The following is a 114,535-nucleotide window of genomic DNA, read 5'->3' on the forward strand; positions in this document are numbered from 1 at the left end:
AGCTTCGCGTTTCCGCCGGTTGCTCCCACCACGCCATTTGGCTTATCAAAAACAGCCGAGGCTCTAATCGCAGCCGGATGAAACTTCAGTGGCAGGTCACAAAGCTTAGTGAAAACTTTTGCTATTAGTGTAGAGGTTTCGCGGTCAACTCCAAGCGGCTCAGTACGCGTGATCGACAATCAAAGTTTGAGATCACCATGGCGGCAATCAGAAAACTCAGAGGACGTTGGCAAGCACAGGTTCGTGGGCGCGGCATGAAGCCGTGCTCCGCCGCCATGAACTCGCCTACCGGACGATGATCGGCCTGAGCCAGCGGGACATTGCGTCGTTCCTGACGAGCGGCTTCAGCGTGTAGCTCCATCTAGTGCTGTCCGCGAACTTGCGATCCTTAGCCACGTCCTTAAGGTCGCAATCCGCGATTGGGGCTGCCGCTTCCTGATCCGCGCCTTTACTCAGCCGCGTCGGTCTTACAAATCTTCCGGCTCTCCCATTCTTGCGGACTCAGCGTCTTGATGTCGAACTGGTCGCGGGTGCGGGTATAGGTATGCCCGCCCATGCGGCCAACGGCGTCCATCATTTGCTGATCGATATGCAGGTTGGATGTGTTGACGGCGTCGCTGCGCACGAAGACGCCTACGACTTCACCGAGGATGATCTCGCGGGCGGGACCTACCTGCAATGTGGTATGACGACGGCACTCAAGTGCTGCGGGTGCGGCGAGAATGCGTGGGCTGCACACCATCTCGCCCGGCACGGTTTCGAGACCCGCCTCTTCCATCTCGTTGATGCCAGGACCAAATTTGATGGCGCAGATCTCCATCTGGTCCACGAGTGCGTTGTCGCAGATATGCACGGTGAATTCACCGGTCTCGCGGATGTTGCGGGCCGTATCCTTGAAGCGCATATCGGCATAGTTCTCGACACCGATCGCAACGATTGCCGGATCATGAGTCAGCACATTGAAGAAGCTGAACGGCCCGGCATTGGGGCGACCGTCTCTGTCGACGGTTGTCACAAGCGCGATCGGGCGCGGGATGACGGTGCCGATCAGGATCTTGTAGCGCTCGCGCTCGGTGAGCCTGGAGAAATCGAAATGGGTGTGCGCTCGGGTCGTATCGGTCATCTCAGGCCTCGGCAGCAATGCGGTGGGTTTCAAGCGGAGTGTGGCGCGACAGGTTTTCGAACCCGTCCTTGGTCACGACATACATGTCACCGACATTGCAGCCGGCCGACAGTGGCTCAAGCCACTGTGTGTGGAGCACGAAGACCATGCCCTCCTCCATCCGATCGTAGTTGTGAGAGGATATGTTGAAGCTGTTCTGGCCGCCGGCCATGCCGACCGAATGGCCGAGATTGGGGTTATGCGGGCCATGTGTCGCCGGATAGACATGCATGAGCGTGCGGCCCTGCGCCTCCCAGTCGATGTTCTTGACATATTGGCGCGGGATAAGCCTCGCGCTGCCGTCATCCATCGGTGCCCAGTTGTAAGGCATGGTCCGGGCTTCCGGCGACGCCAGCATGCCGCGCTCGATCATGGGCTCGAAGGCCGCATTGTTCACGTCGCGCATCAGGGCACCGGGGCGGATCAGCTTTTCCGCCCGCTTGACACCTTCGGTACAGGCGGCGAGCACCTCTTCCTGGCGCTTGGTGATCTCGCCAACGGCGATCATCCTTGCAGTCTGAGCGGTGTAACCCCGATAGGTGACGTTGGAGACATAGAGATTGATCAGGTCTCCCGGTCGCACGACATGGCCATAGGGCTTGCCGCAATGGGTGCCAAATTCGTTGATGCCGATCTGGTAACCGTCACCGGTCTCGCCACCGAAGGAGAGTTGCGCCTGGGTGAAGGCCGCGTAGATCTCGTGGTCGGTCACGCCAGGTTTCGCTACGTGATAGGCCGCCTGAGTGGCGATGCTGACCAATTGGGCGGCCGCCCGAAACATCTCGATCTCGCGTGGCGAGCGGACCTTTTGCATGCGGTCTAGAATGGCATTGTCAGCAACGAACTTCGCCATCGGCATCAATGCGCCGAGGCCTGCCCAGAAGGTCAGCGAGGTGCGGTCGCCAATGCGGCCGATCTGCGCTTTCGATAGCCCCATGCCTGCCAGCAGTTCGGCACATTTTTCGGCGGTCTTGATGACGCTGTCGCCCGGACGATCGGCATATTCCCGCCCGATCGGGCCAATCTGCCAGATGTCCTCCACCAGAACGGGTTCGCCACCCGGTGGCAAAAGCACGGACTGGGTAAAAAAGGACAAAAGCACCATTGGCTTGTCGACATCCGTCGGGATGATCAGCACGCCCTCCCGCATCCAGTCGCAAATATAACGAAGATAGTGGTTCGACGCGTGAAACCAGCCCACACCACCTGTGTGGACAATCAGGGCGTCATGTCCGGCCTCCACCGCCTGGCGGCGGATACGCCGCAGACGATCCTCGAATTCCTCGACCGGAAGGGGCAAGGGCGCTGCGAAATCGAAATCCGGCTGAAAGTCGGCGAGCAGCGAGCCGATGCGATAGGCTCCTGATCTGGTGGCGGTCATGTTCATGGGCTATTCCTTCCAATATTGTCTTTTTCGTCAGGCCTGTCGTGTAGGCGCCAGCACCCGCCTTGCCACCAGCATCACCACCAGCGTCAGCCCGATCAGCAGGCCGGACATGGCAGCAACGCGCACGTCGAGCGACTCCTCGATCAGCGCAAACATCCTGAGCGGCAGCACTGTCGTCTGCGCATCGGCCAGGAAGAGCGAGACGGAAACATTGTCGAGCGACTGGATGAAGACGAGAAATGCGCCGGCGAGAATGCCGGGTGTCAGCAAGGGCAGGATCACGCGCCTCAGCGTCGTGAACCACGTGGCTCCCATCACTGTCGACGCTTCCGCCAGCGAGGGATTGATACCTTGTGCGACGACCGAGGCGGCGCGATACATCAGTGGCCCGAAAACCACCACATGGCCGACGACCGTGAGCCACAGCGAAGGCTGCAAGCCAACGAAATTGGCGACGATCAGCGCAGCCAGACCATACACCAGACTCGGCAAGACCAGCGGGGCGAGAAGCAACGGTTCGATTGTGTTGACCGACCGACGCTGCAGTCGAGCCATGCCGATCGTGGCGGGCACGGCGAAGAGCAGCGAACCGAGAACGGCAAGGCCTGCGATCTTCAGCGAGTTGCCGGCGGCAATATGCTCCGTCCCGGAGCGGATAGGATCGAGCAACGCCTCATACCAGCGCAGCGAGAAGCCCTCCGGTGGGTATTTGAGCGTCTGCCCTGAAGTAAACGACATGGTGATCGCGATGACGATCGGGGCCACGAGATAGATCAGGCTCAGGCCGCCGAAGCCGAAGACGAAAGCCTTGTAGAGAATGGTGGGGACCGGGTTTTCGGATTTTCTACGCATGGCCGACAAGCCTCCGGTGACGGGAAATCATGGTCATGCCGACGAGAAGAAAACCGGTCGACATGAGGAGCACGACGGCGATGGCAGACGCCATCGGCCAGTCGAACAGCGTGCCGACCTCGCGATAGATCAATTGCGGCACATAGACGTTGCGCGCGCCGCCAATCACCGCCTGGGTGACAAAGGAAGCACTGGTGCTGGCAAAAACGAGAATCCAACCCGCCAGAAGCCCAGGCAGCATCATCGGCAACAGGACCGTGGCCAGGATGCGCCACGGCCCGGCACCAGAAACCTGCGCAGCCTCGGTATAGGTTACGGGGATGCGCGACAGGATCGCCACCAGCGGCAGGATGATCAGCGGGAGGTCGATCTGGCACATGGCCATCACCAGGCCGAGTTCCGTCGACATGAGTGTGAAGGGACGCTCGGCCAGTCCAAGCGCCACGAATGTCTCGCTGATCGGTCCCTGCCGCCCGAGAATGACGATCCAGGCAAAAGTCCGAACCACATTGCTGGTCAACATCGGGATCAGCGTCAGGAAAATGATGATCTGGCGTGCGGTCTTGCCGCTGTGCCAGTAGAACAGCGCGATCGGCACACCGAGCAGCGTCGTGGTGAAGATGGTCTGTACCCCGAGCTTGGCGGTGTTGACGAGAACGCGATAGTTGAACGCATCGCCAAGAAAGCGCGCGTAATTGTGCAGGGACAGGCCGTCGGGTCCAATGAAGCTGAACCCGACAAGGACGGCGAGCGGCGTCGCGAAGAACGCCACCGACAGCAGAAGCATCGGGATAACGTAGGGGAAGCCGCTCGCTTTCATGGTGCTACCTCAACCGGCGACGAGGGCGTCGAACTGGCGGATCCATTCCGGCCGGTTCTTGTTGATGGCAGCCCAGTCCGGATAGACGAGAGACGCAAGCTGCTCGCGCTTCACATAGGCCTCGATGCCCGGCGTCAGCTCGACCTGCCTGTTCGTCGGGAACATTTCCTGCGGCGGCATCTTCAGCTTGTCCTGTGCGGCCTTGGAAATCGCGGCATCTATATAGGCATAGGCCGCGTCAACGTTCTTGGCGCCCTTGGTCAAATGAATGTTGACGGGCGCTGCGGGCGAACCCGTTTCCGGCTGGACGAATTCGGCCTTCAGCCCCATGGCCTTCAACTTCGCGACATTGCCCGTCGAGCACATGAAGACTGCAATTTCACCCTGCTGGAACAGCGTCATCTGGTGGTTCGTGCTGGCCACCACGCCCTTGATTTGCTCCGGGTGTTCCTTGAACAGCTTGAAGACAGCATCCATGTCGGTTGGACCCGAGCCGTAAATCTTGGCGATCTCGGTATAGGCCATCACGCCCGTGTTGGAGGCGAAGCCGGTCCAAGATACCAGGCCGTTATAAGCAGGGTTTTCAAAGAGATCGCGGTAGCCCTTCGGCGCCGGGACGAGATCGGGATTATAGGCAATGCCGTTGACCTCGACCGTGACGGTCGGGCCGTATTCGCCCTGGAAGGCCGGATCGAGCATTCCCCAATTTTTGAGCTTCGACGGGTCGATCTTCTGGATGAGGTCGTTTTCGACGGCTATAGCCATCTGACCGGGCGACATCAGAAGCGTGTCGTAAGGCGGATTGCCGGGGCTTGCCATGACCTTGGCGAGTTGGTCCTGCGCCATTGCCGGGGCGACCGTCAGATCGAAGCCGGCATCCTTCACGAGTGGCGTCAGCACCGTGCGATAGCCGTCTTCCCAGTTGCCTGGGAAGGTCGCGGCAACCGCCGTGCCACCAGCCGCACGGGCGGCGAAAGGAACGGTTGCTGCAACAGCCGCACCGGCGGCAAGCAGTCCGAAACGGCGTCTTGTGATGTTGAAGTCTTGCATCTGTTCACCTCTGTTGTTGTTATTTACGGAATGCTTCCGGTTCGCTCGGAAAGGCGTGACACCTCATGGTGTCTATCTCGGCAAAGAGCTGTGCTCCCGGCTCGGGGATGAAGGTCGAAGGCCCGCGGACCTCGGAGGAACGAAGGTTTGTCCCGTCTTCGAGAAGGAGATCATGGACTAGGGTAGGCCCAAGCGGCACTGACACGGTCAGTCGTGCCGGCAGGGCAGATGCGCTCGGCGTGGCGGAGAGACGCACATCTTCGGGGCGGAAGGTGATCGTGACCTTGGAGCCGGTGGTGAAATTCAGACGACGCGGGAGAACAAGGACCCTGCCGTTCGCCAGCGAGATAGTGGTTGCTTCCGTCTCCACGCGGTCCACCGTTCCATGCAACACATTGGCCTGACCGATGAAGGTATTGACGAAGAGGGTCCTCGGCCGGTCATAAACGGCCATCGGCGTATCAATCTGCTCGACATTGCCCTTGTTCATTAGCACCAAGCGTCCAGCGAGGCTCTGCGCCTCCTCCTGGTCGTGCGTGACGATCAGCGTGGTGATGCCAAGCGTCTTCTGCAGATGGAGAAGCTCGACCTGCAGGTCGAAACGCAGTGCACGGTCCAAGGCACCGAACGGTTCGTCGAGAAGCAGAAGCGAAGGCCGTCCGGCAATGGCGCGGGCCACCGCCACGCGTTGCTGCTGACCACCGGAGAGCTCACGCGGCAGCCTATGACCAAACCCTTTCAACTGTACGAGCGAGAGCATCTCCTCGACCCGCTCGCGCCGCTCGGAGCGCCCAATCTTCTGGCAAGCCAGCGGATAGGCGATGTTCTCGGCGACCGTCAGGTGTGGAAACAGCGCATAGTTCTGGAAGACCATGCCGATACCGCGCGCACGCGCCGAAACATGGGCAAGGTCCTCGCCACCGAGCTGGATCACGCCGCTTTTCGGCTGGATCAGCCCCGCGATGGCGCGCAGCACCGTGGACTTGCCGCAGCCGCTCGGGCCCAGTAGCGCAACGATCTCACCGGCTTCTATCTCGAAAGAGATATCGCTGATCGCATTCTGTCCGCCGTAGCTATGGGTCAGGCCACGAACGCTAAGCTGCTTGCCTTCTGCTGCATTCGAGGTCTGCGACATGAATGTCTCCTTGGGTTGCACCTGCATAGCCGAGGGCGTCGCGCTCGTCGGCAGCAGGCGGAGACGTGGTCGATCGGCAATTTTGAGTTCGCTTTGGGTCATGGAACAGCAGTTGCAATTGGCGTGCCAACTGCGCCTTCCATATTCCGGATAAATTATCAAAGTACTGATTATATTTATTTATTTTTGCTTTATATATTTTCGCAAGTTCATAATCACGTTACAAAGAATTTTAATGTTAATTCATTAATTGTGCATTCGTGATCGGCGACGGTGATTTGTTGTGCAGGTTTCTGGGTTGCAAGCCATTGAGCCGCGTCAGTTTGCGGCCTTTCGCGAGGATGGCAGTAATGGGACACGCCTGATAGGCGATAATATTAGATAATCAAATCAATAATTTAACGATTTTATTCGTGGACAAAATGCTCAGGATTAATCGATGGATTATTTTTTCATCAGAATTTGCGAAACTTTATGCGAAAATAAAGTCGCATCGTTATGCGATCTGAGTATTAAAAAAATAAGCAATTAAAAACAGTCATATAGGATCTGATACGTCAAACTGGCATGCTGATTGCTTCGTCCAATCTGAAAATTCACGACGACAGATAATGTGAAGAAGGGGTTCCGCATGCATAGTTTCAAGAAGACTCTCACAGCCGCCCTGGCAGGCGTCGCTCTAGCTCTCCTCGCCTCAACCGCGCAGGCTGCAGAGGGTACGCCCGTGAAGATGGTGCCAGAGGCGGATGTGGCCAAGCTTCCAGGCGTCGCCTTCAATCAGCAATTGGCAGATCGCTTGCCCGCCGCGATCAAGGAAAAGAAGGAGCTGAAGGTTGCGACGGATCTGACGCCGCCAATCAGCTTCCAGGACGAGGCCGGCAAGCTGATTGGCATCGATGCCGACCTCGCGGCGGCGCTGGGCGTCATTCTGGGCGTCGATGTGCAGATGACCAATGTCGGCGCGGGCGCAGCCATCGTTCCCGCTGTGCTCTCCAAGAGGTTCGACATGACGCTTTCCGGTATCAACGACGATGTGGAACTGGAAAAGCAGGTCGACGTGATCGACTACATGTATGACGCAACAACCATCATGACGGTCAAGGGCAATCCACTTGGCATCAAGAGCATGGAAGACCTCTGCGGCAAGAAGGTTGCCGTGCCGGTCGGAACCTTCCAGAACAGGCTCGTGGTTGCTGCCTCGGCAAAATGCAAGACCGCGCCCATCGAGATCATGTCCATACCGAAAATGCCTGACGTCCTGCAGGCCGTGCGAACGGGCCGCGCCGATGCGACCGTCAACGGTTACGCAACGAGCGTCTACACCACCGAAAAGCAGACCGGCAAAGGCGTCGGCCTACAAGCCTTGCCCGATGTCCGCCTCGCCGTCGGTTATCTTGGCATGCTGGTCTCGAAGGATAATCCAGAGCTCCGGGATGTCGTGATCGCCTCGCTCCAGCACATGGTCGACAGCGGCGCCTATCAGGCCATCATGGAGAAATGGAGCCTTGGCCCGCTTGCCGTGAAGACCGTCAAGTTCAACGATGCTGCCTCCATGCCGGTGGAATGAGCCATGGCACTCTTTGCTCAACCGATCTGCATGACCATCGTGCCTCCAGTCCGCAAGCCGATACGCTGGGGGCAGGTCGCAACCGGTAGCATTGCGATCCTTGTGCTGGCCCTCATGGTCCTGGCTGTCGGGCGAAATCAGAGCGTCCAATGGAGCGAGATCCCGCGCTACATGATCGACCCCGTCATTCTTGGCGGCGTCGTTCTGACGCTCGAATTGACGGCCGGCGCCATGGTCGCCGGCATCGTCATCGGTTGCCTCATCGCCATTATGGCGACGAGCCAGAACATCGTTCTTAAAGCGATCGCCGTCGCCTTTGTCTGGTGGTTCCGCGGCGTACCGCTGATCGTCCAGATATTCTTCTGGTTCAACATCGCGCTCTTCGTCCCCGAGATCGGATTCGGTTCCTGGTCGGTTTCGGTAAACGACATCGTCACACCCGCCTTGGCCGGCTTCCTGGCGCTTGGTCTGCACGAGGCGGCGAACATGAGCGAGATCATTCGTAGTGGCCTGACTGCCGTGGATCGGGGACAGCGCGAAGCCGCATCGTCTCTGGGCCTCAGACCATCACAGACTCTGCGAACGGTGGTCCTCCCTCAGGCAGTGAGGCTGATCGTCCCGCCGACCGGAAACCAGGCGATCGGCATGCTGAAGGCGAGTGCCATCGTTTCAGTCATCGGGATGCAGGATTTGTTGACACAGGCGCAGGCCATCTATGCCCGCAACTTCCTCGTCATCGAGCTCCTGTGCGTTGCCTCGCTTTGGTATCTCGGGATCACCACGATTGCGTCCATCGGCCAGCACTATCTGGAACGGAAGCTCGCGCCAAAAGGCCGCTCGAACAGCGGCAAAAATTGAGCATGGGGGGCGCCAGCGCGCAGACAATGACGCCAGAAAATCAATCAACCAAGGGATCGTCACCGCAGCGAATCCCATCAGGAAACACCAAGGAGAGACTATTATGAGACTGGGTATCGATAGCCAGAAGCTTCCCGAGTTCGTGAAACGCGGACCGCTCGCAAGCCTTGACCTTGTCAAGGAGCTTGGCCTTGCCGGCCTGTTCTTCCCGACAGTTCTCGACATGAGCCCGACGCTCGACAAGGGAGCACTTCGCGACATCCGCGAGAAAGCCGATGAACTGGGGCTCTACCTCGAAAGTGGCGTCGGCAAGATCAATCCCTATTGCAGCGCCGAGGCTCCGGAGTTCCGGGCGATCGGCGATGGCGACGTCATTCTGGGCTTTACCCGAATGATCGAGGCAAGTGCTTCCATCGGCTGCCGCGAACTATGGATCTCGCCGGGCAATTTCAAATCGGAATATCGTGGCAGGCTGGCAAATGACCGCTTCCGCACCGACGTCACCTGGGAAGAGCAGTTGCTGGCAATCGAGAAGGTCTTGCTGAAGCTTGCTCCCGTAGCGCGCGCCAATGGCGTCCATCTCAATATGGAAACCCATGACGAGATTACGTCCTTCGAGATCCTCCGGTTGATCCAAAAAATCGGTGAGGATTGCATGGGCGTTGTCTTCGACACGGCCAACGGCCTGCAGCGCGGGGAACATCCGGTTTACGCCGCAAAACGTGTCGCGCCATACGTTCGCCAGACCCATATCAAGGACGCCTATGTGGGCCGCGCAACCGGCGGCCTCGATTTCCAGACCCGCCCCGTCGGTTGGGGGATCGTGGATTTTGCCACGATCATTCCAATCCTGGCAGCGGCGAACCCGAATCTCAATCTCTCATTGGAAGTTGCCGCCTCCGTTGAAGACAAGCCGCGCAAGGCCAATCCGCGTCAGTGCATCGAGATCGACGACCCAGCGTGGCGCGCTGCGCACCCGGACCTCGATGCCGAAGAGCTCGACGCCTATCTTTCCCTCATCAGCACCTTTGAAAAGCGTGTTGCAGCCGGCGAGATTCCGGATTGGGAGACCTATGAGGCGACCAACTACGGCTACCCGTCCTATGAAAAGCAGGCCTATGGCTTCGACGCGGCTATCATCTTCATTCGCAATTCGGCCAGGCATATCGAGACGATCTGCGCCGATAATGGCATCGATCTTTCCCCATCCGTGGCGAAACGGCAGGCGGCCTGATTTCGACTTACGCGATGACGGTGGAGATCTCTGCCGTCATCGTGCAAAACCCAAGATCAAGTGGATTTCCAGCGCGTATCAATGTACGCAACAATATGTGTATGGATGTGATCAGATCGAGCGACCGGCCGCTCGAATGCATGCGGAGCAGGACATGAAGAAGACTCGTCGGCAGACCCCAAAATCCGCCCCCAAGGCGCCGAGCGCAGCCGAAGCGGCAGAAAATGCCAATGACGACGTCTCTGAGCGCATTCGCACGACCCTTGCCACTGCCATCGGCGAAGGCGCGCTGAAACCCGGCACCAAAATCCTCGAAGATGCCATTGCCGACCATTTCGGCGTCAGCCGCACCGTTGTCCGTGGCGCTCTCGGCGTGCTGGAAAGCGACCATCTGCTCGAGCGCAAGCGCAACCGCGGCACCTTCGTCGCAGAGCCGGGCATCGAAGAAGCCAAGGCTTTGTTCGAGGCGCGCCGCAAGATCGAACATGCGATCCTCGACCTCGTAATGTCCCGTGCCACCACCGAACAACTGGATGCGCTGGAAAAGTTGACCGACGAGGAAGAGCACATCCACCACCACGGCGACGAAAAGTCGAAGACGGTGCTTTCCGGAAAATTCCATATTGTTCTGGCGGAGCTTGGCGGCAATGCCGTCATGACCGAAATGCTATCCAAGATCGTCGCGCGCCTTTCCCTCGTCATGGCGCTCTATGAAGAAGACAAGAAGGACGACTGTGGCGCCGACCACCACCGCCTGATCGTTACGGCGCTGAAGGCGAAAGACCTGGCGAAGGCACAGGAGTTGATGGACCACCATCTCGCCGACATCGAGGGGCGCGTTAGGCTGACTGAAGGACAGGGCGATCGGCACACGTTCCTCGCCGTGTTGGAGAACTTTTCATGATGCGCCCAGATAAGAACAAGCCATAGGTATTTCGTTGCGCCCGCCGTGCGACGCGGCGTCAGAAGAGCGGAAATAATTTCCTGCGTGCAGGTGCAGCTCTCTCCGGAAGAGTGAGACGCTGGCTCTCGGGTAAACAAAAGCGTTTCCTGCCGAGAAGGCGTCATAAAAGCGATTCAGTTGCAAACGCCGTTTGCATAAGTTTGGTAATCAGGCACAGCAGATGACGCCATCTGTTTTAGTGGCACCATCGAGCAACGCCTGACCGACGCGATCACTGGAATTCGAGGCTCATCCGGGCAAGGTCGTCCCACAGGCTTTCGGCAAAACCCCGCAGCACGATGACTTCGAAGACCTGTCCGTCAAGCCGGGTGAGGTGGGCTGCGATGTGGCCGATCAGCGTCGCGGCGGAATGTCCCACCGGGAATGCTGCGAAAGACAGGTCGACCGCCGTGCCTTTGGCCAGAACCCGCTCGGCCATCTTGCCTTCGATGCGGATGCGAACGCGTCCCTGGCTTTGGTCGACACCCGTTGCCAAAGGTTCGAGCGCTGCAAGAAGCGCCTTCATATCAGCGTGAGACAGAGGGTGTTCACTGACGATGAACAATTGGCCCAGTGAGACCGCGCGTATATCGCCTTTGGCAAGGTCGCGAAGGCGGGCTTCCAGATCCGCTGCGCCGGGTGCGGCCAGAACGTGGATGATCGTGCCTTCCGGCAGGGGAGAGAGCTTGATGGCGGTGGAGGCAATCGCTCGCTTTGCGCCCAGCACCGGGCGGAGCGTCGGCCGGAAGTCAGACTTGAAATCAGACATGGAGTTTCTCGTTTTGAGGATCGACAAAAACCGGGTTGCAAAGGCGGGCTTGGGTAAATTCGTTGCGCAGGCCGTTCCAGACCATGATTTCCTCACCAAGCCGCGCAGGGCCATTCTTGACGAGGGCGAGACCGATGGTCGAACCCAGATGCGGTGAGAAGGCGCTGGAGGTCACATAACCCTGATCGTTCTCCAGCGTTGCCGTGGCATTCTTCGCAAGAATATGCGAGCCGGTGCGGAAGGACTGTTTTGGATCAAGCGGCACGACGCCGACGAGGCTCGGGCGGTCGGTGTCGGAAAGCCCCTCGCGCTCCAGCATCCGTCGGCCAATGAAATCGGTCTTCGTGGTGGAGACCATTTTGCCGAAACCGAGATCAGCGGGCACCACCGTGCCGTTGATTTCATTGTGAGTGACGTGGCCCTTTTCGATGCGCAGCACGCCAAGCGCCTCGACGCCATAGGGCATGATATTCTCCGGCTCGCCGGCTTGCATCAGCGCGTCGGCGACGCTTTCGCCGTAACCGGCCGGGACGGCAAGCTCGTAGGCCAGCTCGCCGGAGAAGGAAATCCGGAACAGGCGTCCATGCAGTTGCCCGCCAAACAGGGAGACTTCCCTGGCTGCGAGGAAGGGAAAGGCCTCGTCGGAAATATCTTCATCGACGATCCTCTGAAGAATGGCGCGCGCCTTCGGCCCGGCAATCGCCATCTGCGCCCATTGATCAGTGACGGAGGCAAGCCGCACGTCGAGATCCGGCCAGAGCGCCTGCGCGCAGAATTCAAGATGGTTCATGACGCCCGCCGCATAGGCGGTGGTGGTCGTCATGAAGAAGCGGTTTTCCTCCAGCCGGCTGGTGGTGCCGTCGTCATAGATCATGCCGTCCTCACGCAGCATCAGGCCATAACGCGCCTTGCCAACCGGCAGTTTGAGGAAAGCGTTGCAATAAACCCGGTTGAGGAATTCCGCGGCGTCACTGCCACAGATTTCGATCTTGCCGAGCATCGATACATCGCAGAGCCCGGCATTCTTGCGCACATTCAGAACCTCACGGTCGACGCTTTCCCGCCAGCCGCTTTCGCCTTTGCGGGGAAACCAGGAGGAGCGATACCAGAGCCCCGTTTCGACGAACACGGCCCCGTTTTTCTCGGCCCAACCATGCAGCGGCGATTTGCGCACCGGTTGGAAATGCTGGCCATGATAGGCCCCAGTCAGTGCGCCGAAGGAGACGGGCGTATAAAACGGCCGGAACGTCGTGGTGCCGACATCCGCCGGGGAGACGCCGCGCGCTTCGGCCAACAGCCCGATGGCGTTGACATTCGAAAGCTTGCCCTGATCCGTCGCCATGCCGTTCGTGGTGTAGCGTTTGGCGAGTTCGACATGGCCATAACCTTCACGGATGGCGAGGCCGAGATCCTTGCGGTGAACGTCGTTCTGATAATCGACAAAGGCTTTCGCCTTGATGCCGGGGATGGACCATAGCGGTTTTGCAGGCGGGGCTACGATATCGTTTTCCACCGCGCCGAATGTCGGTGCAGCTGATGCAAAGCCGAGCTCTTGCGCCAAGGCCGCGCCCTTCCGCGCGCCATCCTCAAGGCAGGCGGCGATACCGTTTATTGCGGAAACCGCGCCGGCGAGTTCCAGCCCCTTGAGATTGCCGGGCGCCAGGAAAGCGGCATCGTCTTCCGACCAGACCGGCTTGCCGCCGCGATGGCAGGCGAGATGGATGATGGGGCTGAAGCCGCCCGACATGGCCAGCGCATCGACATTCAGGTTCTCAGCCTGGCCATTCGCATAAATCTCGATGGCGGAAAGCGACTTGCCGCCCTTGGCATTGGAGACGACACCACCTTTGATGACGCGCGCTTTGCCTTCGTAGCCCGGATTGCCCTGCTCACGGCTGTCGATGATGGCGGCCAGAGCGACGCCCTGCGCCTCCAGATCGCGGGCGAGCGCATAACCGCTGTCATTGGTGGTGAAAATTGCCGTCGCCGTGCCGGGGCTGACGGCATATCGATTGAGATAGCTGCGCATGGCGCCCGCCATCATCACGCCGGGAACATCGTTGCCGCCGAAGACCAGCGGTCGTTCTTCCGCGCCAGTGGCAAGCAGCGCCCGCTTGGCGACGATGCGCCACAGGCGCTCCACGGGCACATGGGCTTTCGGATCTGGCAGATGTTTCTGCACCCGCTCCACCGCGCCGAAGACATTGCCGTCATACCAGCCGAAAGCCGTGGTTCGCGTCAGTATCGTCACATTCGGCAGGGCTTTAAGTTCGGCAACGCATTGCGCCGCGAAATCCGCAGCGCTCTCGCCGCCGATGGCTGCCGTTTCGGAAAGAAGCCAACCGCCTGCCACGGAATGTTCATCGACAATGATGACGCGCGCGCCGGCGCGTCCTGCGGCAAGCGCTGCGGCAAGACCCGCCGCGCCGGAGCCGATCACCAGCAGGTCGCAATGCGCCCAGCATTTGTCATAGGCATCCGGGTCCGCCTCGTAGCTTGCTTTACCGAGGCCGGCGGCTTTGCGGATGAAGGGCTCATAAACCTTTTCCCAGAAGGCGGCAGGCCACATGAAAGTCTTGTAGTAGAACCCCGCACCGAGGAAGGGAGACAGAAGGCCGGTCAAGGCGCCGATATCGAAATCGAGAGAGGGCCAGCGGTTCTGGCTGTTGGCTTCCAGCCCGGCATAAAGCTCCTGCATGGTGGCGCGGGTGTTCGGCTCCGTGCGCCCGCCGCGGCCAATGGTTATCAGCGCGTTCGGCTCAGCTGCACCCGCCGTCAATATGCCGCGCGGGCGGTGGTATTTGAAACTGCGACCGACGAGTTTCTGGCCGTTGGCGAGCAGGGCGGAGGCGAGGCTGTCGCCCTCAAAGCCTGACATCGGCTTGTCGTCGAAGGTGAAGGAAAGCGGTTTGGAACGGTCGATCAGACCGCCGGTCTTCAGGCGGTTGGCACTCATGCGTTTGTCACTTTCGTCTTGTCGGCGGCGTCGCGGCAGGCGGATATCTCATGGGTGGCGGTATCGCGGGCGACGACCAGCCAGCGGCGGCAGCCGGAAGTGTGGTGCCAATATTCCTCATAGGCTCCGCGCGGATTGTCGCGCAGATAGACATAATCGAACCATTCCTCCGCGCCGGCATCGGCGGCGGGCCTTTGAAGGGCTGCGCCCTTGATGGTGAATTCTTCCCTGGGTCTTGGCCCGCAATGCGGGCAGGGCACGAGACTTGCCATTTCAGATGTCCTTGATCCGCCAGATAGCGGGATGGCGAAAACTGTGAGCGATTTCCGCCTGAAATCCCGCTACAGATTTAGTGAAGGTTAGGCTGGGCGCCCTGCCCCTTTTCATCGATGAGATAACCGCGCCGGAAGCGATCCAGCCGGAAGGCCGTTGCCGTTTCCTGCGGTGCGCCGCGCGCCAGAAGATGGGCGAAGCAGAAACCGGAAGCGGGCGTCGCCTTGAAGCCGCCATAACACCAGCCGGAATTCAGGTAGAGATTGTCGATCGGGGTCTGGTCGATGATCGGCGAACCATCCATCGACATATCCATGATGCCGCCCCAGGACCGCAGCACCCGGACGCGGGAGAGCGCCGGTATCATCGCCTTGCCTGCTTCCGCGACATGTTCGACCGTCGCCAGATTGCCGCGCTGGGCATAGGAGTTGTAGCCGTCTATGTCGCCGCCGAAGACGAGGCCGCCCTTGTCCGATTGCGAGACGTAAAAATGGCCGGCCCCGAAGGTGACGACGCCATCGATGAAGGGCTTCAGCCCTTCAGACACGAAAGCCTGCAACACATGGCTTTCGATCGGCAGTTTCAGCCCGGCCATGGCGGCCACCTGCGAGGAATTGCCTGCTGCCGCGAGCGCCAGCTTGCCGCAGCCGATGAAGCCCTTGGCGGTCTCCACACCCACGACCCTCCCGTTTTCGCGGCGAATGCCGGTTACCTCGCAGCCCTGAATGATATCGACGCCGCGGCTGTCTGCGCCGCGCGCATAACCCCAGGCGACGGCATCGTGACGCACAGTGCCGCCGCGTCTTTGCAGCAGGCCGCCCTGCACCGGAAAGCGGGCATTGTCGAAATCGAGAAACGGCAGCACGGCCTTGACTGCGGTGCGGTCCAGCAATTCGGCGTCGACGCCGTGCAGTCGCATGGCGTTGCCGCGCCTTGTATAGGCATCGCGCTGTGCATCCGAATGATAGAGGTTCAGCACGCCGCGCTGGGAAACCATGGCGTTGAAATTGAAATCCTGCTCCAGCCCTTCCCACAGCTTCATCGAAAGTTCGTAGAAGGGATTGTTACCCGGCAGCAGATAATTGGAGCGAATGATCGTGGTGTTGCGACCGACATTGCCGGAGCCGATGTAGTTTTTTTCCAGCACCGCGACATTGGTGACGCCGAATTCTTTCGCAAGATAATAGGCCGTCGCCAACCCGTGTCCGCCGCCGCCAACGATGATGACGTCATAATGCGGTTTCGGAGACACCTCCCGCCAGGCGGGTTTCCACGCCTTGTTGCCGAAAAGGCCGTTCTTGAAAATGGAAAAGGCGGAATAGCGCATCTGCGTACCTCGAACGATATCGCGCAAGCTTACCGGCGTCGTTCGAAAGGGAATTGCAAATAAGGGACATGATGATTTAAAAAAGAGACATGACGACCATCGAGCAGAAGAATGTCCAGCGTATTGGTTTCATCCTGGTTCCGAATTTCGCGCTGATGTCTTACGCCTCGGCGGCGGAGCCATTGCGCGCCGCCAATCTGATCGCCGGAACCGATCTTTACGATGTGGTTCCGCTTTCTTTCGATGGCGAGGCCGTCAGAAGTTCTTCCGGCATCACTGTCGGCTGCGAGGCACTCGCCACCGCAGGCGAGAGATGCCACACGATCTTCGTCTGCGCAGGGGGCGGGCCGCAGGACTGGATCGTTGCGGAAAATTCCTACGGCACGTTAAGGCGGCTGGCGCGGCAGGGTGTCCGGATCGGGGGCATTTCCAGCGGCGCTTATGTGCTGGCGGCGGCGGGATTGCTGGAAAACCGCGATTTCACCATTCACTGGGAGCATGCGCCGGTGCTGAAAGAGGCCTTCGACCATCTCACGCCCCGGCAGGCGCGGTTTGTTTTCGACGGAGACCGCATCACCTGCGCCGGCGGCGTCGCGCCCCTTGACATGATGCATGCGATGATTTCGCAGAGAATGGGCGCTCATTTCGCACGGCGTGTCAGCGACTGGTATCTGCACACGGCCGTGGCCGAACCCGGCGCGCCGCAAAGGGGTTCCGCCGCCGAGCGCCATGGCACCAACCATCCGGCCCTGCTGGCCGTGCTGGAAAAAATGGAAACGACCATTGAAAGCCCGCTCGACCGGCAGACCATGGCGAAACTGGCGGGAACCAGCGCGCGCCACCTCGACCGGCTTTTCGCAACCCATCTGAAAACGACATTTCTAGAAACATACCGCGCGATCCGTCTCGATCACGCCCGGCGGCTGCTGGAGCAAAGCCCGCTCTCCATTGCCGAAGTGGCCTTCGCCACCGGCTTCTCAAGCGCCGGGCATTTTTCCGGAAGCTTCAAGGCCCGGTTCGGCCATACCCCAAATACAATGCGGCAAAGATTTCCTCCGAATTAAAATAGTTTTCCTGTAAGGAAGGGAAAACACGATAATGCCGGAGGACATCATGGCGAAGGATACCACCAAAACCGAAACTGCGCAGTTCCTGTCGCAGGATCCGCATGCCATCCGCGAGCCAAGGGTCAACAATCTGGAAATGGCGATTGGCCATGAGGTGCGCGCCTATCGCAAGAAACTCGGCATCACGGTCACCGATCTTGCATCGGCCACCGGCGTTTCCGTGGGCATGCTTTCCAAGATCGAAAACGGCAATATCTCGCCGTCGCTCACGACGCTGCAGACGCTCTCAAAGGCGCTGGGCGTGCCGATCACGGCCTTCTTTCGCGGTTTCGAGGAGCCGCGCAGCGCCACCTTCGTCAAAGCGGGGCAGGGCGTGAATATCGAGCGCAGGGGCACTCGCGCCGGTCATCAATACAGCCTGCTCGGCCATATCGACAACAATACCAGCGGCGTCACCGTCGAGCCCTATCTCATCACGCTGACCAAGGATTCGGACGTGTTCCCGACCTTCCAGCATGAGGGAATGGAGTTTCTCTACATGCTGGAAGGCGAGGTGGTTTACCGCCACGGCGAGCGGCTTTTCACCATGCAGGCCGGCGACAGCCTGTTTTTCGACGCCGACGCGCCGCACGGGCCGGAGGAATTGGTGAAGCTTCCCGCCCGTTATCTGTCGATCATTTCCTATCCGCAAAGGCGGCTGGGCAATGATTGATAATTTGCCTTAGAAGAAAAAAATATTCCTGATAGTTGACGGAATGGAATTCCATATGTTAGCCCTTCATTCAGAAACGAATGGAGGTGCCTGTCGATGTGCGGCATTGTTGGACTATTCCTGAAAGACAAAAGCCTTGAACCGCAGCTGGGCGCGCTGCTTTCGGACATGCTCGTCACCATGACCGATCGCGGCCCGGATTCGGCCGGCATCGCGATCTACGGAAGCGCTGCCAATGGCCGCGCGAAAGTGACGATCCAGTCGGCCGATCCGGCCGCCGATTTTTCCGGCCTTGCCGAAGCGCTGAAGGAAAGCGGCGTCGATGCCGTGGTCACGGTGAAAAGCACTCATGCTGTTCTCGATATTCCCGCCGAAAAACTGGATGGTATCCGTCCGGTTCTTTCCGCAATCCGCCCGAATGTGCGCGTGATGGGTTCCGGCGACAGCGTGGAAATCTACAAGGAAACCGGTCTTCCGAAGGATGTCGTCACCCGTTTTGACGTGCGCTCCATGGCGGGCACCCATGGCATCGGCCACACCCGCATGGCGACGGAATCGGCGGTGACGACGCTTGGCGCGCATCCTTTCTCCACCGGCGCAGACCAGTGCCTGGTGCATAACGGCTCGCTCTCCAACCACAATAATCTGCGCCGTGAACTGGTGCGTGAAGGCATGACGTTCGAGACCCAGAACGACTCGGAAGTCGCCGCCGCCTATCTCACGGCGGAAATGGCCAAGGGCAAGGATCTGGGCGAGGCGCTGACCGGCGCGCTCGATGATCTCGATGGTTTCTTCACTTTCGTCGTCGGCACCAAATCCGGTTTCGGGGTGGTGCGTGATCCTATCGCCTGCAAGCCTGCTGTCATGGCCGAGACCGACCAATATGTCGCTTTCGGCTCTGAGTATCGCGCTCTGGTCAATCTGCCCGGCATTGAAAATGCCCGCGTCTGGGAGCCGGAACCGGCGACCGTCTATTTCTGGGACCATGAAAAGGCCGCCTGAGACCCGTCATCGGCGCCTGTTTTGAAAGTCATAATCCATGCCAGTTTTCGATCTCTCCCACACGCCGCTGCGTGAACTCAACAAGGCGCTCCACGGTCTTTCCTCGGGCGCAAACGACACCGAATTCGAGGTCGTCAATCCGCGCGGCCACCATGCCGTGGCGGTTGGCATCGACAGCCCCGTCACCGTCGATGTGCATGGTTCGGTCGGTTATTATTGCGCCGGCATGAATGATGGCGGCACCGTCACCGTGCACGGCTCGGCCGGGCCGGGTGTTGCTGAGAACATGATGTCCGGCACGGTCGTCATCGAGGGCGACGCCTCGCAATATGCCGGCGCCACCGGCCGCGGCGGGCTTCTGGTCATCAAGGGCAATGCCGCCTCCCGCTGCGGCATTTCCATGAAGGGCATCGATATCGTCGTGAAGGGCAATATCGGCCACATGTCGGCCTTCATGGGCCAGTCCGGCCACCTCGTCGTGTGCGGCGATGCGGGCGATGCGCTTGGCGATTCCCTTTATGAGGCGAAGCTTTTCGTGCGCGGTTCGGTGAAGAGCCTGGGTGCCGATTGCATCGAGAAGGAGATGCGCCCGGAACATCTCGAAAAGCTCGCCGAACTCCTCGAAAAGGCCGGCGTCACCGATGTCAGCCCCGGTGAGTTCAAGCGCTACGGCTCCGCCCGCACGCTCTACAATTTCAACATCGACAACGCCGACGCGTATTGAGGCGAGGGATATTCCGATGAGCTATCACAACCCTTTCACCCCGCCGCGCAAATCCGCAACCTTTGACGACCATACGCTGGCGGAAATCCGCCGCGCGGCTGCGACCGGCATCTATGACATTCGCGGTGCGGGCACCAAGCGCAAGGTGCCGCATTTCGACGATCTCCTGTTTCTTGGCGCCTCCATCTCGCGTTATCCGCTCGAGGGTTACCGCGAGAAATGCGATACGACCGTCACGCTCGGCACGCGCTTCGCCAAGAAGCCGATCACGCTGAAAACGCCGATCACCATTGCCGGCATGAGCTTTGGCGCTCTGTCAGGTAACGCCAAGGAAGCGCTAGGACGCGGCGCGACCATTGCCGGCACGTCCACCACGACTGGTGATGGCGGCATGACGGATGAGGAGCGCGGCCATAGCCAGACGCTGGTCTATCAATATCTGCCCTCCCGTTACGGCATGAACCCGAAAGACCTGCGCCGTGCGGACGCCATCGAGGTCGTCGTCGGTCAGGGCGCGAAACCGGGCGGCGGCGGCATGTTGCTCGGCCAGAAGATTTCCGATCGCGTCGCCAATATGCGCAACCTGCCGAAGGGCATCGATCAGCGTTCCGCCTGCCGTCACCCTGATTGGACCGGCCCGGATGATCTGGAAATCAAGATCCTCGAACTGCGCGAAATTACCGACTGGGAAAAGCCGATCTATATCAAGGTCGGCGGCGCGCGGCCCTATTACGACACGGCGCTGGCGGTGAAGGCCGGTGCGGATGTGGTGGTGCTGGATGGCATGCAGGGTGGCACGGCGGCCACGCAGGATGTCTTCATCGAAAATGTCGGCATGCCCACGCTTGCCTGCATTCGCCCCGCCGTGCAGGCGCTTCAGGATCTCGGCATGCACCGCAAGGTGCAGCTCATCGTCTCCGGCGGTATCCGTTCGGGTGCGGATGTCGCCAAGGCGCTGGCGCTGGGTGCCGATGCAGTCGCCATCGGCACGGCGGCACTGGTGGCGCTCGGCGACAATGATCCCAAGTGGGAAGACGAATACCAGAAACTCGGCACCACGGCCGGCGCTTACGATGACTGGCACGAGGGCAAAGACCCCGCCGGCATCACCACGCAGGATCCGGAGCTTGCCGCTCGCCTCGATCCCGTCGCCGCCGGCCGCCGTCTTGCCAATTATCTGAAGGTCATGACGCTCGAGGCGCAGACCATCGCGCGTGCCTGCGGCAAGAACCATCTCCACAATCTGGAGCCGGAAGATTTGGTGGCGCTGACGATGGAGGCGGCCGCCATGGCGCAGGTTCCGCTGGCGGGAACCAACTGGTTCCCGGGCAAAGGCAGCTTTTAAGCCATAAAGAACGGACGGGCGCATTTGGGAGGATGTGCCCGTCTTTTTTCGATGAAGTGTCTGATATTCAAAAAAAGGGGAATGACGTGACACTGGACCTCTCCAAATTTGCTGCCGAAAAGGGCATCAAATATTTCATGATCAGCTATACCGATCTCTTCGGCGGCCAGCGCGCCAAGCTGGTTCCTGCAGAAGCGATTGCCGATATGCAGAAGGATGGCGCGGGTTTTGCGGGCTTCGCCACCTGGTTCGATCTGACGCCCGCCCATCCCGATCTTTTCGCCGTGCCCGACGCTTCCTCGGTCATCCAGCTTCCGTGGAAAAAGGATGTCGCCTGGGTCGCTGCCGATTGCGTGATGGAAGACCAGCCGGTGGAGCAGGCGCCGCGCGTGGTGCTGAAAAAGCTCATCGCTGAGGCGGCAAGCGAAGGGCTCAGGGTCAAGACGGGCGTGGAGCCGGAATTTTTCCTGATTTCGCCTGATGGTGCGAAAATCTCCGACGAATACGACACGGCGGAAAAGCCCTGCTACGACCAGCAGGCGGTGATGCGCCGTTATGATGTCATTGCCGAGATTTGCGATTACATGCTGGAGCTGGGCTGGAAGCCCTACCAGAACGACCATGAGGACGCGAACGGCCAGTTCGAGATGAACTGGGAATATGACGATGCGCTGCAGACCGCAGACAAACATTCCTTCTTCAAATTCATGGTCAAATCCGTCGCCGAAAAGCACGGGCTGCGCGCCACCTTCATGCCGAAGCCGTTCAAGGGCCTGACCGGCAATGGCTGCCATGCCCATATTTCGGTCTGGGACCTCGACGGCAAGGTCAATGCCTTTGCCGACAGGGAAATGCCGTTCGGTCTGTCGGCCAAGGGCAAGACGTTTCTCGGCGGCATCATGAAACATGCGTCGGCGCTTGCGGCCGTCACCAATCCGACGGTCAATTCCTATAAACGTATCAACGCGCCGCGCACCATTTCCGGCGCGACCTGGGCGCCGAATACGGTGACCTGGACCGGCAATAACCGCACCCATATGGTGCGCGTGCCCGGGCCGGGGCGGTTCGAACTGCGCCTGCCGGATGGCGCCGTGAACCCCTATCTGCTGCAGGCCATCATCATCGCCGCCGGCCTTTCCGGTGTCCGCTCCAAGGCCGATCCCGGTCCGCACTACGATATCGATATGTATCGCGAGGGCCACAAGGTCACGGACGCACCGAAGCTGCCGCTCAACCTTCTCGATGCGCTGCGCGAATATGAGAAGGATGCGGAATTGCAGCAGGCGCTCGGTACTGAATTCTCGAAGGCCTATCTGAAGCTCAAGCAGGGCGAGTGGAACAGCTATTGCTCGCAATTCACCGCCTGGGAGCATCAGACCACCCTCGACGTCTGAGCCCGATTTTCCCCGCCGCCCTTGCGGCTTTTCCCCGCGCTGATCAAGAGCGCGGGGTTTTCCACTAAAGCGCGTCGCGTCCAATCTGCTTCATGCCACGCGCTTTAGATCTTTGTTTTTAAGCATGTCTTGGTTCCAAAACCGCTGCACATTTTTGGGAGACATGCTTTATCGATGACAGAAAGAGTGCCAGATGACGAACTTCGTCCTGACCGTGACATGCAAATCCACCCGCGGCATCGTCGCCGCCCTTTCAGGCTTTCTCGCTGAGAAGGGGTGCAACATCGTCGACAGTTCGCAATTCGACGATCTCGGCACCGGCCGTTTTTTTATACGCGTGGGTTTCATTTCCGAGGAGGGTGCGACACGCGACGCCTTGATGGCCGGGCTTGCTCCGATCTCGGAAAAGTTCGGCATGGAGGTGGCGCTGCACGACCAGGCAGAGCGGATGAAGGTTCTTTTGATGGTGTCGCGCTTCGGCCATTGCCTCAATGATCTGCTCTACCGCTGGCGCATCGGGGCGCTGCCGATCGATATTGTCGGCGTCGTCTCGAACCATTTCGATTATCAGAAGGTCGTCGTCAATCACGACATTCCGTTCCACCACATTCCGGTGACGAAAGAGAACAAACCGCAGGCCGAAGCCCGGATCATGGAGATCGTGGAAAGCTCGGCTACGGAACTCATCGTGCTGGCGCGTTACATGCAGGTGCTTTCCGACAGGATGTGCGAGGCGATGTCAGGCAGGATCATCAATATCCACCACTCCTTCCTGCCGTCCTTCAAGGGGGCCAACCCTTACAAGCAGGCCTATCAGCGCGGTGTGAAGCTGATCGGCGCGACGGCGCATTATGTGACTGCCGATCTGGATGAGGGACCGATCATCGAGCAGGATACCGTGCGCATCACCCATGCCCAGTCGGCCGAGGATTACGTGTCGCTTGGCCGCGACGTGGAGGCGCAGGTGCTGGCGCGTGCCATCCACGCCCATATTCACCGTCGTGTATTTCTGAATGGCAGCCGAACCGTTGTGTTTCCCCCAGGTCCCGGCTCTTACGCTTCGGAAAGAATGGGATGAGCATTCTGCGTGAGCCGTGCTGATGTTGCCATAAAGAGAGCACGGCGCTAAATAAGCTGGTACGCCATAATACAAAAGCCATTTCCCGCTTTTGTTCGTAACCGCGTTGCGACGAAACGGGAGGTGTCAAACGAGGTGATACCATGACAGATGCTTCGCACGGAACTGCCATTCGCGTTGAGCGCCCGACAAAGACGCTAAGGGAACTCGCTCTCGACAAGGTCCGTGACGCCATCGTGAACGGTTATTTCCGCCCGGGCGACCGTCTGGTGGAGCGCGATCTCTGCGCCCAGCTCGGCGTTTCCCGCACCATCGTTCGTGAGGTCCTGCGGCATCTGGAATCCGAGGGGCTGGTGGCGAATTTGCCGAACAAGGGCCCGATGGTCGCAATGCTCGATCTCGATGAGGCGAAGCAGATTTATGAAATTCGCGGTGCGCTGGAGGGAATGGCGGCACGCCTTTGTGCGGAGCGCCGCGATCCTGCCATCGTGGAAGCGCTCGAAGCTTCGCTCAGTCATATCCGCGAAAGCTATGTCGAAAGGGATATGCCGGGCGTTCTGGCGCATACCTCGTCCTTTTATCAGACGCTGTTCAGCAAGATCGACCGTCATGTCGCCTGGGGCGTCGTCAACCTGCTGACGGTGCGGATCAACCATCTTCGTTCGATGACGATCAAGACGAAAAGCCGCGATACCGAAGGTCCGGCGCAAATGGAAAAGATCGTCGAGGCCATCCGGCAGGGGGATGGAGACGCCGCTTACAAGGCGGCTCTGGACCATGTCGCGAGCGCAAGCGCGATTGCGGAAGCTGTTCTCATCGCCCAGAAGACCGGCGAAGAGTAACCTCTTCCGCCTCGTGTGCGGCTAAAATTTCCGGCGCAGTATCTAGCCTGCGTCGGCACCTATTCCCGCAAGCGTGGTTTGCAGCATTTCCCGAACGGCAGCTACCGGATCGTTGAGCGGCTGGTCGTCGCGGTAAAATGGCACCGCCGTCCGGACACGCCGGTAAAGCGTATCGGTGCCGGGCGCACGGCCGCCTTCGTCTGGCTGCATGTCGTAAGCCTGCGCGGCGCTCATGATCTCGATTGCGAGAATGGTTTCCAGATTGCCGATAATCGAAAGCGTCTTATCGGCGGCGGCGGTGGCATGTGTCAGTATATCCTCCTGCAAGGCGGAGGTGATGCCGCCATCGAGGCTGGCGGGGGCGGCGAGGCGGCGGTTTTCCGCGGCAAGTGCTGCGGCCGTGTACTGGATGATCATGAAACCGGAACAGACACCATCGCTTTCCGCCAGAAAGGCGGGCAGCCCGCTGACAAGCGGGTTGACGAGCCGGTCGATACGCCGCTCGGAAATCGCCGCAAGTTCGGCCGCGGCCGTCGCCAGCCCATCCATGGCAAGCCCGAGCGCCGCACCGACGGCATGGGCCTGGGAATGGACCTCGGGCGCTTGCGGCGTGCCGCCGACGACCGGGTTGTCCGTAACACTCGCGAGCTCGCGGTCTACGACGTCCGCGATCTGCGCGACGCTGTCGCGAACGGCGCCGTGCACCTGCGGCACGGCGCGCAGGCTGAGCGGATCCTGCGTGCGCGATCCGGCCGACCGGGCAAGAAGCGGGCTTGCCGCCAGAAGCTGGCGCAGGTTTGCGCCGACGGTCTGGATGCCGGGTGAGCTGCGCAGTGCCAGCGGCCCTGCGGCGAAGGGATCGGCCTGCGCACCAAGGTTTTCATAGCTCATCGCCGCTGCCGCATCGGCCCAGTCAAGGAGCGAAGTCGTGCGGGCGAGCGCGAGGCTGGCGAGGCCGGTGGCGCAGGGTGTGCCGTTGACGAGGCTCAGCCCCTCCTTCGCCTGCAGAACCATGGGTTCGAGGCCGAGCTTTTCGAGACCCTGCCTGCCGCTGATGAGTTCGCCGCCGTGGCGGGCCTGGCCTTCGCCGATCAGCACCAGCCCTATCGCCGCGGCATGGGTGAGGTAACCCACCGAGCCCTTTGACGGAATAACGGGAAGAATATCGCCATTCAGCAGGGCGAGCAGTGCTTCGACCGTTTTGACCTGCACGCCGGAGTAGCCATGCGCGAAGTTGTTGATCTGGGCGGCCATGATGGCGCGGGTTTCTTCGCGCCCGAGCGGTTCTCCGACGCCGCAGGAGTGGCTGAGCAGGATGTTGCGGGAGAGGGCCTGCTGCTGTGGGATGTCGACGATCACATCGCAGAGCGCGCCCACACCCGTATTGATGCCGTAACCGCGCACCCGTTTTTCGACGAGTGCATCGACGATGGCGCGGGCTTCGGCAATGCGCCGCCACGCTTTGTCCGACAGGGAAAGCGTCGCGCCCTTTGCAACAGCGGCGATCTCTTGCCAGGTGAGGGCACGATCGATGGTGATCGTATCAGCCATGCTGGCCTTCTCCCGCACCCGTGCGGCGCTCCACGAAACGGGCGACATAGTCGTTTGCGGGGCTGTTGAGGATCTGGTCCGGCGTTCCCACCTGCACCAGCTTGCCGTCCTTCAGGATCGCGATCTGCGCGCCGATACGGAGCGCCTCGTCGAGATCGTGGGTGATGAAAACAATGGTCTTGTGCAGGTTCTTTTCGAGCTGCAGCAACTGGTCCTGCATATCAGCGCGGATCAGCGGATCGAGCGCCGAAAAGGCCTCGTCCATCAGGATGACGTCAGTATCGGCGGCCAGCGCGCGGGCGAGGCCGACACGCTGCTTCATACCGCCGGAAAGCTGGTGCGGAAACTTGTCCTCATAGCCAGAAAGGCCGACGGTCTCGATCCATTTCATGCCGATGGGCCGTGCATCGGCCTTGGTCAGCCCGCGCACACGCTGGCCATAAACGACGTTCTGCAACACGGTGCGGTGCGGCATCAGGCCGAAATTCTGGAACACCATGCTGACGCGCCGGTTGCGGAAGTCGCGCAGGTCCTTCGGTTTCAGCGCAAGAACATTGTCGTCGCCGACAAGAATCTCGCCGCTTGTCGGTTCGATAAGGCGGTTGATGTGGCGCACCAGCGTCGACTTACCGGAACCGGAGAGGCCCATGATCACGAAAATGCGGCCGCCCGCTATATCGAGGCTGACATTGTCGAGCCCGACGCTGCATCCCGTCTTTGCCAGGATGTCGCTCTTTTCCGCGCCCTGCTGCGCCATGGCGAGCGCAGCCTTCCAGTTGCCGCCGAAGATCTTGGACACGTTGCGGATATGGATATCAGTCATTGCCCATTTCCTTCCGGCTGGATCGGCCAAAACCCTGGGTGATACGATCGAGCACGATTGCGAGAATAACGATGCCGAGGCCCGCTTCGAGGCCCTTGCCGACATCGAGCGTCTGGATGCCGTTCAGCACCTGCTCACCAAGGCCGCGCGCGCCGATCATCGAGGCGACGACGACCATGGAGAGCGCCATCATGATCGTCTGGTTGAGGCCGGCCATGATCGTGGGTGTGGCGAGCGGCAATTCGACGCCGAAGAGGATTTGTCGCGGGCTGCCGCCAAATGCGGTTGCCGCCTCCACCACTTCGCGGTCCACCTGCCGAATGCCGAGATCGGTCAGGCGGATCAGCGGCGGCACGGCGTAAACGATGGTGGCAAGCACGGCCGGGACCTTGCCGAGGCCGAAAAGCATGATGGCGGGAATGAGATAGACGAAGCTCGGCATGGTCTGCATGACGTCGAGCACCGGCAGGGTGATGCGCCTTGCCCATTCGCTTTTGGCAAGCAGGATGCCCATGGGCACGCCGATGACGATTGAGATGAGGCTGGCAATCAGCATCAGCGCCAGCGTCTGCATCGTCAGGTCCCAGAGACCGAGTGCGCCGACGATGAAAAGCATCACCGCCACCATGAGGACGAGCGAAATCTTCTTCGCCGCGAACCAGGCGAGCACCAGGAAGACTAGAAAAATGACCCACCACGGCAGACCGCGCAGCACCCATTCCACGAAGAGGATCGCCTGCAGGATCGTCTGCGAGATCGCCTTGAAAACGGAGCCGTAATTCACCACCAGCGAACGCACGATCTCATTGATCGGGCCTCGGATGGAAATATGAAAAACTTCAGGAAACATTGGTGTCGTCCTCGCGCCTGCCGACCCCATGTCCGGGAGCCGGCCCCTGTCCTGACGGGAAAATGCGCGCCGGAAGCCCGGCGCGCCTGCGATGTTTACTTGACGGCGGCTTCGATACGCGCCTTGGCGTCCGCAGAAACCCAGCTGCCCCAGATATCGGCCTTGGTCTGAAGGAAGGTTTTGGCAGCGGCTGTCGCGTCGACCTGCTTGTCGGTCATATAGGCAAGGCTGGAGTTGATCTCCGCCAGCGGGAATGTTGCCTTTTCAAGGATCGCGATAATTTCCGGCGCTTCCTTCGCAAAGGTGCTGTTCACGCCATAGGCCACCTCAACGGAAGGGAAGGCGCAACCGGCGTCGCGCTTTCCATCGGCGCTCGTCAGTTCCTTCCAGCAGGCGTCGCTATAGGCCGGCTCCTGCAGCTGGACCAGCTTGTATTTGCCCATGATTGCCGTCGGGCTCCAGTAATAGAACAGCATCGGCTCGCCCTGGAGATAGGCGGCGGCAATTGCGGCGTCGAGAGCGGTGCCTGTGCCGGGGCGGAAGTTCACATAGTTTGCTTCCAGCTTGTAGGCCTGCAGCTTGGCGGTGTTGACGCCTTCGCAGGTCCAGCCCGAGGGGCAATTGAGGAAGCGGCCCTTGGTCGGCTCTTCCGGATCCTTGAACAGTTCGACGATCTTCGGGTCGGAAAGCTGGTCGACGCTCTTCAGGTCCGGCGCCTTGGCTTCGATGCCTTTTGCCGGGACGCCCTTGACCAGATATTCCGGCACGAACCAGCCTTCGGCGGCGCCGACGAAGGTCTTGCCGACCGATGTTACCTGACCGGCTTCCGCGGCCTTGTTCCAGACGTCGGAGCGACCGATCCATTCTTCAGCGAAGATCTGCACGTCGTTATTGGCGGTCGCCTGTTCCAGCGTCACGGAGTTGCCGGGAATGGAATCGACCTTGCAATCATAGCCCTTGGAGAGGATTTCCTTCATGACTTCGGTGATGAAAGCGCCGCTTTCCCAATCGATGCCGGCGAAGGTGATGGTCTTTCCAGCGGCGCAATAGCCTTCCGCTCTCGCGGACCCGGCATAGGCTCCCATGATGAGCGCGGTGGTGGCCAGCGCGATTTTCAGCTTTGAATTCAGCATTGCATTCCCCTTTTGGTTTGATGATTGGCAAGTTGCTGGCATGCGTTTTGTGGCTTCAGCCGGGCGTGCCCTGGGCAGATGTCCACCCCTCAGCCCGGCGGTCATTGGTGCATTTCATGTCCCGTCGAAATCGGCGGGCGGGCGCTCGTCGAATCAATATGGAATTCGATGTTCATCCTGGAGCGGCGTGTCGGAAGTTCACTATACAACTTTGAGAAATTCATATGCTTCCCGCGCATTGGCCATTCCGAGTCGAAGGCGTATGCGGTTGGCGGGTTCTGGCAAGGGCGGTCTTTCAGCGCATATTGCGCGACCGAGCCGTCGAGCATAGCTTCGGCATCGGTATGGCAGCTCCTGCCGTTGCGCTGGGCGGGCATTCGAATATCGCCCCGACTATCGGCGGGAGACTTGCGGCCGCTGGAGATCGAGTCTTCGCTTGCCATTATTTTCCCCTCAAGTTGTATATGTAACTTCACACATTTGCGAAAGACAAGCAAGGTGGGATGTGATAATTTTGTGCTTGCGCGGATTCTGGCTGCGTTTTGTGCAGTCGCCCGATTTTTAGGAGTTTCAATGCTGCCCGTCACCGAAAACGAGTTTCCTGTCTCGGGCGATCGCTCCTCCCTGCCGCTGTATGAGCGGGTGAAAGAACAGATCAAGGAAAAGATCGCCAGCGGTGAGTGGTTGACCAACCACAGGATACCCTCCGAAAACGAGATCGTCGACATGCTGGGTATCAGTCGCATGACGGCAAACCGCGCCCTGCGGGAGCTGGCAACCGAGGGTGTGATCGTTCGTGTGCAGGGGCGCGGGTCTTTTGTTGCCCCGAAAAAGCGAAGCGCCGGCATGATGGGCGTGCGCAACATCGCCGACGAGATCAAGGAGCGCGGTTCGACGCATCGGCCGAGCCTGATCCTTGCCCAGACGGAAGTTTGCGGTCCCGATCTCGCAACGGCGCTGGAGATCGCCGTGGGAGCGAAGGTTTTTCACTCCATCATCGTGCATCACGAAGACGATGTGCCGATCCAGCTCGAAGATCGCTTCGTTAATGCGGAGATCGCTCCGGATTATCTGATGCAGGATTTCAATACGCTCACCCCGAATGCCTATCTGACGGCGGCCGCACCGATTTCGCGGACCGAGCAATTCATCGAGGCGGCATCGCCCCAGCCCTGGGAATGCAAGCTGATGGCCATCAGCCGAAACGAGCCCTGCCTTCTCGTGCGCCGCAGAACCTGGTCGTCGAGCCGCGCCGTCACGTCCGTACGGCTGCTCTATCCGGGTTCCCGATATCGGCTTGAAAGTCAGGAATAGAGGCGGCCAGCCTCGGCTGCCCTGATCTTCCGGAACATTATCGCAGTATAAGGCGGCCACTTGCGCATCTAGCCCGGCTGATGACGCCCCGGTCAAATCTGCCCCATTTTCCCGCCTCCAATCGTTGCTTGCCAAGTGCAATCGGTTGCCCACAGCGCTCGACTTGTCTGCGACGACAATCCCCCAGAATTCCACTGCTCGCCCTTGCGGGATTACGGTACTTGACAGCCATATATTATGGCATACCATAAGCCATCATATTTACGGAGAGAGCGCTGATGTCCATCCAGATCCGCAAGACCCTGCTGCAGGTCGAAACGACGTTGATTGAGGGGGGCAAGGCTGCCGCAGCGCCGTTGAAGCTGTTCGCCGCCATTGCGGTCGTTAAAAATCCGTGGGCGGGCAAAGGTTTCGTCGCCGATCTGAAGCCGGAAATTCACGCAGGCGCGCCGGTGCTTGGCGAGCTGCTGACGAAGATGATCCTTGACGCTGTCGGTTCCGGTGAGGCGGTGGAGGCCTATGGCAAGGCGGCCGTCGTGGGGCTGGATGGTGAGATCGAACATGCTTCCGCGCTCATCCATACGCTGCGCTTCGGCAATCACTATCGTCAGGCGGTCGGCGCCAAATCCTATCTCGCCTTCTGCAACACGCGCGGTCCCGGCAATGCGCCGATCATGATCCCACTGATGGACAAGAATGATGAAGGCCGCCGTTCGCATTATCTGACGATCCAGACCGCCATTCCCGATGCTCCGGCTGCGGACGAGATCGTGGTCGCGCTCGGCGCTTCCGTTGGCGGCCGGCCGCACCACCGCATCGGCGACCGCTATCAGGATCTGAAGGATCTCGGTCAGGATGTCGCCAATCCGGCCGGCGTTTGAGGCGCACACCAATGCAAAGGGTCGCCGACACGTCACGGGTCAACGGTGCAAAGACAGGCGCCGCCACGCTCCCCCGGAAAACGACCGGAGGCGGGGCCGCCTATTTCGAAGCCGGCGCGGGCGAGAATCTGATCCTCATCCACGGTGTTGGAATGCGGCTCGAAGCCTGGACGCCGCAGATCGAGGTGTTTTCGAGGACGCACCGCGTCATCGCGGTCGACATGCCCGGCCACGGCGGCAGCGAACGTCTTGCGGCCGGCAGCACTCTTGAGGATTTCGTCGGCTGGTTCGGCCGGTTTCTCGACGACATGCGGATAGAGCGCGCCAATGTCGCCGGGCATTCCATGGGTGCGCTGATTTCCGGCGGGGCAGCCGCGACGCTTGGAGATCGCATAGCGCGTGTCGGGTATCTGAACGGTGTTTATCGCCGCGACCCCGTTGCGAAGGCGGCGGTGCTCGCTCGCGCGGCGGCGATCCGCACCACGGGCGTGGACAAGGAGGGCCCCTTGCTGCGCTGGTTTGGCGATGATCTGAAAAGCCAGCACGCGCGGGAATTGACGCGAGGCTGGCTGGAAATGGTCGATCCGGAAGCTTACGCGGTCGCCTATACCGCCTTTGCGGGCGGGGACGAGACCTATGCCGACCGCTGGCCCTCGGTCACCTGCCCGGCGCTTTTTCTGACCGGTTCGGACGATCCGAACTCCACGCCCCTGATGGCGGAACAGATGGCGGCGATCACGCCGCGCGGTTATGCCCGCATCGTCGAGGCGCACCGGCATATGGTCAATCTGACCGCACCCGAAACCGTCAATGCATTGATGGCCGAATGGCTGGCTTTAGAGGAGGAGCCGCAATGACCGTTGCAACCCTTGATCCGCGCGCCCTGCGCGACGCATTCGGCGCCTTCGTGACGGGGGTGACGATCGTTACCACCCGCGACGAAGCCGGAAAGCCGGTGGGTTTCACCGCAAATTCCTTCACCTCCGTCTCGCTCGATCCGCCGCTGCTGTTGATCTGCCTTGCCCGCACCTCGCGCAATTTCGCGACGATGACGGGTGCGAAAAATTTCGCCGTCAATATTCTGTCGGAAGGCCAGAAGGATCTGTCCAATACGTTCGCCCGGCCGGTGGAAGATCGTTTTGCCGCCGCCATCTGGTCGGATGCGCCGGCGGGCTCACCGGTCTTTGCCGATGTTGCGGCCTGGTTCGAATGTTCGATGCAGAAGGTTATCGAGGCCGGAGACCACGTCATTCTGCTCGGTCGTATCGACGCTTTCGAGAATAGCGGTCTGAACGGTCTCGGTTATGCGCGGGGCGGTTACTTCACGCCGACGCTGGCAGCGAAGGCGCTTTCGGCTGCGGCGGAGGGTGAGATCGTTGTCGGCGCGGTTCTTGAGCGTCGTGGCGAGATTTACCTGGTTGGTGAGGATGTGCTGTCGCTGCCCGGCTGCGTCGTGACGGGCGGCGATCCGGTCGCGGCGCTGACGGCGCGGCTGGAAGAGCTCACCGGACTGACGGTCAGAACGGGCTTTCTATACTCGGTTTATGAAAACAAGGCGGATGGGCGTCAGCACATCGTCTACCACGCGCTGGCAGATGGGGACGACGCGCCGCGCCAGGGCCGTTTTCTGTTGCCCGGCGCGCTGGCTTCGGCAAAGTTCGACTCCGGCGCGACGGCGGACATTGTCAACCGGTTCGCGCTGGAAAGTTCAATCGGCAATTTCGGTGTCTATGTCGGTAACGAGACTGCCGGCAGGGTCCATCCCATCTCGATGAAGGCGGCAAACCCATGAAATTCTCCCTCTTTGTCCATATGGAACGGCTGGACGCCTCGCAGGATCACAAGACGCTCTACGAGGAGTTCGTAACGCTTTGCGAAATCGCCGATCGCGGCGGCATGCATGCCATCTGGACCGGTGAACATCACGGCATGGATTTCACCATCGCCCCGAACCCCTTCGTGACGATCGCCGATCTGGCGCGGCGCACCAGGACGGCGCGTCTCGGCACGGGCACGGTGATCGCGCCCTTCTGGCATCCGATCAAGCTTGCCGGCGAAGCCGCGATGACCGACCTCATCTGCGATGGCCGTCTCGATATCGGCATTGCGCGCGGTGCTTACTCGTTTGAATATGAGCGATTGCTTCCGGGCCTCGATGCCTGGGGCGCCGGCCAGCGTATGCGCGAGCTGATCCCGGCCGTCAAAGGTGTGTGGGCGGGCGACTATGCCCATGACGGCGAGTTCTACAAATTTCCGGCCACCACCGCCGCTCCCAAGCCTTTGCAGCAGCCCTTCCCGCCGATCTGGGTAGCGGCGCGCGATCCGAATTCGCATGAATTCGCCGTCGCCAATGATTGCAACGTGCAGGTGACGCCACTCTGGCAGGGCGATGACGAGGTGGAAACCCTGATGGGCCGCTTCAACGATGCCTGCGCCAAGAACCCGGAAAAACAGCGGCCGAAAATCATGCTGCTTCGCCACACCTATGTCGGTTCCGATGACGCCGATATCGCCCAGGCGGCGCATGAGATGAGCGTCTATTACAATTATTTCTTCGCCTGGTTCAAAAACGAAAAACCGATCCATCAGGGGCTGATCGAGCGTATTGCACCTGAAGACATCGCCGCCAACGCGATGCTTTCCACCGATGTCATGCGAAAGAACAATGTCATCGGTAATGCCGATGAGGTGATTAGCCGGCTTAAAGCTTACGAGGCTATGGGCTATGACGAATATTCCTTCTGGATCGATACGGGCATGAGCTTCGAGCGCAAGAAGGCCTCGCTGGAGCGCTTCCTTTCCGATGTCATGCCGGCTTTCGGGGAGTAACGCGATGCGCAGTTTCCAGTGCTATATCGACGGACGTTTCGAAGATGGTGAGGGGCGTTTCGCAAGTCTCGATCCCGCAAGCGGCACTGCATGGGCCGAAATGCCGGAAAGCCGCGAGGCGGATGTCGGCCGTGCGGTCGAGGCCGCGCATCGGGCGCTTTACGAAGATGCAGGCTGGTCGAAACTGACGGCGACACAGCGTGGCAAGCTGCTCTACCGGCTCGCCGATCTGGTCACTGAGAATGCGAAGACGCTTGCCGAACTCGAAACCCGCGATACCGGCAAGATCATTCGGGAAACCTCCGCGCAGATTGCCTATGTCGCGGATTATTATCGTTATTATGCGGGTCTGGCCGACAAGATCGAGGGCGCCTATCTGCCGATCGACAAGCCGGATATGGATGTCTGGCTGCGGCGCGAACCCGTGGGCGTCGTGGCGGCCATCGTGCCGTGGAACAGCCAGCTGTTTCTCGCCGCCGTCAAGATCGGTCCCGCACTCGCCGCCGGGTGCACCATTGTCGTCAAGGCCTCGGAAGATGGGCCTGCACCTCTTCTGGAATTCGCCCGGCTGGTGCATGAGGCCGGTTTTCCCGCCGGCGTCGTCAATATCGTCTCCGGCTTCGGCGCATCCTGCGGTACGGCGCTCACCACCCATCCGAAGGTGGCTCATATCGCCTTTACCGGCGGTCCGGACACGGCGCGTCATATCGTGCGTAATTCGGCGGAAAATCTCGCTTCCACCTCGCTGGAACTCGGCGGCAAATCGCCGATCCTCGTTTTTGCCGATGCCGATCTCGAAAGTGCCGCCAATGCGCAGGTGGCGGGAATTTTCGCCGCGACCGGCCAGAGCTGCGTCGCCGGCTCGCGGCTGATCATCGAAAGAAGCGTCAAGGATCGGTTCCTCGATATTCTGAAGGCGAAAGCTGAGGCGATCCGCATCGGCTCGCCGCTGGATATGGCGACGGAAGTAGGCCCGCTGGCGACGGAGCGCCAGAGGAAGCACATTGTTTCTCTGGTTTCCGCCTCCGTGGACGCGGGCGCCAAGGTTGTCACAGGCGGTGCGCCTGTAGACGGCGACGGCTATTTCTATCGGCCAACCATTCTCGATTGCGACGGCATTCGTTCCCCATCGATGGAGAAAGAGTTCTTTGGCCCCGTCCTCTCGGTCGTTTCCTTTGAAACCGAAGCGGAAGCCATCGCGCTGGCCAATGACACGGTCTATGGGCTTGCCTCCGGTGTCTTCACACAGAACCTGACGCGCGCCCATCGTCTGATGAAGGCGATCCGTGCCGGCATCGTCTGGGTGAATACCTATCGGGCGGTCTCGCCGATTGCGCCTTTCGGCGGATTCGGCCTGTCGGGCGACGGTCGCGAAGGCGGGCTTGCGGCGGCGCTCGATTACACGCGCACCAAGACCATATGGTTGCGCACCTCCGATGACCCGATCCCCGATCCCTTCGTGATGCGGTGAGCCCATGTTTTACGAAATCCGCACCTACCGGCTGAAGAACGGCGCCATCCCCGCCTACCTGAAGGTGGTCGAGGACGAGGGCATCGAAATCCAGAAGAGCCATCTCGGCGAACTGGTGGGTTACTTCTTTTCCGAGATCGGCCCGATCAATGAGATCGTCCATATCTGGGCCTTTTCGAGCCTGGATGACCGCGAGGAACGGCGCGCACGGCTGATGGCCGATCCCCGCTGGTTGTCCTTCCTTCCGAAAATCCGCGACCTCATCGAAGTCGCCGAAAACAAGATCATGAAACCGGCGCGGTTTTCACCGCTCGGGTGAAATGCGCCGGTCGCGACGTGCATACCAACAAGAAGCTCTAAAACGGAGTAAGGGAACATGAAATTGAAACTGGTATTGACGACATGCGCCGCTCTTTTTGCCCTTGGTGCATCTGCTGAGGCGAATGATCTGGTTTTCTCCAGCTGGGGAGGAACCACGCAGGACGCCCAGAAGGCGGCCTGGGCTGAAAAATTCATGGTGTCGACCGGCATTAACGTGGTGCAGGACGGTCCGACAGACTACGGCAAATTGAAAGCCATGGTCGAGGCGAACGGCGTGACCTGGGATGTGGTCGATGTCGAGGGCGATTATGCCGCGCAGGCCGGCCCGAAAGGCCTGTTGGAGAAGCTCGATTTTGCCGTCATCGACAAGACCAAGCTCGATCCGCGCTTCGTGACGGACTACTCCGTCGGCAGCTTTTATTATTCCTTCGTCATCGGCTGCAATGTCGATGCCGTGGCCGCCTGCCCGAAGAGCTGGGCGGATCTGTTCGACACCGCGAAATTTCCGGGAAAACGAACCTTCTACAAATGGTCTGCTCCGGGCGTGATCGAAGCCGCCCTTCTGGCCGATGGTGTGGCCGCCGACAAGCTTTATCCGCTCGATCTCGACCGCGCTTTCAAGAAGCTCGATACGATCAAATCCGATATCATCTGGTGGTCCGGCGGTGCGCAGTCGCAGCAATTGATTGCATCTGCGGAAGCGCCCTTCGGCAGCGTCTGGAACGGCCGCATGACGGCGCTTGAAAAAAGCGGCGTGAAGGTGGAAACCTCCTGGGAGCAGAACATCACCGCGGCGGATTCCCTCGTCGTTCCCAAGGGAACGAAAAACAGGGATGCGGCGATGAAGTTCATCGCGCTCGCCACCTCTGCGCAGGCGCAGGCGGATATGGCGACCGCGACGGGTTATGCGCCGGTCAATATCGAATCCGCCAAGCTGATGGATCCGGAAACCGCCAAGACCCTGCCGGACCAGCAGACGGCAAGCCAGGTCAATGCCGATATGAACTACTGGGCGCAGCATCGCGACGAGATCGGCGAGCGCTGGTACGCCTGGCAGGCGAAGTAAGATACGGCGCGGGCCGCGACAGGCGCCCGCGCGATTTTCCACGTCCGGGAGGTTTGGCATGGTCTCGCTTACCGATGAAACAGTCAGCCCGAAAGCGAAGGTGCGGATGCCTTTCCGGCCCGGCAACTTTACGGCTACCCTGCCGGCGCTTGTCCTGCTTGTCCTGTTCTTCGTCGTTCCGGTTCTGATCCTGCTGTCGCGCAGCGTCACCGAACCCGTCCTCGGATTCGGCAACTATGCCGCCCTGCTTGGCAGCTCCACCTATCTGAAGATCTTCTTCAATACCTTCGCGGTGTCGGCGCTGGTAACGGTCGTGTCGCTGGCGATCGGCTTTCCCGTGGCCTGGGCGCTCGCCATCATGCCGGCGCGGCTCGCTTCCATCGTCTTTGCCATATTGCTCCTGTCGATGTGGACCAATCTTCTGGCGCGCACCTATGCGTGGATGGTGCTGTTGCAGCGCACAGGCGTGGTGAACAAGACGCTGATGGGGCTGGGCATCATCGATCAGCCTCTGGCGCTGGTCAACAACCTCACCGGGGTTACGATAGGCATGACCTATATCATGCTGCCCTTCATCATCATTCCGCTCTATGGCGTTATCCGCAAGATCGATCCGGCCATTCTTCAGGCGGCGGCCTTGTGCGGGGCGACACGCTTTCAGGCGCTGACCCGCATCCTCATTCCGCTGGCAGCGCCCGGCATGATTTCCGGCGCGCTGATGGTCTTCGTCATGTCGCTTGGGTATTTCGTCACCCCGGCGCTCCTCGGCGGCACGGCGAACATGATGCTGGCCGAACTCATCGCGCAATTCGTCCAGTCGCTCGTCAACTGGGGCATGGGCGGGGCGGCCGCACTGGTGCTGTTGGTGGCGACGCTGACGCTTTACGCCATCCAGCTCAAATTTTTCGGCGCGGCCGGGGCAGGGGGGCGCTGACATGCTTTTGAACTATAACAGCCTCGGCCTCTGGAAATGGCTGCTCCTCCTGATCACGGTGCTGACGACGGCATTTCTCATCCTGCCCATCGTTTTCATCGCAGCGCTGTCTTTCGGCTCGTCGCAATGGCTGATCTTTCCGCCGCCCGGCTGGACATTGAAATGGTATGCGGATTTCTTCGCCGATCCGCGATGGCTGGAGGCCGCCTGGACGAGCCTGCGCATCGCCCTCATGGTCACGGTGCTGTCCGTGCTGATCGGTCTTGTCGCTTCCTTCGGGCTGGTGCGCGGCCGTTTCATTGGGCGTAACACGCTTCGCGCGCTGTTCATGACGCCGATGATCCTGCCCGTCGTGGTGCTGGCGGTGGCGCTTTACGCCTTTTTCCTGAAACTTGGCCTTGCCGGCACGACCGCCGGTTTCGTTATTGCCCATCTCGTCGTGGCGCTGCCTTTTTCCATTCTGGCGTTGACCGGCGCGCTCGAGGGTTTCGACAAATCGATTGAGGATGCGGCGGTGCTGTGCGGCGCAAGCCCGTTGCAGGCGAAAATCCGCATCACGCTTCCCGCCATCAGCCACGGCCTGTTTTCGGCGGCGATCTTCTCCTTCCTAACCTCGTGGGATGAGGTGGTGCTGGCGATCTTCATGGCAAGCCCGACATTGCAGACGCTGCCGGTGAAGATTTGGGCAACGCTGCGTCAGGATTTGACGCCGGTGATCGCGGCCGCCTCCACGCTTCTCATCGCGGTGACCATCATTCTCATGCTGCTTGTCGCGGCTGTGCGAAAAGGACTGAAAACATGACCAAACCGCTCCTGCAGATTCGCGGCATCCGCAAGCAATACGGACCGGTCGTCGCCGTTCAGGACGTCAATCTCGACGTGCAGCCGGGCGAGTTCATGACATTTCTCGGGCCGTCCGGTTCGGGCAAGAGCACGACGCTTTATATCCTTGCCGGTTTCGAGCAGCCGACATCGGGCGATATTCTGCTGAACGGCGAAAGCCTGCTGTCGACGCCGTCGCACAAGCGCAATATCGGCATGGTCTTCCAGCGCTACACCCTGTTTCCGCATCTGTCGGTTGGCGAGAACATCGCCTTTCCGCTGAAGGTCCGCCGTAAGAGCAAGGCGGAAATCGATGCGAAGGTGAAGGAAATGCTGCGGCTTGTCCGTCTCGAAGGTTTCGAAGACAGAAAACCGGGGCAAATGTCGGGCGGCCAGCAGCAACGTGTGGCGTTGGCGAGGGCGCTTGCCTATGACCCACCGGTGCTCTTGATGGATGAGCCGTTGTCGGCGCTCGACAAGAAGCTGCGCGAAGAAATCCAGTTCGAAATCCGCCGTATTCACCAGCAGACGGAAGTGACGATCCTCTACGTTACCCATGATCAGGAAGAGGCCTTGCGTCTTTCCGATCGGATCGCCGTGTTTTCCAAGGGGGTAATCGACCAGATCGGCACGGGACCGGAGCTTTACGCCCACCCGGCGACCCGTTTCGTGGCTGAATTCATCGGCGACAGCGACTTCATCGCCTGCGATCTCCTCGCCGCTTCGGGCGGCAGGGCGACGGTGTCGCTCGGTCGGGATATCGTTTTCGATCACATTCCGGTGCATGGCGAAGCCGCGCCGGGAAAGAAAGCGGCGCTGATGCTGCGCCCGGAGCGGCTGCAGCTCAGCCGTAACCGGCCGGTCGCCGCTGCCGGTTTCCAGGCCACGGTCAGCGACATCACTTTCCTCGGCAACAATGTCCATGTGGTGGCCCATACCGGCTCGGGTGAGCCGCTTGCGGTTCGCCTGCCTTTCGGCCATGAGGCGATTTCTGGCCTCAGCCGTGGCGACCTCGTGCATCTCGCCTTCGATCCGGCCTCGGCGCAGGTCTTCTGTTGAGGGATGGGCCATGAATCTGAATGATCCCACACTCTTCGGCGAGAAAGTGCCGGTGGCTGGCCGCTGGGTTGGTTGCGATGGCCGTGAAACGGCGGCAATCCTCAATCCCGCGACCGGTGAGATCGTTGGGCGGGTTCCAGAACTCGGTGCGAAGGAAACGAGAGAAGCAATCGCTTCCGCCGTGATCGCCCAGAAGGAATGGGCCCGCCGCACCGCCGGCGAGCGTGCGAATATCCTGAAGGAATGGTTCCGGCTCGTCATGGAAAACCGTGACGATCTCGGCATGATGCTGACGCTGGAACAGGGTAAGCCGCTCGCGGAAGCCAAAGGTGAGATCGCCTATGGCGCAAGCTTCATCGAATGGTTTGCCGAGGAGGCGCGGCGAATCCATGGCGAGACAGTGCCCGGCCACCAGCCGGATAAACGCATTCTGGTTCTTCGCCAGCCCGTGGGCGTCGTTGCGGCCATCACGCCATGGAATTTCCCCAATGCCATGATCACTCGCAAGGTCGGCCCGGCGCTGGCCGCCGGCTGTGCAGTGGTGCTGAAACCGGCGCCGCAAACACCGTTTTCTGCCATTGCCCTTGCCATCCTTGCAGAGCGCGCCGGCCTGCCGCTTGCGCTTTTCAGCATTTTGACGGGGCCAGCCGCAGAGATAGGCGGGGAGATGACGGCAAGCCCGGATATCCGCCTTCTGACCTTTACCGGCTCGACGCGTACGGGCGAACATCTTTACCGGCAATGTGCGCCGACGATCAAGAAACTGGGGCTGGAACTCGGCGGCAATGCACCCTTCATCGTCTTCGATGACGCCGATCTCGATGCCGCTGTCGAGGGCGCGATCCTCGCCAAATTCCGCAACAATGGTCAGACCTGCGTTTGCGCCAACCGTTTTTATGTGCAGAGCGGCGTCTATGATGCTTTCGCTGAAAAATTCGCAGGGGCCGTCGCGCAATTGAAGGTCGGTAACGGGTTGGAGGAGGCAAGCATTCTTGGGCCTCTCATCGACGCAAACGCCGTTGCCAAAGTGGAGGCCCATATTGCCGATGCGCTTTCGAAAGGCGCCGAGATCGCCACGGGCGGCAGAAGACACGCGTTGGGCGGCAATTTCTTCGAGCCGACGATCCTGCGCAATGTCGATGCCGGCATGCAGGTGGCGCGTGAGGAAACCTTCGGGCCGCTTGCGCCGCTCTTCCGCTTCGAGGACGAGGCGGATGTGATTGCGCAGGCGAACAATACCGATTTCGGCCTCGCATCCTATTTTTATGCGCGCGATCTGTCGCGGGTCTTCCGGGTTGCGGAGGCGTTGGAATATGGCATGGTCGGCGTCAATACGGGGGCTATTTCCACCGCCGAGGCGCCTTTCGGTGGTGTCAAGATGTCTGGTCTCGGCCGGGAAGGGTCACGTCACGGCATCGAGGAATATACCGAGCTCAAATATGTCTGCATCGGTGGCGTCGGCTGAGGCCGGGCCGCGAAAAATAATGCCTATGCCAGCAGCCCACGCATGATCAGATCGAGATGAATTTTCAGGACAGCCTGTCTGTCCAGAATGCGCCGGTCGTTGAAAATCAGCCGAAACACCAATGTTCCGACCATGGGTGACATCACCACTTTGGCGAGTTCGGGAGGATTGGCCCTGAACCTTTTTTTCGCCACGCCCTCCTCGAGGACCGTATCGATGCGCGTAAAGACCGGTGCCATCAACGTGTCATGGTGCTGGTCGATGAGATCGGGAAATTTTGCGCCTTCCGCAAGGATCAGGCGGAACAGTTCCCGCATCTTCTTGTTGTCGACGAGGGAATCGAACAGGAATTCCAGCAGCAGGCGAAGCTCCTCGACCGGGTCGTCGGATGTATGCGTATAGGCATTGAACGCCTCCTGGAATGGCAGGGAGGCGTGCTTGACCATCGCTTCGAAGAGCGCCTCCTTGGTTTCGAAATAGACGTAGACCGTCCCTTTCGTCACCCCCACCCGTTCCGCGATGTCTTCCACCCGCGTCGCGGTAAATCCCCTTTTGGTGAATTCCTCGAATGCGGCATCGAGAATTTGCAACGGACGTTGTATCTTCTGTTCTGCACGTGTCAGTTTTGTTTTCGCCATGGCCCCGGATCCTTCTTTATTTTCGACGCGTGCCCTTCTGTCCGTCGCGATTGGCGGAAATGAGAGATGGGTTTGCCTATAGCACCGGCGCAAAAACCGGAACGATTTTTGTGAAGGCGCGCGCATGCTTCACTATGCCGGAACATTGCCAATGCGCCCGCAGGTATGAGCCGGACGACGAGAATGATCATTCGGGAACCCGTGCCGATACTCCGGACAGCTCCCCGATCAGCGGCATAAGAATTTCATTGACTATTCAGTCAGTCAAATATTATAGGATGAGGCGAAGATCAAGAGGTCACCATGAGAACCATTCTTATCGCGGCGGCGCTTGGCGGTATTTTCGCCCTGTCGTCCTGCAGCAATGAAGAGCCCCCCGCCGAAAAGCCCCTCCGCACCGTCGATGTGGTCGCGGCTGAAAAAAAGCCCGTTGATCGCGGCAGCGTCATCACGGGCGAAGTAAAGGCGCGGGTCCAGACGGACCTGTCCTTCCGGGTCAGCGGCAAGATCACCGAGCGGCTGGTGGATGTGGGCGCGCGGGTGAAGACCGGGCAATTGCTTGCCCGCATGGATCCCGAAGAGCAGAAGGCCGATCTCGATGTCGCCCTGGCCAACCTGCAATCAGCGGAAGCGCAGCAGACGCAGGCGCAATTGACGTTCGACCGTCAGCAAAGTCTTTTCAAGACGCAGGTGACCTCGCGTTCGGCGGTAGACAAGGCTCAGGAAACCCTTCTCACGACGCAAGGGGCGGTGAGATCGGCGCAGGCGCAGCTCGATACGGCGCGCGATGCCCTGTCCTATACCGAACTCAGGGCGGATGCGGATGGCGTTATCACCGCGCGCAATGTCGAAGTCGGCCAGGTGGCGCAGGCCGCCCAGCTCGTCTTCACGCTGGCGCATGACGGGCCGCGCGATGCGGTTTTCGATGTTTATGAATCCCTGTTCCTCGAGCGTGATATCGACAATCTTGTCAATGTCAACCTCCTGTCGGACCCCGCCCGCAGCGTTGTGGCGCCGGTGCGGGAGATTTCTCCGACGATCGACCCGGACAATGGAACGATCAGGGTCAAGGTCGGCCTGAACGGCGATATGACCATGCCGCTCGGTGCGCCCGTATCCGGCCATTTCCGCTTCAAACAGGTCGATGCGATTGAGCTTCCGTGGTCGGCGATGACGTCGCAGGATGGCTTACCCGCCGTCTGGGTAGTCGATCCGCAATCTTCGGAAATCGCCATGCGGCGTGTTGAGGTCGCTGACTACGAGACGGGTCAATTCGTCATCACGCAGGGGCTTAATCCCGGCGATCTCGTCGTCACCGTCGGCACCAAATTTCTCCGCGCCGGTGAAAAGGTCGCCTATGAAAAGGGGCAGGCACAATAATGTCCAGTATATACAAAAGCTTGTTTTTGGTGGCTGTGGCGATTGCGGTTTCCTCCTGCGAGGACAAGCAGGAAGCCGCCGCCGAGGCGCCGCGCCCGGTGCTTTCCGTCGTCGTGGAACAGAAGCCGGCAGATGCCCTGCGTCTGACCGGCACGGTGGAATCGCGCATTCAGACCGATCTCGGCTTTCGCGTGCTCGGGCGCATTATCGCCCGCAATGTCGATGTGGCCGATCTGGTGAAGAAGGGCGACGTGGTTGCGTCAATCGATCCGCTCGCGCTCGAGCTTGCGGTGAAGAGCGCGCAATCCGACCTCTCCAATGCGGAAGCGCAGCTGGCCAATGCAGTGACGACCGAGCAGCGCCAGCGCGTGTTGGCGGAAGCCCGCAGCGGCACGGAAGCGGCACTGGAAGAGGCCGAGCAGGCCACCCGCACCGCCAATGCGTCCGTCGCCAAGGCCCGCGCCAATCTGGACAAGGCCGAGGAGCAGCTGGGTTATGCGCAGCTGCATGCGGAATTTGACGGTGTGGTGACGGCAACTTCGGGCGAAATCGGTCAGGTCGTCTCGGCCGGGCAAACGGTCGTGACGATTGCCCGCCCGGAAGTGCGCGATGTGGTGGTCGATGTTCCGCAATTTGCGGCGCAGCGTCTGGAGATCGGCTCCGCCTTCGAGATCGCCCTTCAGCTCGACCCGAAAATTCGCACCACCGGTGTGGTGCGCGAGATTGCTCCGGAAGCCGAAACGGCGACGCGCACGCGCCGCACGAAGATCAGCCTGCAGGATGCGCCGCCGGCATTCCGGCTCGGTTCCGTCGTCACGGCCTCGGTGCTTGCCGCATCCGAACCGCAGATCATGCTTCCGTCATCTGCCCTGCTGAAAACCGACAATGGATGGGGTGTCTGGATCGTCAATGCCGATACGGCAACGGTAACGCTCCGCCCGGTCACGATAGAGGGTGAGCCAGCCGAAGGCGGCAGCGTGCGCATCACCGGCGGCGTCAAGCCCGGCGAACGTGTTGCCAGCGCCGGCGTTCACAAGCTCAAGGATGGACAGGCCATCAGGATCGATCAGGAGGTCCGTCAGTGAAGAAATTCAATCTCTCCGACTGGGCGCTCGAACACCGTTCGCTCGTCTGGTACTTCATGCTGGTTTTCGTTCTTGCCGGCGTTTTCTCCTATCTCAACCTCGGTCGCGAGGAAGATCCGAACTTCACCATCAAGACCATGGTGATCAGCGCGCAATGGCCCGGCGCTTCCGCCGAAGAAGTGGCGCGGCAGGTGACCGACAGGATCGAGAAGAAACTCGAGGAACTCGACAATCTCGATCATCTGCGCAGCCAGACGGTGGCCGGCCGCACGACGATCTTTGTGGAGCTGGTGCCGGAAACCAAGGCGCGCAACGTGGAGCCGACCTGGGTGCGGGTGCGCAACATGATCGGCGACATCAAGGGCGATTTCCCCTCGGGCGTTGTCGGTCCCTTCTTCAACGACCGCTTCGGCGATGTTTATGGCAATATCTACGCCTTCACCAGCGACGGTCTCAGCCAGCGGCAATTGCGCGATCTGGTGGAGGATGCGCGTGCGAAGGTGCTGACCGTCGACAATATCGGCAAGGTCGATGTCATCGGCGCACAGGACGAGACGATCTATCTGGAGTTCTCCACGCGGCAGATCGCGGCGCTCGGCATCGACCAGCAATCGATCATCAAGACGCTGCAAGCCCAGAACGCCGTCACGCAATCCGGCTTCGTCAATGCCGGGCCTGAGCGCGTGGCGCTGCGCGTCAGCGGCCAGTTCACCTCGGAAGACAGCCTGCGGTCCATCAATCTGCGGGTCAACAACCGGTTCTTCCCTCTGACGGAAGTGGCGACGATCCGGCGCGGTTATGTCGATCCGCCGTCCTCGCTGTTCCGCTTTAACGGCCAGCCGGCCATCGGCCTTGCGATCGGCATGAAAACCGGCGCGAACCTGCTGCACTTCGGCGAGGCGCTGGATGCGCAGATGAAGCGGGTGGTTGCGGATCTGCCTGTTGGTGTCGATGTGCATCGCGTGTCCGATCAGCCGGCCGTGGTCGATGAGGCAGTCTCGGGCTTCACCTCGGCGCTGTTCGAGGCCATCGCCATCGTTCTCGTCATCAGCTTCATCAGCCTTGGCCTCAGGGCCGGCATGGTGGTTGCGGTTTCCATTCCGCTCGTGCTGGCGATCACCTTCGTCTACATGGAATATACCGGCATTTCTCTGCAGCGTATCTCTCTGGGCGCCCTCATCATCGCGCTCGGGCTTCTCGTCGACGATGCGATGATCGCCGTTGAGATGATGGTCGCGCGGCTTGAAGTGGGAGACGATCTCAGGAAAGCGGCGACCTATGTTTACACCTCGACCGCTTTCCCGATGCTGACCGGTACGCTGGTCACGGTTGCCGGCTTCATTCCGGTCGGTCTCAACAACAGCGCGGCGGGTGAATTCACCTTCACGCTTTTTGTGGTGATCGCCGTTTCGCTGATCGTGTCATGGATCGTCGCGGTCCTGTTCACGCCGTTGCTCGGCGTGACGATCCTGCCGAAGACGATGAAATCGCATCATGAGAAAAAGGGCCGTTTTGCCTCCGCCTTTTCGTGGCTTCTCGGCCGGGCGCTGCGCTGGCGCTGGGTGACGATCATCCTTACCATCGCGCTGTTCGGCCTTTCCGTCGGCGGCATGGGCCTTGTGCAGCAGCAGTTCTTCCCGTCATCCGACCGCGTGGAGCTGATCGTTGACTGGAACCTGCCGCAGAACAGTTCGATTGCCGAGACCAACCGGCAGATGGCGCAGTTCGAGCAGGAAATGCTCTCCAAGAATCCGGACATCGACCATTGGACAACCTATGTTGGCGAAGGCGCGCCGCGTTTCATCCTGTCCTTCGACGTGCAGACGCCGGATGTCACCTTCGGCCAGACGGTCATCGTCACCAAGGGGCTGGATGTGCGTGACAAGGTGCGCGCCGAGTTGCAGGACTATCTGAACAAGACTTTTATCGGCACCGACGCCTTCGTGAAACTGCTCGATATCGGTCCTCCGGTCGGAAAGCCGGTACAATATCGCCTCAGCGGTCCGGATATCCAGAAGGTGCGCGAGCTCGGGCAGCAATTGTCGGGCATCGTCGGCGAACACCGGCTGCTTTCCAACATGGTCATGGACTGGAACGAGCCGACGCGCGTGGTGAAAGTGGATGTTCTGCAGGACAAGGCCCGGCAACTCGGCGTCTCGTCGGAAGACATCGCTAATGCCATGAACAGCATTGTCGAAGGCTCCACCGTCACGCAAGTGAGGGACGATATCTACCTCGTTAACGTGGTGGCGCGGGCGCAGCTTTCGGAGCGCGGCTCCATCGAGACCTTGCAGAACCTGCAATTGCCGGCAACCAACGGCAAGGCCGTGCCGCTCTCGGCAATCGCCAATTTCCGTTATGAGCTGGAGCAGCCGACCATCTGGCGTCGCGACCGGATCCCCACTGTCACCGTCAAGGCTGCCATTATCGGTCCAACGCAGCCAGCAACGATTGTGGAGCAGCTGAAGCCGAACATCGAGGCGTTCCAGAAAACGCTTCCCGTCGGCTATACGCTGGAGACGGGCGGCTCGGTGGAATCCAGCGCGGATTCGCAAGCGCCGATCGTCGCTGTCGTGCCCATGATGCTGTTTGCAATGGCGACCATCCTGATGATCCAGTTGCAGAGCTTCAGCCGGCTGTTCCTGGTCTTTGCCGTGGCGCCGACAGCCCTGATCGGCGTTGTGGTGGCGCTGCTCTTCTCCAATGCACCGATGGGTTTCGTCGCCATTCTCGGCGTGCTAGCGCTGATCGGTATCCTGATCCGCAACTCGGTCATCCTCGTCGTGCAGATCGAGCATCTGAGAAGCGAAGGGGTCTCGGCATGGCGTGCCGTCATCGAGGCGACCGAGCACCGCATGCGGCCGATCATGCTGACGGCGGCGGCGGCCACACTTGCCCTCATCCCCATCTCCCGGGAAATCTTCTGGGGGCCGATGGCCTATGCGATGATGGGCGGCATTGTGGTGGGTACGGCGCTTACCCTGCTCTTCCTGCCGGCGCTCTATGTCGCGTGGTTCCGCATCCCGCGTGAGGATGACAAGCCGGAGGCAGCGGAAATAAAGGCGTAATATCTGACGCGGAGCGAGGGTGCGGCGATACTGCACCCTCGCTCCAACAAAAATATCCGCCGTCGTTGTTCCGGCGGGCAGGATAATGTTAGGAAGGTCGGCTTGGCCGCGAGAGCGGCGGCCGTCCTTTACGTTTGGGCGGTTGTCTGGTTTTGCGTTGATATTGCGAACATATTGAGAGTGCGGAGGGTTTGAAGATGGGCGGGTTGTCGGATTGGCTGTCGGATGCGCAGCCGATCAATCGCAAGAATGCCGCAGAAGCTGTGTTCGATGATATCCGTTCCGCCATCACCTCGGGGCAGCTTGCGGTCGGCACCCGGCTGCCTTCCGAAGCCCATCTGGCCGCCCGATATGGCGTCAGCCGGCCGATCATTCGCGAGGCTTTGCGGTCGCTCCAGACCCTGGGGCTGACACAGACCCGCACCGGAAGCGGCACCTATGTGATGACGCCGACCCCGCCTTCCGAATTGAATTACGGCGCCTATTCCGCCCGCGATCTGATTGAGGCCCGCCCCTTCATCGAAGTTCCTGCGGCCGGTTGGGCGGCGTTGAGGCGAACGAATGCCCAGCTGGAAGTCCTGCTTGACCTCTGTGATCGGATGGAAGCCGAAGAAAGGCCGCATCCCTGGGTGCTGCTGGATGGGCAATTCCATTGCGCCATTGCGGAAGCTTCGGCCAACAGGCTGTTTGCCAAGGTGGTGGCCGATGCCCGTGAGGCGCTGTCCCAACAGTCAGAGATGGTCAACCTGATGGCCGGCCGACGCGTTGCCTCGAATTTCGAGCACCGCCGGATCGTCGAGGCGATCCGGCGGGGTTCAGCGCCTGAGGCGCGGGAGGCGATGGAGCTTCACCTTGGGCAGGTGAAGCAGGTGGTGACCACGATTATTGGCGAAGATCGGCTTCGCCAGCCGTGACGGCGGGCAAGTTGGCAAGGTGCCGCGGGCTCAGCGCCTGCTGCAATTGCGCATCGGTGAGATAACCGCGTTCCAGAACCACCTGCGGCACGGTGCGGCCGCTGGCAAGTGCTTCCTTCGCCACTTCGGTCGCCGCATAATAACCGATCAACGGGTTGAGCGCGGTGGCGAGACCGATGGATTCTTCCACGCGCTGCGCCATGATCGCCGGATTGGCGACGATGCCGTCGACGCAGCGTTCCGCCAGCGTGCGGCAGGCGGCGCTGAGCTGGCTGATGCTCTGTGAAAGCGCGCGCACGATGATTGGCTCGAAAGCGTTCAACTGCAACTGCCCGGCTTCAGCGGCCATGGTGATGGTGATGTCATTGCCGATCACCGCATAGGCCACCTGATTGACCACTTCCGGAATGACCGGATTGATCTTGCCTGGCATGATGCTGGAACCCGCCTGAACGGAGGGCAGGGTGATTTCGCCAATCCCGGCGCGCGGGCCGGAAGAGAGCAGGCGAAGGTCGTTGCAGGTTTTCGACAGCTTCACGGCGACGCGTTTCAGCACACCGGAGAGATGCACGAAGGCGCCGGGGTCCTGGGTGGCTTCGATGAGGTCTGCCGCCGTCACCAGAGGTCGTCCGGTCAGTTCCGCCAGATGCTGGCAGGCAAGCTCGGCATAACCACGCGGTGCATTCAGCCCGGTACCGATGGCGGTGGCGCCGAGATTGATCTCGTGCAGAAGTGCTGCGGATTCGATGAGGCGCGCCTGATCTTCTCCCAGCATCACCACGAAGGTGCGGAATTCCTGGCCGAGCGTCATCGGCACGGCGTCCTGCAATTGCGTTCGCCCGATCTTGACGAAGCCGGCAAATTCCTGCGCCTTGCGGTCGAAGGCATCCTTCAGCACGCCCATGGAAGCCGCCAGATCGTCGATCGCCTCGATCAGGCCGACATTGATCGCGGTCGGATAGGCGTCGTTGGTCGACTGGCTGAGATTGACATGGTCATTGGGGTGAAGGCGGGCATAATCGCCTTTTTCGCGTCCGAGCAGTTCGAGCGCACGGTTGGCGATGACCTCATTGGCGTTCATGTTGGTGGAAGTGCCGGCTCCGCCCTGAATTTCATCCACCACGAACTGCTCATGCAGCGCGCCGGCGCGGATTTCGCGGCAGGCCTCGGCGATGGCTTCCATGCGTTCCGTGTCGAGAAGGCCGAGCTCGTGGTTTGCGCGTGCCGCCGCCTCCTTCACATAGGCCAGTCCCCGGACGAGATAGGGGTTGTGGCCGATGGTCACCCCGGTGATCTTGAAGTTTTCCACAGCGCGTGCCGTGTGCACGCCCCAATAGACATCCGCCGGAATTTCCTTGGTCCCGAGCAAATCATGCTCCTTGCGCGTCACGCTCACTTTTTCCTCCACTGGCTTTTAAGCGTTGCTATATCTGTAAAGCTGTCTTACAGATTTTTGACCTTAATTGGGGTGGAGGAGAAGGTCAATCATATCGAATACGCTTGACGAACGGCATTATCTGCCATTATGAGGGGCGAAAATCTGTCATGCAGCTTTACAGCGCGCATGAGCATGCATGCTGGCCATATTCCAGCGCGGACTGTGCCAGTTTCATTTTCATTTCCGGCTTATCGCCGACTGCAAGCACTTTATCGGGAGGATAAATATCCATGCATTCTGGGAAAACGGCGTCTGCCGATCGTGAGGTCTTCGTCGAAGAAGATCTCGGTTACCACAAGGCCCTCAAGCCGCGTCAGATTCAGATGATCGCCATTGGCGGCGCCATCGGCACCGGGCTTTTCCTCGGTGCGGGCGGGCGTCTGGCACAGGCAGGCCCGGCGCTGGTGTTTGTTTATGCGCTTTGCGGCTTCTTCGCTTTTCTGGTGCTGCGCGCGCTCGGCGAACTGATCATGCACCGTCCGAGCTCCGGTTCCTTCGTGTCCTATGCCCGTGAGTTCTACGGCGAGAAGATGGCCTTCGCGGCCGGCTGGATGTATTGGCTGAACTGGGCCATGACTTCTGTGGCGGATGTGACCGCCGTTGCCCTCTACATGAATTTCTTCAAGCAATATGTTCCGTGGCTTGCGGGTATCGACCAGTGGGTCTTCGCGATGACGGCGCTTCTGGTCGTGCTGGCCATGAACATGCTGTCGGTGAAGGTCTTCGGTGAGCTTGAATTCTGGTTCAGCCTCATCAAGGTGCTGGCGCTTGCGATCTTCCTCGTGGTCGGCATTTATTTCGTCATCTTCGGCACCCCCATCGAAGGCCATGTCACCGGCTTCAGCATCATCACCGATAATGGCGGTTTCTTCCCGAACGGTATTTTGCCAGCCTTCGTCATCATACAGGGTGTCGTCTTCGCTTACGCCTCCATCGAACTGATCGGCACGGCGGCAGGCGAGACGGAAGACCCGCGCAAGGTCATGCCCCGCGCCATCCGCGCCGTGGTCCTGCGTCTCGTGGTCTTTTATGTCGGTTCGGTGCTGCTGTTCGCGCTGCTTCTGCCCTATACCGCTTACAAGGCCGGCGAGAGCCCCTTCGTCACCTTCTTCGGTTCCATCGGCGTGCAGGGCGCTGACGTGATCATGAACCTCGTCGTTCTGACCGCCGTGCTGTCCTCGCTCAATGCCGGGCTTTATTCCACCGGCCGCATCCTGCACTCGATGGCGGTTTCCGGCTCGGCGCCGGCAGCACTTGCGAAGATGAACAAGAACGGCGTGCCCTATGGCGGCATCGCGGTGACCGCCGTCGTCACCGTTCTCGGTGTGGCGCTGAACGCCGTCGTTCCCGCTTCGGCCTTCGAGATCGCGCTCAACCTCTCAGCGCTCGGCATCATCTGCGCATGGGCCGTCATCGTGCTCTGCCAGTTGAAGCTCTGGCAGCTTTCCAAGCGTGGTGAACTCGTGCGTCCGGATTTCCGCATGTTCGGCGCGCCGTACACCGGCATTCTCACGCTCATCTTCCTGTTCGGCGTGCTGGTGCTGATGGCCTTCGATTATCCCGTCGGCTCCTGGACCATCGCCTCGCTGCTGGTCATCATCCCGGCGCTCGTCATCGGCTGGTATCTCTTGCGTGACCGCATCTACCGCCTTGCGGACGAGCGTGCGGGAGCATCGCAGTGAGCGGGCAGGACGCAACGCCTCTGGTGGCGGTCATCGCCACCGGCGGCACCATCGCCAGCCGGCGTGGTGCCGATGGCGTAAGCACGCCCAGCCTTTCGGGTGAGGATCTGCTGGCGCTGGTTCCGCAGATCAACGCCCGGCTGAAGCCGGTCGACCTGATGGCGAAGGATTCCTCCAGCCTGACACTGGCAGACATGCAGCGCATCAGCGATGCTGTGGGCGCCGAGCTCGATGATCCCGGCGTTGCCGGCATCGTGGTTCTGCATGGCACCGACGCCATGGAAGAATCCTCGCTGCTCGTGCATTTGCAGCGGGCCATCACAAAGCCGGTGGTCTTCACCGGCGCGCAGTTTACGGCAGACAATAAGGACGCGGACGGACCGGCCAATCTGGCGCGGGCCATAGAAACAGCGCTCGATCAGGCGAATGCCGCAAAAGGCGTGCTCCTCTCCTTCGGCGGCCGCTGTCTGCCGGCCTGGGGGCTTTATAAGCTGAGCGCGGATGAGGCGGATGCCTTCCGCTCCGCCCGGCCGCTGGCTGCTGCCGCAATGCTGCGGCTTTCCGCCCCGGTAACCGATCAGCGCGTCGATATCGTCGCCATTCATCCCGGCTGTGACGCGACCCATATCGATGCAAGTCTGCAGGCGGGCGCGAAAGGCATCGTTCTTGCCGCACTCGGTTCCGGCAACGCCAATCCACGTATCGCCGAGGCTGTGAAGCGCTGCGCCGAACGCGGCGTTCCCGTCATCGTTTCCAGCCGCGTGCCGGAAGGGCGGCTGGTGGCGACTTATGGCGGCGGCGGCGGCGGGCATGATCTTGTCGCGGCGGGCGCCGTGCATTCATCCACGCTTCGCCCGGGCCAGGCCCGCATTTTGCTGGCAGCGCTGCTGGCCGGTAAAAGCCCGGCGGAAACCATCGTTTCCGCTTTCGGTGATAGCCCGCTCTCTTAGAGCATTTCCAGAAAAAGTGGACCCCGGTTTTCCGTCCGGAAATGCGTCAAAACTCTAAGTAGCGGCAGCGATGCCCGCGACCGGCGGGCATCGAAATTCCTATAAGATTCCTATTTTATTGCCTCTGTGGCCGTCTCGAACCTTTATGCGGTTCGGGTGCATTCTTCTGTGCGTGAAGGGATGGTGTTCCCTTCTCAGCCAGAAAGAGTGAAAAGCGACGTCCCACATGACGGCGCTTTTCTTCCTGTCCGGCTCCTCGAATAAAAAGGAGTCCCATCGATGATGGATGTTGTTCTGATCGGCGCAGCCACGGTGTTTTTCGCCCTCTGCTTTGCCTATACGCGCGCCTGCGACCGGCTTTAGACGGAGGCTGCGATGACATTCGACTATATCTTGAGCGGCGCCGTCACGGTCTTTATCGCCGCCTATCTCACCTATGCTCTCATTCGCCCCGAACGTTTCTGATCGGGAAGCGGCGGTTCGCGCGGCGGAGAGAAAAATGGAATCGGATCCGCCGCTCTCTCTTTCTGTCCGAGCATCGGATTTTCCGAAAACCGCATGACACTTTTCGGTCCGATGCTTTATTGAAAGTTCAATACCATGACCCTCACTGGATGGTTTCAGATTCTGCTTTTTTGCGGGATCATTTTTGCGCTGGTGAAGCCGCTCGGCTTCTATATGGCGCGTGTCTTTAATGGCGAGCGCACCCTGCTGTCGCCGGTTCTCGCACCCGTCGAGCGCGGCCTTTATGCCCTTGCCGGGACAAGCGAACGTGAGGAGCAGCACTGGACGACCTATGCGTTCTCCATGCTTCTCTTCAACCTGCTTGGTTTTGCCCTGCTTTATGCCCTGATGCGCTTTCAGGCGGTGCTGCCCTATAATCCGCAGGCAATGGCGGCCGTGGGACCGGAATTGTCCTTCAATACGGCGGTCAGCTTCGTCACCAACACCAACTGGCAGAATTATGGCGGCGAAAGCACCCTGTCCTATCTGACCCAGATGGCGGGTCTCACCGTGCAGAACTTCGTCTCCGCCGCAACAGGCATGGCCATCGCCATCGGCCTGATCCGCGCATTTTCCCGCGCTTCCGGCAAGGCGATCGGCAATTTCTGGGTGGATATGGTTCGCTCGACCCTCTACGTGCTTTTACCCCTCTGCATCGTGCTGACCCTCGTTTACGTCTGGCTCGGCGTGCCGCAGACGCTCGGCGCCTATGTGAATGCGCAGACGCTGGAAGGCGCGCAGCAGACGATTGCCGTCGGCCCCGTCGCGTCACAGCTGGCGATCAAGATGCTGGGCACCAATGGCGGCGGTTTCTTCAACGCCAATTCGGCGCATCCCTTCGAGAACCCGGATGCCATTTCCAACATGATCCAGATGGTGTCGATCTTCGCCATTGGCGCCGCCTTTACCAACGTCTTCGGCCGCATGGTCGGTAACCAGCGCCAGGGTTGGGCGATCCTCGCCGCCATGGGCGTGCTGTTCATCGCCGGCGTCGCCGTCACCTATTGGGCGGAAGCGGCCGGAAACCCGCTGATGCACAGCTTCGGTCTTGCCGGCGGCAATATGGAGGGCAAGGAGGTCCGTTTCGGCGTGGCGCTCTCGTCGCTCTTTGCGGTCATCACCACCGCCGCCTCCTGCGGCGCGGTCAACGCCATGCATGGCAGCTTCACGGCGCTAGGCGGTCTTATCCCGCTGATCAACATGCAGTTGGGCGAGGTGATCGTCGGCGGTGTCGGCGCGGGTTTTTACGGCATTCTGCTCTTCATCGTCATCGCCATCTTCGTGGCGGGGCTGATGGTCGGGCGCACACCGGAATATCTCGGCAAGAAGATCGAGGCCAAGGAAATGAAGATGGCGGTTCTGGCCATTCTCTGCCTCCCGCTCGCCATGCTCGTCTTCACGGCAACGGCCACCGTGCTGCCCTCGGCGGTCGCATCGATCGGCACCGCGGGGCCGCATGGCTTCTCCGAAATCCTCTATGCCTATACCTCGGCGGCCGCCAATAACGGCTCCGCCTTCGGCGGCCTCACAGGCAACACCACCTGGTACAACATCACGCTTGGCTTTGGCATGCTGATGGGCCGTTTTCTGGTGATCATTCCGGCACTCGCCATTGCCGGTTCGCTGGTCACCAAGAAGACCGTTCCGGCCTCGGCTGGCACCTTCCCGACGGATGGCCCGCTTTTCGTCGGCCTGCTGGTCGGCACGATCCTGATTGTCGGCGGCCTTACCTTCCTGCCTGCACTGGCGCTCGGCCCCGTTGCCGAACATCTGGTGATGGCGGCAGGCCAGCTCTTCTGAGGTGACGCCATGAACGACAAATCCCGAAGTAACCGCATCGTCTCCGCCCGCAAAGGCGCTCCCGTCAAAGGCAGCGCCACGCCCGGCGGCTGGTGCGCTTCCAATGTCATTCTCGCGATGATGGCCGCTCTCGTCGCCGCCGTTGTCGCTCTCGAAGTTATCACGGGCTGATCGACCTTTATCGGTCGCCCCGTTTCAAACGCTGGAGCCTCTTCATGAGCCAGTCCAAACAAGCGAGCATCCTCGATTCTCGCATTCTCGTGCCGGCCATTGCCGCCGCATTCAAAAAGCTCAACCCACGCACGCTGGCGCGCAACCCGGTCATGTTCGTGGTCGCGACGGTGTCAGTGCTGACAACGGTGCTGTTCATCCGCGACCTCATCATGGGCGGCACCAATCTTGGTTTCTCCTTCCAGATCAATCTCTGGCTCTGGTTCACCGTATTGTTCGCCAATTTCGCGGAAGCCGTCGCCGAAGGGCGCGGCAAGGCGCAGGCGGATTCACTGCGCCGGACCCGCACCGAAACCCAGGCGAAACTGCTCACCGGCGATGACCGCAGCCAGTACAAGATGGTGGCGGGTACCAGCCTGAAGGTGAACGATGTCGTTCTCGTCGAGGCGGGCGATATCATCCCCTCCGACGGCGAAGTCATCGAAGGTGTCGCCTCCGTCAACGAAGCGGCAATCACCGGTGAATCCGCCCCCGTCATCCGCGAATCCGGCGGTGATCGCTCGGCCGTCACGGGCGGCACGCAGGTGCTGTCGGACTGGATCAGGGTTCGCATCACCGCCGCCGCCGGTTCCACCTTCCTCGACCGGATGATTTCGCTGGTCGAAGGCGCTGAACGCCAGAAGACGCCGAACGAGATCGCGCTCAACATTCTGCTTGCGGGCATGACGCTGATCTTTGTGCTGGCTACGGCGACCATTCCGAGCTTCGCGGCCTATGCCGGCGGTTCGATCCCGATCATCGTGCTGGTGGCGCTGTTCGTGACGCTCATCCCGACTACCATCGGCGCGCTTCTGTCCGCCATCGGCATTGCCGGCATGGACAGGCTGGTGCGTTTCAACGTGCTGGCCATGTCCGGCCGCGCCGTCGAGGCCGCCGGCGATGTCGATACGCTGCTGCTCGACAAGACCGGCACCATCACCCTCGGCAACCGGCAGGCGACCGAGTTTCGTCCCGTTGCCGGCGTTTCCGAGCAGGAACTGGCCGATGCGGCGCAGCTTGCCTCCCTGGCCGACGAAACGCCGGAAGGCCGTTCCATCGTGGTTCTCGCCAAGGAAAAATACGGCATCCGCGCCCGCGACATGCAGAAACTGCACGCGAATTTCGTACCATTCACCGCCCAGACCCGCATGAGCGGTGTCGATTTCGAAGGTTCCTCCATTCGCAAGGGTGCTGTCGACGCCGTTCTAGCCTACGTTAACGGTGGCGCTCCGCAACAGGGCAATGTGGCGCTTGCCGTCAAAACCGAAACGGACGCCGCACGCGGCATCCGGACAATTGCGGAAGAGATCGCCAAGACCGGCGGCACGCCGCTCGCCGTCGTGCGCGATGGCAAGCTGCTCGGCGTCGTGCAGCTGAAGGACATCGTCAAGGGCGGCATTCGCGAGCGTTTCGCAGAGCTTCGCCGCATGGGCATCCGCACGGTGATGATCACCGGCGACAATCCCATGACGGCCGCCGCCATCGCAGCGGAAGCCGGCGTCGATGATTTCCTTGCCCAGGCGACACCGGAAAACAAGCTGGAGCTTATCCGCGAGGAACAGGGCAAGGGCAAGCTTGTCGCCATGTGCGGCGATGGCACCAACGACGCGCCGGCGCTGGCGCAGGCCGATGTCGGCGTTGCCATGAATACCGGCACGGTTGCGGCACGCGAGGCGGGCAATATGGTCGATCTCGACAGCGATCCGACCAAGCTCATCGAGATCGTGGAAATCGGCAAGCAATTGCTGATGACGCGCGGCGCGCTGACGACGTTCTCCATCGCCAATGATATCGCCAAATATTTTGCCATTATCCCGGCAATGTTCCTGGCGCTCTATCCGCAGCTTGGCGTTCTGAACGTGATGGGGCTTTCGACACCGCAGAGCGCAATCCTGTCGGCCATCATCTTCAACGCGCTCATCATCATCGCGCTCATCCCGCTCTCGCTGAAGGGCGTCAAATATCGGCCGATCGGCGCGGGTGCGCTGCTGTCGCGCAATCTGGTCATCTATGGCCTCGGCGGCATCATCGTTCCCTTCATCGGCATCAAGGTCATCGACCTCGCCGTCACGGCGCTCGGTCTCGCCTGAGGAGTAAAGACAATGTTCAAACAGCTTCGTCCCGCACTGGTGCTCATCCTCGCCACCACCGCCATCACCGGCCTTGCCTATCCTCTGGGCATGACGGGTCTCGCGCAGGCGATCTTCCCTTTTCAGGCCAATGGCAGCCTCATCGAAAAGAATGGTGCTGTTGCAGGTTCGCAATTGATCGGGCAGTCCTTTGCCAGTGAGAAATATTTCCACGGCAGGCCATCGGCTGCCGGTGACGGTTACAATGCCGCTTCGTCGTCCGGCTCCAATCTCGGTCCGACGAGCGCCAAGCTTATCGACCGGGTGAAACAGGATTACGAGGCCGCAAAAGCCGAAAATCCGACGGCCGAGGTTCCGGTCGATCTGGTGACGGCCTCGGGCAGCGGCCTTGATCCGCATGTTTCGCCGGAGGCTGCTTATTTTCAGGTTCCCCGAGTCGCCAAAGCAAGGGGCGTGGATGAGGCATCCCTGCGTGCCATCGTGGAGCGCCATGTCGAAGGACCGGAACTCGGATTTATGGGAGAGCCGGTCGTGAATGTGCTGGCGCTCAACATGGCTCTTGACGCAGCCGGTTCATGAACTGAAATGGCTATGGCTTGTTCGCAAGCCATAGCCTCGACCACTGGTGGGTTAAATGCCTGACGACAATCGCGATATGCCGAGCCGACCGTCGCCCGATGCGCTGCTGGAAAACGCCCGGCGCGAGGCGCGTGGCCGGCTGAAGATTTTTTTGGGAGCAGCGCCCGGCGTCGGCAAGACCTATGAAATGCTGATGTCCGGCCGTGCGAAGCTGGCGGATGGGGTGGATGCCGTCATCGGCGTCGTGGAAACCCATGGCCGCCGGGAAACCGAAACGCTGGTGCAGGGTTTCGAGATCATCGCGCGCCGGCGTATCGATTATCGCGGTCAGGTGCTGGAAGAGATGGATCTCGATGCCATTCTCGCCCGCCGTCCCGCTCTGGTTCTGGTCGATGAACTGGCGCACACCAATGCCGCCGGCAGCCGCCACCCCAAGCGCTACATGGACGTTCAGGAAATTCTGGCGCAGGGCATCGACGTCTATACGACACTGAACATCCAGCATGTCGAAAGCCTGAACGACGTCGTTGCGCAGATCACCCGCATCCGCGTTCGCGAAACGGTGCCCGACAGCATTATCGACCGGGCCGACGATGTCGAAATCATCGATATTACGCCAGACGATCTGATCAAGCGGCTGCAGGATGGCAAGGTTTACCTGCCCCGCACCGCCCGGCGCGCCATCGAGAATTATTTCTCGCGCGGCAATCTGACGGCGTTGCGAGAGCTTGCGCTGCGGCGCACCGCGCAACGGGTGGATGAGCAATTGCTCAACCACATGCAGTCCCATGCCATTTCCGGCCCATGGGCGGCTGGAGACAGGGTTCTGGTCTGTCTCGATCATGGCGGCAACGGTCCGGGGCTGGTGCGTTATGCCCGCCGGCAGGCGGATCGTCTGCGTGCGCCCTGGACGGCGCTGCATCTCGATACGCCGCGTTCGCAGCAATTGTCGGAGGCGGAGAAGGACCGGCTGGCCGGCACGATGCGGCTTGCCCAGCAGCTTGGCGGCGAGACCGTGACCCTGCCGGCGCTCGATCTGACGCGGGAGATCATCTCCTACGCCAACGCCAATAATTTCACCCACATCATCATCGGCCGCCCGCGAAAATCCTGGTGGCAGCGGATTTTTCAGCGCTCGCTGACGCATGATCTGATCGACCATGCGGGCGATATCAGCGTTCACGTTATTTCCGGCGACAAAAAAGAACAGAAGCTGGGCCAGGCCGCAAAGCCAGCCTCGGCGCAATCGCATCGTTCCATACGGCCTTATCTTAGCAGCACCCTGTTCGTCGGTTTGGCGATCGTGGCCGGCATCGTGCTCGACCAGACGCTCGATGTTCGAAATCTGGCGCTGGTGTTCCTGATGGCGGTTCTGGCCGCCGCCGTGCGCGGCGGGCTGGGGCCAGCGCTTTATGCTTCCCTGCTCGGCGCTTTTGCATTCAATTTTTTCTTCCTTGAGCCGCGTTACACCCTGACCGTTCGCGATCCGGAAAGTGTCGTGGCGCTGCTGTTTTATCTCGGTGTGGCGCTTGTCGCCTCCAATCTTACCGCAGCCGTGCAACGGCAGGCTGCCGCCGCGCGGGCAAGGGCGCGAACGACGGAAGATTTATATCTGTTCTCGAAGAAGCTTTCGGTGACGGGAACGCTGGACGATGTGCTGTGGGCGGCCGCTTTCCAGATGGCCTCGATGCTGAAGGTGCGGATCGTTCTGCTTTTACCTGAAAATAATACGATCACGGTCAAGGCGGGATATCCGCCGGACGATACGCTGGTGGATGCCGATATTGCCGCCGCGCAATGGGCCTGGGAACATAACAAGGCGGCGGGCAGGGGCGCGGATACCCTTCCCGGCGCCAAACGGCTTTATCTGCCCCTGCGCACCGGCAGCGGCGCCGTCGGCGTGGTGGGGCTGGACGATGACCGGCTCGGCCCGCTTCTGACGCCCGAACAGCAGCGACTGTTCGATGCCCTGGCCGATCAGGCAGCACTTGCCATCGAGCGAATCCAGCTCGTCTCGGATGTCGACCGGGCAAGGCTTGCGGCGGAAACCGACCGGCTGCGCACCGCGCTGCTGACATCCATTTCCCATGATCTCAAGACGCCGCTTGCGGCCATTCTGGGCTCGGCGGGAACGTTGAAGGATTTCGCCGAGGACATCCCGCCGGATGCCCGCGCCGAACTGCTTTCGACGATCATCGAGGAATCCGAGCGGCTGAACCGCTTCATCTCCAATCTTCTTGATATGACGCGGATCGGGTCGGGAGCGATGGAGCCGAATTACGGTCTGCATTTCGTGGGCGATATGGTCGGAACCGCACTTTCGCGCGCAGCGAAAATCGTCGTCAGGCATGAGATCGTTCTGGATATTCCCTCCGACCTGCCGATGCTGAAGGTCGACCCCGTGCTTTTCGAACAGGTTCTGTTCAATCTCATCGACAATGCCGCCAAATACGCTCCCGAACATACCGCTATCGAGATTCGCGGCTGGCGGCAGGGCAAAAATATCTTTCTCTCGGTGGCGGATGCGGGGCCGGGTATTCCGCCCGACGATACGGAGAGGGTGTTTGACAGTTTTTACCGGGTGCGCAAGACGGATCATGTGCAGGCGGGAACGGGCCTGGGTCTATCGATCTGCAAAGGGTTTATCGAGGCTATGGGCGGTTCGATCCGCGCGGAAAACAGGTCGGGCCGCACCGGTGCACAGTTTACCGTCAGTCTGCCGGTTCCCGCCGATGCGCCGATGATAGACCATGATTAAGGCGCGATTGCCGGCGACAAGCAGCTATGCCGCTGAGGGAGATCGAGAATGACCAATTCCGCCGTTCGTATTCTGATCGTCGACGACGAACCGCCGATCCGCAAGCTTTTGCGCGTAGGGCTGTCGACCCAAGAATATGCGGTGAGCGAGGCGATGAATGCGAAGGTCGCCATGCAGCTGGTCAGTGAGGACAAGCCCGATCTCGTCGTTCTCGATCTCGGCCTGCCGGATATGTCGGGTCATGATCTTCTGGCGAAATGGCGCGGCGAAGGGCTGGCGCTGCCGGTCATCATTCTCTCCAGCCGCACGGATGAGGCGGGTATCGTCAGGGCGCTGGAACTGGGGGCGGATGACTATATCACCAAGCCTTTCGGCATGAACGAACTCGTCGCCCGCATCCGCGTCGCCCTGCGCCATCGTCTGCAAAGCCAGGGGGAGAGGCCGGTGTTCCAGACCGGCGATCTCTCCGTCGATCTGGTCCGGCGCATCGTCAAGGTGGAGGATCGGGAAGTGAAGCTCTCGCCCAAGGAGTATGACATTCTCAGGGTTCTGGTGCAGCATGCCGGCAAGGTGCTGACGCACCGTTTTCTGCTGGAGCATGTATGGGACGAACTGACCGATGTGCAATATTTGCGGGTCTATGTGCGCCAGCTTCGCCAGAAGATCGAAAAAATCCCGGATCAGCCGCGCTATATTCTGACGGAAACCGGGGTCGGTTACCGGCTGCAGGAGGTATGAGGGCGCCGCAAGGCGACGCCCTCCGATAGTTTAAACGGCAGCGCAGATCGACAGGAATTCGTCGACATCGGCCTCGGTCGTCGCAAAGCTGGTGACCATACGGATCAGCACTTCGTCCTTGCCGACCTTTTCCGGCATGTCGCGCGGCTCCAGCCAGTCATAGAACTTCGCACCCTTTGCCGTGGCGGCTTCTGCGGCAGCCTTCGGCAGAATGGCGAAAACTTCATTGGCCTGGGTCGGCCAAGCGAGGCGGGCGCTGTTCAGCGAGCCGAAGCCGGCGCGCAGCCGGTTGGCCATGGCATTGGCATGGCTTGCGAGACCGAGCCACAGGTCGTCCTGCAAATAGGCTTCGAATTGCGCGGCGATGAAACGCGATTTCGAGAAAAGTTGAGCGGTGCGCTTGCGCAGGAAGGAGAAATCCCGGGCGAGCGAAGGATCGAAAAACACGATGGCTTCCGCACACCAGCAGCCATTTTTCGTGCCGCCGAAAGACAGGACGTCAACGCCGCGTTTCCAAGTCATTTCGGCCGGCGTGGTGCCGAGCGCGGAAAGCGCATTGGCAAAGCGCGCGCCATCCATATGCAGCGGCAGGCCGTTATCCTTGGCGATTTTGGCGATGGCGTCGATTTCATCGAGCGTGTAGACCGTGCCGGCCTCGGTCGCCTGCGTCATGGTGATGGCTGCGGCGCGGCCGTGATGCACGGCATCCTGCGGATAACGCGCAATGCGCTCGATGAGGTTCTCCGGCAGCATCTTGCCGTTCGGTCCCTCGACGGCGACCATGCGCATGCCGGAAAAGAAATCCGGCGCGCCGCATTCGTCCTCGATCACATGCGCTTCGGAGTGACAGAAGGTCAGGCCGCCGGCGCGGGCGATGCTGGCCAGCGAAAGCGAATTGGCCGCCGTGCCGGTGGCGACGAAAAACACCGCGACCTCGCGCTCGAAAATCTCGTTGAAGCGCTTTTCGATGGAGAGATCGAGTTCGCTGGTGCCGTAGGCGGCGGCAAAGCGCGTGGATTCCCGCGAAAGCCGTTCGTTGACGGCAGGGTGGGCGCCGGCCCAATTGTCTGAAGCAAAAAACATCTCTGAAGGCTTTCCGATGGCTGGGGTTCTGGTTTGGGAATGCGTGGCGCGATGAACGGCAAAGTTCTATTGCCTAAGATTGCGATTGGCAAATCCGGCAATGAAAGCAATGGCTCCGCGGGTGTTGCGATAAGAAAGTTTCGCGCAATAGGTCAGTATCGAAACTTCGCTGCAAAAAGGGGCTTTCACTAATTGGATTCGCACCCTTGCTAAATTCGCCTGTTTCTGCCAAAATCCTCGTGAATTGAGACAGCTTTGCTGTCCTAAATTTGGTCGAGCCGGATTGAATGCGGATTTTGCGGGAAGCGAAAATTCGTGGTCGAGCCGGATCTTCGCATGAAACCATGCAAGTAATTTTGCAGGAGGGACAAAAATGACGAACAAGCCGCAGGCGGAAATCGCCGCCGCCACCCTGACCACAGACTGTCCCACCGCGGCTGCGGCCGCACCCGTTTCTGCGAAAGCGCGTTTCGCGGGCGGTTTGCCGGAAAGGCAGGGTCTTTACGATCCGGCCAATGAACATGATGCCTGCGGCGTCGGCTTCGTTGCCCATATGAAGGGCGCCAAGTCGCACCAGATCGTCAAGGACGGCCTGTTCATCCTTGAGAACCTGACGCATCGCGGCGCCGTCGGCGCAGATCCGCTGATGGGCGATGGTGCGGGCATTCTCGTGCAGATTCCCGACCGCTTCTTCCGCGAGGAAATGGCCGCGCAGGGCGTTACGCTGCCGAAGGCCGGCGAATATGCCGTCGGCCACATCTTTATGCCGCGCGATCCTTCCCGCATCGAGCACTACAAGAAGGTCATCGTCGACGTCATCGGCGAAGAGGGGCAGCAGTTCCTCGGCTTCCGCGATGTGCCGGTCGACAATTCCTCGCTCTCCAAGGCGCCGGATATCGCAGCGACCGAACCGCACCACGTGCAGGTCTTCATCGGCGCCGGCCGCGATGCCGCGAGCAATGCCGATTTCGAGCGCAAGCTGTTCCTGATCCGCAAGGTACTGTCCAACCGCATCTATGACGAAGGCGGCGGCAAGGAAACGCAGGATTTCTATCCCGTTTCGCTGTCGTCTTCGACCATCGTCTACAAGGGCATGTTCCTCGCCTATCAGGTGGGCGCCTATTACAAGGATCTGGCCGATCCGCGCTTCGAATCCGCCGTCGCCCTCGTGCATCAGCGTTTTTCCACCAACACCTTCCCGTCCTGGAAGCTGGCGCACCCCTACCGCATGGTTGCCCATAACGGCGAAATCAACACGCTGCGCGGCAACGTCAACTGGATGGCGGCGCGTCAGGCGTCGGTTTCCTCCGTGCTGTTCGGCGACGATATCTCCAAGCTCTGGCCGATCTCCTATGAGGGCCAGTCGGATACCGCCTGCTTCGACAACGCGCTCGAATTCCTCGTGCGCGGCGGCTACTCCATGGCCCATGCCGTGATGATGCTGATCCCGGAGGCCTGGGCCGGCAACCAGTCCATGTCGGCCGAACGCAAGGCGTTCTACGAATATCACGCAGCGCTGATGGAGCCGTGGGACGGCCCGGCCGCCGTCGCCTTCACCGATGGCAAGCAGATCGGCGCAACGCTCGACCGCAACGGCCTGCGCCCCGCGCGTTACCTTGTCACCGATGACGACCGTATCATCATGGCGTCGGAAGCAGGCACGCTGCCGGTGCCGGAAGAGCGCATCGTCAAGAAGTGGCGCTTGCAGCCCGGCAAGATGCTGCTGATCGACATGGAAAAGGGCTCCATCGTTTCCGACGAGGAAGTCAAGCACGAGCTTGCCGCCAAGCACCCCTATCGCACCTGGCTCGACCGCACGCAGCTCATCCTCGAAGAGCTGAAGCCGGTTGAACCGCGCGCGCTGCGCCGCGACGTGTCGCTGCTCGACCGTCAGCAGGCCTTCGGCTACACCAGCGAAGATACCAAGCTCCTGATGTCGCCGATGGCGACGACCGGTCAGGAAGCCATCGGCTCGATGGGCACCGATACGCCGATTTCGGCCATGTCGGAAAAGTCGAAGCTGCTCTACACCTATTTCAAGCAGAACTTCGCGCAGGTGACCAACCCGCCGATCGATCCGATCCGCGAAGAGCTTGTCATGAGCCTCGTGTCCTTCATCGGTCCGCGCCCGAACATTCTTGACCATGAAGGTGCGGCTCGTGCCAAGCGTCTGGAAGTGCGCCAGCCGATCCTGACGAATGGCGATCTGGAAAAAATCCGCTCCATCGGCCACACGGAAGACCGTTTCGACACCAAGACGCTCGACTTCACCTATGATGTGGAGCGCGGTGCCGAAGGCATGCCTGAAATGCTCGACCGCCTGTGCGAGCGTGCGGAATCGGCCGTTCGCGGCGGTTACAACATCATCGTTCTTTCCGACCGCCAGCTCGGACCGGACCGCATCGCGATCCCCGCCCTTCTGGCGACGGCCGCCGTGCACCATCACCTGATCCGCAAGGGTCTGCGCACCTCGGTCGGCCTCGTTGTGGAAACCGGTGAACCGCGCGAAATCCACCATTTCTGTCTGTTGGCCGGTTATGGTGCCGAGGCGATCAACCCCTATCTCGCCTTCGACACGCTGCTCGACATGCACAAGCACGGCGCCTTCCCGAAGGAAGTCTCCGACGATGAAGTCGTTTATCGCTACATCAAGGCGGTGGGTAAGGGCATCCTCAAGGTCATGTCCAAGATGGGCATTTCCACCTACCAGTCCTATTGCGGCGCGCAGATTTTCGACGCCATCGGCCTTTCCTCGGAATTCGTCGAGAAGTATTTCTTCGGCACCGCCACCTCCATCGAGGGCGTCGGCCTGACGGAGATTGCCGAAGAAACCGTAACGCGCCACACGGCTGCCTTCGGCAAGGACCCGATCCTTGCCAACACGCTCGATATCGGCGGCGAATACGCCTATCGCATGCGCGGCGAAAGCCACGCCTGGACGCCGGATGCCGTCGCCTCGCTGCAGCACGCCGTGCGCGGCAACAGCCAGGATCGCTACCGCGAATTCGCCGGCATGGTAAACGAGACGGCGCTGCGCATGAACACCATTCGCGGCCTGTTCAAGGTCAAGTCGGCGGAAGCGCTCGGCCGCAAGCCGGTTTCCATCGATGAGGTCGAGCCGGCAGCCGATATCGTCAAGCGGTTCTCGACCGGCGCCATGTCCTTCGGCTCGATCAGCCGCGAGGCGCATACCACGCTCGCGATCGCCATGAACCGTATCGGCGGCAAGTCCAACACGGGTGAGGGCGGTGAAGAATCCGACCGTTACATGCCGCTGTTGAACGGTAAGCCGAACCCGGAACGCTCCGCCATCAAGCAGATCGCTTCCGGACGCTTCGGTGTGACGACCGAATATCTTGTCAATGCCGATATGCTGCAGATCAAGGTGGCGCAGGGTGCCAAGCCCGGCGAAGGCGGCCAGCTGCCCGGCCATAAGGTGGATGCAACCGTTGCCAAGACGCGTCATTCGACGCCGGGCGTCGGCCTCATTTCGCCGCCGCCGCATCACGATATCTACTCCATCGAAGATCTGGCGCAGCTGATCTACGACCTGAAGAACGTCAACCCGGAAGCCGATGTTTCGGTGAAGCTGGTGTCTGAAGTGGGCGTCGGCACGGTTGCGGCCGGTGTCGCCAAGGCGCGCGCCGACCATATCACCGTCGCCGGTTTCGATGGCGGCACGGGCGCTTCGCCGCTCACCTCGCTGAAGCACGCCGGTTCCCCATGGGAAATCGGTCTTGCCGAAACCCAGCAGACGCTGGTGCTGAACGGTCTTCGCTCGCGCGTTGCCCTGCAGGTGGATGGCGGTCTGAAGACCGGCCGCGACGTCATCATCGGCGCGCTGCTCGGTGCGGATGAATTCGGCTTTGCCACCGCGCCGCTGATTGCGGCCGGTTGCATCATGATGCGCAAGTGCCATCTCAACACCTGCCCTGTCGGCGTTGCCACGCAGGACCCGGTTCTGCGCAAGCGCTTCAAGGGCACGCCGGAACACGTCATCAACTACTTCTTCTTCGTGGCCGAAGAAGTGCGCGAAATCCTCGCTTCGCTTGGCGTTACCAGGCTGGACGAGATCATCGGCGCTTCCGAGCTGCTGGAGAAGGATGAGATGCTGGCGCATTGGAAGGCCAAGGGGCTGGATTTCAGCCGCATCTTCCACAAGGTCGAGGCTCCGAAGGAAGCAACCTTCTGGACCGAGCGCCAGAAGCATCCGATCGATGACATTCTCGACCGCAAGCTGATCGAGAAGTCCCTGCCGTCGCTCGAAAACCGCGAGCCCGTGGTCTTCGAAGTGCCGATCAAGAACGTCGACCGTTCCGCCGGCGCCATGCTGTCGGGTGCGCTTGCCAAGCGCTGGGGTCACAAGGGTCTGAAAGACGACACGATCCACGTCACCCTCAAGGGTACGGCGGGCCAGTCATTCGGCGCTTTCCTCGCCCGTGGCATCACCTTCGATCTGGTGGGTGACGGCAACGACTATGTCGGCAAGGGCCTTTCGGGTGGCCGCATCATCGTGCGTCCGCCGGAAAACACCCGTATCGTCGCGGAAAACTCGATCATCGTCGGTAATACCGTTCTTTACGGTGCGATCACCGGCGAGTGTTATTTCCGTGGCGTGGCTGGCGAGCGTTTCGCGGTGCGTAACTCCGGCGCGGTCGCGGTTGTCGAAGGTGTCGGCGACCACGGTTGCGAATATATGACCGGCGGCATCGTCGTCGTTCTCGGTGAAACGGGCCGTAACTTCGCGGCCGGCATGTCCGGCGGCGTGGCCTATGTTCTCGACGAGAAGGGCGATTTCGCCACCCGCTGCAACATGGCCATGGTCGAGCTGGAGCCGGTTCCGGAAGAGGACGACATGCTGGAGAAGCTGCACCATCACGGCGGCGACCTCATGCACAAGGGACGCGTGGACGTTTCCGAGGACATGACGCGCCACGACGAGGAGCGCCTCTACCAGCTGATCTCCAACCACTTCCATTACACGAACTCGTCGCGCGCCAAGGATATACTCGACCGCTGGAGCGAGTTCCGTCCGAAATTCCGCAAGGTCATGCCGGTCGAATACCGCCGTGCGCTTGAGGAAATGGAGCGCATGCGCATGGGCGTGGCGGCGGAGTAATCCGCCGCGTGAGGATACTACACCAACTGGTCTCGCTGATGATCGCGGTCGCCGTTCCCACGGCGATCATCTGGACGAGCGGCGAGACCGGATTTGAGTTCATCGTGCTGGGGGCGGCTTTTGGTTTCGCTTACTGGTACTGGGGCCCGACAGGCGCTCCGCTTTGATGTGAGGACATAAACGTGGGCAAGGTTACAGGTTTTCTGGAGATCGACCGGCAGGTGGGCAAGTATCAGCCCGCATCGGATCGTATTCGCCATTTCCGCGAATTCACCATTCCGATGTCGGATGCCGAGGTGCAGAAGCAGGCGGCGCGCTGCATGGATTGCGGCATTCCCTATTGTCACGGCCCGACCGGCTGTCCCGTGCATAACCAGATCCCCGACTGGAACGATCTGGTCTATAACAACAACTGGGAAGAGGCGATCCGCAACCTCCACTCCACCAACAACTTCCCGGAATTTACCGGTCGCGTCTGTCCCGCGCCTTGTGAGGAGGCTTGCACGCTGAATCTCGAGGATGCGCCGGTCGCCATCAAGACGGTGGAACAGGCGATTGCCGACAAGGCCTATGAGTTGGGCTTCATCGTGCCGAAGCCGGCGACGATCCACACCGGCAAGAAGGTGGCCATCATCGGTTCCGGTCCTTCGGGCATGGCGGCTGCGCAGCAGCTCGGCCGCGCCGGCCACGAGGTCCATGTCTATGAGCGCGAATCCAAGCCCGGCGGCCTGTTGCGTTACGGCATCCCGGACTTCAAGATGGAGAAGAACTTCATCGACCGCCGTGTCGAGCAGATCAAGGGTGAAGGCGTCACCTTCCATTGCGGCGTCAATGTCGGCGTCGATGTAACGGTTGAGGCGCTTCTGGCCGACCACGATGCCGTGCTTTATTGCGGCGGTTCGGAAACCCCGCGCCCGGCCGGTATCGGCGGCGCCGATCTGCATGGCGTTTATGATGCCATGCCCTATCTCGTGCAGCAGAACCGCCGCGTCGGTCGCGAAAATATCGACAGCGTCGGCTGGCCGGCCGATCCGATTCTTGCCGGCGGCAAGCATGTCGTCGTTGTCGGCGGCGGCGATACCGCATCCGACTGCGTTGGCACGGCTTTCCGTCAGGGTGCGGTGAAGGTCACGCAGCTCGACATCCGCCCGATGCCGCCGGAAAAGGAAGACAAGCTGGCGGTCTGGCCCTTCTGGGCGACCAAGATGCGCACCTCGTCCTCGCAGGCCGAAGGCGCCATCCGCGAGTTCCAGGTGGCGACGCTCGAATTCGTCGGCGAAGACGGCGTGTTGACCGGCGTGAAGTGCTGTCAGGTGGATGACCGCCGCAAGCCGATTGCCGGCACGGAATTCATCATCAAGGCCGATCTCGCCTTCATCGCCATCGGCTTTTCCGGTCCCTTCACGGACAGCGTGCTGAAGGAAATGGAAGGCAAGCTGACGCTCAACACCGACCGTCGCGGCTCCACCAATGTGATCGCCAACGAAACGGACTACAAGACCTCGGTCGACAAGCTGTGGGCGGCGGGCGACGTGCGCCGTGGCCAATCACTGGTGGTCTGGGCGATCCGCGAAGGCCGCCAGGCGGCGCGGGCGATCGATGAGGCGCTGATGGGCGCAACCGTTCTGCCGCGCTAAGCAGGCGGAACCGATAAGAAGCGGAAAGGCCTGTTGCGGACGCGACAGGCCTTTTTGTTTGACTGCGGCGTCCTCAGCAATAGGGAAGCGCAATGCGGAAACAGGCGCCGCCGGTGGAGGAATCGCTGATGGTGATCCCGCCGCCGTGATAACGGACGATCTCCTGCACGAGATTGAGCCCAAGCCCGGTGCCGCGATCTTTTGGTCGCAGGCGGTGGAAGGCATCGAAAACCAGTTCCCGGTCCTCCTCGGGAATGCCATTTCCTTCATCGGCTATCTCGATCACCCGGTTTGAGGCCACCCTTATGGTGATGGTTCCGCGATTGCCGCCATGTTCAATGGCGTTCTGCACGATGTTCATTAAAGCGCGCTGCAGCGAGGCATCATCGGCAAGGGCGAGGATCGGTTCCTCTTCCGGCTCGAAGGACAGATTATATCCCTGTGAGATCGCAAGCGGCGCCATATCGGCGACGACGGACCTGCACAGGCCGACGATATCAAGCGGAACCAGCGGTGCTTTCTGCCCGCCAAGGCGCTGCAAATCTAGCAATTGTTCGGCCAGCACGGCGATACGGCTGGCATCCGCCAATATTCTGCTGCGGGCCGGGCCGTCCAGCAAGGTTTCAACGCGGGTCTGGAGAATGGCGACGGGGGTTCGCAATTCATGGGCGGCATCGAGAATGAAGCGCTTGTGCCGTTCGTAGCCATCGTCCAGCCGCTTCAACGCGCCGTTGACGGCATGCACGAGCGGCTGCACCTCCCGTGGAATATCGCCATCCGGCAATCGGTATCCGCGCCTGTCGATATCGATGGTTTCCGCCGCGCGGGCAATGGTGGAAAGGGCGCGGAATTCCCTGCGGATGATCCAGGGGATGGTCACGACCGTCACGATGGACATGAGAATGAGGACAGGCATGATCAATATGTTCGAGAACAACAAAACGGGGAAGGTCATGCTGAACGGCCCGCCTTTGCCGATCATGACGAATTCTCCCGCCGGCCCCGAAGCGCGGCGAACGATGGCGATGCGCACCACGGCGAGGTAGGAATAGGACAGCGCCGCGTCGCGCACGTCGGAGACCCTGATGTCGCTCAGCTGCTGATCCATGTTACTGAATGCCTCGGGCACCTGCCCGCCCTGCACGATCTCACCTTTTTCGCTGACCGCGACGAACCAGAAATCGGAGGTATTGCTGCGCAGGTTGATGAATTCGGGCGTTTCTTGGAGAACCAGCCGATTGTCCTCATTCCGTATGATCGCGTTGGCGGTTATCTGGGCCGCCTCCGGGCTGAGCAGCGCGCTGCCTGCGCCGCCGCTCGACATATAGGTGACAATCGCGGCGGTGACAAAGAACAGGCTGCCGATCTGGAACAGCAGCAGTTGAATGGTGAGCCGGCGCTTGAGCGATTTTCTTCTGGCCAGCTTCACGAGGTTGCCCTCAGCAGGTAACCGACGCCGCGAATGCCGTGGACCTCGAGGCCCGCATCCGCGGCCGCCAATTTGCGGCGCAGGCGGGAGATATGGGAATCGAGTGCATTGGACTGGATCTCATCGTCGAAATTATAAACGGCTTCCTCCAGCAATGAGCGCAGCACCGTTCTGCCCTGTCGCCGCAACAGGGCCTCGAGGATCAGCAGTTCGCGTCTGGTCAGCGGAAGAAATTCGCCCTTGATACGCACTTCGCGGGTTTCGAAGCAAAATTCCAGCCTGCCCAGTTTTGCCGTCATCGTCACGGTGCCCGCCGGCCGGCGCATCAGGGCGCGAATGCGTGCAAGCAGTTCCTCGACGGCAAATGGCTTGGCCAGATAATCGTCCGCACCGAGGTTCAGGCCATTCACCCGATCCACAAGCGCGCCCTGCGCGGTGAGCACGATGACGGGCGGGGTGACGGGCAGGAGCCGCAAGTCTTCGATAAGCTGGATGCCGTCACCATCGGGCAATTGCCGGTCGAGCACGACAAGGTCGTGGACGCCGTCCATGATGGCGTGACGGGCAAGATCGAGCGTGCCGACCGTATCCACGATAATATCGAACCGGTGGAGCGCGGCGGACAGGGCTGCTGCCATTTCGCGTTCGTCTTCAACAAGCAGCAGGCGCATGAATTCATCTCGGTATTGTCCGGCGTACCTTCCGGAAAGGGGTGCGGTAAAAGGCAAAAAACGACGGCGTCGCTGACGCTACAAACAAGCGAGGCGTCGCCGTCAAATGGATGTCGCCATGCAAAAAGGGGACCGGGGATGGTGGATGGCCAACCCCGCATTCCTGCAAAGCTGTACCTATCCTGTCATGCGCGGATTGCCTAAACATTACGCCCGCTGCGGGGCGGTCAGGCAGCTGCGAAAGCGTCTATTGTTTTGCCTGTGTGGTATCGGGCGCCACACGATAGTCATCGATGCGGCCTGCCGGTGCATCGGCCATTTCGCCCCGCTTGGTCAACCTCTCGCGTGGCGATTCCACCACGGATACGCGTGTCGTTCCGGCGGTCAAAGGAGCATCGCCCAGCAGCTTGTCGCCGCCATCGAGATTGGGGTCGGTGAGACTGATAGGCTGGGTGCGTACCTGCCCGGCATCGATGCCGAGCGCGGGCAGGGAGGTGAGCGCCGGCAGATTGCTGCCGTCCAGTTTCACGAGGTCCGGCCCGGCGCTATCGAGGTGCCGGCGCACGAATTTTTCGACGTAAAATGCAAGCTTACGTTTGCCGGCCTGGGTCATGCCGATGCCATCAGCCTCGCGCAGGCGCGCCTGCTGGCCGTTCATGTCGTAGCCGGTGATGACGAATTTTCCCGCCTCATCGACGAAACCGTCCCAGACGTCCACGAATTCGCCGCCATATTTTTCGACATGGCTGCGATAAAGCCGGTTGAAACCGACGAGATCGGCCGAAAGCGACGGCGACTGGAAGGCGGGCAGGCCAACCCACAAGAGCGGCACCTTTGGGCGTCCGGCAAGGCCCAGAAGCTCGTCGATCCGCCGCTCATATTCCTTGAACCAGACCTCCGTACCGAATTTTTCCCTGATATCGCCGATCTGCATCTGCTGGCGATCGTTCGATCCCATCATGATGACGATGGTGGCTGGTTTGGTCTCGCTGATGAATTGCGGCAGGTTGGTGAACCAGTCGTAGTAATCGGTACGGACGAGGCCGGAAGAACCATTGGCACGCACATCGACGGCGATTGCAGGCGAACTGGCGAAGGCATTGACCAGTTCTTCCCCCATGCCGCCGGCAAGAAAATCGCCGATAACCAGAACGCGCCGCGCATTTTCAAGCTTGGCGGCCGGTTCCGGCTTTGCGGTCCGCATCTGCACCACCGAGGGCGCTTTTCTGGCAGGTTGCGGGCGGGTGACCGATCTTTCACGCGGAGCAGACGGAAAGTCGCGACGGTTGCGGGGTTGGTATTCGCGCCCGGATCCGCTATCGCGGCCCACCGGTCTGCCGAAGAGCATTTCAAACAGGGTGCGCCGTTGCTCCTGCGCGAAGCTTTCGGAAGGAACGAGCGGCACGGTAAGGACAGCGCAAAGAAGGACGGCGCAGAAACGCCAGCCGGTTCTTCCGTTCTTCGCCGCAGGTTTCCTACTCATGACATCAACCTTTCCGGATGCATCGGCGGCGCTCACGCCGCCGCCGAATTCACCGGCACATTATCAATTGCGCAGGGCTCTCAGCAACCGCTGCGACGGCTGACCGTCGGTTTCCATACCCATGCGCGACTGGATGGCGCTGATGGCGGCTTTCGAACCGGAGCCGAAGTTCCCATCCACCTCGCCGTCATAATAGCCGAGCTCCTTCATGCGGGTCTGCAGCTCGAATTTTTCACGAATGTCCAGCGTCCCATCGGGGCGCGGCCATTTCTGCTGCATGCCGCCATAACCGGCGATCTCATCCGCAAGCAGGCCGACGGCGAGCGCATAGCTGTCGGATGCGTTGTATTTCTTGATGGTGAAGAAGTTTTTCATCATCAGGAAGCCGGGGCCGTTTGCTCCGCCCTGCAATTTCAGCATGGCGCGATCGGAGCCACGCGTGAAGTTCTTGCCGTTCGGGCGGGCAAAGCCGAGCTTCGTCCATTCCGCAATGGTCTTCGTTTGCCCTTCATAACGGGCGCCGCCACGCGGAACGGCGGTTTCATAACCCCAGGTCCGGCCCGGCTCCCAGCCGTTTTTGGAAAGAAGATTGGCAGCGGTTGCCAGCGCGTCCGGAACGGAGTGCCAGATGTCGCGCTTGCCGTTGCCATCCGCATCCACCGCATAAAGCAGGTAGCTGGTGGGAATGAACTGGGTGTGACCCATCGCGCCCGCCCAGGAGCCTGTCAGCTGTTTCGGCGTGACATCGCCCGCCTGGAGAATCTTTAGAGCGGCGATCAATTGCGTACGCGCGAATTTGGCGCGTTTGGGATCGGAATAGGCGAGCGTTGCCAGCGCCTGCGGGATGTTGTGCAGCCGTTCCGGCTTTTCGAGAACCGCGCCGTAATTCGATTCCATCGACCAGATGGCGAGAATGATGTGCTTGTCGACATTGAAGTTACGCTCGATCCAGTTGAGGGTCGTCGCGTGCTTCATCTTCATCTCGCGGCCGATCCGCACCGTGTACGGATTGACGCGGGAATCGAGATAATCCCAGATCTGCGTGGTGAATTCCGGCTGGAAGGTGGCCTTGCGCAGCGCATCCGGATCCGGCTCGCTGACACCGGCAAAGGCCTTCTGATAGGTCGCCTTGCTAATGCCTTCTTTCGCGGCTGTTGCATAGAACTGGTTGATCCACTGACGGAATCCCTGATCGGCGCGGGCCGAAACGGGCGCCAGCGAGATTGCCAGGCCTGCAACCACCATGCAGCCGAATTTGCGGACATCTGAAAGGATCATCTTTGTCATCGTCTGTCTTTCGTTCTCTCGAATGTCATTTCGATTGCGAAAACGCATCGGGCGTCATCATGGATAACAAAAGAACGTCAACAAATTCTTTACCATTAATAGATGGTAGCGTCACCCTTTACAAAACGTTGTTATTTTTGAAATAACAACAGCGTGCGGGGATTGTGATCAAGTTTTATCTCTCAGGAGGGATATGTGGTAGAACAGAAGAAAATTCGGAAGGCCGTATTTCCGGTCGCAGGTCTCGGCACGCGTTTCCTGCCCGCAACCAAGGCGGTTCCGAAAGAAATGCTCACCGTCGTCGACAAGCCGGTCATTCAATACGTCGTCGATGAGGCGGCGGAAGCGGGCATCGAGCATTTTGTATTTGTCACCGGCCGCGGCAAGGCGGTGATCGAAGATTATTTTGATATTCAATTTGAACTTGAACAGATGCTGCGCGAGCGCAACAAGAATGCCGAGCTGACATTGCTGGCCGGCCTTCTGCCCAAAGCGGGTACTGCAAGCTTCACGCGCCAGCAGGTGCCGCTCGGTCTTGGCCATGCGGTCTGGTGCGCCCGTGATATCGTCGGTGACGAGCCTTTCGCCGTGCTCTTGCCCGATATGATCATGCATTCGCAGAAAAGCTGCCTCAAGGGCATGGTCGAACTTTACGACCAGACCCAGGGCAACGTCATCGCGGTGCAGGAATGCGCTCCCGACCAGACGCATAAATACGGTATCGTCGGCGTGGGTGATGCCGTGGGTGAAGGTTTCAAGATCACTGAAATGGTCGAAAAGCCTGCCAAGGGTACGGCGCCGTCGAATTTCTATATCAACGGCCGTTATATTCTTCAGCCCGAGATTTTCGACATTCTCGAAAATCAGGAGCGTGGCGCCGGCAACGAAATCCAGCTGACGGACGGCATGCTGACGCTTGCCAAGTCGCAGCAGTTCTCCGGATATCATTTCCGTGGACAGACCTTCGATTGCGGCGCCAAGGATGGTTTCATTCTTGCCAACGTCGCCTTCGCGCTGGAGCGTGGCGATATTCGCCCTGCGATCGAAGAGCCGATCAAGGCCCTGATCAACGGGCTGAAGTAATTCACCAGAACAACAACGGAATCCCGGCCTCAGCGCCGGGATTTCTTTTTGGCCGAAGCCTATCGCTTGAGGACAAGTCCTGCGCCGACGCGCAGCTCGCTGCTGTCATAAACCGGTGTCCACTGATAGCTGACGTCCGCCGTCAGGTCGAGATAGCGGTTCAGTCCCCAGGTCAGGCCGGCGCCAGCGGTATATTCAACGGCATTTTCCATGTCGGAAGAGGGGAATGTGCGATGCACGATCTGTCCCGTCAGGCGGGCAACGAGGTTGCTGCGCAATTCGTGGGTCAGGCCGGCATCCAGCCGATAGGAAACCCAGCCACCCTGCGGTCCGCCGGCAAAGTCCTCTATCGTCGTGCGCAGGCCGAGATTGACATTGGTGCCCCGCTGAGGTGACCAGTTGAGTTCGCCATCCAGCGTCAATGCGCCTATCGAGGCGAGGCGATCGTCGTCATATTGCTTGCGCAGATAGCCGATGGCGGCCTCGCCACGTGTCTTCTCGCCAAGATCGACTTCCGCGCCGACCTTCGCCCCATAGGCATTGGAGGAGCGGGCATAGCCCGAATTGTCGAGACGCCTGTCATATTTGGTCGTCCCGGCATTCAGTTCGAGGAAGGGGATGAGTGCCGGCGACAATTCATAACCGATGCGTCCGCGCAGGTTCGCGCCGTTCTGGTCGCGGTCACTGAGGCTGATCGGCCGGCCGTCGACGCCTTTCGCATCCGTATAGACCGTGCGCGACAGATCGAGCGCTGCCAGGCCGCGCAGCTTGCCGAAATCCCGCTCTATCGATGCGCCGGTGGTGAAGCGGTGTTCGCCGCCCTGCACGGCAGCGCCGGTGAGAGCATTGGGGTCCGTCGTGTCTTCGCGGCTGAATTCGTAACCGGCCTTGAGATTGGCCGTCGTTTCTTCGCCGAGATCAAGGCGCAGATCGGCCTCTATCCTGGCCCGGGGTTCTTCGCCGTCCTTGTCGCTGCCGAAGTTCCTCTCCCAGGCGCCGTCGCCCGTCACCGTCAAGGCGTGACGGGACCAGTCGCTGGTGAGCGTACCGCGTATGCCTGTCGTCAGATAATTGCGTCTGGAAGGGCCGCCGGTATTCGTCTGCTTTTCCGTATTGATCGTCTGGCTGATCGAGGGCCGCAGCAGGAATGTGCCGAGCCGGATGCCGGGCGTCTGGCCGGGTTCGGTGGCTATCCGTGGATTTTCGCCACCGTCCACCGTCGGCTCATAGGGGTTTTCGCCTTCAGCATAGGGTTGGCCCGCTTCGTCCTGCTGTTCGTAAATCGGATCGCCGGGATTGTTGGACGGACGCCAGAGTTGCGGTGCCGGCGTGGGTGTAGCTGTGGCCGGGACAGCGCCCGTGCCAGTGCTCACCCCATTGTCCGTCGCCGGTGTGGGGGAAGCTGCTCCGTCGACGGCAGAAGCGCTGCCCGGCAATACCGGTATGGCTGTCGTTGCAGTCTGCGCGAAGGTGCTTCCCTGTGGGTAAAAAATCGTGCAGGCGAGCAGCAGGGTTGCTGCTTTCCGCGACGTCGGCAGACGTGTGGCGGTGCCCTTCACGCTCATTCCTTTTCACCCGGCGAGTTTGGCCGATGCCGGATCGAAGGGCCAACAAGACATCTCCTCAGGCCCGATGAGTGACAGGCCGATGAAATGACGTGAAGAAACCAGGGACCAGACAGGCGACGCAAGTTTTAACATCGCTTTAACAATAGGTTTTTTATGGTTAACAGTTGATAAAGATCGCCGGGATTTCAGTGTTATGGCAGGCGAGGGAAAAGCAGAGACACCCCATCGCTCAATCGGGCGGCTCGATTTCACTCACCTCGGTTACTGGAGAAGAATAGTCATAAATGCAAAAAAATTCTAATATGAGAAGATTAAAACGTTTCAATTTGGCACGGAATTGCCCTATAGTTTACAGCGGCTGATCGTATATTGCGCAGCAAGTGGTATTGAATTTTATTTTGTGTGACAGCGCCGTTTCATGAATCCCGTTTTGAACGCCAAGCAGGTCGGTTTTTATTGTTGGGATATTACCAATGACCGTTTCTACCTAGATGAAGTATGTGCTGAACTCTTCGGGATTCCGCTTCGGGAAGCGATGCAGGGCATCAGCATTTTTCAGATGCTTGAAAAAGTGGACCTCGATCATCGAAACCATGTGATCGAAACGGCGTTGATCACCCTCAAGGCCGCGAGTTTTTATAATCAGGAATATGCCGTGCGCCGCAGCGACGGCTCGGTCTCATGGGTAAGGACGCTCGGGCGATATCTGGTCGACGAGGAAAACATCCCTTTCAAGCGGCTTGGAACGATGGAGGAGATTTCTCCGCCGGACCGGCGTCATTGATGACATGTCGTCGGACTGAAACCGTCGAACATTTTTGGACGACATCGACTAAAACCCGGCGCTCACCGGCTGGAGAGTGGACTTATTCCGGCTGAAAGAGTAACAGTCGGCCATGATTACGCGCGCCGTCAAACTGGTCGAAGACAATGCCATCGAATCCGCCGTGCGGACGATTTCGATGGAGCGGGCTGGCCTTGCCGCCCTTGAGGATGCTTTGAGGAACGGTCTTTCAGACCCCTTCTGCAAGGCGATCGAGACCATCGGCCAGTCGAATGGCCGTCTCATCATTACCGGGGTCGGTAAAAGCGGCCACATAGGCGCGAAGCTTGCCGCCACCTTCGCCTCCACCGGGACGCCTGCCTTTTTTGTGCATGCGGCGGAGGCCAATCACGGCGATCTGGGCATGATCGGCGGCGATGATGTGGTGCTGGCCATTTCCAAGGGCGGCGAAAGCGCGGAACTGCGCAGCATCATCAACTATTCGCGCCGTTTCTCCATTCCGTTGATCGCGCTCACCTGCTCGGAAAATTCATCGCTGGCACAGGCTTCCGATATCGTGCTGCTGGTTCCCAATGAGCAGGAAGCCTGCCCGCTCGGCCTTGCGCCCACGACCTCTACGTTGATGCAGCTTGCGCTGGGCGATGCCCTTGCCGTTGCGCTGCTGGAGGCGCGCAATTTCACCGCGGGCGATTTCAAGGTGTTTCATCCCGGCGGCAAGCTGGGGGCGAGCCTGACGCTGGTCAGCGATATCATGCATACCGGTGATCGTGTGCCGCTGGTCAACAAGGGAACGGCCATGCCGGAAGCGGTCGGGGTTCTCTCCCGCAAGCATTTCGGCTGCGTCGGTATTCTGGACGAGGATGGCCGCCTTTGCGGCATCGTCACCGAAGGCGATATGGCGCGCAACCTGTCGCGCAACCTCGCCGAATTGACGGTCGATGACATCATGACCCGCACGCCGAAGACCGTCAAAAAATCGGTGCTGGCGACCAGCGCACTGGCGACGCTGGAAAAATTCCACATTGGTGCGCTGATTGTCATCGATGATGACAACCGGCCCATCGGGCTGGTGCATTTCCACGATCTCTTGAGAATTGGCGTGGCTTGAAGCAAGCGCCGATCCTGAAAAAATGCTCCTGAAAACCTATCGGTCCAACGGCTCGATTGTCAGCGTGCGTCCGCGCGCGGAAGCAATTCTCACACGGGTGCCGGCCGGCAGGTCTTCGCCGTTGACCGGCCACCAGGTATCGTCCAGCCTGATCCGGCCACGCCCTTCGACAATCGGCTCCTGAAGGGTCGCGGTGCGGCCGACAAGGCTTGCCTCACGCTGGTTGAGGAAGGGCTCGTCGCTTGCCGCCCGGTTCCTGCCGAAATATTTCCGGCCGAGCAGGGCGAAGACGACGGAAAGCGCGGCAAACAGCACCAGCTGCAATTGCCAGGCCCAGAATGCCGTATCCCATAAAAGCAGCGAGACCGCGCCGATGACCAGCGCGGCGAGGCCGATCCAGATCAGGAATACGCCGGGAGCGATGAGTTCGGCGGCCAGAAGCACGAAGGCGACAATCCACCAGCTCCATGGCCCCAGCTCAGTGGCAAGCCGTTGCAACATCATCACTTCTCCGATGAAGAGCCGAAGGGATTACCGGGGATCGTGACGTTGATGCTCTGGCCGGAAGGCCGCGTCGGCGGCACGGAACGGGGCGCTGTGGAGGCGGCGGGCGCAGTCGGCGCATCGCCCCTGTCACCGAAAACCTCTTTCGCAATCGTGCCGATACCGCCGAGGGAACCGATCAGCGCCGAAGCCTCCATCGGCATCAGCACGATCTTGGAATTCTTCGCCGTGCCGATCTCTGCCAGAGCCTCGGTATATTTCTGGGCGACGAAATAGTTGATGGCGTGGACATTGCCGGCGGCGATGGCTTCCGAGACCATGCGGGTGGCATTCGCTTCGGCCTCGGCCAGACGCTCGCGCGCCTCGGCATCGCGGAATGCCGCTTCGCGCTGGCCTTCCGCCTCCAGAATGGCGGATTGCTTCGCGCCTTCCGCGCGCAGGATCTGGGCATTGCGGGCGCCTTCGGCTTCCAGCACCTGCGCGCGTTTTTCACGCTCGGCCTTCATCTGCCGCGCCATGGAATCGACGAGATCCTTCGGCGGTGCGATGTCCTTGATTTCGATACGGGTGACCTTGATGCCCCATGGTCCCACCGCCTCGTCCACCACGCGCAGCAGGCGGTCGTTGATGGCGTCGCGGTTCGACAGCAATTCGTCGAGGTCCATCGAGCCCATCACCGAACGGATATTGGTCATGGTGAGGTTTTCGATGGCCATTTCCAGATTGGCGATCTGATAGGCGGCCTGCGCGGCATTGAGGACCTGATAGAAGGTGACGGCGTCGGCGGAGACGCTGGCATTGTCGCGGGTGATGACTTCCTGTGTCGGTATATGAAGGACCTGCTCCATCACGTTCATTTTCGAACCGATGGTTTCGAAGAACGGCACGATGAGGTTCAGGCCCGGCTCGAGTGTGCGGGTGTAGCGCCCGAACCGTTCAACCGTGTAACGATGCCCCTGGGGGACGGTCTTGATGCCGGCAAACAGCACCAGAATAACGAGAACCACCGCTGCCATGACGACGATGTCGAAACCGCCCAATGCAATCATCACTTTACCTCCTGATCGGAACCGTCCGGGTTTTACCCCGGCATGGTTATGGCAAGATTACACCCATCCTTGCAACTCCCGCCGCACAACCTTTTCGAGAACATTCATGCCCTCGGCGCTGTCGTTCAGGCAGGGAATATGGGTAAATTTCTCTCCGCCATTATGCAGGAAAATCTCGCCCGCTTCACCGGCGATTTCTTCCAGTGTCTCAAGACAATCCGAAACAAAGCCGGGATTCATTACGGCGATGCGCTTGATGCCTTCCGAGGCCAGCTTTTCCACGGTCTTGTCGGTATAGGGCTGCAACCATTCTTCCGGTCCGAAACGCGACTGGAAGGTGATCATGAAATTTTTCTCTGTCCGCCCCAGCGCCTCGCGCAGCAGCCGGGCGGTTTTCTGGCAGTGACAATAATAGGGATCGCCCTTTTTGAAATAGGATTGCGGAATGCCGTGGAAAGAGGTGATCAGCATTTCCGGCTCCCAGTCCAGCGTCGCCAGATGGTTTTTGACGGAGGTGGCGAGCGCTTCGATATAGGCCGCATCGTCGTGATAGGGCGGTACGGTGCGGATGGCGGGCTGCCAGCGCAGCTTCATCAGATGCTCGAAAGCCTTGTCGTTCACGGTTGCCGTGGTCGATGCGGCATATTGCGGGTAAAGCGGGAAAAGCAGGATTTTTTCGCAACCCTGTTCCTTCAGCGCGTCGATCTTGGAGGCGATGGAGGGCTGGCCGTAACGCATGCCCCAGTCGACCGCGACATTGGGCAGGTCCTTCAGCGCTTCCGCCAGCAGCTCGCCCTGGCTGCGAGTATAGGTGCGCAGATAGCTTTCATTGCGCTCGCGGTTCCAGATCTCCTCATAGGCCTTTCCGACTTTCTGCGGGCGCTTGTTGAGAACAATGCCGTAAAGGATCGGATACCAGTAGAGACGCGACCATTCGATTACCCGCTTGTCGCTCAGGAATTCCGCCAGATAACGGCGCATCGGCCAATAGTCCGTACCGTCAGGCGTGCCGAGGTTGACGAGCAGGACGCCGACCTTGCCAAATGCTGTGTGGGGATGGTTTGCGGGGAGTGCGGATAGTTCTGTCGCCATGAATGACACCCTGAAACTCGGACTGGTTGCGTGAGGAGCGGTTCCGTTTCGGACAAGGGCGGAAACGCTCCATCTTCTGTTTATGCGCGCCGAACGCAAACCGCGACGGGGTTGGGCCGGCGATGCCCGAGCTATACGCTCGTGCTATCAATTTGTTCACGTGTTCTAGACGAAATTTTTCAGGATTAAACCACCGGCGGAGGCTATTTCCGGGGCGGGGGGCGCTGCAGGATGTCCTTTGCCAAAATTTGATCTGTAAGGATTTGTTTTTAAAAGGAAAATAAGAAACCGGCCCCGATTTCCGAGGGCCGGTTTCCTGTCTGCGGCAAATTGCCCTGTCTGTTCCCGTCCGGCTTATTGAGCCGGCAGCTCCAGCTCCTCGCCGATCTCGATGTGGTTCGGATGCTTCAGCGTGTTTGCCTTGGCAATCCTGCTCCAGAGAGCGCCGTCGCCATATTTCTCGGCTGCGATCTTCCAGAGCGAGTCGCCCTTTTCAACGACATATTTGCTGGCGGCTGCAGCGGCGGCTGCGGGCGTCGTCGTGGCCGGGGCAGTGGCGGCCGGTGCCGTGGCAGCAGGTGCAGTAGCGGCAGGTGCTGCGGGAGCGGGTGTGGCGGCCGGCGCAGGTGCGGTTGCTGCCGGCGCAGGTGCCGCAGGCTTTGCCGGCGCGACATAACCGGCAGGCGTCACTTCGCTGATACGGCCATCCGTGTAGGGCTTATAGGGGCTGTTGGCGGTAATATAGGCCGCAACGGCTTCCTCGAGGTTGGGGCCGAAGTCATAGGCGTTGATGGCCTTGGTCGCAAAGACCTTGAAGCCGTCGCCGCCGGTACGCACGTAATTATTGGCCGCGACGATGTAGGTCTTGGCGGGATCGAGAGGCACGAAAGCGTCGCCTTCCTTGACGTCGACCGAAACGACCCTGCCGCCGGCCGGCTTCGAGCGGTCGAAGGAATATTTCAGGCCGGAGACCTGCATGAAACGACCAGCGCCGTCATCGATCTGGCTGACGCCGTTTTCGAGGGCGGCGCGAATATCCTCGCCCTTCAGCTGGAAGGTTGCGACGGTGTTCTGGAACGGCAGAACCGTCAGCACTTCGCCCATGGAGACATCGCCGGCATCGATGGAGGAGCGCAGGCCGCCGCTATTGGCGAAAGCGATGGTCACGCCCTGATCCTTGACGCGCGCAAGCGTTGCATCCGCCACCAGATTGCCCATGGAGCATTCCTTCACGCGGCAAACCTTGCGGTCTCCCTCGATCGGGCCTTCCGAGGAGCCGACGACCTTCGACTTCAGAGCCTCGATCGGCGCCTTCAGCTCATCGATGCGCTTCAGCGTGGCTTCATCGGGCTTGAAGGAGGAGTCGATGAGGATTGGATCGCCCTTGCTTTCCTTGACCACGCCACTGTCATCGAAGACCACTTTGAGGTCGCCCAGATATTTGCTGTACTGTCCGGCTTGGACGACCGGAACCTTATAGCCGCCGGGATTGTCGACGAGGGTGGGATAGGGGCCTTCGGCCTTCTGGTCGGTGTTGGAAAGCAGCGTATGTGTGTGGCCGCCGACCACGACGTCGACGTCAGGGATTTTGGCGATGAATTCGAGATCGCGCGGATAGCCGACATGGGTCAGCGCGATGATCTTGTCGACGCCGTCCTGCTTCAGCTTCTGCACCTGCTCGCTGATTTTCGCGACATCTTCGGCGATGGTGATATTGGGACCGGGCGTTGCCAGTTCCGCCGTGTCGTTCGCGACCGCGCCGACAATACCGATTTTCTGTCCGCCGACTTCGAGCACGATGGACGGCTTGACGCGATCGCCGATTTTCGAGGCGGTGGTGGCCACCACATTGGCGGTCACGACGGGGAACTGCACCTTGTCTAGGAAGCCGGCAAGCCCGTCCTCGCTGTCATCGAACTCATGGTTGCCGACGGTCATGGCGTCGAACTTCATGGCGTTCAGCACTTCCGCTTCCACCGTGCCCTTGTAGGTGGTGTAGAACAGCGATCCCTGGAAATTGTCGCCGGCATTGAGCAGGAGGACATTCTTGCCTTGAGCCTTCAGGGCATCACGGGTCTGATTGATTGCAGTCAGAAGACGGGCGGCGCCGCCGAAGCATTCGTTTTTGCCTTCTTCTTCAGCCGAGCAGGTCGAGTCGAACTTGTTGATCGATTCGATACGGGAGTGAAAATCGTTGATGTGAAGAATGTTGAGCTCATAATCGGCCAGAGCCGCTCCGGCCGAAAGCGTTATCGCCGAAACGCTCAGCATGCCCAGTCCCAAAATTTTCTTCATGGTCCCTCTCTCCTGTTCAAAGCGGAAGCCCGGGGGTCGATCATCCTCCGGCCGTGCTCATTTTCTAATCTGAAATCATGTCAGTCTTTCAAAGCGCGATGTTTCCATTTAGCGGCAATCGCCGCAAGCGAAATTATGACAGGCGCACAATAAACGAAAACGCACGCCTGAGGCGTGCGTTCCAGAAGATCATCTCTTTGAAAAGGTGACGTTATCAGCCCTGGCGCGTCAGCGAGAACTGGCTGTTCGTGTCCGTCGTGCAGTTCAATTGTGACGGGGAGACGAGGGCGCAGTTGACGCGCGACTGCGTGTTGCGCACCAGCGAGGTCATGTTGATTTCGTAAAGCGTCGGCGAGATCGTGACATAGGTGCCGGAGGCCAGAAGCGTGTTGGTATCGGTCGAACGGGTGGAGAAGGCGCCGTTCTGGAATGTCGATACGATGCCGTTGCGGTCGATCCAGCGGCCGTCGACGGCCGGGCCGCGGGAAAGCGAAGGCGCCATCGAGGTCTGCTGGGAGGGACCCGGCGCGACGCATGAAGACACCGCGATGGCGGCTGAAAGCAAAGCAGCGCTTGTCTTGAAGTTCATGGGCCTGTTCTCCTGCGATTCGATGAAACCTTCTGTGCTTCGACCATGCCGCGAAGCGTTGCTTATTTCAAGGCAACGTTGTTCGCTCTCCCCGGTTCCTGATGTCGTGCAGGAAAGCCCCGGCGTGACAAATATGAGACTCCCTCCCGTCAGCGCACGAGGATGTTGCGAAACTGCCAGGGATCGGACGTATCGATATTGTCGGGAAACAGGCCGGGGCGGCCATCGGTCGGCTTCCAGTCGGTATAATGTCCCTCGACGGGCCCGAGATAGGGGCGCTGCACCTCAAGGCAACGGCGGTAATCCATTTCATCCGCCTCGACGATGCCGGCCTGCGGGTTCTCAATCGCCCAGACCATGCCCGCGAGCACAGCGGAGCTGACCTGCAATCCGGTCGCATTCTGGTTGGGGGCGAGTGAGCGTGCTTCCTGCAGGCTCAACCGCGAGCCATACCAATAGGCATTCCTGTCATGGCCATAAAGAAGAACGCCGAGTTCATCGGCGCCGTCGACAAGCTCGTCTTCGCCGAGCACATGCTGGATCGGCTGGGGCGTGCCGCCATTGCCGAAAAGCTCATGCAGGGAAAGAATGGCGTCATTGCAGGGATGGTAGGCATAATGGCAGGTTGGCCGATAGGTCACGTTGCCATCATCGTTGCGGACGGTGAAATAGTCGGAAATCGAAATCGCTTCGTTATGCGTGACGAGAAATCCGTATTGCGGCCCAAGGCCCGGACACCATGTCCGCACCCGCGTATTGGCGCCGGGCTGATCGAGATAGATCGCCGCCTTGCTTCCCTTTTTCTGCTTTTTTGCGTTTTTCGGCATCCAGTTTTCATGCGTTCCCCAGCCGAGTTCGGCCGGCTGAAAACCTTCCGCGATAAAACCTTCGACCGACCATGTGTTCCAGAAAGCACCGAAGGGCTTCGGTTCCTTCGCCCGCTGGGTGTCGCGTTCGGCCACGTGAACGCCCTTGACGCCAAGCCGCTTCATCAGCTTTGCCCAGCCATCGCGGTCATGCGGCTGCGGCTCCTCGATGTCGAGGCCGGTATCTTTGGCGAGATTGACGAGTGCCTGTTTCACGAACCAGGACACCATGCCCGGATTGGCGCCGCATGTGGAAACCGCCGTCGTGCCGCCCGGCTTGCGCGCCCTCTCCTTCAACATGGTTTCGCGCAGCGAATAATTGGTTCTGGCCGCATTATCGGCATCGGCGTCGAAATAAAAACCGGGCCAGGGTTCGACGACCGTGTCGATGTAAAGCATGCCATGCTTGCGACAAATCCGCATCAGATCGACGGAGGCGGCATCGACCGAAAGATTGACGCAGAAGCCCTGGCCCTGAACGCCCTTGAGGAGCGGCTTGAGAATCTCGCGGTAGTTTTCCTTGGTCAGATGCGTCTGGATATGGCGGATTTTCCTCTCGGCCAGAAAGGCGGCGATGTCTTCGCGCGGGTCGATGACGACGAGCCGGGTCATGTCGAAATTGAAATGACGTTCGATCAACGGAAGAGTGCCGCGCCCGATGGAGCCGAAGCCGATCATGATGATGGGGCCGTCAATATCGCCGTAAATCGGGTGGTTTTTATCCGTCATTCGTCAATTTTCCTTTTTTAGCCAATAAGTAAGCTAGATCATAAAAGCGTGCCACAATAAAGGGCAGGTGGATGACGGACATATGACGATGGCAACGGCAAGACGGTCGCGCGCACCCTTTCCACCGCATTCTGCCTCTTCGCATTTTAGATAGTGCGTTTATAATTAAGTTCTTCTTTTCCTCTCTATGTCCAAAGGCTTGGGGGCTTTGGCCGGATGACGACGGGGGAATTTTCGCCATCACGGGAGAGTTGCCTGTTGAATAATCTTATCGAGCGTGTCGCAGCGCTTCAGAGTGCCACCCCCGTTCTTATTGCGCTTTACGATTCCGAGGACCGGTTGCGCCATGCCAATCCGTCGTTTCGGGAAAGCTTTCAGCTCGCCGCCGGCGATTTCCCCACCTGGGCGGATATCATGCGGCTGAACCATCGGCTGCGCACCGGTGTCGTCGTCCGCAACAATGATTTCGAGGGATGGCTGCTGTCGGCCCAGTCCCGGCGCGGCAAGCTGCCTTACCGCGCCTTTGAGATGGATATGCATGACGGCCGCTGGTTCTGGATGACGGAAACGGTGCAGCAGGATGGCTGGATGCTGTGCGTTGCAAGCGACGTCACCGAATTGCGCCAGGGTTACAGAACGCTGCGGCAGGATCGGGATCTGGCAGTCCGCGCCTCGCAGACGGATGAATTGACGGGAACGGCAAACCGCCGTTTCGTCTTCGCCAAGCTGGCTTTGCAGGTGGAGCGGGTTGCCAAGGGGCTGGAAACGCCTTTTTGCCTGTGCACGCTCGATATCGATTTCTTCAAGCAGATCAACGACCGTTTCGGTCATAAATGCGGGGACGCGGTGCTTCGCGATTTCGTCGGCATCGCCCATTCCGTCATCCGGCGGGTGGATTGTTTCGGCAGGATCGGCGGTGAGGAATTCATGCTCATCCTGCCGCGCAGCACGGTGGCCGAGGGCCGGGAGATCGTCGAACGGCTGCTGCAGAAGGTGCGCCTTTCGAGGCCCCTCGCCGAATTCCCGGATTTTTCCTATAGCTGTTCAGCCGGGCTGACGGTCTATCGCGCGCCCGAAAGCGCCGACGATGTTTTCATGCGGGCGGATCAGGCTCTTTATGCGGCCAAGGAAAAAGGCCGCGACCGGCTTCTGTCGGTGACTGTTTAAACGAGTTCCGCCGCAATCAACCCATGCAGCGAATTGCCGACGAAGAGTTTCCGGCCGGCAATGTCTTCCGGTTTCAGCGCCTGTCCGCGCGCCCTGCGTTCGCGGATCAGATCAGCGCGCAGCACACCCGGCAGAATGCCGCTGTCGAGCGGCGGCGTCAGCAATTGCCCATCCGGCATTTCGACGAAAATGCTGGTCGATGATCCCTCGCACAACTCACCGCGCTCGTTGAGCAGCAGCACCTCGTCGGCCTCCCCGGCTGAAAATTCGGCCCGGGCGGCATCATAGGGCTCGCGGCGTGAGGACTTGTGGCGATAGAAGGTATCGGTGGAGTCAAGCGTGGTCTGCCGGGCGATGCGGACCCGCCAGACGGCATCCTGCCGCAAGGGCTGGAAGTCGGCGGTTTCGACGTCGAGTTCGCCCTTGTAGTTCATGACCAGCCTGACGCAGAGCGGCTTTTCGCCGCCCACCTTCTTTTCCAGCGCTTGAACCGCATTGACCGGCGCGCGAAAACCGAGCGCATCGGCGGAGCGCAGCAATCGGCGTATATGCTGGTCGATGCGCTGAAAGCCGGTCTGCGGCTCCCAGCGCAGGGTTTCCCTCAAGGTCAGATCGGCGGGTTTGCGTTTCATTGCCTGTGCTCGTCGCCCGAATTGTTGCCGGTGTCTCCGCCGGCAATATCAACCGGCAAAGCTTGTCCGAAATAGGATAGCCCTGCCGGCGGAAGAGATTAAGCCTGTTTGTTATCCAGCGCTTCCAGCTCGTCGATCAGCCCCTCGATCATCGAAAGCCCCTTGTCCCAGAAAGAGGGATCGGTCGCATCGAGGCCGAAGGGTTTCAGAAGCTCCGAATGGTGCTTGGTGCCGCCTGCCTTCAGAAGCTCGAAATATTTCTCCTGAAAGCCCGTCTCGGCCTTCTGGTAAACCGCATAAAGCGAGTTCACCAGGCAATCGCCGAAGGCATAGGCATAAACATAGAAGGGCGAGTGGATGAAATGGGGGATGTAGGTCCACCATGTCTCGTAGCCCTCGGAAATCCGGATTGCCGGGCCGAGGCTTTCGGCCTGAACGGAAAGCCACAATTCACCGATCTGTTCGGAGGTCAGCTCGCCCTCTTTGCGGGCGGTGTGCAGCTTGCGCTCGAATTCATAGAAGGCGATCTGGCGCACGACCGTATTGATCATGTCCTCGACCTTGCGGGCGAGCATGGCCTTACGCTCGCTGACGTCCCTGGTGTCGTCGAGCAGCTTGCGGAAGGTCAGCATTTCACCGAAGACGGAGGCGGTTTCGGCGAGCGTCAGCGGCGTTGCGCACATCAGGGCGCCCTGTTCGCCGGCAAGCACCTGGTGCACGCCATGGCCAAGCTCATGGGCGAGCGTCATCACGTCGCGCGGCTTGCCGAGATAGTTGACGAGAACGTAAGGATGGGCCGAGGGCACGGTCGGATGCGCGAAGGCGCCCGGCGCCTTGCCGGGGCGGGCGGGGGCGTCGATCCACTCTTCATCGAAGAAACGGCGGGCAATATCGGCCATCTCGGGGGCGAAATTGCCATAGGCGGAAAGCACGGTGTCCTTTGCATCATCCCAGGGAATGATCGTGTTCGATGTATCGGGAAGCGGCGCGTTACGGTCCCAATAATTCATCTGCTCCATGCCGAGCCATTTCGCCTTCATGGCGTAATAACGATGCGAGAGGCGCGGATAGGCCTTCTTGACCGCCGCCGCCAAGGCATCGACCACCTCGCGCTCGACGCGGTTGGCGAGATGGCGGCTATCGGCAATATCCTCGAATTTGCGCCAGCGGTCGGAAATATCCTTGTCCTTGGCAAGCGTGTTGGTGATGAGCGTGAAGACGCGCAGATTGTCCTTGAAGGTGGCGCTCAGCGCCTGAGCCGCCTTCTTTCGGGTTTCCGGCTCCGGCTCCTGCAGCATGTTGAGCGTCACTTCCAGCGGCAGGCTCGCGCCGTCTATGTCGAAACGCAGATCGGCCATCGTCTCGTCGAACAGGCGGTTGAAGGCCGCCGCGCTGGTCATCGATTTTTCGAGGAAAAGCTGTTCCAGCTGGTCGTCGAGCTGGTGCGGTTTGTCCTTGCGCAAATCCACCAGCCAAGGGCGGTAGTGACCCGCTACGGCATCATTCGCCATGCAGGCGTCCATCGTGGCGTCATCGATGCGGTTGAGCTCAAGGGTGAAGAACAGGAGGTGGGAGGAAATATCCGTCAGCTTCGCCTGGGCATCGCCGTAAAGCTTGCCGTTTGCCGGGTTCGACGTATCGGAAAAATAGGTGAGCCCGGCAAAGGAGCCGATGCGGCCGATGAGATCGTCCAGCGCTTCATATTCCTTGAGCGCGGCGCCGATGCCGTTTTCGCCCGTCGCCTTCGCGGCAGCTTCAAGCTTGCCCTTCCATTTCTTCTCGAAAGCCGCCGCCATCGACGCCGCCTTGTCGAGATCGCCATTGTATTCCGGCGAATCGCCCGACGGATAGAGGTCCGAGAGCTTCCAGCCGGGCAGGTCGCCAAGCGCCGGACCGGTGGTTTCGGCAAGGGAGAAGACGGGTTGCGGGGTAGGGCGGTTGAGGGTCATCGAACGTGTCCTTCTGATTATGCGTGCGAAGCATATGGGGACCTTGTTTCCCGCGGCAATGGATAAAATGCAAGCAATTCTCAAAACTGGATGTTCAAGTCTCCCATGCCAGAGTGCGGAATAAGGGACCGCATGAAGCAGGTCCATAAACCGGAAACCGGAGCTAAAAATGACCGCGCATGTTCTCGTGATAGACGATGATCCCGTCCAGCGCCGCCTGCTCAAAAATGCGGTGGAACGTTATGGGCATCTCGCCTTGCTCGCCGAAAACGGCAAGGCGGGGCTGGAATTGCTCAAGCAATATAGCGGCGAGATCAATGTCATCGTCCTCGACCTCATGATGCCTGAAATGGACGGGCTTACCTTTCTCAAAGCTATCGGCGAACTCGGCACCGATGTTCCCGTCATTGTCCAGACGGGGCAGGGCGGCATCGATACCGTCGTGCAGGCCATGCGCGCCGGCGCTTTCGATTTTGTCGTCAAGCCGGTTTCGCCGGAAAGGATCGGCGCCGCCATCTCCAATGCGCTCAAGCTCGACAGGAGAGAGGCAAAGGCCCGCACGGGCCGGCGCGGACGGAGCAATGCAGTGAATTTTACCGATATCGTTTCCGCAAGCCCCGCAATGCTGAGGGTCATTGAACTCGCGCAGCGCGCCGCCCAGTCCAGCATCCCCGTGGTGCTGGAAGGCGAATCCGGTGTGGGCAAGGAAATGGTCGCCCGCGCCATCCAGTCGGCCGGAGACAGGGCGAGCAAGCCGTTCATCACCGTCAATTGCGGCGCCATTCCCCATAATCTCGTGGAAAGCATCCTCTTCGGCCACGAAAAGGGAGCCTTCACAGGCGCGACGGAAAAACATGTCGGCAAATTCATGGAGGCGGATGGCGGCACGGTGTTCCTCGATGAAATCGGCGATCTGCCGCTGGACGTGCAGGTGAAGCTGCTCCGCGCCGTCCAGCAGGGTGAAATCGAAACCGTCGGCTCCGCACGGGTGCAGAAGGTGAATGTGCGGCTGATCTCCGCCACCAACAAGAACCTTATCGAAGAGGTGAAGGAAGGCCGCTTCCGCGAAGACCTTTATTATCGCCTCAATGTCTTCCCGATCACCATTCCGGCGCTGCGCCGCCGCAAGGAAGATATTCCCCATCTGGCGCGGGTTTTTGCCGAGCGCTTTTCGGCGGAACAGAAATTGCCAAATCCCGTCGGCCTCAATGCCAGCGCGCTGGCGCTGCTGACGGCCTATGACTGGCCGGGCAATATCCGCCAGCTCGAAAACGCCGTCTTCCGTGCGGTCGTACTCTCACAGGGCGAGGAACTGTCGGATTCCGATTTTCCGCAGATCGCGCTTCAGCTGCCGGAATTTTCGACCGGTGACGATGCGGACGATGTCATCCGCACACCATCGGGAGCGTCTCTGAAACTTGCGGCCTATTCACCGGCCCCGCCACCGGTCGCTGAAAACCACGCTGTCATCGAGGAGCCGTCGGATATTTCCACCACCATCTACCGGGGTGGAAACCTGATCTCCAGCATGGATGAATCGGGCAATATCCGCAAACTGGCCGAGATCGAGGAGGAGCTCATCCGTTTCGCCCTGCGCTTCTATCGCGGGCAGATGAGTCAGGTCGCCAGAAAGCTTGGTATCGGCCGTTCGACTCTTTACCGAAAGCTGAAAGATTATGGCATCGATCCCGACGATCCCCTTCGAGATGCAGCCTGAGCGCACAACCCCCGTATTCGAGGGCAGATCGTAAATTCGTTAACTTCTGAGCAAGGATATCCGCTTACCGTCTATAAACCTCTTGTTAGTGGCTGATTCACTATGTAGAGGAAGGTTGTATGTGTGTGGCAATTTTGCCATCGTGTCACCGTATTTGACGTTCATTTGAGGCAATGTGACAGAAATTGTCTTCCAGGCGGGGATCGAATTGCCATATCTGCATCGGAATAACGCGCTTTCGACAAAGATCGCGCGCGGCTTGATCAAGGATATATGCACGAAGCTGTCGGCGCGCGCTGTCACCTTTGCCTGCCTGATGCTCGCCGCAATGCCTTTCGTAGGTGTTTCGGCGACGGAAGCCGCCGCCGAGACGCGAAGCCTCAAACTGTATTATATCCATACACGCGAGAAGGCGGTCATCACCTTCAAGCGCAATGGAAAATATGACCAGAAAGGTCTGCAGGAGCTGAACCGCTTCCTGCGCGACTGGCGGCGCAACCAGCCGACACGCATGGACCCGCGCCTTTTCGATCTCGTCTGGGAAGTTTATCGCCGCAGCGGCGCGACCGACTATATCAACGTCGTTTCGGCTTTCCGCTCGCCGGAAACCAACGGTTTGCTGCGCACACGCACCAAGGGTGTCGCGGAAAAAAGCCAGCATATGCTCGGCAAGGCCATGGATTTTTATATCCCCGGTGTGAAGCTTGCCCGTCTTCGTGAAATCGGCATGCAGATGCAGATCGGTGGCGTCGGTTTCTATCCGACGTCGGGCTCTCCCTTCGTGCACATGGATGTCGGCGGCGTTCGCGCCTGGCCGCGCATGAGCCGCCAGGAACTCGTCCGCATCTTCCCGAACGGCAATACGCTGCATCTTCCTTCCGACGGCAAGCCGCTTCCCGGTTATGAGCAGGCGCTCGCCGATTACAAGAAGCGCGTCAGCTCCTCCTCCATTCAGGTTGCTTCCAGTGCCGGTGCCGGCCCTGCCTCATCTGGCGGCGGCAAGCGCAAGACGTTGCTGCAGGCCCTCTTTGGCGGCGGTGACGAGGATGAAGATCCCGATAGCATCGCAGCGCCGGAGCCCGCAGAACGCCCGGCCGTCGCCCGTCCGGCGGCTCCGCAGCAGGCGGCTCCCGAGCCTGAACCCACCATTGCAGTTGCTTCGGCACAGGCGCTTCCCGGCGTGAACGATGCGCCGCTGCCAACGGCTCGACCTGCCTTCGGTAACCAGCCGCCGGCCAATACCGGCCTTGCGACTGCGCTTTATTCGCCGGCCCGCAATGCCGCACAGGATGCCCTGCAGGCAGCGACCACGCCGACTCCGGCTTCCGCGCCGGCCGAGCGCCAGCAATTTGCCGATCTGGCTGAAGTATCCGTGCCGGTGCCCACACTTCTTGGGCCCCGTGGCATGAAAGGTGATGCGGAAGGATCGATCCTGACGGCGTCCGCAGATGGTGCGACACCGGCTGCGACCGGCGAACTCGCTTCTGTTCCGGTTCCTGCCAATCGTCCGGCCGTGGCGGAAGCCCTGCTGGCGGCGGCCAATGCCGATCCAGAAGGTGAGGACGATCTCGCCGAGGCGCAGGAGGATACGCTTTCACCGACGGTTGTTGCGGCTCTTGAACAGAGCGGTCAGGCCGCCCGGTCGCAGGTCCAGTCGGCTGCCATGCCGACAGCCGCGCCATTCCCGGCCGCCGTCAACCATAAGGTTACCGTCGCACCCGCCGAAACGGCCAAGGCCGAACCGCAGGCTGGCTTCGGTGATGCTTTCGACCTGAAACCTGCCATCAATGGCGGCCTCAGCGCCGGCATGCCGACAAAGGGTTCGCGCCCGAGCAGGCAGGATGCCGCCGTTTCCCAGCAGGCCATGGTGGGCGGTGGACGCCTGACGCAGGATCTGATTTCGGATTGGGCGCTCAACCAGAACAAGGGTACGACTGGACGCTCGGTAAAGGCGCCGCGTGTTGTCGCCAACCGCATGCTCAGCAACGACATGTCGGCTTCCGCCACCTCGGCGAGCTTCAAGCCTGGTGCAGTGGCCATCGAATCCAGCCGCTTCAGCACGCCGGTGAAGATGCACTGAGCCTGTTTTCATAAGTAAGACGGCCGAGAGGCCAACAAAAAACCCGCCGTTACCGGCGGGTTTTTTATGCGGGATATTGAAGCTTTAGACGCCGCTCTGGCCATCAGAGCCGATATAGGCGATGCGGACCATATTGGTCGCGCCGGGGGTGCCGAGCGGTACGCCTGCGGAGATGATGATACGATCGCCCGGCTTGCCGAAACCTTCGGAAACCACGATGCGACAAGCGCGGTTCACCATGTCATCGAGGTCGCTGGCATCGCCCGTGACGACGCAGTGCAGGCCCCAGACGACCGACAGGCGGCGTGCGGTCTGGATGATCGGCGACAGCGCGATGATCGGAACCTGCGGCCGTTCGCGCGCGGCGCGCAGGCCGGTCGTGCCCGAGGACGTATAGGTGACGATTGCCGCAAGCTTCAGGGTTTCGGCGATCTGGCGCGCGGCAAGCGAAATGGCGTCGGCGCCGGTCGGTTCCGGCTGGGCGCGCTGCGCATAGATGATATTGGAATAATAGGGGTCCTGCTCCACCGTGCTGGCAATGGAGGCCATGGTGGAAACCGCTTCGACCGGGTAGTCGCCGGAGGCAGATTCAGCAGAAAGCATGATGGCGTCTGCGCCTTCGAAGACGGCGGTGGCGACGTCGGAGACTTCGGCGCGGGTCGGCACAGGCGCAGTGATCATCGATTCCAGCATCTGCGTGGCGACCACGACCGGCTTGCCGGCGCGGCGGCAGGCGCGGGTCAGCTGCTTCTGGATGCCCGGAACGGCTTCCAGCGGCATTTCGACGCCGAGATCGCCACGGGCGACCATCAGCGCGTCGGAAAGCTCGATGATTTCTTCGATGCGCTCGACAGCCTGCGGCTTTTCGATCTTGGACATCAGGCCGACGCGGCCGCGTGCGATCTTGCGAACTTCCGCAAGGTCTTCCGGACGCTGGACGAAGGAAAGCGCTACCCAGTCGACTTCGCCGGTGGCGAGAACGGCGTCGAGATCGACACGGTCCTTGTCGGTCAGAACGCCGACGCCGAGCAGCGTATCGGGCAGGCTGATGCCCTTGCGGTCGGAAATGCGTGTACCGGAAATGACGGTGGTGACGATGCTCTTCCCGTCGCTCTTTTCAGCGCGCAGATGCAGCTTGCCGTCGTCGATCAGCAGGCGATGGCCCGGCTTGACCGCCTCGAGAATTTCCGGATGGGGAAGGAAAACGCGGGTGTTGTCACCAGGCGTGTCGTTATTGTCCAGCGTGAAGCTCTGGCCCGGAACGAGTTCGACCTTGCTTTCGGCGAATTTTCCGACGCGCAGCTTGGGACCCTGCAGGTCGGCCAGAATGCCGATGGGGCGGCCGGTACGGCTCTCGACAGAACGGATACGCTGAATGAGCGTCCGCATCACGTCGTGGCTCGCATGGCTCATGTTGATCCGGAAAAGATCTGCGCCAGCAAGATGCAGCTTCTCGATCATCGCCTCTTCGGAAGAGGCTGGGCCGAGAGTTGCAAGAATTTTGACTTTGCGGTTACGCTTCATCAGTTTTGATTTCCCTGTGTGCCTGGCGTATCGGAGAGCTGGACCATCCAGCTGCCCTGTCTGCCCGTGTCATATTCCTTGAAACCCATTCTCTGGAAGCTGCGGGCAAAACAATCGTCCACGCCGTTGATCTTGAACTCGTTTTCCGCCACGCACATGTTGACGTCACCGGTCCAGCGGCCGCCATGGGCGGCATCTTCGGCATAGAGATAATAATAACGTGACTGCAGCTCACCCTCGATCAGCGTCGCGCAGGTCGAGGAGGGGACCTGCCACCAGCCTTCGCTGACCCAGCCCTCCTGTGCCCTGTAGCCGATTGCGACCCCCACGAGGTTCTGCGTGCTGTTGCACACGCGAAAATCCGCATGCGCGGGCGCCGCGATCATGAACGGGGTCAGAAACAATGCCGCTGCGGAAAAAAGACGGGCGATATGCCGAAAGTGGCGAGGAAGAGCGAGAGATGACTGAGTCACGGCTTCCATCCGGATTCCATGGTTATAATGAACACACTTCTTGGCGTGGCCGCCCAAGAAAGTCAACGCGATTTTAATCGATTATATTGTTCGTGGGATCGTGAGTGCGATAAGGTAGATGGCTGTTCTTTCGCCGCAACTTGCGCCCGGCCTCAAGCCATGCCATCAAGCTTCTCTCCTCAATCCTGCCCCAGAAAATCATCGATGAACGACTTCATACCCTATGAAATCATAGAAGGCGATTATGACAAAGGCATGGTTCTTCTGGCGGACCATGCCATGAACCTCCTGCCGGCACACTACGGCAAACTTGGCCTTCCGCAAACCGCTTTTCATCGCCATATCGCATTTGATATCGGTATAGAGGGGCTGACGCGCTCACTTGCCGCACGCCTTGGCGTGCCGGCGGTGCTCGGGCGGTTTTCCCGGCTGCTCATCGATCCGAATCGCGGCGAGGATGATCCCACTCTCATCATGAAGATTTCCGACGGGGCGATCATCCCTGGCAATCATCCGATTTCGGACGAGGAATGGCAAAGGCGGATCGAGATTTTTCACCGGCCCTATCACAATGCCGTGGATCGTGTGCTGACCGGCGTGGCCGAGGCCTCGGAAGAAGCGCCGCTGGTTCTGTCGCTGCATTCCTACACGCCGTTCTGGAAGGAAACGCCGCGGCCGTGGCATGCGGCGGTTCTGTGGGATACGGATCATCGTGCGGTCGATCCGCTTCTGGCGCATCTGCGGGCCACGGGCGACATCCTCGTCGGTGACAACGAACCCTATGACGGAGCGCTCAAGGGCGATACCATGTATCGCCATTGCATGATGAAGGGCATACCGCATGCGCTTCTCGAGGTTCGGCAGGATCTGATCGCGAATGAAGAGGGGATCGCCGAATGGTCGGACCGGCTCGCTCCCATTTTCGCCGCAATGAACGACGATCCCGTCCTGCATGAATATCAGCTGTTCGCCTCCCGCACCGGCCCCTATTGAGCCTGGAGTTTTGCCATGACGACTGAGAACGACAATCGGCAGGTCGAATTCGAGGCGGCGGCATTTCGCCGTCTCGTGCAGCACCTTCGCGAACGTCACGACGTGCAGAACATCGACCTGATGAATCTCGCGGGCTTTTGCCGCAACTGCCTTTCCAACTGGTACCGGGAAGCGGCCGAGGAGGCCGGCGTTCCCCTCAGCAAGGAAGAGTCCCGGGAAATCGTCTACGGCATGCCCTATGAGGACTGGAAGGAAAAATATCAGGCGGAGGCGAGTGATGCCCAGAAAGCCGCCTTTGAGCAGAACAGGCCCAGGGAATAACCCCGATCGACGGAAACGACTTGACGCGACGCCTTTCAGTGGGCAGTTCACAGGCCGGAATTCTGCTGCCCGTCGGCGGCGACCGGCGAAAGCTTCGCCCGGAAATAATGAACAAGGCTCGCATGCGGGCCGCCAATGAAGGATGACATGATGGACGATACCAGCACCACCGAAACCGTCGCCGCCGCAGAACTGCGCCAGATTATTGAACGGATTGAACGTCTGGAGGAAGAAAAGGCTGCCATTCAGGGCGATATCAAGGATGTCATCGGTGAGGCCAAAGGCCGTGGTTACGATACCAAAGCGATCCGCACCATTATCCGCTTGCGCAAAAAGGACGCCAACGAGCGTATCGAGGAAGAAACCATTCTTCAGACGTATATGGCTGCGCTCGGCATGGAATGATCAACAGCTAGCTGTGGGGCGACTTCCGGGTGCGCCCTGCGGCTAAATCTTATTTTCCAACACGTCCTTGTTGGCGATAAGAAGCTCCAGGATTTTTTCACTTACGAATTTGTGCTCTTTTGACAATTCGGCTTGGCGCTTTTCCGCGGATCGCGAAATCTCTGCAAACATAACGACTGTAAACAGAAACTCCTCGAAACCGCCTGACCGGGTCACTTCGGATGTGGCGCGTTCCGTCGTGAGAGTACGAAACAAATTGCGCTTCTCTTCGTCCGAAACGTGGAATACCAGTTTGTGCGCAAACCTATTCCGTAAGTTATTGACGGCCCTTAGAACATTGCCGAATTCATCACGAAAATATCCCAGCGCCTGACATAGGCTGAGCTTCTCAGCGAACGATCTGTGGCCGTTGAAATATGAGGCGGGATGATCGAGATGCGTGTTCAAAACTTCAGTGACGATGTGATCCAGATAGATATGGGCGACGATGAGTTTCCCCCAATCCTCAGTCACGGAAATTCGATCTATGAACTCGCTTATATCGAAACTCGGATTGTCTCCGATGGAGTTTAAAAGACTTTCGGCTGCTTTAAATTCATTCTGCTCTGCCAAAATAAAGCCCTGCTAAGTCCAATAAATAAAATCAGTGGTATCGAATTCAGCCGCGCGTGCCGGCCAGCTTTTCCGAAAGGTCGACGGCCTCCTTGCGGGCGTCGTTGTCGGCGGGGTAGAGCGCCAGATAACGTTCCCACGCCTTCAGCGCCAGCTCGTCGCGGCCCGAGGCTTCGAGGATATTGGCGAGGCTTGCCAGCGCCGGGAAATAGCGCGGCTCCCTTTCCAGTGTCAGGTTAATATCCGCCATCGCCTTGCGGGTGTCGCCATCGGCAAAATGCACCATGGCGCGGCGATAGGGCGCCTGCACATAGTCCGGATCGAGCAGAATGACCTGGTCGAGAAAATCGTAAGCGGCGGCGTTGCGCTTTTCGTCTGCGGCTTCGCCCGCCCATTGCATCAGCAGGTTGACCGTTGCGCTGCCGGAATCATTCCATTCGGAGGCGATCTGGTTGGCGATGCTGCGCGCCTTGACCGCATTCCGTTCTTTTTTCAGCGATGCGAAAAGCGTGTCGATCGTCTTGGCGGGTGAAGGTGAGTCCGCGACAGCAGGCGGTTGCCCGTCTGCCGCGTGGGCAATGGCAGCCATTCCCGAAAGCGGGAGGCTTGAAAACAGGAAGCCCTGGGCGAGGATGATAGCCGTGCAAAAACGATTTGGGCGCATGGGTTAAAGCTTAACCCGACTGCGCCCAATATCAAATGCAAACTTCTGCTCTGTCAACAAAGTGATCCGCGAGCTTGATCGCGAACCGCAGTCGCAGTCAATCAGCCCTGACGAGCCTTGAAGCGCGGGTTCTGCTTGTTGATGATGTAGACGCGGCCCTTGCGGCGAACCAGGCGGTTATCGCGATGACGGGCCTTAAGCGCTTTAAGCGAATTCTTGATCTTCATTTTACTGGTCCGCAGTTTTGCACGGTTTCTGCCGTGCTTATTCAAACAATCAAAAGCGCGCAACGGGGCGCGCTCTTTTCGGTTGGCAGGCAGATACCCGTTTGAGCCCTGCCTGTCAACACTTGCCCGTGTCTTTGCCTTAAAAGACTAGGCTTTTCCTGTGCGCAAAAGCTCGGTCACATGGCCCATCTTGCGGCCCGGCCGTGCTTCCGTCTTGCCGTAGAGATGCACGAGACAGTCTTTTTTCGACAGCCATGCCGGTACATCGTCGATGTCGTCGCCGATGAGGTTGGTCATGACGCAATCCGAATGGCGATCCGTGCTGCCGGGAGTAAGGCCCGATACGGCCCGGATATGCTGTTCGAATTGCGAGATTACGCAGGCCGCCTCCGTCCAGTGGCCGGTATTGTGAACGCGCGGCGCCATTTCATTGGCGACCAGCGAACCATCCGGCAGGACGAAGAATTCGATGCCGGTGACACCGACATAATCCAGCGCAGCCAGAAGCTTTTCCGCCGATTGCACGGCAACTTCCCTCGCGGCGTCGGAAAGTGCGGCCGGAACGCTGGACGTGTGTAGAATGCCGTTCAGATGAACGTTCTCGGCCGGATCATAGCAGGTAACGGTTCCATCCAGGAAACGGGCGGCGATGATCGAAATTTCCCGCTCGAAGGAGATGAAGCTCTCGAGAATCAGCGGCACGCCGCCGAGCGCCGCAAAAGCGCCTGCGAGGTCTTCCCCACCGCGGAAAAGACGCTGGCCCTTGCCGTCATAACCCATGCGACGGGTTTTCAGAACGCCCTTGCCACCGAAGGCGGCCAATGCGGCCTCCAGCTCTTCCTGGCTGTCCACAGCACGGAAATCAGCAGTCGGGATACCGCAGCCATTGAGGAAGCGCTTTTCCGTCAACCGGTCCTGCGAGGCGCTGAGCGCTTTCGGAGGCGGATAGACGGGAACGGAGAGGCTGAGCTTTTCGGCGGCCGCAACAGGCACGTTCTCGAATTCGTAGGTCACGACATCGCAACGGCTTGCGAGTTCCGCAAGCGCGTTTTCGTCGTCATATTCCGCCACGATCTGCTCGTTGCAGGCCTGCGCAGCCGGACAATCGGCCTGCGGTTCGAGTACGATGGTACGGTGGTTGAGGCGGGCTGCGGCCATCGCCAGCATACGCCCGAGCTGCCCGCCACCGATGATGCCGATGGTCAGGTTGGTCGTCTTTGCCATCACTTTTGTCGTCACTGGGTGCTGTCCATTGGATATTCCGCGACAGCCGCCGACTGGCGCGCACGCCAGGCATCCAGCCGGTCGGCGAGGTCGTCGTCGCTCAGCGCCAGAACCGCGGCGGCAAGAAGGGCCGCATTGATCGCGCCTGCCTTGCCGATGGCGAGCGTGCCAACCGGAATGCCGGCGGGCATCTGCACGATGGAATAGAGGCTGTCCTGACCGGACATGGTCTTGGACTGCACCGGAACGCCGAAGACCGGAAGCGGCGTCATCGAGGCCGTCATGCCCGGCAGGTGGGCAGCACCGCCCGCACCGGCGATGATGACCTTGAAGCCTTCGTCCTTCGCGCTATTGGCGAAGTCATAAAGCCGGTCCGGGGTGCGGTGGGCGGAAATGATGCGGGCTTCGTATTCGATGTCAAGCGCATCCAGCGTATCGGCGGCGTTCTTCATGGTCTCCCAGTCGGACTGGCTGCCCATGATGATGGCGACGGGGGGCGTTTCTGCTGTCACGTAATGTCTCCGGGCTCAGGCGATGATATCGGGAATGACCTGGTCTTCGAGCTGGGTCATCTTGTCCTTGACGGCCAGCTTCTTCTTTTTCATGCGCTGTATTCTCAGCGCATCGCAGCTGGTCTGGATCATCGCGTTGATCGCCGCGTCATAATCCTCATGCTCCTGGCGCAGCCGCGCCAGCGTGAGCCTGATGTCCGCCTGGTCCTGATCGGGCATCTCGTCATCCCCATTTTATGCCAGCCGGATCGGCTCCGGCGCGTCTGTGATCGTTCACGAGCCTCTATCATCAAATCGCGGTAACGGGAAGTTATCCCTTGCGACCAAATTGCCCACTTATTGCCTTCATTTCGCCTTCGACAAGCGGCGCGATCCGTGTCACATTGCCGTCGTAAACCTGAAACTCCAGCGATGGAGAGCTGGAGGTAGGTTCAAAAAGGAAGGACGTGCCGCATGACCATTCAGGCTCATATTGCATCGCTCGAAAAGAAACACGGTGCTCTGGAGGAGGAGCTCGAAAGTATTCTTGCTTCCCCGTCGTCTGACGATAGAGAGATCGCGGACCTTAAACGTCGAAAACTGCGCCTGAAGGATGAACTGCAGAGGCTCAAGGCCTCGACAAGACATTGATTTATGCCAGACCGTCGGCCCTCGATGAATGAGGGGTCGACGGTCTGAGCCTTTCGAGCTCTGGCGGCGAAAACCTGCTGCCAGAGCTTTTTTATTGTCGGATTTAGAACGGCAGCCCGTCCCACAGCAGTTTAAGCGCCGCAATCAGCGCCATGGCATACATGAGTGGGTAAAACACGGCCGGTTTCAGATATTTCACCACCCTGGCGCCGGCAAGCGTCGCCAGCATCGCCACCGGCAGCAGGCTTGCCGATGTCTTGAGGTTGGTGGCGTCCAGTGCGCCGAGCGCGAAATAGGGAATGAGCTTGATCGCATTCATGATGGCGAAGAAACGCACGCTCATGCCGGTATAGGTCTTTGGATCGAGCTTCAGCGGCAGAACATAGATTTGGAAGGGCGGACCGCCCGCGTGCGCCACGAAACTCGCATAACCCGACAGGCTGGACCAGAGGGTTGCAGCAGCGGGTCTTTGTGGCTTGGCCGGAATTTCCTGGCCTTTGCGGCTTTTGAAGCTCTCATAGAAGTAACGCAGTACGAACAGGATCGTGACAGAGGCGACGACGAGACGCATGGCGTCCGCGGAAATGAGGCTCGAGGTCGCCCAGCCGAGCGCGATACCGGCGATTGCGCCCGGCAGCATGATGAGGAGCGTTTCCCGGTGGTTGTAGTGCCGCCAGGCAAAAAGCGCCACGATATCCATGACGATCAGGATCGGCAGGAAGATGGCCGCCGCCTGCACGGGCGATACGGCAAGCGCCATCAGCGGCACGCCCATAAGGGCCAGAGCACCGCCCAGCCCGCCCTTGGAAAGGCCGACGAGCACGACTGCGGGGATGGCGACGAGATAAAAATGAAAATCGGTGAGCATGGATGGACAGTTGATCCTTTCGCCGGTCCGGTTTATCGGATTTGTCATATGAAAACGAGTGCAGATTGCGCGGTAAGCGTCTTCTGTCTGAAATGGACGAACCGATGACCCTAGTTGAAGATCGTTGCCGCCTTGTCCTGATCGTTCCGCAATCGGACGACGCGCAAAAGCAGGCGACAGAGGTGGAAGATGCATTGCGGGGCGGCGATGTCGCTTCCGTCATCATTCCGCAATATGGTCTGGATGACGCCGCTTTCCAGAAACGCGCCGAACTGATCGTGCCGCTTGTCCAGAAGGCAGGTGCGGCAGCGCTCATCGCCGGCGACAGCCGCGTTGCCGGTCGCGTGAAGGCGGATGGCCTGCATGTGGTTGGCAATGGCGAGGCGCTTGCCGAGGCAGTGGAAAAATTCACGCCGAAGCTCATCGTCGGCGGCGGCAATGCGGATGACCGTCACAAGGCGCTGGAGCAGGGCGAGGCCAATCCGGATTATGTGTTTTTCGGCAAGCTCGAAGGCGACATCAAGCCGGAAGCGCACCCCAAAAACCTGGCGCTCGGCGAGTGGTGGGCCTCGATGATCGAAATCCCGGCCATCGTCATGGGTGGTACCGATGTGTCCTCTGTGGTGGCCGTGGCCGAAACCGGTGTGGAGTTCGTGGCGATGCGCAGCGGCGTTTTCGATAACGCCACCGGCGCCGCCCAGGCCGTTTCTGAAATCAACGCCCTGCTTGACGAAAAAGCGCCACGGTTTGACGGTTGATACAGGCGATGATCATGCGCTCGGTTCACCTCTGCCTTTCCGTTTCGCTGTTGGCGCTCGCTTTCGGCGCGCCGGCGGGTGTCGCTTTTGCCCAGTCCGGGCCGCAGAGCGAAAGCAATGCGCTGTCCCGCCAGCTGGAAAATGAGGCTCAGCCGACCCGTCAGGGCCGGGTGCAATCCGAAGAGCAGAAGGACTTGCAGCCGTCGGCAGGCGTGAATGTCTATCAGCGCATGGGCGCGGAATTGCCGGCGCTGCCGCCTGAAAAGGAATTCAAGGGCCGGGTGGACGAAGCTTACGGGCATTTCCAGCGCGGCGAATATGTGCAGGCGCTCGACAAGGCGCTGAACCGCGCGCAGAACGGTGACGCAGCCGCCCAGACGCTGGTGGCGGAAATGATGTCGCGTGGTCTGGGCATCGCCCGTGACGAGAAGACCGCCGCTTTCTGGTACCAGCAGGCGGCTCAGGGTGGCGATCCCGTCGCCATGTTCAAATTCGCGCTGATCCTGATGGAAGGCAAATTCGTCACCCGCGACAAGGCGAAGGCCGACGATTTCATGCGCCGTGCGGCGGAAGCTGGCAACGCCTCTGCCCAGTTCAACTGGGGCCAGATATTGGTTTCGGAAAATCCCGGCGCCAAGGGTCTGCTGATGGCTTTGCCGTTCTATGAGAAATCCGCTGAACAGGGCATTGCCGATGCGCAATATGCGGTGTCGCAGATTTACTGGTCGCTCAAGGATGTGCCGGCCGAGAAGAAGGCAAAGGCGCGGGACTGGCTGACACGGGCCGCGAAGGCGGGCTACGATACTGCGCAGGTCGATCTCGGCATCTGGCTGGTCAATGGTTTCGGCGGTGAGCGCAATCTGGATGAGGGCTTCCGCTGGCTCTATGGTGCGGCACAGCGCGGCAATGTCGTGGCGCAGAACAAAGTGGCGCATCTTTACATTCAGGCGCTCGGCACCCGGCCCGATCCGGTCGAAGCGGCCAAATGGTATGTGCTTTCCCGCCGCGCCGGGCTGAAGGATCCGTCTCTCGAGGACTTTTATCTCGGCATCACCGACGAGCAGCAGAAGAAGGCGATTGAGGCCGCAAATCGTTTCCGCCCGACGTGATGGAAGGGTAGCCTTTCTGCGCTGGCGTTGACCCGTGGGCTTTTTGCCTTGAATTTCCGCGCGTTTTGTGGTCTTGAACCGCAAACTTTCAATTCAAGAAAATAATGACGTGCCTGCCCGGTGAGCTTCCGGGCGGTTCGCAAGCTTTCCAGGAAACAACATCGATGGCCCGTTCAGCCCTTCTCAATGTCATGGTTCAGGCCGCCATCAAGGCGGGTAAGTCTTTGTCGCGTGACTTCGGTGAAGTGCAGAACCTTCAGGTCTCGGTCAAGGGACCGAGCGATTTCGTCTCGCAGGCGGACCTGAAAGCCGAGAAGATCGTGCGCGACGAGCTGATGAAGGCCCGCCCGACCTACGACTTCCTGGGTGAAGAAGGCGGCGAGGAAAAGGGCACGGACGGCGCACATCGCTGGATCGTCGATCCGCTGGATGGCACCACCAACTTCCTGCACGGCATTCCGCATTTCGCGGTTTCCATTGCGCTCGAGCGTAACGGTGAAGTCGTCGCCGGCGTGATCTTCAATCCGGCCACCGACGAACTCTACACTGCCGAGCGCGGTGGCGGCGCGTTCCTCAACGATCGCCGCATCCGCGTCGCTGCGCGCAAGGCGCTGACCGATTGCGTCATCGGTTGCGGCGTGCCGCATCTTGGCCGCGGCAATCACGGCAAGTTCCTGGTCGAACTTCGCCACGTCATGGGGGAGGCAGCCGGCATCCGCCGCATGGGTGCGGCGTCGCTCGATCTCGCCTACGTTGCCGCTGGCCGTCTAGATGGTTACTGGGAAGCCGATCTTTCGCCGTGGGATATGGCGGCAGGCCTCGTGCTGATTCGTGAAGCCGGCGGTTTCGCCTCCGACATCAAGGGCGGCACGGATATCTTCGGCAGCAGCTCCGTCGCTGCCGGCAACGAATATATCCACAAGGCGCTCGTTGAGGTCGCCAACCGTCCCATTCCGGGCCGCTGATTGGTTTTCGGCGGAAAACCTGCCGTTTTCCGCAAGTTTTAGACGCCCGGCGAATATTCGCCGGGCGTTTTTGTTTTCCGTCATCCGGTTCCAGGCTGTTTTCGTGAAACGCCTGTGACGAAAGACCGGCTTTTCGCTTCAAATCGTCGCAATTTTCAAATAGCTTCCGCTGGATAGCTGACCAAAGGGAATGCGAACGTTATGGCGGATTCGGAGCTGCTCGATCTTGGCGTCGAGAAACCGGTGACCACACGGCAATACAGCCACAAGCTGTCCAGCCCGACACCGTTTCTCTGGACGATGGTTCTGTTTCTGGTCCTCGTGGGCTTTCTGGCGGCCATTCTTTACCGGCAGGCCCACACCGCCTTCATGACCAATCCGGGGCTCAACGGCTTCATTCTCGGCGTGTTGGCCATAGGCATCATTCTGGTGTTTACACAGACGATGAGCCTGCGTTCCGAAGTGCGCTGGTTCAATGCCTTTCGCGCTGCCGGCAGCGTCGAAAAGGTCGGCCGTGCGCCCAAGCTGCTTGCGCCGATGAGCACACTGATCGGCAAGCGTGGCGAAGTCCGGCTTTCTGCCGTTACGCAGCGGACGATCCTCGATTCCATCGCGACGCGCCTTGACGAGACGCGTGACACATCGCGTTATCTCGTCGGCCTGCTGGTGTTTCTCGGCCTGCTCGGAACCTTCTGGGGCCTGATCGGCACCATTGGCGCCATCAGCAATGTCATCCAGTCGCTCGATCCAAGCGCCGGCGACAGCAACGATATTCTCGGCTCCCTCAAGGCCGGCCTGACCGCGCCGCTGGCGGGCATGGGAACGGCGTTTTCCTCGTCGCTGCTCGGTCTTTCGGGGTCGCTGATTCTCGGCTTCCTCGATCTTCAGGCCGGCCGCGCCCAGAACCGTTTTTATACACAGCTCGAAAACTGGCTTTCCTCGGTGACGGATACGACGGAAGGGCCGAGGGAGTTCAAGGGCGAACCCGGCGCCGTGGTCAGCACCGAGCGTTCGCTTGCGGCCATGACCAGCCTTGCCGAAGGCATTCAGGGGCTCGTCAAGAACATGCGCAGCGAACAGCAGATGTTGCGTGACTGGATCGAAGCGCAGCAGGAAGAATCGAAATCGCTCCGCCGCACGCTCGACCGGCTGTCGGCGCGGATCGACAGCGACACGAAATCTTCCGGACGCACCCGGCACGATAACGGGAGCGAGTAGCCATGGCGCTTGCGCGCAACCGCCGCCGCGACAGGGGCGTGGATTATTGGCCGGGTTTCGTCGATGCACTGTCGACGCTGCTCATGGCCATCATGTTTCTGCTTACGGTCTTCGTGCTGGCGCAATTCGTTCTGTCGCGGGAAATCACCGGCAAGGACGAGGTGCTGACACGTCTCAACAGCCAGATTGCCGAACTGACCGAACTTCTGGCCATGGAAAAAGGCAACAAGCAGGATATTGAGGACGCGCTCGCGAGCCTGCAATCCACCCTTGCCGCATCCGAAAACGAGCGCTCGCGCCTGCAGTCGCTTCTCGATGCGGGATCTGGCAACAACGCAAGCGCCAATGCCCGGATCGGTAGCCTGACTGGCGAACTGGACGAGCAGCGGCAGGCCAATTCCCGTGCCTCCGCACAGATCGAATTGCTCAACCAGCAGATTGCGGCGCTGAGAGCGCAGATTGCCTCGGTCGAAGCCGCGCTTCAGGCCTCGGAAGCCAAGGATGCCTCTTCTCAGGTCAAGATCGCCGATCTTGGCCGCCGTCTCAATGTCGCGCTGGCGCAGCGGGTGCAGGAACTGAACCGTTATCGGTCCGATTTCTTCGGGCGGCTGCGCGAAATCCTGTCGGACCGCGAAAACATCCGCATCGTTGGCGACCGGTTTGTCTTCCAGTCCGAAGTGCTCTTCCCCTCCGGCGGCAATGAACTCAACCCGGAAGGGCAGGCGGAGATGGAGAAGCTTGCTGTCGCGCTGCTCGATCTCGCCAAGGAAATTCCGGCGGAGATCAACTGGGTGCTGCGCGTGGATGGCCATACGGATAACGTTCAGCTTTCCGGTTCCGGGCGTTATCGAGACAATTGGGAGCTTTCCTCGGCCCGCGCCACCTCGGTGGTGAAATTCCTGATCTCCAAGGGCGTGCCGGCAAACCGGCTGGTCGCCGCCGGCTTCGGCGAATATCAGCCGATTGCCGAAGGCGATACGCCGGAAGCACGGCAGCAGAACCGCCGTATCGAACTCAAGCTCACCGAACGCTAGCACTTATGGAGAATGCATGACGTTTCCAAATGAGCCTTACGCCATTGCTCAACTTGCAATGTCGCAGTTGAAGTCGGCCATTTATCTCTTGCTGAAAGACGCCCAAAGCGTTGGGCTAAAGAACTCTGAAATCGGTCGTGCGCTTGGAATCTACACGGGCCATATGGAACACGAAGGCCATATTTCACGGACATTGTTGTCGATTATGGAGGCAGAGGGCGTGGTAGAGCAGAATAAAGAAACCAAGCTTTGGTCGCTTAAAAAATTTTAGCCACTTCAAGAATTTTATCTCCAACATTCGGGGCGTCTGCGATAGTTTCTAAATTTACGTTCGCGTAAAAGTAATTCCGTCATATCTGGGAGGGGCTGATGGAAGGCTATGATGTGATCGTTGTCGGTGCGGGGCTTGCCGGGCTGGTGGCGGCAACCGAGGCGGCTGAGCGGGGTTTCAGCGTCTGCGTCGTGGATCAGGAGGGCGCGCAGAACCTTGGCGGGCAGGCCTTCTGGTCGCTGGGCGGACTGTTTTTCATCGATAGTCCCGAACAGCGCCGGATGCGGGTGCGAGACAGTCTCGATCTTGCAAGACAGGACTGGCTCGGTTCGGCCGGTTTCGACCGTCCGGAGGATTATTGACCGCGCCGCTGGGCGGAGGCTTATCTCGATTTTGCTGCCGGTGAGAAACGCGAATGGCTGCACCGCATGGGCATGCGCTGGTTTCCCGTTGTTGGCTGGGCCGAGCGCGGCGGCAGCCTCGCCCACGGCCATGGCAATTCCGTTCCGCGTTTCCATGTAACCTGGGGCACGGGTCCGGGCGTACTTGCACCTTTCGTAAAAAAGGCGAAGGCCATGGCGGCAACCGGCCGGCTAACCTTTCGCTTTCGCCACCGGGTTGATCGTCTGGAGATCGCCGAAGGCCGGGTGACCGGTGTTTCAGGCTCCGTTCTTGCACCCGACCAGGTGCAGCGCGGGCAGGAGAGCAGCCGGGAAGAGCAGGGCGATTTTGTCTTCTCCGCTGCGGCGGTCATCGTCAGTTCCGGCGGCATCGGCGGCAATCAGGAACTGGTGCGGCGCAACTGGCCGGTGGAACGGTTGGGCGAGCCTCCTGCCAGCATGGTCTGCGGTGTTCCCGCGCATGTGGATGGCCGCATGATCGCCATTACGGAAACCGCCGGCGGAGCCGTCATCAATCGTGACCGCATGTGGCATTATACCGAGGGCGTGAAGAACCACGATCCGATCTGGCCGGGTCACGGTATCCGCATCCTGCCCGGCCCCTCGTCCTTCTGGTGCGATGCGGATGGAAACCGCCTTGCCGCCCCCGCCATGCCGGGTTTCGATACGCTCGGCACGCTAAAAATGCTGGGCGAACGCGGCAGCGGCCATAGCTGGTTCATTCTGACCAAGGCGATCATCAAGAAGGAATTTGCGCTTTCAGGCTCGGAGCAGAATCCGGATCTGACTGGCAAGGATATAAGGCTGCTGCTCAAGAGGTTGGGCAAGGAACCGCCGGGGCCGGTGCGTGCCTTCATGGAGCGCGGCGAAGATTTCGCCGTCCGGGATACGCTCGAAGAACTCGTGACGGCGATGAATGCCATCAGCGGCGACGACCGGCTGCATATAGACCATATCCGTCATCAGATAGAGGCGCGCGACCGCGAAATCGAAAACGGTTTCAGCAAGGATGCGCAGGTAACGGCGATACACGGGGCGCGCCGTTATCTCGGTGACCGGCTGATGCGGACGGCAAAACCGCACCGGCTGCTTGATCCGGCAATGGGGCCGCTGATTGCCGTGCGGCTGCATGTGCTGACGCGCAAGACGCTTGGTGGCCTCCACACCGATCTTGAGGGTCGGGTGCTGGCTGCTGCCGGTGCGCCGGTGCCGGGCCTTTATGCCGCCGGCGAAGTGGCGGGTTTCGGTGGCGGCGGCATGCATGGTTATAATGCGCTGGAGGGCACGTTCCTTGGCGGATGCCTGTTTTCCGGCCGCGTTGCGGGGCGCAAAGTGCTGGCGTGATCTAGGCCTGGGCGCGCAATTCGTCCGGCCCGGTCTGGAATTGCAGCCGGGCAAGCCGCGCATAAAGGCCATTCTGGCGAATGAGGCTCTGATGCGTGCCTTCTTCGATGATGCGGCCCTCATCCATCACCAGAATACGGTCGGCCTTCAACACGGTGGCGAGGCGATGGGCGATGACGATGGTGGTGCGGGTTTTCATCAGCTCATCGAGCGCCTTCTGCACCAGCGTTTCGCTTTCCGCATCCAGCGCCGAGGTGGCTTCGTCCAGCAGCAGGATTGGCGCATTGCGCAGGATGGCGCGGGCAATGGCGATGCGCTGGCGTTGGCCGCCGGAAAGCGTCACGCCGCGCTCGCCCACCTGCGTATCATATCCGTCGGTGAGACGTTCGATGAAGCTGTCGGCCTGTGCGGCGATGGCGGCGGCCCGCACCTCCTCGCGTGTCGCGTCAGGTCGGCCAAAGGCGATATTATCGTGGATGGAGGAGGCGAATATCGCCACATCCTGCGGAACGATGGACAGGCGCGCGCGCAGATCGGCAAGGGTGACGTCGCGAATATCCGTGCCATCGACGGTGATGTGGCCCTGCTGCGGATCGTAAAAGCGCATCAGCAGGGAAAAAACCGTGCTCTTGCCCGCACCGGAAGGTCCGACGATGGCGACGGTTTCGCCGGCGCTGACTTTGAAGGAGAGGCCGGAAACGATCGGCCGTCCTGTCGCGAGCGGATAAACGAAATCGACATTCTCGAATTCCGCCTCGCCGCGCGGCGGTTGCGGCATGGCGACGGGCGATATGGGTTCCGCGACGGGCGAGTGCTCGTTCAGCAGTTCGGAGAGCCGTTCTGCCGCACCGCCCGCCTGCGCCAGTTCACCCCAGACTTCCGAGAGCTGACCGAGACCGCTTGCCGCGATGACCGAATAAAGCACGAACTGGCCGAGCGTACCGGCCGTCATAGTGCCCGAGAGCACGCTTTGCGCGCCATACCAGAGAATGCCGACGACGCTGCCGAAGACGAGCGCAATGGCAACGGCGGTGAGGATGGAGCGGGCGCCGATGGCGGCGCGTGCGCCCTGATAGGCGGCTTCCACGGAGGCTCCATAACGGGCATTCGCCAGCACCTCGGCATTAAAGGACTGCACGGTGCGGCTCGCCGCAATCGTCTCGGAAGCATAGGCGGCGGAATTGGCCAATGTGTCCTGCGTGGTGCGGGAGCGGGCGCGAACCGAGCGTCCGAAGGCGATCAGCGGAAAAACGATGAAGGGAATGGCAAGCAGCGCAAGGCCGGAAAGGCCGGGGCTGGTATAGATCATCATCGCCACCGCTCCGCAGCACATGATGATATTGCGCAGCGCTACCGAGGCGGACGAGCCAAAAGCCGAGCGAATCTGCACGGTATCGGCGGTCAGCCGCGAGGTCAGCTCGCCGGATCGATTGCTATCGAAAAACTGCTGCGACAAGGTGGTGAGGTGGGCAAAGACATCGCGGCGCAGATCGGCGACGACCCTTTCACCGATGGTCATGACGTAATAATAACGCATGGCGCTGGCGAGCGCGAGGACTACCGCAATCGCCAGAAGCATGGCGAAATAGCTGTTGATCATGCCGCCGTCCGGCGTCTGGAAACCGTGATCGATAATGCGGCGAACGGCAAGCGGCAGGGCGAGTGTCGTGGCGGAAGAAAGCACGAGAGCGAAAAGGGCAGCCGCCATCAGGCCGCGGTAACGCCGGAGATAGGGAAACAGGCCAAGAAGCGGCTTCAGGCTTCGTTGTTTCGCCGCTTTCTGCTCGTCAATGTCTGCCACGTCCTCTATGCTCCTCATTCCCTGCCGTTTTGGGCCTTTTGCGGGTGAATTTCCGGTGTGCGGTAAAATTCCCGCCCCTTTGGCCATCTCCTTTCACAAGGGGATAGCAGGCTCTTGTTATCTGGGCGACCTTCATGTATAGGCTCCGCATCGAATTGGGAAGCCATAGCCCATCTGGTCTATGGCTTCATTTATTGAAATGGGTCAGTTGACGCAATTGCGGCAAATGGACCGCACGTCACTTAACCAGGAAGATTGTCATGAAGGCTGATATCCATCCCGATTATCACACGATCAAGGTGGTCATGACCGATGGCACCGAATACGAAACCCGCTCCACCTGGGGTTCGGAAGGCGCCGTCATGAACCTTGAAATCGACCCCAAGTCCCATCCGGCATGGACGGGCGGCAACCAGCAGCTTATGGACCGCGGTGGTCGCGTTTCCAAGTTCAACAAGCGTTTCGGCGGCCTCGGCCTCTGATCCTCTTGCGGACGGATTGTTTAAAAAAAGCCCGGTTTTGCCGGGCTTTTTTGTTGCCATTTTTCGGCGATGGCGCTCGCGCCCCCGTAGCACGCAAAAGAAAAAAGCAGGCCGGTGAGCCTGCTTTTCAAATTGTCCGGATAAGGTCGTCTTTTCTCAGTTGATCGAGAAAGCCGTGCGCAGGAGGTTGAGCTGCGCCTGCACGCTGTTTTCATTGTCCGGCACCTTGGCGGCTTCGGACGGGCGATAGATTTCGCGGTCGAGCAGGGCGATGCGGTTCTGGAGACGCAGCGAGCGCTCGATGAGGTCGCGGAAGGATTCCGGCAGGTCGTTCCAGCCGGGCGCATTGCGGTCGACGTTGAAGCTGTCGAGTCGCACCTTGTTCTTTTCGCTCAGAACCTGATCGCGCGTCATTTCACCGTTGTTGACGGCGCGCTGCAGAAGCAGCCAGGAGGCCATCTGCATCAGGCGGGTGGTGAGGCGCATCGATTCCGCCGCATAAAGAACCGAGGCCATGCGCGGCAGCACCTTGGAGGCGGCGCGGCCGGCGCCGTCGAGATAACTTGCCGTTTCCTCAACCAAGGTCATGCCTTCGGTATAGAGGGTCTTGAACTGGTTGGAAGCAGCTGCGCGACCCGCAAAGCTTATGGTATTTAAAACCTGTTCCGACATTTTCTTTAAATCCCTGCTCACGCACCACACTGTCAGGCAACGACGACGCGGATATTTTGTTCCGGCCTTTAGTGTTTTCAGGATGGTATCTTTACCTGAAATGCGCAAGGCAATTATTAAAGAAGGGTTAATACCCACAGTTTTACGGAAACCGGCCAGCGGCAAAAAAAGAGCCGCGAAAGCGGCTCTCAAGGTAAAACAGGGAGAAAAATCAGACCAATTCGCCGTATGGAGAAGATGCCTGAGGTCCAGAAGAACTGGACATGTATAGTAATCTCTCAGAAAGCTTAATTTTTGGTTAATGGTAAACGAAAGACTGCCCCGTAATATTCATTTTCGGGCGCTGGATGAGCCTTAGCTTACGGCAGCGGAAGTGCAGTCGTGTACCTATTCTGCAGGGCGCGTCAGGATCGGAAGAGATTTTCCGCCGCCTGCCTTCCGGCGGATTTCCGTGTCCTCTCCTCTTCGAGTCGGGTGATTTCGGCTTGCAGAAGATCGATACGGCTGCTCAGCTCGTCCACGGAAAGAAGGCTGAGATCGCCACCGATCTCATGCGCTGCCGGTTTTTGCGGACGGTCATCGTCAAAGAGGCTCATATGCCTGCTCCTTTTTCCACATAGTCGCCATCGTCGCCTGGATATTGCGGCGCGCGCGGGTCAAGCGCAATACTTTCCGGCGTGACGAGCGGCGAGGGTGTCGTTGGCATCATCGTCGAGAAATTGTCTTTTTCCTCGGTTGAAAGTGCTGCGCGCCGGCGGCTTCTGATGATGGCATAGGCGGTGATGAGCAGATGGGCCACAGCCGTGACCAGAAACAGCGCATAGGGGCCGAAATGGGTCATGATCGCGCCGCCGAGCGTCGGGCCGATGATGGTGCCGATGCCGTAAAGCAGCAGCAGACCACCGGAAACCTTGACGAAGTCTTCCGATGCGGCGAAGTCGTTGGCATGTGCCACGGCGATGGGATAGAGCGCATTGGCGGCGGCGCCATAAATGGCGATCATCGAAATCAGCACATAAACATCATGCGGTTGGACCACCGCGACAGCCAGGCCCGCGACCGCGCCAAGCCCGGCCAAGCCCGCCAGCACATAGCGGCGGTCTATCCGGTCTGAAAGCCGGCCTGCGGGAAATTGCGCCAGCGCACCGACGAAAATCGTGACGGACACCATGATGGCGATCATGGTCGGGTCCAGTCCTGCCCGCGCACCGAAGACGGCGCCGAGCGTACCGTAAGCGCCGTTGGCAATGCCGATCATCAGAATGCCGATGAAGGAAACCGGTGAGTTGCGGTAAAGGGCCGGCAGATCCAGCTTCACCTTCTGCAACGGCTGTGGGCTCGCCGCTTTCGAAAGCGTGGCCGGCAGAATGGCGATGCAATAGATGATGCCGCAGATCATGAACAGCGAGGTATTGCTGATATCCCCCATCGGCACGATCATCTGCCCCGCCACGACGCCGAGCAGCGTGATGGCGATATAAAGCGAGAAGATCATGCCACGACTTTCATTGGTGGCGCGCTCGTTCAGCCAGCTTTCGATGATCATCGAGGTTCCGGCCGTGCAGAAACCGGTTAGCGCGCGCAGCGCGATCCATGAGGTGTCGTCGATGATAAGGCCGGTCATCAGCACCGTCAGGCACACCAGCGCCACGAAGGACCCGAATGCCCGCACATGGCCAGCGCGGCGTACGATGGCAGGCGCGACAAAGCAACCGACGACGAATCCCGCCGCCCAGGAGGTGCCCAGAAAGCCAAGAATTTCGTTGGAGTAACCTTCCGCCGAACCACGCACCGGCAGCACGAGGCCCTGAAGGCCGTTGCCGAGAAAAAGAAACAGAGTGCTGGATAAAAGAGCGAATACGGGTAGAAGATTTCTGCTCATGAAAACACTCTCATGCGTTCGGACGGACGGTCGGACAGGTCATAGGACGGGCGTTACCCGAATGAGTTGCACTCTTCTGGTGAACGGTAAAAATGTCCAGCCTGTGACGATGCAGAAATAAAGAAAAGGCTCAATAAATGACAAAGGCGATCGGCCTTTTTTTACTGCTGGCCATGGTGGTCCAGATCATCCGGCCGCTCGGTCTGCCGGGCCTGAAAAAAAGAGGCGATTGCTGGAAGATCGCGGTTGCCGCCTTTGTCATCTGGTCGGTGACGCTGCTTCTGCGCCCGTAAGGAAAAACCGCCGCGGAGGCAGGCTCCTTTCAGGCGGGTGGCGGCTCCGCATCGGGCACGACCGATAAAGTATGCTTGAGGCATTTAAGTGCGAAACAGGAGCGGGAATGGCGCACACCCTCGATCTTGTAGAGCTTGCGGCGCAGAAACTGCTCGTAGCCCGCGGTTCCCGCCACCGCCACCTTGATGAGATAATCATATTCGCCGGTTGTCAGATAGGCTTCCAGCACTTCGGGAAGAGCGGCCATGGCCTTACCGAAACGTTCCAGAACTTCATCGTCGTGACGTTCCAGCATGACCTCGATGATCACCGTCTCCGTCAGTCCCAGATGGGCCTGATCGAGAATGGCGGTATAGCCGCGAATGACCCCTTCGTCTTCCAGCCGCTTGACGCGCTGCCAGCAAGGGCTGGGCGACAGCCCCACCTTTTCCGATAGTTCCGTATTGCTCAGCCTGCCGTTCTCCAGCAGGGCCCGCAATATTTTGCGGTCAATTCTGTCCAGCGGCTTCGTCATGCCGGTCTCCCTGAAATGTATCGCAAAAAAATCTGCCGTCCGCGGGGCCGCTCGCGAAAGAAGTGTTTTCCGAAGGGCACTTTGACGACGCCATTCGAAAGCACCTTTGGCTGGTCTTTAAGTACCGTACTGCAAGGTACAGGCAGCAGGGAGGAGCAGGCATGGCACCCACACGGCAACAGCATTTTCCACGGCCGAGAACGCTGATACACCCCGGTATTTCTTCGCCGGTGCGTATCAACAGCCTGCGCTCGCCATCTGCGCGTCATATGCGGCTGTTCATCGCGCCGGGGTGCAGCCTCTACGATGGCATCGTGCGGCCTTTGGCCGAAAACGGCATCGAAAATGCCTCTTTGACCATTCTCGGCGGTTATTTCGACATCCTGTCCTATTGCGTGGCTCCACCCGATCCTTCCGGCAGGGCGGTCATCGCCTATACGAAACCCATCGATGCCGGGGCGGCCTGGCTGGTTTTCGGCAACGCGACGCTGGGGCGGAGCATGAAGGGCGAGCCGATCGTGCATTGCCATGCCGCCATGCGGACTGCGGCGGGTGTGGTCAAAGGC

General features: G+C 60.0%; 104 protein-coding genes and 1 pseudogene (1 of these 105 cut by a window edge). 60 read left to right on the plus strand and 45 right to left on the minus strand.

Annotated elements, in window-relative coordinates:
• Window positions 1-448 precede the first annotated feature (448 nt).
• Genes ACQZ40_RS06465 through ACQZ40_RS06490 form a run of 6 tightly spaced genes read right to left on the minus strand, consistent with a single transcriptional unit; the run spans window position 449 to window position 6,508 of the window.
• Window positions 449-1,123: a flavin reductase family protein gene (locus ACQZ40_RS06465; RefSeq protein ID WP_161987915.1), complete on the minus strand. Its 675-nt coding sequence runs from the start codon at window positions 1,121-1,123 to the stop codon at window positions 449-451.
• Between the two features lies 1 nt (window position 1,124).
• Complete coding sequence (locus ACQZ40_RS06470; RefSeq protein WP_448747609.1) at window positions 1,125-2,549, minus strand: M24 family metallopeptidase; 1,425 nt, start codon at window positions 2,547-2,549, stop codon at window positions 1,125-1,127.
• A gap of 30 nt (window positions 2,550-2,579) precedes the next feature.
• On the minus strand, window positions 2,580-3,401 hold the full coding sequence (locus ACQZ40_RS06475; protein ID WP_174037049.1) for an ABC transporter permease: 822 nt from the start codon (window positions 3,399-3,401) through the stop codon (window positions 2,580-2,582).
• Window positions 3,394-4,221, minus strand: a complete 828-nt coding sequence (locus tag ACQZ40_RS06480) for an ABC transporter permease (protein ID WP_174037048.1) — start codon at window positions 4,219-4,221, stop codon at window positions 3,394-3,396. The genes ACQZ40_RS06475 and ACQZ40_RS06480 overlap by 8 nt, the downstream gene beginning before the upstream one ends.
• A gap of 9 nt (window positions 4,222-4,230) precedes the next feature.
• Window positions 4,231-5,271, minus strand: a complete 1,041-nt coding sequence (locus ACQZ40_RS06485; protein WP_271045205.1) for an extracellular solute-binding protein — start codon at window positions 5,269-5,271, stop codon at window positions 4,231-4,233.
• A 19-nt stretch (window positions 5,272-5,290) separates the two neighbouring features.
• Complete coding sequence (locus tag ACQZ40_RS06490) at window positions 5,291-6,508, minus strand: ABC transporter ATP-binding protein (protein WP_448747610.1); 1,218 nt, start codon at window positions 6,506-6,508, stop codon at window positions 5,291-5,293.
• Window positions 6,509-7,037: 529 nt separating this feature from the next.
• Here ACQZ40_RS06490 and ACQZ40_RS06495 point away from each other — a divergent pair.
• The 4 genes from ACQZ40_RS06495 to ACQZ40_RS06510 all read left to right on the plus strand — a co-directional run bounded on the left by ACQZ40_RS06495 (window position 7,038) and on the right by ACQZ40_RS06510 (window position 10,969).
• Entirely contained in the window at window positions 7,038-7,973 is a 936-nt protein-coding gene (locus tag ACQZ40_RS06495; protein ID WP_080857518.1) for an ABC transporter substrate-binding protein, read from the plus strand.
• Between the two features lie 3 nt (window positions 7,974-7,976).
• A complete protein-coding gene (locus ACQZ40_RS06500) occupies window positions 7,977-8,831 on the plus strand; it encodes an amino acid ABC transporter permease (RefSeq protein WP_080857517.1) in 855 nt (284 codons plus the stop codon).
• Window positions 8,832-8,934: 103 nt separating this feature from the next.
• The gene (locus ACQZ40_RS06505) at window positions 8,935-10,065 is read left to right on the plus strand and encodes a sugar phosphate isomerase/epimerase family protein (protein ID WP_448747611.1); all 1,131 of its coding nucleotides are present in this window, start codon (window positions 8,935-8,937) and stop codon (window positions 10,063-10,065) included.
• A 154-nt stretch (window positions 10,066-10,219) separates the two neighbouring features.
• Window positions 10,220-10,969, plus strand: coding sequence for a GntR family transcriptional regulator (locus ACQZ40_RS06510; RefSeq protein ID WP_065656697.1), 750 nt, complete (start codon window positions 10,220-10,222; stop codon window positions 10,967-10,969).
• A gap of 271 nt (window positions 10,970-11,240) precedes the next feature.
• On the opposite strand, the gene soxG is transcribed toward ACQZ40_RS06510, so the two are convergent.
• The 4 genes from soxG to ACQZ40_RS06530 form a co-directional block, all read right to left on the minus strand.
• Window positions 11,241-11,777, minus strand: coding sequence for a sarcosine oxidase subunit gamma family protein (gene soxG, locus ACQZ40_RS06515; RefSeq protein ID WP_448747612.1), 537 nt, complete (start codon window positions 11,775-11,777; stop codon window positions 11,241-11,243).
• Complete coding sequence (locus ACQZ40_RS06520) at window positions 11,770-14,733, minus strand: sarcosine oxidase subunit alpha (RefSeq protein ID WP_448747613.1); 2,964 nt, start codon at window positions 14,731-14,733, stop codon at window positions 11,770-11,772. The genes soxG and ACQZ40_RS06520 overlap by 8 nt, the downstream gene beginning before the upstream one ends.
• Window positions 14,730-15,005, minus strand: coding sequence for a sarcosine oxidase subunit delta family protein (locus tag ACQZ40_RS06525; RefSeq protein WP_065656564.1), 276 nt, complete (start codon window positions 15,003-15,005; stop codon window positions 14,730-14,732). Before ACQZ40_RS06525 ends, ACQZ40_RS06520 begins: the two co-directional genes overlap by 4 nt.
• A gap of 77 nt (window positions 15,006-15,082) precedes the next feature.
• Window positions 15,083-16,333, minus strand: a complete 1,251-nt coding sequence (locus tag ACQZ40_RS06530) for a sarcosine oxidase subunit beta family protein (protein ID WP_271045213.1) — start codon at window positions 16,331-16,333, stop codon at window positions 15,083-15,085.
• 89 nt (window positions 16,334-16,422) lie between these two features.
• Here ACQZ40_RS06530 and ACQZ40_RS06535 point away from each other — a divergent pair, with 89 nt between their 5' ends.
• From ACQZ40_RS06535 to ACQZ40_RS06570, 8 genes are all read left to right on the plus strand, one after another.
• Window positions 16,423-17,397, plus strand: coding sequence for a GlxA family transcriptional regulator (locus ACQZ40_RS06535; RefSeq protein ID WP_065656562.1), 975 nt, complete (start codon window positions 16,423-16,425; stop codon window positions 17,395-17,397).
• A 34-nt stretch (window positions 17,398-17,431) separates the two neighbouring features.
• Window positions 17,432-18,112: a helix-turn-helix domain-containing protein gene (locus ACQZ40_RS06540; RefSeq protein ID WP_065656561.1), complete on the plus strand. Its 681-nt coding sequence runs from the start codon at window positions 17,432-17,434 to the stop codon at window positions 18,110-18,112.
• A 96-nt stretch (window positions 18,113-18,208) separates the two neighbouring features.
• Window positions 18,209-19,114, plus strand: coding sequence for a class II glutamine amidotransferase (locus ACQZ40_RS06545; RefSeq protein ID WP_271045215.1), 906 nt, complete (start codon window positions 18,209-18,211; stop codon window positions 19,112-19,114).
• Window positions 19,115-19,151: 37 nt separating this feature from the next.
• Window positions 19,152-19,838 carry a GltB/FmdC/FwdC-like GXGXG domain-containing protein gene (locus tag ACQZ40_RS06550; RefSeq protein WP_448747614.1) on the plus strand — a complete coding sequence of 229 codons (687 nt, stop codon included), beginning with the start codon at window positions 19,152-19,154 and terminating at the stop codon, window positions 19,836-19,838.
• A gap of 16 nt (window positions 19,839-19,854) precedes the next feature.
• A complete protein-coding gene (locus ACQZ40_RS06555) occupies window positions 19,855-21,183 on the plus strand; it encodes an FMN-binding glutamate synthase family protein (protein ID WP_078052083.1) in 1,329 nt (442 codons plus the stop codon).
• 86 nt (window positions 21,184-21,269) lie between these two features.
• On the plus strand, window positions 21,270-22,577 hold the full coding sequence (gene glnT / locus ACQZ40_RS06560) for a type III glutamate--ammonia ligase (RefSeq protein WP_065656696.1): 1,308 nt from the start codon (window positions 21,270-21,272) through the stop codon (window positions 22,575-22,577).
• A gap of 193 nt (window positions 22,578-22,770) precedes the next feature.
• Window positions 22,771-23,655: a formyltetrahydrofolate deformylase gene (purU, locus tag ACQZ40_RS06565; RefSeq protein WP_142845379.1), complete on the plus strand. Its 885-nt coding sequence runs from the start codon at window positions 22,771-22,773 to the stop codon at window positions 23,653-23,655.
• A 143-nt stretch (window positions 23,656-23,798) separates the two neighbouring features.
• Window positions 23,799-24,497 (plus strand): GntR family transcriptional regulator, encoded by a 699-nt coding sequence (locus ACQZ40_RS06570; protein ID WP_448747615.1) that lies wholly within the window; start codon window positions 23,799-23,801, stop codon window positions 24,495-24,497.
• Between the two features lie 42 nt (window positions 24,498-24,539).
• Here the strand turns inward: ACQZ40_RS06570 and ACQZ40_RS06575 are convergent, their stop codons facing one another.
• The 5 genes from ACQZ40_RS06575 to ACQZ40_RS06595 form a co-directional block, all read right to left on the minus strand.
• Window positions 24,540-26,048 carry an HAL/PAL/TAL family ammonia-lyase gene (locus ACQZ40_RS06575; RefSeq protein ID WP_448747616.1) on the minus strand — a complete coding sequence of 503 codons (1,509 nt, stop codon included), beginning with the start codon at window positions 26,046-26,048 and terminating at the stop codon, window positions 24,540-24,542.
• Window positions 26,041-26,871 (minus strand): quaternary amine ABC transporter ATP-binding protein, encoded by an 831-nt coding sequence (locus ACQZ40_RS06580; RefSeq protein WP_003519594.1) that lies wholly within the window; start codon window positions 26,869-26,871, stop codon window positions 26,041-26,043. Before ACQZ40_RS06580 ends, ACQZ40_RS06575 begins: the two co-directional genes overlap by 8 nt.
• Window positions 26,864-27,721 (minus strand): ABC transporter permease, encoded by an 858-nt coding sequence (locus ACQZ40_RS06585; RefSeq protein ID WP_137453595.1) that lies wholly within the window; start codon window positions 27,719-27,721, stop codon window positions 26,864-26,866. Before ACQZ40_RS06585 ends, ACQZ40_RS06580 begins: the two co-directional genes overlap by 8 nt.
• A 95-nt stretch (window positions 27,722-27,816) precedes the next feature.
• Complete coding sequence (locus ACQZ40_RS06590) at window positions 27,817-28,854, minus strand: ABC transporter substrate-binding protein (protein ID WP_448747617.1); 1,038 nt, start codon at window positions 28,852-28,854, stop codon at window positions 27,817-27,819.
• Between the two features lie 101 nt (window positions 28,855-28,955).
• Window positions 28,956-29,297, minus strand: a complete 342-nt coding sequence (locus tag ACQZ40_RS06595) for a hypothetical protein (RefSeq protein WP_065656554.1) — start codon at window positions 29,295-29,297, stop codon at window positions 28,956-28,958.
• Between the two features lie 130 nt (window positions 29,298-29,427).
• Here ACQZ40_RS06595 and hutC point away from each other — a divergent pair, with 130 nt between their 5' ends.
• From hutC to ACQZ40_RS06655, 12 genes are all read left to right on the plus strand, one after another.
• Window positions 29,428-30,168 (plus strand): histidine utilization repressor, encoded by a 741-nt coding sequence (gene hutC, locus ACQZ40_RS06600; protein WP_065656553.1) that lies wholly within the window; start codon window positions 29,428-29,430, stop codon window positions 30,166-30,168.
• Window positions 30,169-30,446: 278 nt separating this feature from the next.
• Window positions 30,447-31,049, plus strand: a complete 603-nt coding sequence (locus ACQZ40_RS06605) for an amino acid synthesis family protein (RefSeq protein ID WP_003519589.1) — start codon at window positions 30,447-30,449, stop codon at window positions 31,047-31,049.
• Window positions 31,050-31,060: 11 nt separating this feature from the next.
• Complete coding sequence (locus ACQZ40_RS06610) at window positions 31,061-31,906, plus strand: alpha/beta fold hydrolase (RefSeq protein ID WP_080857505.1); 846 nt, start codon at window positions 31,061-31,063, stop codon at window positions 31,904-31,906.
• The gene (locus ACQZ40_RS06615) at window positions 31,903-32,841 is read left to right on the plus strand and encodes a flavin reductase family protein (RefSeq protein WP_448747618.1); all 939 of its coding nucleotides are present in this window, start codon (window positions 31,903-31,905) and stop codon (window positions 32,839-32,841) included. Before ACQZ40_RS06610 ends, ACQZ40_RS06615 begins: the two co-directional genes overlap by 4 nt.
• On the plus strand, window positions 32,838-33,878 hold the full coding sequence (locus tag ACQZ40_RS06620) for an LLM class flavin-dependent oxidoreductase (protein WP_448747619.1): 1,041 nt from the start codon (window positions 32,838-32,840) through the stop codon (window positions 33,876-33,878). Before ACQZ40_RS06615 ends, ACQZ40_RS06620 begins: the two co-directional genes overlap by 4 nt.
• Window positions 33,879-33,882: 4 nt before the next feature.
• On the plus strand, window positions 33,883-35,349 hold the full coding sequence (locus tag ACQZ40_RS06625) for an aldehyde dehydrogenase (RefSeq protein WP_448747620.1): 1,467 nt from the start codon (window positions 33,883-33,885) through the stop codon (window positions 35,347-35,349).
• A gap of 4 nt (window positions 35,350-35,353) precedes the next feature.
• Window positions 35,354-35,668, plus strand: a complete 315-nt coding sequence (locus tag ACQZ40_RS06630; RefSeq protein WP_125144982.1) for an NIPSNAP family protein — start codon at window positions 35,354-35,356, stop codon at window positions 35,666-35,668.
• A gap of 57 nt (window positions 35,669-35,725) precedes the next feature.
• Window positions 35,726-36,736 carry an ABC transporter substrate-binding protein gene (locus tag ACQZ40_RS06635; RefSeq protein ID WP_149743308.1) on the plus strand — a complete coding sequence of 337 codons (1,011 nt, stop codon included), beginning with the start codon at window positions 35,726-35,728 and terminating at the stop codon, window positions 36,734-36,736.
• Between the two features lie 106 nt (window positions 36,737-36,842).
• Entirely contained in the window at window positions 36,843-37,670 is an 828-nt protein-coding gene (locus ACQZ40_RS06640; RefSeq protein WP_420868461.1) for an ABC transporter permease, read from the plus strand.
• A gap of 1 nt (window position 37,671) precedes the next feature.
• A complete protein-coding gene (locus ACQZ40_RS06645; protein WP_080857499.1) occupies window positions 37,672-38,472 on the plus strand; it encodes an ABC transporter permease in 801 nt (266 codons plus the stop codon).
• On the plus strand, window positions 38,469-39,551 hold the full coding sequence (locus ACQZ40_RS06650) for an ABC transporter ATP-binding protein (protein ID WP_065656543.1): 1,083 nt from the start codon (window positions 38,469-38,471) through the stop codon (window positions 39,549-39,551). Before ACQZ40_RS06645 ends, ACQZ40_RS06650 begins: the two co-directional genes overlap by 4 nt.
• 10 nt (window positions 39,552-39,561) lie before the next feature.
• Complete coding sequence (locus tag ACQZ40_RS06655) at window positions 39,562-41,016, plus strand: NAD-dependent succinate-semialdehyde dehydrogenase (protein ID WP_448747621.1); 1,455 nt, start codon at window positions 39,562-39,564, stop codon at window positions 41,014-41,016.
• 23 nt (window positions 41,017-41,039) lie between these two features.
• Here ACQZ40_RS06655 and ACQZ40_RS06660 read toward each other — a convergent pair whose 3' ends face one another.
• A complete protein-coding gene (locus ACQZ40_RS06660; protein WP_065656541.1) occupies window positions 41,040-41,654 on the minus strand; it encodes a TetR/AcrR family transcriptional regulator in 615 nt (204 codons plus the stop codon).
• Window positions 41,655-41,957: 303 nt separating this feature from the next.
• On the opposite strand from ACQZ40_RS06660, the gene ACQZ40_RS06665 reads away from it, so the two are divergent.
• The 4 genes from ACQZ40_RS06665 (at window position 41,958) to ACQZ40_RS06680 (ending at window position 48,101) form a co-directional block, all read left to right on the plus strand.
• On the plus strand, window positions 41,958-43,034 hold the full coding sequence (locus tag ACQZ40_RS06665) for an efflux RND transporter periplasmic adaptor subunit (protein ID WP_448747622.1): 1,077 nt from the start codon (window positions 41,958-41,960) through the stop codon (window positions 43,032-43,034).
• Window positions 43,034-44,119 (plus strand): efflux RND transporter periplasmic adaptor subunit, encoded by a 1,086-nt coding sequence (locus ACQZ40_RS06670; RefSeq protein ID WP_174037026.1) that lies wholly within the window; start codon window positions 43,034-43,036, stop codon window positions 44,117-44,119. Before ACQZ40_RS06665 ends, ACQZ40_RS06670 begins: the two co-directional genes overlap by 1 nt.
• Window positions 44,116-47,187 (plus strand): efflux RND transporter permease subunit, encoded by a 3,072-nt coding sequence (locus ACQZ40_RS06675; protein WP_174000313.1) that lies wholly within the window; start codon window positions 44,116-44,118, stop codon window positions 47,185-47,187. Before ACQZ40_RS06670 ends, ACQZ40_RS06675 begins: the two co-directional genes overlap by 4 nt.
• Window positions 47,188-47,384: 197 nt before the next feature.
• Window positions 47,385-48,101 carry a FadR/GntR family transcriptional regulator gene (locus ACQZ40_RS06680; RefSeq protein WP_065656538.1) on the plus strand — a complete coding sequence of 239 codons (717 nt, stop codon included), beginning with the start codon at window positions 47,385-47,387 and terminating at the stop codon, window positions 48,099-48,101.
• Here the strand turns inward: ACQZ40_RS06680 and ACQZ40_RS06685 are convergent.
• Window positions 48,070-49,497, minus strand: coding sequence for an aspartate ammonia-lyase (locus tag ACQZ40_RS06685; RefSeq protein WP_271045226.1), 1,428 nt, complete (start codon window positions 49,495-49,497; stop codon window positions 48,070-48,072). The genes ACQZ40_RS06680 and ACQZ40_RS06685 overlap by 32 nt on opposite strands.
• A gap of 272 nt (window positions 49,498-49,769) precedes the next feature.
• Between ACQZ40_RS06685 and ACQZ40_RS06690 the strand changes: the two genes are divergently transcribed.
• The 9 genes from ACQZ40_RS06690 (at window position 49,770) to ACQZ40_RS06730 (ending at window position 60,850) form a co-directional block, all read left to right on the plus strand.
• On the plus strand, window positions 49,770-51,221 hold the full coding sequence (locus ACQZ40_RS06690) for an amino acid permease (protein WP_078052064.1): 1,452 nt from the start codon (window positions 49,770-49,772) through the stop codon (window positions 51,219-51,221).
• Window positions 51,218-52,171 (plus strand): asparaginase, encoded by a 954-nt coding sequence (locus tag ACQZ40_RS06695; protein ID WP_448747623.1) that lies wholly within the window; start codon window positions 51,218-51,220, stop codon window positions 52,169-52,171. The genes ACQZ40_RS06690 and ACQZ40_RS06695 overlap by 4 nt, the downstream gene beginning before the upstream one ends.
• 375 nt (window positions 52,172-52,546) lie before the next feature.
• Complete coding sequence (gene kdpF / locus ACQZ40_RS06700) at window positions 52,547-52,636, plus strand: K(+)-transporting ATPase subunit F (RefSeq protein WP_003506089.1); 90 nt, start codon at window positions 52,547-52,549, stop codon at window positions 52,634-52,636.
• Between the two features lie 135 nt (window positions 52,637-52,771).
• Entirely contained in the window at window positions 52,772-54,475 is a 1,704-nt protein-coding gene (gene kdpA / locus ACQZ40_RS06705) for a potassium-transporting ATPase subunit KdpA (protein ID WP_142845366.1), read from the plus strand.
• 9 nt (window positions 54,476-54,484) lie between these two features.
• On the plus strand, window positions 54,485-54,646 hold the full coding sequence (locus ACQZ40_RS06710; RefSeq protein ID WP_162934196.1) for a hypothetical protein: 162 nt from the start codon (window positions 54,485-54,487) through the stop codon (window positions 54,644-54,646).
• Between the two features lie 44 nt (window positions 54,647-54,690).
• Entirely contained in the window at window positions 54,691-56,775 is a 2,085-nt protein-coding gene (kdpB, locus tag ACQZ40_RS06715; RefSeq protein ID WP_448747624.1) for a potassium-transporting ATPase subunit KdpB, read from the plus strand.
• A gap of 12 nt (window positions 56,776-56,787) precedes the next feature.
• On the plus strand, window positions 56,788-57,354 hold the full coding sequence (gene kdpC / locus ACQZ40_RS06720) for a potassium-transporting ATPase subunit KdpC (RefSeq protein ID WP_374996991.1): 567 nt from the start codon (window positions 56,788-56,790) through the stop codon (window positions 57,352-57,354).
• A 55-nt stretch (window positions 57,355-57,409) separates the two neighbouring features.
• Complete coding sequence (locus tag ACQZ40_RS06725) at window positions 57,410-60,112, plus strand: DUF4118 domain-containing protein (RefSeq protein ID WP_448747625.1); 2,703 nt, start codon at window positions 57,410-57,412, stop codon at window positions 60,110-60,112.
• Between the two features lie 48 nt (window positions 60,113-60,160).
• The gene (locus tag ACQZ40_RS06730) at window positions 60,161-60,850 is read left to right on the plus strand and encodes a response regulator transcription factor (RefSeq protein ID WP_078052059.1); all 690 of its coding nucleotides are present in this window, start codon (window positions 60,161-60,163) and stop codon (window positions 60,848-60,850) included.
• 30 nt (window positions 60,851-60,880) lie between these two features.
• On the opposite strand, the gene ACQZ40_RS06735 is transcribed toward ACQZ40_RS06730, so the two are convergent.
• A complete protein-coding gene (locus ACQZ40_RS06735; RefSeq protein WP_443406798.1) occupies window positions 60,881-61,933 on the minus strand; it encodes a threonine aldolase family protein in 1,053 nt (350 codons plus the stop codon).
• A 373-nt stretch (window positions 61,934-62,306) separates the two neighbouring features.
• Here ACQZ40_RS06735 and gltB point away from each other — a divergent pair, with 373 nt between their 5' ends.
• The 3 genes from gltB to ACQZ40_RS06750 are packed head-to-tail and all read left to right on the plus strand — an operon-like array spanning window position 62,307 to window position 68,689.
• On the plus strand, window positions 62,307-67,052 hold the full coding sequence (gene gltB / locus ACQZ40_RS06740) for a glutamate synthase large subunit (protein WP_448747626.1): 4,746 nt from the start codon (window positions 62,307-62,309) through the stop codon (window positions 67,050-67,052).
• Between the two features lie 8 nt (window positions 67,053-67,060).
• Window positions 67,061-67,219, plus strand: a complete 159-nt coding sequence (locus ACQZ40_RS06745; protein WP_168208140.1) for a hypothetical protein — start codon at window positions 67,061-67,063, stop codon at window positions 67,217-67,219.
• Window positions 67,220-67,234: 15 nt separating this feature from the next.
• Complete coding sequence (locus ACQZ40_RS06750) at window positions 67,235-68,689, plus strand: glutamate synthase subunit beta (RefSeq protein ID WP_065656528.1); 1,455 nt, start codon at window positions 67,235-67,237, stop codon at window positions 68,687-68,689.
• A 73-nt stretch (window positions 68,690-68,762) separates the two neighbouring features.
• Here ACQZ40_RS06750 and ACQZ40_RS06755 read toward each other — a convergent pair whose 3' ends face one another.
• From ACQZ40_RS06755 to ACQZ40_RS06770, 4 genes are all read right to left on the minus strand, one after another.
• Window positions 68,763-70,118 (minus strand): sensor histidine kinase, encoded by a 1,356-nt coding sequence (locus ACQZ40_RS06755; protein WP_448747627.1) that lies wholly within the window; start codon window positions 70,116-70,118, stop codon window positions 68,763-68,765.
• The gene (locus tag ACQZ40_RS06760) at window positions 70,115-70,789 is read right to left on the minus strand and encodes a response regulator transcription factor (RefSeq protein ID WP_078052056.1); all 675 of its coding nucleotides are present in this window, start codon (window positions 70,787-70,789) and stop codon (window positions 70,115-70,117) included. Before ACQZ40_RS06760 ends, ACQZ40_RS06755 begins: the two co-directional genes overlap by 4 nt.
• A gap of 247 nt (window positions 70,790-71,036) precedes the next feature.
• The gene (locus ACQZ40_RS06765) at window positions 71,037-72,272 is read right to left on the minus strand and encodes an SGNH/GDSL hydrolase family protein (protein WP_448747628.1); all 1,236 of its coding nucleotides are present in this window, start codon (window positions 72,270-72,272) and stop codon (window positions 71,037-71,039) included.
• Between the two features lie 63 nt (window positions 72,273-72,335).
• Window positions 72,336-73,559, minus strand: a complete 1,224-nt coding sequence (locus ACQZ40_RS06770; RefSeq protein ID WP_003519550.1) for a lytic murein transglycosylase — start codon at window positions 73,557-73,559, stop codon at window positions 72,336-72,338.
• Between the two features lie 195 nt (window positions 73,560-73,754).
• Here ACQZ40_RS06770 and galU point away from each other — a divergent pair, with 195 nt between their 5' ends.
• Window positions 73,755-74,642 (plus strand): UTP--glucose-1-phosphate uridylyltransferase GalU, encoded by an 888-nt coding sequence (gene galU / locus ACQZ40_RS06775; protein ID WP_065656524.1) that lies wholly within the window; start codon window positions 73,755-73,757, stop codon window positions 74,640-74,642.
• 59 nt (window positions 74,643-74,701) lie between these two features.
• On the opposite strand, the gene uppP is transcribed toward galU, so the two are convergent.
• Window positions 74,702-76,207, minus strand: a complete 1,506-nt coding sequence (gene uppP / locus ACQZ40_RS06780) for a polysaccharide biosynthesis protein UppP (protein ID WP_448747629.1) — start codon at window positions 76,205-76,207, stop codon at window positions 74,702-74,704.
• 421 nt (window positions 76,208-76,628) lie between these two features.
• Here uppP and ACQZ40_RS06785 point away from each other — a divergent pair, with 421 nt between their 5' ends.
• Both ACQZ40_RS06785 and ACQZ40_RS06790 read left to right on the plus strand, forming a co-directional pair.
• Entirely contained in the window at window positions 76,629-76,994 is a 366-nt protein-coding gene (locus ACQZ40_RS06785) for a PAS domain-containing protein (RefSeq protein ID WP_149743011.1), read from the plus strand.
• 112 nt (window positions 76,995-77,106) lie between these two features.
• Window positions 77,107-78,102 carry a KpsF/GutQ family sugar-phosphate isomerase gene (locus tag ACQZ40_RS06790; protein WP_174040063.1) on the plus strand — a complete coding sequence of 332 codons (996 nt, stop codon included), beginning with the start codon at window positions 77,107-77,109 and terminating at the stop codon, window positions 78,100-78,102.
• A 36-nt stretch (window positions 78,103-78,138) separates the two neighbouring features.
• On the opposite strand, the gene ACQZ40_RS06795 is transcribed toward ACQZ40_RS06790, so the two are convergent.
• The 6 genes from ACQZ40_RS06795 to ACQZ40_RS06820 all read right to left on the minus strand — a co-directional run bounded on the left by ACQZ40_RS06795 (window position 78,139) and on the right by ACQZ40_RS06820 (window position 85,226).
• Complete coding sequence (locus tag ACQZ40_RS06795) at window positions 78,139-78,603, minus strand: NfeD family protein (RefSeq protein WP_078052223.1); 465 nt, start codon at window positions 78,601-78,603, stop codon at window positions 78,139-78,141.
• A 2-nt stretch (window positions 78,604-78,605) separates the two neighbouring features.
• Window positions 78,606-79,655 carry an SPFH domain-containing protein gene (locus ACQZ40_RS06800; RefSeq protein WP_125144965.1) on the minus strand — a complete coding sequence of 350 codons (1,050 nt, stop codon included), beginning with the start codon at window positions 79,653-79,655 and terminating at the stop codon, window positions 78,606-78,608.
• Between the two features lie 57 nt (window positions 79,656-79,712).
• Entirely contained in the window at window positions 79,713-80,747 is a 1,035-nt protein-coding gene (gene hemH / locus ACQZ40_RS06805) for a ferrochelatase (RefSeq protein ID WP_448747630.1), read from the minus strand.
• A gap of 354 nt (window positions 80,748-81,101) precedes the next feature.
• Window positions 81,102-83,042 (minus strand): 5'-nucleotidase C-terminal domain-containing protein, encoded by a 1,941-nt coding sequence (locus tag ACQZ40_RS06810; RefSeq protein ID WP_448747631.1) that lies wholly within the window; start codon window positions 83,040-83,042, stop codon window positions 81,102-81,104.
• Between the two features lie 214 nt (window positions 83,043-83,256).
• A complete protein-coding gene (gene omp10 / locus ACQZ40_RS06815) occupies window positions 83,257-83,631 on the minus strand; it encodes an outer membrane lipoprotein Omp10 (protein ID WP_003506132.1) in 375 nt (124 codons plus the stop codon).
• A gap of 149 nt (window positions 83,632-83,780) precedes the next feature.
• Window positions 83,781-85,226, minus strand: coding sequence for a homospermidine synthase (locus tag ACQZ40_RS06820; RefSeq protein ID WP_448747632.1), 1,446 nt, complete (start codon window positions 85,224-85,226; stop codon window positions 83,781-83,783).
• A 258-nt stretch (window positions 85,227-85,484) separates the two neighbouring features.
• On the opposite strand from ACQZ40_RS06820, the gene ACQZ40_RS06825 reads away from it, so the two are divergent.
• Window positions 85,485-86,393 (plus strand): GGDEF domain-containing protein, encoded by a 909-nt coding sequence (locus ACQZ40_RS06825; protein WP_433822271.1) that lies wholly within the window; start codon window positions 85,485-85,487, stop codon window positions 86,391-86,393.
• Here the strand turns inward: ACQZ40_RS06825 and ACQZ40_RS06830 are convergent.
• Window positions 86,390-87,025 carry an aminotransferase class IV family protein gene (locus tag ACQZ40_RS06830; RefSeq protein WP_174045607.1) on the minus strand — a complete coding sequence of 212 codons (636 nt, stop codon included), beginning with the start codon at window positions 87,023-87,025 and terminating at the stop codon, window positions 86,390-86,392. The two genes, ACQZ40_RS06825 and ACQZ40_RS06830, sit on opposite strands and share 4 nt — an antisense overlap.
• 98 nt (window positions 87,026-87,123) lie before the next feature.
• The gene (locus tag ACQZ40_RS06835) at window positions 87,124-88,974 is read right to left on the minus strand and encodes a M3 family oligoendopeptidase (RefSeq protein ID WP_448747633.1); all 1,851 of its coding nucleotides are present in this window, start codon (window positions 88,972-88,974) and stop codon (window positions 87,124-87,126) included.
• A gap of 169 nt (window positions 88,975-89,143) precedes the next feature.
• Here ACQZ40_RS06835 and ACQZ40_RS06840 point away from each other — a divergent pair, with 169 nt between their 5' ends.
• Together ACQZ40_RS06840 and ACQZ40_RS06845 are read left to right on the plus strand one after the other, a co-directional pair.
• On the plus strand, window positions 89,144-90,691 hold the full coding sequence (locus ACQZ40_RS06840; RefSeq protein WP_448747634.1) for a sigma-54-dependent transcriptional regulator: 1,548 nt from the start codon (window positions 89,144-89,146) through the stop codon (window positions 90,689-90,691).
• 175 nt (window positions 90,692-90,866) lie between these two features.
• Window positions 90,867-92,771: a DUF882 domain-containing protein gene (locus tag ACQZ40_RS06845; protein ID WP_174040058.1), complete on the plus strand. Its 1,905-nt coding sequence runs from the start codon at window positions 90,867-90,869 to the stop codon at window positions 92,769-92,771.
• Window positions 92,772-92,855: 84 nt separating this feature from the next.
• Here ACQZ40_RS06845 and pyk read toward each other — a convergent pair whose 3' ends face one another.
• Together pyk and ACQZ40_RS06855 are read right to left on the minus strand one after the other, a co-directional pair.
• Complete coding sequence (pyk, locus tag ACQZ40_RS06850; RefSeq protein WP_174040057.1) at window positions 92,856-94,295, minus strand: pyruvate kinase; 1,440 nt, start codon at window positions 94,293-94,295, stop codon at window positions 92,856-92,858.
• The gene (locus tag ACQZ40_RS06855) at window positions 94,295-94,681 is read right to left on the minus strand and encodes a DUF1036 domain-containing protein (protein ID WP_020012242.1); all 387 of its coding nucleotides are present in this window, start codon (window positions 94,679-94,681) and stop codon (window positions 94,295-94,297) included. Before ACQZ40_RS06855 ends, pyk begins: the two co-directional genes overlap by 1 nt.
• A gap of 291 nt (window positions 94,682-94,972) precedes the next feature.
• On the opposite strand from ACQZ40_RS06855, the gene ACQZ40_RS06860 reads away from it, so the two are divergent.
• The 3 genes from ACQZ40_RS06860 (at window position 94,973) to ACQZ40_RS06870 (ending at window position 96,487) form a co-directional block, all read left to right on the plus strand.
• Window positions 94,973-95,761 (plus strand): N-formylglutamate amidohydrolase, encoded by a 789-nt coding sequence (locus tag ACQZ40_RS06860; protein WP_020012241.1) that lies wholly within the window; start codon window positions 94,973-94,975, stop codon window positions 95,759-95,761.
• Window positions 95,762-95,776: 15 nt separating this feature from the next.
• Entirely contained in the window at window positions 95,777-96,082 is a 306-nt protein-coding gene (locus ACQZ40_RS06865) for a DUF1244 domain-containing protein (RefSeq protein WP_080857481.1), read from the plus strand.
• Between the two features lie 147 nt (window positions 96,083-96,229).
• A complete protein-coding gene (locus ACQZ40_RS06870; protein ID WP_026364047.1) occupies window positions 96,230-96,487 on the plus strand; it encodes a DUF2312 domain-containing protein in 258 nt (85 codons plus the stop codon).
• Between the two features lie 42 nt (window positions 96,488-96,529).
• Here the strand turns inward: ACQZ40_RS06870 and ACQZ40_RS06875 are convergent, their stop codons facing one another.
• The 6 genes from ACQZ40_RS06875 to ACQZ40_RS06900 form a co-directional block, all read right to left on the minus strand.
• Window positions 96,530-97,099, minus strand: coding sequence for a hypothetical protein (locus ACQZ40_RS06875; RefSeq protein WP_448747635.1), 570 nt, complete (start codon window positions 97,097-97,099; stop codon window positions 96,530-96,532).
• Between the two features lie 46 nt (window positions 97,100-97,145).
• Window positions 97,146-97,763, minus strand: a complete 618-nt coding sequence (locus ACQZ40_RS06880; protein ID WP_448747636.1) for a hypothetical protein — start codon at window positions 97,761-97,763, stop codon at window positions 97,146-97,148.
• Between the two features lie 101 nt (window positions 97,764-97,864).
• On the minus strand, window positions 97,865-97,990 hold the full coding sequence (gene ykgO / locus ACQZ40_RS06885; protein WP_003497670.1) for a type B 50S ribosomal protein L36: 126 nt from the start codon (window positions 97,988-97,990) through the stop codon (window positions 97,865-97,867).
• Between the two features lie 147 nt (window positions 97,991-98,137).
• The gene (locus tag ACQZ40_RS06890) at window positions 98,138-99,214 is read right to left on the minus strand and encodes a 5-(carboxyamino)imidazole ribonucleotide synthase (RefSeq protein ID WP_448747637.1); all 1,077 of its coding nucleotides are present in this window, start codon (window positions 99,212-99,214) and stop codon (window positions 98,138-98,140) included.
• A gap of 11 nt (window positions 99,215-99,225) precedes the next feature.
• Window positions 99,226-99,726: a 5-(carboxyamino)imidazole ribonucleotide mutase gene (gene purE / locus ACQZ40_RS06895; RefSeq protein ID WP_065656506.1), complete on the minus strand. Its 501-nt coding sequence runs from the start codon at window positions 99,724-99,726 to the stop codon at window positions 99,226-99,228.
• A gap of 15 nt (window positions 99,727-99,741) precedes the next feature.
• Window positions 99,742-99,945 carry a YdcH family protein gene (locus ACQZ40_RS06900; RefSeq protein WP_003497661.1) on the minus strand — a complete coding sequence of 68 codons (204 nt, stop codon included), beginning with the start codon at window positions 99,943-99,945 and terminating at the stop codon, window positions 99,742-99,744.
• A gap of 234 nt (window positions 99,946-100,179) precedes the next feature.
• Between ACQZ40_RS06900 and ACQZ40_RS06905 the strand changes: the two genes are divergently transcribed.
• Window positions 100,180-100,356, plus strand: a complete 177-nt coding sequence (locus ACQZ40_RS06905; protein ID WP_003506164.1) for a YdcH family protein — start codon at window positions 100,180-100,182, stop codon at window positions 100,354-100,356.
• 103 nt (window positions 100,357-100,459) lie between these two features.
• Here the strand turns inward: ACQZ40_RS06905 and ACQZ40_RS06910 are convergent, their stop codons facing one another.
• The gene (locus ACQZ40_RS06910; protein ID WP_003520365.1) at window positions 100,460-101,224 is read right to left on the minus strand and encodes a sulfite exporter TauE/SafE family protein; all 765 of its coding nucleotides are present in this window, start codon (window positions 101,222-101,224) and stop codon (window positions 100,460-100,462) included.
• Between the two features lie 104 nt (window positions 101,225-101,328).
• Here ACQZ40_RS06910 and ACQZ40_RS06915 point away from each other — a divergent pair, with 104 nt between their 5' ends.
• The 7 genes and pseudogenes from ACQZ40_RS06915 (at window position 101,329) to ACQZ40_RS06945 (ending at window position 108,324) form a co-directional block, all read left to right on the plus strand.
• Window positions 101,329-101,982 carry a thiamine phosphate synthase gene (locus ACQZ40_RS06915; RefSeq protein WP_065656695.1) on the plus strand — a complete coding sequence of 218 codons (654 nt, stop codon included), beginning with the start codon at window positions 101,329-101,331 and terminating at the stop codon, window positions 101,980-101,982.
• An 8-nt stretch (window positions 101,983-101,990) separates the two neighbouring features.
• On the plus strand, window positions 101,991-103,091 hold the full coding sequence (locus ACQZ40_RS06920; RefSeq protein WP_035262893.1) for a tetratricopeptide repeat protein: 1,101 nt from the start codon (window positions 101,991-101,993) through the stop codon (window positions 103,089-103,091).
• A gap of 164 nt (window positions 103,092-103,255) precedes the next feature.
• Window positions 103,256-104,056 (plus strand): inositol monophosphatase family protein, encoded by an 801-nt coding sequence (locus tag ACQZ40_RS06925; RefSeq protein WP_003520360.1) that lies wholly within the window; start codon window positions 103,256-103,258, stop codon window positions 104,054-104,056.
• Between the two features lie 201 nt (window positions 104,057-104,257).
• Window positions 104,258-105,274, plus strand: coding sequence for a flagellar motor protein MotA (locus tag ACQZ40_RS06930; protein ID WP_065656504.1), 1,017 nt, complete (start codon window positions 104,258-104,260; stop codon window positions 105,272-105,274).
• A 2-nt stretch (window positions 105,275-105,276) separates the two neighbouring features.
• The gene (locus ACQZ40_RS06935) at window positions 105,277-106,308 is read left to right on the plus strand and encodes a peptidoglycan -binding protein (RefSeq protein WP_078052040.1); all 1,032 of its coding nucleotides are present in this window, start codon (window positions 105,277-105,279) and stop codon (window positions 106,306-106,308) included.
• A 16-nt stretch (window positions 106,309-106,324) separates the two neighbouring features.
• A complete protein-coding gene (locus ACQZ40_RS06940) occupies window positions 106,325-106,579 on the plus strand; it encodes a hypothetical protein (RefSeq protein WP_448747638.1) in 255 nt (84 codons plus the stop codon).
• A 98-nt stretch (window positions 106,580-106,677) separates the two neighbouring features.
• Window positions 106,678-108,324, plus strand: a pseudogene (locus tag ACQZ40_RS06945) (FAD-binding dehydrogenase).
• Between the two features lies 1 nt (window position 108,325).
• Here the strand turns inward: ACQZ40_RS06945 and ACQZ40_RS06950 are convergent.
• Window positions 108,326-110,125, minus strand: a complete 1,800-nt coding sequence (locus tag ACQZ40_RS06950) for an ABC transporter transmembrane domain-containing protein (RefSeq protein ID WP_448747639.1) — start codon at window positions 110,123-110,125, stop codon at window positions 108,326-108,328.
• Between the two features lie 260 nt (window positions 110,126-110,385).
• On the opposite strand from ACQZ40_RS06950, the gene rpmE reads away from it, so the two are divergent.
• On the plus strand, window positions 110,386-110,607 hold the full coding sequence (gene rpmE, locus ACQZ40_RS06955) for a 50S ribosomal protein L31 (protein ID WP_003497640.1): 222 nt from the start codon (window positions 110,386-110,388) through the stop codon (window positions 110,605-110,607).
• 156 nt (window positions 110,608-110,763) lie between these two features.
• Here the strand turns inward: rpmE and rcdA are convergent, their stop codons facing one another.
• The 3 genes from rcdA to ACQZ40_RS06970 form a co-directional block, all read right to left on the minus strand.
• A complete protein-coding gene (rcdA, locus tag ACQZ40_RS06960; RefSeq protein ID WP_003506184.1) occupies window positions 110,764-111,279 on the minus strand; it encodes a protease adaptor protein RcdA in 516 nt (171 codons plus the stop codon).
• A 404-nt stretch (window positions 111,280-111,683) separates the two neighbouring features.
• On the minus strand, window positions 111,684-111,875 hold the full coding sequence (locus ACQZ40_RS06965; protein WP_003506186.1) for a DUF1192 domain-containing protein: 192 nt from the start codon (window positions 111,873-111,875) through the stop codon (window positions 111,684-111,686).
• Window positions 111,872-113,161 (minus strand): MFS transporter, encoded by a 1,290-nt coding sequence (locus ACQZ40_RS06970; RefSeq protein WP_035262904.1) that lies wholly within the window; start codon window positions 113,159-113,161, stop codon window positions 111,872-111,874. The genes ACQZ40_RS06965 and ACQZ40_RS06970 overlap by 4 nt, the downstream gene beginning before the upstream one ends.
• 137 nt (window positions 113,162-113,298) lie before the next feature.
• Here ACQZ40_RS06970 and ACQZ40_RS06975 point away from each other — a divergent pair, with 137 nt between their 5' ends.
• Window positions 113,299-113,454, plus strand: a complete 156-nt coding sequence (locus ACQZ40_RS06975; RefSeq protein ID WP_003520354.1) for a hypothetical protein — start codon at window positions 113,299-113,301, stop codon at window positions 113,452-113,454.
• A gap of 29 nt (window positions 113,455-113,483) precedes the next feature.
• Here the strand turns inward: ACQZ40_RS06975 and ACQZ40_RS06980 are convergent, their stop codons facing one another.
• Window positions 113,484-113,969 (minus strand): Lrp/AsnC family transcriptional regulator, encoded by a 486-nt coding sequence (locus ACQZ40_RS06980; protein WP_065656502.1) that lies wholly within the window; start codon window positions 113,967-113,969, stop codon window positions 113,484-113,486.
• Between the two features lie 161 nt (window positions 113,970-114,130).
• Here ACQZ40_RS06980 and ACQZ40_RS06985 point away from each other — a divergent pair, with 161 nt between their 5' ends.
• Window positions 114,131-114,535 carry the 5' portion of a DNA-binding protein gene (locus tag ACQZ40_RS06985; RefSeq protein WP_161987912.1) on the plus strand. The gene runs 162 nt beyond the window's last position, so only the first 405 of its 567 coding nucleotides appear in the window; the start codon lies at window positions 114,131-114,133; its stop codon lies off the right edge, out of view.

It is taken from the genome of Agrobacterium sp. 16-172Ci (assembly GCF_053522725.1).

Coding starts and splice junctions, on each gene's coding strand:
- ACQZ40_RS06465 (WP_161987915.1), bottom strand. CDS start 1,123: ATGACCGATACGACCCGAGCGCACACCCATTTCGATTTCTCCAGGCTC.
- ACQZ40_RS06470 (WP_448747609.1), bottom strand. CDS start 2,549: ATGAACATGACCGCCACCAGATCAGGAGCCTATCGCATCGGCTCGCTG.
- ACQZ40_RS06475 (WP_174037049.1), bottom strand. CDS start 3,401: ATGCGTAGAAAATCCGAAAACCCGGTCCCCACCATTCTCTACAAGGCT.
- ACQZ40_RS06480 (WP_174037048.1), bottom strand. CDS start 4,221: ATGAAAGCGAGCGGCTTCCCCTACGTTATCCCGATGCTTCTGCTGTCG.
- ACQZ40_RS06485 (WP_271045205.1), bottom strand. CDS start 5,271: ATGCAAGACTTCAACATCACAAGACGCCGTTTCGGACTGCTTGCCGCC.
- ACQZ40_RS06490 (WP_448747610.1), bottom strand. CDS start 6,508: ATGACCCAAAGCGAACTCAAAATTGCCGATCGACCACGTCTCCGCCTG.
- ACQZ40_RS06495 (WP_080857518.1), top strand. CDS start 7,038: ATGCATAGTTTCAAGAAGACTCTCACAGCCGCCCTGGCAGGCGTCGCT.
- ACQZ40_RS06500 (WP_080857517.1), top strand. CDS start 7,977: ATGGCACTCTTTGCTCAACCGATCTGCATGACCATCGTGCCTCCAGTC.
- ACQZ40_RS06505 (WP_448747611.1), top strand. CDS start 8,935: ATGAGACTGGGTATCGATAGCCAGAAGCTTCCCGAGTTCGTGAAACGC.
- ACQZ40_RS06510 (WP_065656697.1), top strand. CDS start 10,220: ATGAAGAAGACTCGTCGGCAGACCCCAAAATCCGCCCCCAAGGCGCCG.
- soxG (WP_448747612.1), bottom strand. CDS start 11,777: ATGTCTGATTTCAAGTCTGACTTCCGGCCGACGCTCCGCCCGGTGCTG.
- ACQZ40_RS06520 (WP_448747613.1), bottom strand. CDS start 14,733: ATGAGTGCCAACCGCCTGAAGACCGGCGGTCTGATCGACCGTTCCAAA.
- ACQZ40_RS06525 (WP_065656564.1), bottom strand. CDS start 15,005: ATGGCAAGTCTCGTGCCCTGCCCGCATTGCGGGCCAAGACCCAGGGAA.
- ACQZ40_RS06530 (WP_271045213.1), bottom strand. CDS start 16,333: ATGCGCTATTCCGCCTTTTCCATTTTCAAGAACGGCCTTTTCGGCAAC.
- ACQZ40_RS06535 (WP_065656562.1), top strand. CDS start 16,423: ATGACGACCATCGAGCAGAAGAATGTCCAGCGTATTGGTTTCATCCTG.
- ACQZ40_RS06540 (WP_065656561.1), top strand. CDS start 17,432: ATGCCGGAGGACATCATGGCGAAGGATACCACCAAAACCGAAACTGCG.
- ACQZ40_RS06545 (WP_271045215.1), top strand. CDS start 18,209: ATGTGCGGCATTGTTGGACTATTCCTGAAAGACAAAAGCCTTGAACCG.
- ACQZ40_RS06550 (WP_448747614.1), top strand. CDS start 19,152: ATGCCAGTTTTCGATCTCTCCCACACGCCGCTGCGTGAACTCAACAAG.
- ACQZ40_RS06555 (WP_078052083.1), top strand. CDS start 19,855: ATGAGCTATCACAACCCTTTCACCCCGCCGCGCAAATCCGCAACCTTT.
- purU (WP_142845379.1), top strand. CDS start 22,771: ATGACGAACTTCGTCCTGACCGTGACATGCAAATCCACCCGCGGCATC.
- ACQZ40_RS06570 (WP_448747615.1), top strand. CDS start 23,799: ATGACAGATGCTTCGCACGGAACTGCCATTCGCGTTGAGCGCCCGACA.
- ACQZ40_RS06575 (WP_448747616.1), bottom strand. CDS start 26,048: ATGGCTGATACGATCACCATCGATCGTGCCCTCACCTGGCAAGAGATC.
- ACQZ40_RS06580 (WP_003519594.1), bottom strand. CDS start 26,871: ATGACTGATATCCATATCCGCAACGTGTCCAAGATCTTCGGCGGCAAC.
- ACQZ40_RS06585 (WP_137453595.1), bottom strand. CDS start 27,721: ATGTTTCCTGAAGTTTTTCATATTTCCATCCGAGGCCCGATCAATGAG.
- ACQZ40_RS06590 (WP_448747617.1), bottom strand. CDS start 28,854: ATGCTGAATTCAAAGCTGAAAATCGCGCTGGCCACCACCGCGCTCATC.
- ACQZ40_RS06595 (WP_065656554.1), bottom strand. CDS start 29,297: ATGGCAAGCGAAGACTCGATCTCCAGCGGCCGCAAGTCTCCCGCCGAT.
- hutC (WP_065656553.1), top strand. CDS start 29,428: ATGCTGCCCGTCACCGAAAACGAGTTTCCTGTCTCGGGCGATCGCTCC.
- ACQZ40_RS06605 (WP_003519589.1), top strand. CDS start 30,447: ATGTCCATCCAGATCCGCAAGACCCTGCTGCAGGTCGAAACGACGTTG.
- ACQZ40_RS06610 (WP_080857505.1), top strand. CDS start 31,061: ATGCAAAGGGTCGCCGACACGTCACGGGTCAACGGTGCAAAGACAGGC.
- ACQZ40_RS06615 (WP_448747618.1), top strand. CDS start 31,903: ATGACCGTTGCAACCCTTGATCCGCGCGCCCTGCGCGACGCATTCGGC.
- ACQZ40_RS06620 (WP_448747619.1), top strand. CDS start 32,838: ATGAAATTCTCCCTCTTTGTCCATATGGAACGGCTGGACGCCTCGCAG.
- ACQZ40_RS06625 (WP_448747620.1), top strand. CDS start 33,883: ATGCGCAGTTTCCAGTGCTATATCGACGGACGTTTCGAAGATGGTGAG.
- ACQZ40_RS06630 (WP_125144982.1), top strand. CDS start 35,354: ATGTTTTACGAAATCCGCACCTACCGGCTGAAGAACGGCGCCATCCCC.
- ACQZ40_RS06635 (WP_149743308.1), top strand. CDS start 35,726: ATGAAATTGAAACTGGTATTGACGACATGCGCCGCTCTTTTTGCCCTT.
- ACQZ40_RS06640 (WP_420868461.1), top strand. CDS start 36,843: ATGCCTTTCCGGCCCGGCAACTTTACGGCTACCCTGCCGGCGCTTGTC.
- ACQZ40_RS06645 (WP_080857499.1), top strand. CDS start 37,672: ATGCTTTTGAACTATAACAGCCTCGGCCTCTGGAAATGGCTGCTCCTC.
- ACQZ40_RS06650 (WP_065656543.1), top strand. CDS start 38,469: ATGACCAAACCGCTCCTGCAGATTCGCGGCATCCGCAAGCAATACGGA.
- ACQZ40_RS06655 (WP_448747621.1), top strand. CDS start 39,562: ATGAATCTGAATGATCCCACACTCTTCGGCGAGAAAGTGCCGGTGGCT.
- ACQZ40_RS06660 (WP_065656541.1), bottom strand. CDS start 41,654: ATGGCGAAAACAAAACTGACACGTGCAGAACAGAAGATACAACGTCCG.
- ACQZ40_RS06665 (WP_448747622.1), top strand. CDS start 41,958: ATGAGAACCATTCTTATCGCGGCGGCGCTTGGCGGTATTTTCGCCCTG.
- ACQZ40_RS06670 (WP_174037026.1), top strand. CDS start 43,034: ATGTCCAGTATATACAAAAGCTTGTTTTTGGTGGCTGTGGCGATTGCG.
- ACQZ40_RS06680 (WP_065656538.1), top strand. CDS start 47,385: ATGGGCGGGTTGTCGGATTGGCTGTCGGATGCGCAGCCGATCAATCGC.
- ACQZ40_RS06690 (WP_078052064.1), top strand. CDS start 49,770: ATGCATTCTGGGAAAACGGCGTCTGCCGATCGTGAGGTCTTCGTCGAA.
- kdpF (WP_003506089.1), top strand. CDS start 52,547: ATGACATTCGACTATATCTTGAGCGGCGCCGTCACGGTCTTTATCGCC.
- kdpA (WP_142845366.1), top strand. CDS start 52,772: ATGACCCTCACTGGATGGTTTCAGATTCTGCTTTTTTGCGGGATCATT.
- ACQZ40_RS06710 (WP_162934196.1), top strand. CDS start 54,485: ATGAACGACAAATCCCGAAGTAACCGCATCGTCTCCGCCCGCAAAGGC.
- kdpB (WP_448747624.1), top strand. CDS start 54,691: ATGAGCCAGTCCAAACAAGCGAGCATCCTCGATTCTCGCATTCTCGTG.
- kdpC (WP_374996991.1), top strand. CDS start 56,788: ATGTTCAAACAGCTTCGTCCCGCACTGGTGCTCATCCTCGCCACCACC.
- ACQZ40_RS06725 (WP_448747625.1), top strand. CDS start 57,410: ATGCCTGACGACAATCGCGATATGCCGAGCCGACCGTCGCCCGATGCG.
- ACQZ40_RS06730 (WP_078052059.1), top strand. CDS start 60,161: ATGACCAATTCCGCCGTTCGTATTCTGATCGTCGACGACGAACCGCCG.
- ACQZ40_RS06735 (WP_443406798.1), bottom strand. CDS start 61,933: ATGTTTTTTGCTTCAGACAATTGGGCCGGCGCCCACCCTGCCGTCAAC.
- gltB (WP_448747626.1), top strand. CDS start 62,307: ATGACGAACAAGCCGCAGGCGGAAATCGCCGCCGCCACCCTGACCACA.
- ACQZ40_RS06760 (WP_078052056.1), bottom strand. CDS start 70,789: ATGCGCCTGCTGCTTGTTGAAGACGAACGCGAAATGGCAGCAGCCCTG.
- ACQZ40_RS06765 (WP_448747628.1), bottom strand. CDS start 72,272: ATGAGTAGGAAACCTGCGGCGAAGAACGGAAGAACCGGCTGGCGTTTC.
- ACQZ40_RS06770 (WP_003519550.1), bottom strand. CDS start 73,559: ATGACAAAGATGATCCTTTCAGATGTCCGCAAATTCGGCTGCATGGTG.
- uppP (WP_448747629.1), bottom strand. CDS start 76,207: ATGAGCGTGAAGGGCACCGCCACACGTCTGCCGACGTCGCGGAAAGCA.
- ACQZ40_RS06785 (WP_149743011.1), top strand. CDS start 76,629: ATGAATCCCGTTTTGAACGCCAAGCAGGTCGGTTTTTATTGTTGGGAT.
- ACQZ40_RS06790 (WP_174040063.1), top strand. CDS start 77,107: ATGATTACGCGCGCCGTCAAACTGGTCGAAGACAATGCCATCGAATCC.
- ACQZ40_RS06795 (WP_078052223.1), bottom strand. CDS start 78,603: ATGTTGCAACGGCTTGCCACTGAGCTGGGGCCATGGAGCTGGTGGATT.
- ACQZ40_RS06800 (WP_125144965.1), bottom strand. CDS start 79,655: ATGATTGCATTGGGCGGTTTCGACATCGTCGTCATGGCAGCGGTGGTT.
- hemH (WP_448747630.1), bottom strand. CDS start 80,747: ATGGCGACAGAACTATCCGCACTCCCCGCAAACCATCCCCACACAGCA.
- ACQZ40_RS06810 (WP_448747631.1), bottom strand. CDS start 83,042: ATGAAGAAAATTTTGGGACTGGGCATGCTGAGCGTTTCGGCGATAACG.
- omp10 (WP_003506132.1), bottom strand. CDS start 83,631: ATGAACTTCAAGACAAGCGCTGCTTTGCTTTCAGCCGCCATCGCGGTG.
- ACQZ40_RS06820 (WP_448747632.1), bottom strand. CDS start 85,226: ATGACGGATAAAAACCACCCGATTTACGGCGATATTGACGGCCCCATC.
- ACQZ40_RS06830 (WP_174045607.1), bottom strand. CDS start 87,025: ATGAAACGCAAACCCGCCGATCTGACCTTGAGGGAAACCCTGCGCTGG.
- ACQZ40_RS06835 (WP_448747633.1), bottom strand. CDS start 88,974: ATGACCCTCAACCGCCCTACCCCGCAACCCGTCTTCTCCCTTGCCGAA.
- ACQZ40_RS06840 (WP_448747634.1), top strand. CDS start 89,144: ATGACCGCGCATGTTCTCGTGATAGACGATGATCCCGTCCAGCGCCGC.
- pyk (WP_174040057.1), bottom strand. CDS start 94,295: ATGAAGCGTAACCGCAAAGTCAAAATTCTTGCAACTCTCGGCCCAGCC.
- ACQZ40_RS06855 (WP_020012242.1), bottom strand. CDS start 94,681: ATGATCGCGGCGCCCGCGCATGCGGATTTTCGCGTGTGCAACAGCACG.
- ACQZ40_RS06860 (WP_020012241.1), top strand. CDS start 94,973: ATGAACGACTTCATACCCTATGAAATCATAGAAGGCGATTATGACAAA.
- ACQZ40_RS06865 (WP_080857481.1), top strand. CDS start 95,777: ATGACGACTGAGAACGACAATCGGCAGGTCGAATTCGAGGCGGCGGCA.
- ACQZ40_RS06870 (WP_026364047.1), top strand. CDS start 96,230: ATGATGGACGATACCAGCACCACCGAAACCGTCGCCGCCGCAGAACTG.
- ACQZ40_RS06880 (WP_448747636.1), bottom strand. CDS start 97,763: ATGCGCCCAAATCGTTTTTGCACGGCTATCATCCTCGCCCAGGGCTTC.
- ykgO (WP_003497670.1), bottom strand. CDS start 97,990: ATGAAGATCAAGAATTCGCTTAAAGCGCTTAAGGCCCGTCATCGCGAT.
- ACQZ40_RS06890 (WP_448747637.1), bottom strand. CDS start 99,214: ATGGCAAAGACGACCAACCTGACCATCGGCATCATCGGTGGCGGGCAG.
- ACQZ40_RS06900 (WP_003497661.1), bottom strand. CDS start 99,945: ATGCCCGATCAGGACCAGGCGGACATCAGGCTCACGCTGGCGCGGCTG.
- ACQZ40_RS06905 (WP_003506164.1), top strand. CDS start 100,180: ATGACCATTCAGGCTCATATTGCATCGCTCGAAAAGAAACACGGTGCT.
- ACQZ40_RS06910 (WP_003520365.1), bottom strand. CDS start 101,224: ATGCTCACCGATTTTCATTTTTATCTCGTCGCCATCCCCGCAGTCGTG.
- ACQZ40_RS06915 (WP_065656695.1), top strand. CDS start 101,329: ATGACCCTAGTTGAAGATCGTTGCCGCCTTGTCCTGATCGTTCCGCAA.
- ACQZ40_RS06920 (WP_035262893.1), top strand. CDS start 101,991: ATGATCATGCGCTCGGTTCACCTCTGCCTTTCCGTTTCGCTGTTGGCG.
- ACQZ40_RS06925 (WP_003520360.1), top strand. CDS start 103,256: ATGGCCCGTTCAGCCCTTCTCAATGTCATGGTTCAGGCCGCCATCAAG.
- ACQZ40_RS06930 (WP_065656504.1), top strand. CDS start 104,258: ATGGCGGATTCGGAGCTGCTCGATCTTGGCGTCGAGAAACCGGTGACC.
- ACQZ40_RS06935 (WP_078052040.1), top strand. CDS start 105,277: ATGGCGCTTGCGCGCAACCGCCGCCGCGACAGGGGCGTGGATTATTGG.
- ACQZ40_RS06940 (WP_448747638.1), top strand. CDS start 106,325: ATGACGTTTCCAAATGAGCCTTACGCCATTGCTCAACTTGCAATGTCG.
- rpmE (WP_003497640.1), top strand. CDS start 110,386: ATGAAGGCTGATATCCATCCCGATTATCACACGATCAAGGTGGTCATG.
- rcdA (WP_003506184.1), bottom strand. CDS start 111,279: ATGTCGGAACAGGTTTTAAATACCATAAGCTTTGCGGGTCGCGCAGCT.
- ACQZ40_RS06965 (WP_003506186.1), bottom strand. CDS start 111,875: ATGAGCCTCTTTGACGATGACCGTCCGCAAAAACCGGCAGCGCATGAG.
- ACQZ40_RS06970 (WP_035262904.1), bottom strand. CDS start 113,161: ATGAGCAGAAATCTTCTACCCGTATTCGCTCTTTTATCCAGCACTCTG.
- ACQZ40_RS06975 (WP_003520354.1), top strand. CDS start 113,299: ATGACAAAGGCGATCGGCCTTTTTTTACTGCTGGCCATGGTGGTCCAG.
- ACQZ40_RS06980 (WP_065656502.1), bottom strand. CDS start 113,969: ATGACGAAGCCGCTGGACAGAATTGACCGCAAAATATTGCGGGCCCTG.